97 protein-coding genes, 5 tRNA genes, 3 pseudogenes and 1 riboswitch (1 of these 106 only partly in view) are annotated in these 115343 nt (G+C 67.6%); of the genes and pseudogenes, 28 read left to right on the top strand and 77 right to left on the bottom strand.

Annotated features, from left to right (window positions below):
* Both uvrA and ABD134_RS04130 read right to left on the bottom strand, forming a co-directional pair.
* Positions 1–2715, bottom strand: partial view of an excinuclease ABC subunit UvrA gene (gene uvrA / locus ABD134_RS04135; protein ID WP_344227675.1) — the 5' portion only. It extends 279 nt beyond the left edge of the window; the window shows 2715 of its 2994 coding nt (coding positions 1–2715); its start codon is at positions 2713–2715; its stop codon lies beyond the left edge, outside the window.
* An 83-nt stretch (positions 2716–2798) separates the two neighbouring features.
* Entirely contained in the window at positions 2799–3272 is a 474-nt protein-coding gene (locus ABD134_RS04130) for a GntR family transcriptional regulator (RefSeq protein WP_344226952.1), read from the bottom strand.
* A gap of 202 nt (positions 3273–3474) precedes the next feature.
* On the opposite strand from ABD134_RS04130, the gene ABD134_RS04125 reads away from it, so the two are divergent.
* The gene (locus tag ABD134_RS04125; RefSeq protein WP_344226950.1) at positions 3475–4155 is read left to right on the top strand and encodes an MBL fold metallo-hydrolase; all 681 of its coding nucleotides are present in this window, start codon (positions 3475–3477) and stop codon (positions 4153–4155) included.
* A 45-nt stretch (positions 4156–4200) separates the two neighbouring features.
* Here ABD134_RS04125 and ABD134_RS04120 read toward each other — a convergent pair whose 3' ends face one another.
* Complete coding sequence (locus ABD134_RS04120) at positions 4201–5046, bottom strand: methyltransferase domain-containing protein (RefSeq protein ID WP_344226948.1); 846 nt, start codon at positions 5044–5046, stop codon at positions 4201–4203.
* Between the two features lie 44 nt (positions 5047–5090).
* On the opposite strand from ABD134_RS04120, the gene ABD134_RS04115 reads away from it, so the two are divergent.
* The 3 genes from ABD134_RS04115 (at position 5091) to ABD134_RS04105 (ending at position 9917) form a co-directional block, all read left to right on the top strand.
* Positions 5091–7745 carry a DEAD/DEAH box helicase gene (locus ABD134_RS04115; RefSeq protein WP_344226946.1) on the top strand — a complete coding sequence of 885 codons (2655 nt, stop codon included), beginning with the start codon at positions 5091–5093 and terminating at the stop codon, positions 7743–7745.
* Between the two features lie 82 nt (positions 7746–7827).
* On the top strand, positions 7828–8406 hold the full coding sequence (locus ABD134_RS04110) for a GNAT family N-acetyltransferase (RefSeq protein WP_344227673.1): 579 nt from the start codon (positions 7828–7830) through the stop codon (positions 8404–8406).
* Complete coding sequence (locus ABD134_RS04105) at positions 8403–9917, top strand: alpha/beta fold hydrolase (RefSeq protein WP_344226945.1); 1515 nt, start codon at positions 8403–8405, stop codon at positions 9915–9917. Before ABD134_RS04110 ends, ABD134_RS04105 begins: the two co-directional genes overlap by 4 nt.
* Before the next feature lie 133 nt (positions 9918–10050).
* Here the strand turns inward: ABD134_RS04105 and ABD134_RS04100 are convergent, their stop codons facing one another.
* The 4 genes from ABD134_RS04100 to coaE (ABD134_RS04085) all read right to left on the bottom strand — a co-directional run bounded on the left by ABD134_RS04100 (position 10051) and on the right by coaE (ABD134_RS04085) (position 16839).
* Complete coding sequence (locus tag ABD134_RS04100; protein ID WP_344226943.1) at positions 10051–11313, bottom strand: TerC family protein; 1263 nt, start codon at positions 11311–11313, stop codon at positions 10051–10053.
* Between the two features lie 202 nt (positions 11314–11515).
* Entirely contained in the window at positions 11516–13687 is a 2172-nt protein-coding gene (uvrB, locus tag ABD134_RS04095) for an excinuclease ABC subunit UvrB (protein WP_344226941.1), read from the bottom strand.
* A 69-nt stretch (positions 13688–13756) separates the two neighbouring features.
* Positions 13757–14434 (bottom strand): dephospho-CoA kinase, encoded by a 678-nt coding sequence (coaE, locus tag ABD134_RS04090; RefSeq protein WP_378108467.1) that lies wholly within the window; start codon positions 14432–14434, stop codon positions 13757–13759.
* Positions 14435–14460: 26 nt separating this feature from the next.
* Positions 14461–16839, bottom strand: coding sequence for a dephospho-CoA kinase (coaE, locus tag ABD134_RS04085; RefSeq protein WP_344226937.1), 2379 nt, complete (start codon positions 16837–16839; stop codon positions 14461–14463).
* Between the two features lie 114 nt (positions 16840–16953).
* Here coaE (ABD134_RS04085) and ABD134_RS04080 point away from each other — a divergent pair, with 114 nt between their 5' ends.
* Entirely contained in the window at positions 16954–17667 is a 714-nt protein-coding gene (locus ABD134_RS04080; RefSeq protein WP_344226935.1) for an IMPACT family protein, read from the top strand.
* A complete protein-coding gene (locus ABD134_RS04075; RefSeq protein WP_344226933.1) occupies positions 17664–18956 on the top strand; it encodes a class I SAM-dependent methyltransferase in 1293 nt (430 codons plus the stop codon). Before ABD134_RS04080 ends, ABD134_RS04075 begins: the two co-directional genes overlap by 4 nt.
* 122 nt (positions 18957–19078) lie before the next feature.
* Here ABD134_RS04075 and rpsA read toward each other — a convergent pair whose 3' ends face one another.
* The 3 genes from rpsA to polA all read right to left on the bottom strand — a co-directional run bounded on the left by rpsA (position 19079) and on the right by polA (position 24997).
* Entirely contained in the window at positions 19079–20536 is a 1458-nt protein-coding gene (gene rpsA / locus ABD134_RS04070) for a 30S ribosomal protein S1 (RefSeq protein ID WP_115931214.1), read from the bottom strand.
* Between the two features lie 161 nt (positions 20537–20697).
* Positions 20698–22041 carry a GNAT family N-acetyltransferase gene (locus ABD134_RS04065; protein WP_344226931.1) on the bottom strand — a complete coding sequence of 448 codons (1344 nt, stop codon included), beginning with the start codon at positions 22039–22041 and terminating at the stop codon, positions 20698–20700.
* On the bottom strand, positions 22025–24997 hold the full coding sequence (polA, locus tag ABD134_RS04060; protein ID WP_417282004.1) for a DNA polymerase I: 2973 nt from the start codon (positions 24995–24997) through the stop codon (positions 22025–22027). Before polA ends, ABD134_RS04065 begins: the two co-directional genes overlap by 17 nt.
* Here polA and ABD134_RS04055 point away from each other — a divergent pair.
* Complete coding sequence (locus ABD134_RS04055) at positions 24990–25550, top strand: hotdog fold thioesterase (RefSeq protein ID WP_378108361.1); 561 nt, start codon at positions 24990–24992, stop codon at positions 25548–25550. The genes polA and ABD134_RS04055 overlap by 8 nt on opposite strands.
* A 29-nt stretch (positions 25551–25579) precedes the next feature.
* Here the strand turns inward: ABD134_RS04055 and ABD134_RS04050 are convergent.
* Positions 25580–25664: transfer RNA gene (locus ABD134_RS04050), tRNA-Leu, on the bottom strand.
* Positions 25665–25823: 159 nt separating this feature from the next.
* Here ABD134_RS04050 and ABD134_RS04045 point away from each other — a divergent pair.
* Positions 25824–26483, top strand: a complete 660-nt coding sequence (locus tag ABD134_RS04045; RefSeq protein ID WP_344226929.1) for an ANTAR domain-containing response regulator — start codon at positions 25824–25826, stop codon at positions 26481–26483.
* Between the two features lie 18 nt (positions 26484–26501).
* Here ABD134_RS04045 and pyk read toward each other — a convergent pair whose 3' ends face one another.
* The 11 genes from pyk to hisI all read right to left on the bottom strand — a co-directional run bounded on the left by pyk (position 26502) and on the right by hisI (position 41605).
* The gene (pyk, locus tag ABD134_RS04040) at positions 26502–27995 is read right to left on the bottom strand and encodes a pyruvate kinase (RefSeq protein ID WP_344226927.1); all 1494 of its coding nucleotides are present in this window, start codon (positions 27993–27995) and stop codon (positions 26502–26504) included.
* 52 nt (positions 27996–28047) lie between these two features.
* Positions 28048–29538: a glutamate synthase subunit beta gene (locus ABD134_RS04035; protein ID WP_344226925.1), complete on the bottom strand. Its 1491-nt coding sequence runs from the start codon at positions 29536–29538 to the stop codon at positions 28048–28050.
* The gene (gltB, locus tag ABD134_RS04030; RefSeq protein ID WP_344226923.1) at positions 29531–34300 is read right to left on the bottom strand and encodes a glutamate synthase large subunit; all 4770 of its coding nucleotides are present in this window, start codon (positions 34298–34300) and stop codon (positions 29531–29533) included. The genes ABD134_RS04035 and gltB overlap by 8 nt, the downstream gene beginning before the upstream one ends.
* A gap of 147 nt (positions 34301–34447) precedes the next feature.
* Positions 34448–35497, bottom strand: a complete 1050-nt coding sequence (lgt, locus tag ABD134_RS04025) for a prolipoprotein diacylglyceryl transferase (RefSeq protein ID WP_344226921.1) — start codon at positions 35495–35497, stop codon at positions 34448–34450.
* Complete coding sequence (trpA, locus tag ABD134_RS04020) at positions 35497–36327, bottom strand: tryptophan synthase subunit alpha (RefSeq protein ID WP_344226919.1); 831 nt, start codon at positions 36325–36327, stop codon at positions 35497–35499. The genes lgt and trpA overlap by 1 nt, the downstream gene beginning before the upstream one ends.
* Entirely contained in the window at positions 36327–37637 is a 1311-nt protein-coding gene (gene trpB, locus ABD134_RS04015) for a tryptophan synthase subunit beta (protein WP_344226917.1), read from the bottom strand. Before trpB ends, trpA begins: the two co-directional genes overlap by 1 nt.
* A 59-nt stretch (positions 37638–37696) precedes the next feature.
* Positions 37697–38518 carry an indole-3-glycerol phosphate synthase TrpC gene (trpC, locus tag ABD134_RS04010; protein ID WP_344226915.1) on the bottom strand — a complete coding sequence of 274 codons (822 nt, stop codon included), beginning with the start codon at positions 38516–38518 and terminating at the stop codon, positions 37697–37699.
* The gene (locus ABD134_RS04005; protein ID WP_344226913.1) at positions 38518–38790 is read right to left on the bottom strand and encodes an HGxxPAAW family protein; all 273 of its coding nucleotides are present in this window, start codon (positions 38788–38790) and stop codon (positions 38518–38520) included. The genes trpC and ABD134_RS04005 overlap by 1 nt, the downstream gene beginning before the upstream one ends.
* A gap of 142 nt (positions 38791–38932) precedes the next feature.
* Complete coding sequence (locus ABD134_RS04000; protein WP_344226911.1) at positions 38933–39556, bottom strand: Trp biosynthesis-associated membrane protein; 624 nt, start codon at positions 39554–39556, stop codon at positions 38933–38935.
* Entirely contained in the window at positions 39553–41178 is a 1626-nt protein-coding gene (locus tag ABD134_RS03995; RefSeq protein WP_344226909.1) for a chorismate-binding protein, read from the bottom strand. The genes ABD134_RS04000 and ABD134_RS03995 overlap by 4 nt, the downstream gene beginning before the upstream one ends.
* Entirely contained in the window at positions 41171–41605 is a 435-nt protein-coding gene (gene hisI / locus ABD134_RS03990) for a phosphoribosyl-AMP cyclohydrolase (RefSeq protein WP_344226907.1), read from the bottom strand. The genes ABD134_RS03995 and hisI overlap by 8 nt, the downstream gene beginning before the upstream one ends.
* 39 nt (positions 41606–41644) lie before the next feature.
* Here hisI and ABD134_RS03985 point away from each other — a divergent pair, with 39 nt between their 5' ends.
* Complete coding sequence (locus tag ABD134_RS03985) at positions 41645–42340, top strand: TIGR03085 family metal-binding protein (protein WP_344226905.1); 696 nt, start codon at positions 41645–41647, stop codon at positions 42338–42340.
* A gap of 84 nt (positions 42341–42424) precedes the next feature.
* Here the strand turns inward: ABD134_RS03985 and ABD134_RS03980 are convergent, their stop codons facing one another.
* The 14 genes from ABD134_RS03980 to ABD134_RS03915 form a co-directional block, all read right to left on the bottom strand.
* Positions 42425–43333 (bottom strand): GNAT family N-acetyltransferase, encoded by a 909-nt coding sequence (locus ABD134_RS03980; protein WP_344226903.1) that lies wholly within the window; start codon positions 43331–43333, stop codon positions 42425–42427.
* Positions 43334–43367: 34 nt separating this feature from the next.
* The gene (gene hisF, locus ABD134_RS03975; protein ID WP_344226901.1) at positions 43368–44138 is read right to left on the bottom strand and encodes an imidazole glycerol phosphate synthase subunit HisF; all 771 of its coding nucleotides are present in this window, start codon (positions 44136–44138) and stop codon (positions 43368–43370) included.
* 49 nt (positions 44139–44187) lie between these two features.
* Positions 44188–45039 carry an ATP phosphoribosyltransferase gene (gene hisG / locus ABD134_RS03970; RefSeq protein WP_344226899.1) on the bottom strand — a complete coding sequence of 284 codons (852 nt, stop codon included), beginning with the start codon at positions 45037–45039 and terminating at the stop codon, positions 44188–44190.
* A 70-nt stretch (positions 45040–45109) separates the two neighbouring features.
* Positions 45110–45373, bottom strand: coding sequence for a phosphoribosyl-ATP diphosphatase (locus ABD134_RS03965; RefSeq protein WP_159550850.1), 264 nt, complete (start codon positions 45371–45373; stop codon positions 45110–45112).
* A 70-nt stretch (positions 45374–45443) separates the two neighbouring features.
* A complete protein-coding gene (gene ribH, locus ABD134_RS03960) occupies positions 45444–45986 on the bottom strand; it encodes a 6,7-dimethyl-8-ribityllumazine synthase (RefSeq protein ID WP_344226895.1) in 543 nt (180 codons plus the stop codon).
* Entirely contained in the window at positions 45983–47416 is a 1434-nt protein-coding gene (gene ribB / locus ABD134_RS03955) for a 3,4-dihydroxy-2-butanone-4-phosphate synthase (protein WP_344226893.1), read from the bottom strand. Before ribB ends, ribH begins: the two co-directional genes overlap by 4 nt.
* Positions 47413–48120 (bottom strand): riboflavin synthase, encoded by a 708-nt coding sequence (locus ABD134_RS03950; RefSeq protein WP_344226891.1) that lies wholly within the window; start codon positions 48118–48120, stop codon positions 47413–47415. The genes ribB and ABD134_RS03950 overlap by 4 nt, the downstream gene beginning before the upstream one ends.
* A gap of 61 nt (positions 48121–48181) precedes the next feature.
* Entirely contained in the window at positions 48182–49318 is a 1137-nt protein-coding gene (gene ribD, locus ABD134_RS03945; RefSeq protein WP_344226889.1) for a bifunctional diaminohydroxyphosphoribosylaminopyrimidine deaminase/5-amino-6-(5-phosphoribosylamino)uracil reductase RibD, read from the bottom strand.
* Entirely contained in the window at positions 49315–50022 is a 708-nt protein-coding gene (pnuC, locus tag ABD134_RS03940; RefSeq protein ID WP_344226887.1) for a nicotinamide riboside transporter PnuC, read from the bottom strand. Before pnuC ends, ribD begins: the two co-directional genes overlap by 4 nt.
* 124 nt (positions 50023–50146) lie before the next feature.
* Positions 50147–50291: riboswitch (FMN riboswitch) on the bottom strand.
* Positions 50292–50327: 36 nt separating this feature from the next.
* The gene (gene rpe, locus ABD134_RS03935) at positions 50328–51005 is read right to left on the bottom strand and encodes a ribulose-phosphate 3-epimerase (protein ID WP_344227667.1); all 678 of its coding nucleotides are present in this window, start codon (positions 51003–51005) and stop codon (positions 50328–50330) included.
* Positions 51006–51013: 8 nt separating this feature from the next.
* The gene (locus ABD134_RS03930) at positions 51014–52696 is read right to left on the bottom strand and encodes an RsmB/NOP family class I SAM-dependent RNA methyltransferase (RefSeq protein ID WP_344226885.1); all 1683 of its coding nucleotides are present in this window, start codon (positions 52694–52696) and stop codon (positions 51014–51016) included.
* Positions 52693–53754: a methionyl-tRNA formyltransferase gene (locus ABD134_RS03925; protein WP_344226883.1), complete on the bottom strand. Its 1062-nt coding sequence runs from the start codon at positions 53752–53754 to the stop codon at positions 52693–52695. Before ABD134_RS03925 ends, ABD134_RS03930 begins: the two co-directional genes overlap by 4 nt.
* Positions 53751–54308 (bottom strand): peptide deformylase, encoded by a 558-nt coding sequence (def, locus tag ABD134_RS03920; RefSeq protein WP_344226881.1) that lies wholly within the window; start codon positions 54306–54308, stop codon positions 53751–53753. The genes ABD134_RS03925 and def overlap by 4 nt, the downstream gene beginning before the upstream one ends.
* A 5-nt stretch (positions 54309–54313) precedes the next feature.
* On the bottom strand, positions 54314–55198 hold the full coding sequence (locus ABD134_RS03915; protein ID WP_344226879.1) for a PD-(D/E)XK nuclease family protein: 885 nt from the start codon (positions 55196–55198) through the stop codon (positions 54314–54316).
* A gap of 169 nt (positions 55199–55367) precedes the next feature.
* On the opposite strand from ABD134_RS03915, the gene ABD134_RS03910 reads away from it, so the two are divergent.
* The 4 genes from ABD134_RS03910 (at position 55368) to ABD134_RS03895 (ending at position 55782) form a co-directional block, all read left to right on the top strand.
* Positions 55368–55441, top strand: a tRNA-Gly gene (locus ABD134_RS03910).
* A gap of 18 nt (positions 55442–55459) precedes the next feature.
* Positions 55460–55530: transfer RNA gene (locus ABD134_RS03905), tRNA-Cys, on the top strand.
* 68 nt (positions 55531–55598) lie between these two features.
* Positions 55599–55670, top strand: a tRNA-Val gene (locus ABD134_RS03900).
* Between the two features lie 35 nt (positions 55671–55705).
* A tRNA-Gly gene (locus tag ABD134_RS03895) sits at positions 55706–55782 on the top strand.
* A gap of 129 nt (positions 55783–55911) precedes the next feature.
* On the opposite strand, the gene zapE is transcribed toward ABD134_RS03895, so the two are convergent.
* Positions 55912–57000 carry a cell division protein ZapE gene (gene zapE / locus ABD134_RS03890; RefSeq protein ID WP_378108364.1) on the bottom strand — a complete coding sequence of 363 codons (1089 nt, stop codon included), beginning with the start codon at positions 56998–57000 and terminating at the stop codon, positions 55912–55914.
* A gap of 163 nt (positions 57001–57163) precedes the next feature.
* Between zapE and ABD134_RS03885 the strand changes: the two genes are divergently transcribed.
* The 3 genes from ABD134_RS03885 (at position 57164) to ybaK (ending at position 59263) form a co-directional block, all read left to right on the top strand.
* Positions 57164–58111 carry a sulfurtransferase gene (locus tag ABD134_RS03885; protein ID WP_344226875.1) on the top strand — a complete coding sequence of 316 codons (948 nt, stop codon included), beginning with the start codon at positions 57164–57166 and terminating at the stop codon, positions 58109–58111.
* A 140-nt stretch (positions 58112–58251) separates the two neighbouring features.
* Positions 58252–58719, top strand: a complete 468-nt coding sequence (locus ABD134_RS03880) for a SufE family protein (protein WP_344226873.1) — start codon at positions 58252–58254, stop codon at positions 58717–58719.
* A gap of 40 nt (positions 58720–58759) precedes the next feature.
* Positions 58760–59263, top strand: coding sequence for a Cys-tRNA(Pro) deacylase (gene ybaK / locus ABD134_RS03875; RefSeq protein ID WP_344226871.1), 504 nt, complete (start codon positions 58760–58762; stop codon positions 59261–59263).
* Positions 59264–59310: 47 nt separating this feature from the next.
* Here the strand turns inward: ybaK and ABD134_RS03870 are convergent, their stop codons facing one another.
* The 5 genes from ABD134_RS03870 to ABD134_RS03850 form a co-directional block, all read right to left on the bottom strand.
* Positions 59311–60066, bottom strand: coding sequence for a GOLPH3/VPS74 family protein (locus ABD134_RS03870; RefSeq protein WP_344226868.1), 756 nt, complete (start codon positions 60064–60066; stop codon positions 59311–59313).
* Between the two features lie 150 nt (positions 60067–60216).
* On the bottom strand, positions 60217–60846 hold the full coding sequence (gene pgsA / locus ABD134_RS03865; protein WP_344226866.1) for a phosphatidylinositol phosphate synthase: 630 nt from the start codon (positions 60844–60846) through the stop codon (positions 60217–60219).
* The gene (locus tag ABD134_RS03860; protein WP_344226864.1) at positions 60846–61526 is read right to left on the bottom strand and encodes an HIT family protein; all 681 of its coding nucleotides are present in this window, start codon (positions 61524–61526) and stop codon (positions 60846–60848) included. The genes pgsA and ABD134_RS03860 overlap by 1 nt, the downstream gene beginning before the upstream one ends.
* A 32-nt stretch (positions 61527–61558) precedes the next feature.
* Positions 61559–63625 (bottom strand): threonine--tRNA ligase, encoded by a 2067-nt coding sequence (thrS, locus tag ABD134_RS03855; RefSeq protein ID WP_344227665.1) that lies wholly within the window; start codon positions 63623–63625, stop codon positions 61559–61561.
* Positions 63626–63799: 174 nt separating this feature from the next.
* The gene (locus ABD134_RS03850; protein WP_344226862.1) at positions 63800–65572 is read right to left on the bottom strand and encodes an HNH endonuclease signature motif containing protein; all 1773 of its coding nucleotides are present in this window, start codon (positions 65570–65572) and stop codon (positions 63800–63802) included.
* 247 nt (positions 65573–65819) lie between these two features.
* On the opposite strand from ABD134_RS03850, the gene ABD134_RS03845 reads away from it, so the two are divergent.
* On the top strand, positions 65820–66509 hold the full coding sequence (locus ABD134_RS03845; RefSeq protein ID WP_344226859.1) for a dihydrofolate reductase family protein: 690 nt from the start codon (positions 65820–65822) through the stop codon (positions 66507–66509).
* On the opposite strand, the gene ABD134_RS03840 is transcribed toward ABD134_RS03845, so the two are convergent.
* From ABD134_RS03840 to ABD134_RS03815, 6 genes are all read right to left on the bottom strand, one after another.
* Positions 66491–67009, bottom strand: a complete 519-nt coding sequence (locus tag ABD134_RS03840; protein ID WP_344226857.1) for an SRPBCC family protein — start codon at positions 67007–67009, stop codon at positions 66491–66493. The genes ABD134_RS03845 and ABD134_RS03840 overlap by 19 nt on opposite strands.
* A 44-nt stretch (positions 67010–67053) precedes the next feature.
* Positions 67054–70896: a DNA polymerase III subunit alpha gene (locus ABD134_RS03835; protein WP_344226855.1), complete on the bottom strand. Its 3843-nt coding sequence runs from the start codon at positions 70894–70896 to the stop codon at positions 67054–67056.
* Positions 70896–71225, bottom strand: coding sequence for a DUF6504 family protein (locus ABD134_RS03830; RefSeq protein ID WP_344226853.1), 330 nt, complete (start codon positions 71223–71225; stop codon positions 70896–70898). The genes ABD134_RS03835 and ABD134_RS03830 overlap by 1 nt, the downstream gene beginning before the upstream one ends.
* 363 nt (positions 71226–71588) lie before the next feature.
* The gene (locus tag ABD134_RS03825) at positions 71589–72416 is read right to left on the bottom strand and encodes an SOS response-associated peptidase (RefSeq protein ID WP_344226851.1); all 828 of its coding nucleotides are present in this window, start codon (positions 72414–72416) and stop codon (positions 71589–71591) included.
* A gap of 61 nt (positions 72417–72477) precedes the next feature.
* A complete protein-coding gene (locus ABD134_RS03820) occupies positions 72478–73461 on the bottom strand; it encodes a PKD domain-containing protein (RefSeq protein ID WP_344226849.1) in 984 nt (327 codons plus the stop codon).
* Between the two features lie 32 nt (positions 73462–73493).
* Positions 73494–74171: a DUF6318 family protein gene (locus ABD134_RS03815; RefSeq protein WP_344226847.1), complete on the bottom strand. Its 678-nt coding sequence runs from the start codon at positions 74169–74171 to the stop codon at positions 73494–73496.
* A gap of 334 nt (positions 74172–74505) precedes the next feature.
* On the opposite strand from ABD134_RS03815, the gene ABD134_RS03810 reads away from it, so the two are divergent.
* The 3 genes from ABD134_RS03810 to ABD134_RS03800 are packed head-to-tail and all read left to right on the top strand — an operon-like array spanning position 74506 to position 76921.
* Positions 74506–75597: an S-(hydroxymethyl)mycothiol dehydrogenase gene (locus tag ABD134_RS03810; protein WP_344226845.1), complete on the top strand. Its 1092-nt coding sequence runs from the start codon at positions 74506–74508 to the stop codon at positions 75595–75597.
* Positions 75597–76244: an MBL fold metallo-hydrolase gene (locus tag ABD134_RS03805; protein ID WP_344226844.1), complete on the top strand. Its 648-nt coding sequence runs from the start codon at positions 75597–75599 to the stop codon at positions 76242–76244. The genes ABD134_RS03810 and ABD134_RS03805 overlap by 1 nt, the downstream gene beginning before the upstream one ends.
* A 56-nt stretch (positions 76245–76300) precedes the next feature.
* Positions 76301–76921, top strand: coding sequence for a uridine kinase (locus ABD134_RS03800; RefSeq protein WP_344226842.1), 621 nt, complete (start codon positions 76301–76303; stop codon positions 76919–76921).
* A gap of 87 nt (positions 76922–77008) precedes the next feature.
* Here ABD134_RS03800 and ABD134_RS03795 read toward each other — a convergent pair.
* The 8 genes and pseudogenes from ABD134_RS03795 to nrdH all read right to left on the bottom strand — a co-directional run bounded on the left by ABD134_RS03795 (position 77009) and on the right by nrdH (position 87177).
* A pseudogene (locus tag ABD134_RS03795) lies at positions 77009–78009 on the bottom strand (IS481 family transposase).
* A 117-nt stretch (positions 78010–78126) separates the two neighbouring features.
* A complete protein-coding gene (locus ABD134_RS03790; RefSeq protein WP_344227663.1) occupies positions 78127–78909 on the bottom strand; it encodes a lipoate--protein ligase family protein in 783 nt (260 codons plus the stop codon).
* 1 nt (position 78910) lies between these two features.
* Positions 78911–79777: a thioesterase family protein gene (locus ABD134_RS03785; protein WP_344226840.1), complete on the bottom strand. Its 867-nt coding sequence runs from the start codon at positions 79775–79777 to the stop codon at positions 78911–78913.
* Positions 79778–79826: 49 nt separating this feature from the next.
* On the bottom strand, positions 79827–82907 hold the full coding sequence (locus ABD134_RS03780) for an S-layer homology domain-containing protein (RefSeq protein ID WP_344226838.1): 3081 nt from the start codon (positions 82905–82907) through the stop codon (positions 79827–79829).
* A 267-nt stretch (positions 82908–83174) separates the two neighbouring features.
* Positions 83175–84149 carry a class 1b ribonucleoside-diphosphate reductase subunit beta gene (gene nrdF / locus ABD134_RS03775; RefSeq protein ID WP_344227661.1) on the bottom strand — a complete coding sequence of 325 codons (975 nt, stop codon included), beginning with the start codon at positions 84147–84149 and terminating at the stop codon, positions 83175–83177.
* A gap of 130 nt (positions 84150–84279) precedes the next feature.
* On the bottom strand, positions 84280–86448 hold the full coding sequence (gene nrdE / locus ABD134_RS03770; RefSeq protein WP_344226836.1) for a class 1b ribonucleoside-diphosphate reductase subunit alpha: 2169 nt from the start codon (positions 86446–86448) through the stop codon (positions 84280–84282).
* Positions 86445–86915, bottom strand: a complete 471-nt coding sequence (nrdI, locus tag ABD134_RS03765; protein ID WP_344226835.1) for a class Ib ribonucleoside-diphosphate reductase assembly flavoprotein NrdI — start codon at positions 86913–86915, stop codon at positions 86445–86447. Before nrdI ends, nrdE begins: the two co-directional genes overlap by 4 nt.
* Before the next feature lie 16 nt (positions 86916–86931).
* Complete coding sequence (gene nrdH, locus ABD134_RS03760; protein WP_115933195.1) at positions 86932–87177, bottom strand: glutaredoxin-like protein NrdH; 246 nt, start codon at positions 87175–87177, stop codon at positions 86932–86934.
* Positions 87178–87700: 523 nt separating this feature from the next.
* Between nrdH and ABD134_RS03755 the strand changes: the two genes are divergently transcribed.
* Positions 87701–88111 carry a cupin gene (locus ABD134_RS03755; protein ID WP_344226832.1) on the top strand — a complete coding sequence of 137 codons (411 nt, stop codon included), beginning with the start codon at positions 87701–87703 and terminating at the stop codon, positions 88109–88111.
* Here the strand turns inward: ABD134_RS03755 and ABD134_RS03750 are convergent.
* On the bottom strand, positions 88074–89693 hold the full coding sequence (locus ABD134_RS03750; RefSeq protein ID WP_344226830.1) for a dihydrolipoyl dehydrogenase family protein: 1620 nt from the start codon (positions 89691–89693) through the stop codon (positions 88074–88076). The two genes, ABD134_RS03755 and ABD134_RS03750, sit on opposite strands and share 38 nt — an antisense overlap.
* Positions 89694–89823: 130 nt before the next feature.
* On the opposite strand from ABD134_RS03750, the gene poxB reads away from it, so the two are divergent.
* Both poxB and ABD134_RS03740 read left to right on the top strand, forming a co-directional pair.
* On the top strand, positions 89824–91545 hold the full coding sequence (poxB, locus tag ABD134_RS03745; RefSeq protein WP_344226828.1) for a ubiquinone-dependent pyruvate dehydrogenase: 1722 nt from the start codon (positions 89824–89826) through the stop codon (positions 91543–91545).
* A gap of 19 nt (positions 91546–91564) precedes the next feature.
* Positions 91565–91816: a TM2 domain-containing protein gene (locus ABD134_RS03740; protein WP_344226826.1), complete on the top strand. Its 252-nt coding sequence runs from the start codon at positions 91565–91567 to the stop codon at positions 91814–91816.
* A 73-nt stretch (positions 91817–91889) separates the two neighbouring features.
* Here the strand turns inward: ABD134_RS03740 and ABD134_RS03735 are convergent.
* The 3 genes and pseudogenes from ABD134_RS03735 to ABD134_RS03725 all read right to left on the bottom strand — a co-directional run.
* A pseudogene (locus ABD134_RS03735) lies at positions 91890–92063 on the bottom strand (DUF4282 domain-containing protein); the annotation flags it as partial.
* A 57-nt stretch (positions 92064–92120) separates the two neighbouring features.
* Positions 92121–92765, bottom strand: a complete 645-nt coding sequence (locus ABD134_RS03730) for a response regulator (RefSeq protein WP_344226824.1) — start codon at positions 92763–92765, stop codon at positions 92121–92123.
* The gene (locus ABD134_RS03725) at positions 92762–93988 is read right to left on the bottom strand and encodes a histidine kinase (RefSeq protein WP_344226822.1); all 1227 of its coding nucleotides are present in this window, start codon (positions 93986–93988) and stop codon (positions 92762–92764) included. Before ABD134_RS03725 ends, ABD134_RS03730 begins: the two co-directional genes overlap by 4 nt.
* Positions 93989–94108: 120 nt before the next feature.
* Between ABD134_RS03725 and ABD134_RS03720 the strand changes: the two genes are divergently transcribed.
* From ABD134_RS03720 to ABD134_RS03710, 3 genes and pseudogenes are all read left to right on the top strand, one after another.
* Positions 94109–94900 carry an ABC transporter ATP-binding protein gene (locus ABD134_RS03720; protein WP_344226820.1) on the top strand — a complete coding sequence of 264 codons (792 nt, stop codon included), beginning with the start codon at positions 94109–94111 and terminating at the stop codon, positions 94898–94900.
* Positions 94900–95679, top strand: a complete 780-nt coding sequence (locus ABD134_RS03715; RefSeq protein WP_344226818.1) for an ABC transporter permease — start codon at positions 94900–94902, stop codon at positions 95677–95679. Before ABD134_RS03720 ends, ABD134_RS03715 begins: the two co-directional genes overlap by 1 nt.
* Before the next feature lie 53 nt (positions 95680–95732).
* Positions 95733–96176 (top strand): annotated as a pseudogene (locus ABD134_RS03710) (tripartite tricarboxylate transporter permease); the annotation flags it as partial.
* A gap of 161 nt (positions 96177–96337) precedes the next feature.
* Here ABD134_RS03710 and ABD134_RS03705 read toward each other — a convergent pair.
* The 14 genes from ABD134_RS03705 to mftA all read right to left on the bottom strand — a co-directional run bounded on the left by ABD134_RS03705 (position 96338) and on the right by mftA (position 110085).
* Positions 96338–97399 (bottom strand): zinc-binding dehydrogenase, encoded by a 1062-nt coding sequence (locus tag ABD134_RS03705; RefSeq protein WP_344226816.1) that lies wholly within the window; start codon positions 97397–97399, stop codon positions 96338–96340.
* Positions 97400–97464: 65 nt separating this feature from the next.
* Complete coding sequence (locus ABD134_RS03700) at positions 97465–97908, bottom strand: aconitase X swivel domain-containing protein (protein WP_344226814.1); 444 nt, start codon at positions 97906–97908, stop codon at positions 97465–97467.
* Positions 97905–99185, bottom strand: coding sequence for an aconitase X (locus ABD134_RS03695; RefSeq protein ID WP_344226812.1), 1281 nt, complete (start codon positions 99183–99185; stop codon positions 97905–97907). The genes ABD134_RS03700 and ABD134_RS03695 overlap by 4 nt, the downstream gene beginning before the upstream one ends.
* Positions 99172–100557, bottom strand: a complete 1386-nt coding sequence (locus ABD134_RS03690) for an FAD-dependent oxidoreductase (protein ID WP_344226810.1) — start codon at positions 100555–100557, stop codon at positions 99172–99174. The genes ABD134_RS03695 and ABD134_RS03690 overlap by 14 nt, the downstream gene beginning before the upstream one ends.
* Positions 100557–102269 carry a dihydroxy-acid dehydratase gene (ilvD, locus tag ABD134_RS03685; protein WP_344226808.1) on the bottom strand — a complete coding sequence of 571 codons (1713 nt, stop codon included), beginning with the start codon at positions 102267–102269 and terminating at the stop codon, positions 100557–100559. The genes ABD134_RS03690 and ilvD overlap by 1 nt, the downstream gene beginning before the upstream one ends.
* Positions 102270–103064, bottom strand: coding sequence for an ABC transporter permease (locus tag ABD134_RS03680; RefSeq protein ID WP_344226806.1), 795 nt, complete (start codon positions 103062–103064; stop codon positions 102270–102272).
* The gene (locus ABD134_RS03675; RefSeq protein WP_344226804.1) at positions 103054–103902 is read right to left on the bottom strand and encodes an ABC transporter ATP-binding protein; all 849 of its coding nucleotides are present in this window, start codon (positions 103900–103902) and stop codon (positions 103054–103056) included. The genes ABD134_RS03680 and ABD134_RS03675 overlap by 11 nt, the downstream gene beginning before the upstream one ends.
* A 26-nt stretch (positions 103903–103928) precedes the next feature.
* Complete coding sequence (locus tag ABD134_RS03670) at positions 103929–105002, bottom strand: ABC transporter substrate-binding protein (RefSeq protein WP_344226802.1); 1074 nt, start codon at positions 105000–105002, stop codon at positions 103929–103931.
* Between the two features lie 91 nt (positions 105003–105093).
* A complete protein-coding gene (locus ABD134_RS03665) occupies positions 105094–105840 on the bottom strand; it encodes an IclR family transcriptional regulator (RefSeq protein WP_344226800.1) in 747 nt (248 codons plus the stop codon).
* A 133-nt stretch (positions 105841–105973) separates the two neighbouring features.
* Complete coding sequence (gene mftD / locus ABD134_RS03660; protein ID WP_344226798.1) at positions 105974–107254, bottom strand: pre-mycofactocin synthase MftD; 1281 nt, start codon at positions 107252–107254, stop codon at positions 105974–105976.
* A gap of 146 nt (positions 107255–107400) precedes the next feature.
* Complete coding sequence (locus ABD134_RS03655) at positions 107401–108243, bottom strand: mycofactocin-coupled SDR family oxidoreductase (protein WP_344226796.1); 843 nt, start codon at positions 108241–108243, stop codon at positions 107401–107403.
* Positions 108244–108376: 133 nt separating this feature from the next.
* Entirely contained in the window at positions 108377–109636 is a 1260-nt protein-coding gene (gene mftC, locus ABD134_RS03650; RefSeq protein WP_344226793.1) for a mycofactocin radical SAM maturase, read from the bottom strand.
* A 24-nt stretch (positions 109637–109660) separates the two neighbouring features.
* On the bottom strand, positions 109661–109981 hold the full coding sequence (gene mftB, locus ABD134_RS03645; protein ID WP_344226791.1) for a mycofactocin biosynthesis chaperone MftB: 321 nt from the start codon (positions 109979–109981) through the stop codon (positions 109661–109663).
* A 2-nt stretch (positions 109982–109983) separates the two neighbouring features.
* Positions 109984–110085 (bottom strand): mycofactocin precursor MftA, encoded by a 102-nt coding sequence (gene mftA, locus ABD134_RS03640; protein WP_344226788.1) that lies wholly within the window; start codon positions 110083–110085, stop codon positions 109984–109986.
* Between the two features lie 136 nt (positions 110086–110221).
* Between mftA and mftR the strand changes: the two genes are divergently transcribed.
* Positions 110222–110932 (top strand): mycofactocin system transcriptional regulator, encoded by a 711-nt coding sequence (gene mftR / locus ABD134_RS03635; RefSeq protein ID WP_344226786.1) that lies wholly within the window; start codon positions 110222–110224, stop codon positions 110930–110932.
* Positions 110929–111615, top strand: a complete 687-nt coding sequence (gene mftE / locus ABD134_RS03630; protein WP_344226784.1) for a mycofactocin biosynthesis peptidyl-dipeptidase MftE — start codon at positions 110929–110931, stop codon at positions 111613–111615. Before mftR ends, mftE begins: the two co-directional genes overlap by 4 nt.
* Before the next feature lie 19 nt (positions 111616–111634).
* Here mftE and mftF read toward each other — a convergent pair whose 3' ends face one another.
* From mftF to ABD134_RS03615, 3 genes are all read right to left on the bottom strand, one after another.
* On the bottom strand, positions 111635–113155 hold the full coding sequence (gene mftF, locus ABD134_RS03625) for a mycofactocin biosynthesis glycosyltransferase MftF (protein ID WP_344226779.1): 1521 nt from the start codon (positions 113153–113155) through the stop codon (positions 111635–111637).
* Entirely contained in the window at positions 113152–114780 is a 1629-nt protein-coding gene (locus tag ABD134_RS03620; RefSeq protein WP_344226778.1) for a GMC family oxidoreductase, read from the bottom strand. Before ABD134_RS03620 ends, mftF begins: the two co-directional genes overlap by 4 nt.
* Before the next feature lie 142 nt (positions 114781–114922).
* Positions 114923–115312 carry a DUF4282 domain-containing protein gene (locus tag ABD134_RS03615; RefSeq protein WP_344226777.1) on the bottom strand — a complete coding sequence of 130 codons (390 nt, stop codon included), beginning with the start codon at positions 115310–115312 and terminating at the stop codon, positions 114923–114925.
* Positions 115313–115343: the final 31 nt, after the last annotated feature.

Below are 115343 nucleotides of genomic sequence, written 5' to 3'. Positions count from 1 at the left end.
CGAGCGCTTCTGGAGCTCCGCCGCGAGCTTGACGCGCTGCGCCTCGCCACCGGAAAGGGTGGTGGCGGGCTGGCCGAGCTTGACGTAACCGAGCCCGACGTCCACCAGTGTGTTGAGATAGCGCGAGATCTTGGTGTAGGCGGAGAAGAAGTCCGCCGCCTCGTCGATCGGCATCTGGAGGACCTCGGCGATGTTCTTGCCCTTGTAGTGCACCTCGAGGGTCTCCCGGTTGTACCGGGCGCCGTGACACACCTCGCAGGGGACGTAGACGTCCGGCAGGAAGTTCATCTCGATCTTCAGGGTGCCGTCACCGGAGCACGCCTCGCAGCGGCCGCCCTTGATGTTGAAGGAGAAACGTCCGGGCTGGTAGCCGCGGACCTTGGCCTCCTGCGTGTCCGCGAAAAGCTTCCGGATGGTGTCGAACACGCCGGTGTACGTGGCCGGGTTGGAGCGCGGAGTGCGGCCGATCGGGCTCTGGTCCACGTGCACGACCTTGTCCAGCTGGTCCAGCCCGTTGACCCGCTTGTGCCGTCCGGGGACGTGTTTGGCATGGTTGAGTTGATTGGCGAGGACCTTGTAGAGGATCTCGTTCACCAGAGTGGACTTCCCGGACCCGGACACGCCGGTCACGGCGGTCAGCACACCGAGCGGGAAGTCGACGGTGACGTCCTTCAGGTTGTTCTCCCGCGCCCCGACCACGGTGACCTTCCGGTTCTTGTCCAGAGGACGGCGCTGCTCAGGCAGGGCGATCTCACGCCGCCCGGCCAGGTAGTCACCGGTCAGCGAACGTTCGTTCGCCTTCAGGCCCTCGAGGGAGCCTGAGTGAACCACCTCCCCGCCGTGCTCACCGGCCCTGGGGCCGATGTCGACGATCCAGTCGGCCTCGGCGATCGTGTCCTCGTCATGCTCCACCACGATCAGGGTGTTGCCGAGGTCCCGGAGCCGTAGCAGGGTCTCGATGAGCCGCCGGTTGTCCCGCTGGTGCAGACCGATGGACGGCTCGTCCAGGACGTAGAGCACCCCGACGAGCCCGGAACCGATCTGGGTGGCCAGGCGGATACGCTGGGCCTCGCCGCCGGACAGCGTTCCGGCCGGCCGCTCCAGGTTCAGGTAGTTGAGGCCCACGTCCAGCATGAAGTGCAGGCGGGCCAGGATCTCCTTGAGGACCTGGTCGGCGATCTGCACATCCCGTTCGGACAGCTCAAGCTGCTCGAAGAAGTCGATGGCGTCCTGCATCGGAAGGACCGTGGTCTCGGAGATGGACTTCCCGCCGACGGTCACGGACAGTGAGGTCGGGTTCAGGCGGGTGCCGTTGCAGGCCGCACAGGGGATCTGGCGCATGTAGGACTCGTAGCGGTCCCGGGCGTGGTCCGATTCGGTCTCGAGGTGCTTGCGGTGGATGTAGTCGATGACCCCCTCGAAGCCGGTGGTGTACCGACGTTCGCGGCCGAAGCGGTTGCGGTAGGACACCTCGACCTTGAAGTCCTTGCCGTGCAGGACGGCCTTGCGGGCGGCGGCGGGCAGATCCTTCCACGGCACGTCCATGCCGAAGCCGACCTCGCTGGCCAGACCGGAGAGCAACCGTTGCCAGTACTCAGACGTCGACTTGCCGATCGACCAGGGGGCGATCGCACCCTCCAGGAGGGTCTTGTCCTGGTCCGGGACCACCAGGTCCTCGTCGACCTCCAGCTTGGTGCCGATGCCGGTGCAGACCGTGCACGCGCCGAAGGGGTTGTTGAAGGAGAAGGAGCGGGGCTCGATCTCGTCGATGGACAGCTGGTGGCCGTTGGGGCAGGACAGCTTCTCCGAGAACGACCGGTACTTGGGCGTCCCCTCCGCGTCGAAGGCGTCCCATTCTCCCGCGTTGGCCTTGGCCGGGTCCACGGCGGCGTCCACGTCCACGAAGTCGACGACCACGAGGCCATCTGCCAGGTTCAGAGCGGTCTCGACGGAGTCGGTGAGCCGCTGGCGGATGCCGTCCTTCATGGCCAGGCGGTCCACCACCACGGCGATGGTGTGCTTGACCTGCTTCTTCAGCTTCGGTGGGTCGGACAGTTGGACGAGTTCGCCGTCCACGATCGCCCGGGAGAAACCCTGCGTGGCGAGGTCGGTGAAGACGTCCACGAATTCGCCCTTGCGGCCCCGGGCCACGGGGGCGAGCACCTGAAAGCGGGTCTTGGCGGGCAGCTCGCTGAGCTGATCCACGATCTGCTGTGGCGACTGCCGACTGGCCGGCTCGCCGCACTCGGGGCAGTGCGGGATGCCGATACGTGCCCACAGCAGGCGCATGTAGTCATAGACCTCGGTGATGGTCCCGACGGTGGAACGCGGGTTGCGGTTCGTGGACTTCTGGTCGATCGAGACCGCCGGGGACAGTCCCTCGATGAAATCCACGGAGGGCTTGTCCACGCGGCCGAGGAACATGCGCGCATAGGAGGACAGCGATTCCACATAGCGGCGCTGGCCCTCCGCGAAGATCGTGTCAAAGGCGAGGGAGGACTTGCCCGAACCGGACAGTCCGGTGAAGACGACCAGTGCATCGCGCGGGATGTCCAGGTCAACGTTCTTCAGGTTGTGCTCCCGGGCACCCTTGACCACGATCCGGTCCGGATCGTGGCGGTGCGCTCCACCTGCGGGGCCGGAGGCGAGACCGCGGGAGTTGCTGGACGAGGAGGACGCGGACGTGGCGGGAACCGTATCGGAGTCAGGGTTCATGAGGGATTTCGGCACGGAATCCACTGTATGGCAGAGAGGCTTCGAACACCTCTTCGAACCCTCGGCCCTGAGCGAATTCTCCGTCAGGAGACCGGGAAGACGGCCTCGAGTTGCCGCGTGGCCTCACGCGGACCGTACCCCAGGGTACGAGCCACCTGGGCATAGGCGGCCGCCGCGGCAGCGAGTTCGGACTCCGCCGTGTCATTGCCCTGCGCCACCACGGTCCCCAGCCGGGGCCGGGCGGTCACGACGGCGGCCTGCTCCAGTTCCTTGTACGCGCGGGCCACCGTGTTCGCGGCCACGCCCAACGCCGACGCGAGTGCACGCACCGTGGGTAGTTTGCTGCCGACCGGTAGCCTCTTGCGGTGGATGAGGTCGAGCAGTCCGGTCCGCACCTGCTCATAGGGCGGTACGGTTGAGCCGGTATTGATGGCCAGGGCGCTGACCAGCCACGCCGGGACCGGCGTGGCTGGGGACTTCGCCGGCGGTATGCCCCCCGATGGATCCTTCGGCTGCGCCGGATCCTTCGGCTGGCCTGATGCGCCCCGTGCCGCCATGTGTCCCCCGTGTCCTTGACTGGTCCGTGCCCTGTCCCGTGTCTGTGTGTCCAGACACCTTATCGGAGCTCGGTGCGCGGGGTGCGGGGTGGTCCGCGCCCAGACGCGGGGCGGCCCAGAGGGGATGCAGCCGCGGAGATCGGGACTTGACCCCCGGATGGGGCTTGCCCCGGTGGCGGTCAACGTCCTTAGACTATGGCTCATGCCTTCATCCACCTCCCCCATCCGGTTGCTGCACGATCTGCCCCGGGTGACGGTCCGCCAACGGTCGGTCTCCGACATGGCGAACAACGTGTACGTCCTCACCTCGAAGACGTCCGGGACCCAGGTGCTGATCGATGCTGCGGACGACGCCGTCGCCGTCAGCGAGCTGCTGCAGTCGGCGAAGGACGACACCCCCTGTGAGCTCAAGCTGGCCGTGATCATCACGACCCACCAGCACTGGGACCATATTCGGGCCCTGGCCGAGGTGGTGGAGTCCACCGGGGTTCCGACCGCGGCCGGCGTGGACGATGCCGACGCCATCGAGCAGGAGACCGGCGTGTCCGCGAAGGTCCTGCTGAACCACGGCGATACGGCGACATTCGACGGAATCTCGCTGGCCGTCGTCGGGCTCCGAGGGCACACCCCGGGTTCCGTGGCGCTGGTCTACGAGCCGGAGGACGGCCCGCCGCTCTGCTTCTCGGGTGACAGCCTGTTCCCGGGGGGCGTGGGGAACACCCAGCAGGACCCGCACCGCTTCGACTCACTGTTCACGGACGTGGTGGAGCGGCTGTTCGAGCAGTATCCGGATGACATGATCGTCCATCCCGGCCATGGCGGCGCGACCACCCTCGGCACGGAACGCCCCCACCTCGGGGACTGGCGAGCACGCGGCTGGTAGGCCGGAGGCGGCGGCGACCTGTGCGTCACCGCCGCGGAGCTCGGCTCAGATGCTGGGCGAGAGGTCGTTCTTCACACCCACGATGAAGATGCGGCGGAACGGGTAGTCCGTCAGCCGGACCCCCTCGGGCGTGGTGTAGGTGGGGTAGGACTCGCGCATGATCCGCCGGTACTCCTCGATGTACCGCTCCTGGAGGTTGGACCCATCACGCCGGTCGGCGGCCTCCAGCCGCTGCAGCGAGGGGCGGAGGGCGGCGCCGCGGACCCAGTCGTACACCGGATCCGGTCCGCTGAGGGGCTGACTGTAGGTGGTCTCCCAGATATCCGCCTCGAATCCCGCTCCGATCAGGGTCTCCAGGTACTCGTCCGTGGTGTAGACCGACTCCCGTTCCACCACGCCCTCCAGTGCGTCCTCGAACTCGGGGCGGCGGGACATCTCCGCGATGGTCGCATGTGAGGGGGCGGCGAAATTGCCGGGAACCTGCACCGCGAACCAGGCTCCCGGCTTCAGAGCCTCGAGCCAACCGCGCACCAGCTGCCGATGGTCCGGAATCCACTGCAGCATGGCGTTGGACACGATGACATCAACGTCGGCGTCCGGCGCCCAGCGCTCGGCATCCACCTGGTCGAACTCCAGATTGGCGGGCGCTTCCGACTCCGCGGCCATCTGCTGGGCCGAGGCCACCATGTCCGCCGAGGAGTCGAGGCCGATCACGCGGGCGCCCGGCCAGCGCTCCGCCAGGGTCCGCGTCATGGTGCCGGGGCCACAGCCCAAGTCCACCACGACCTTCGGATCCGTGGCCCGGACCCGCGCCGTGAGGTCGCGGAACGGCCTGGCCCGGCGGTCGGCGAAGACGGTGTACTGCTGGGGATCCCAGGTGAAGTCCTGCATGCCCCCACGCTAGCGCGTCCCCGGCGGGACGTAAGCTGGACGTAATGTTGCTCTCCGACTTGATTCCCTCCCCCGCCGGCGGCACCGCGACCGCACCGGAACGCCTCTCCCCCGACGCCGTGTACGAGGGCTTCCTCGAGTGGTCCCGGTCCCGGGACATCGCCCTGTATCCCGCACAGGACGAGGCCGTCATGGAACTCGTGCAGGGCAACAACGTCATCCTGGCCACCCCCACCGGCTCCGGCAAGTCCCTCGTGGCCATCGCCGCCCACTTCCAGGCCCTGGCCACCGGCCAGCGGACCTACTACACGGCCCCGATCAAAGCCCTCGTCTCGGAGAAGTTCTTCGCCCTGGTGGAGATCTTCGGCGCCGAGAACGTCGGTATGGTGACCGGGGATTCCTCCGTGAACGGGGGCGCCCCGATCATCTGCTGCACGGCCGAGATCCTCGCTAACCAGGCCCTGCGGGAGGGATCCGGCCTGGACGTGGGGCCGGTGGTCATGGACGAGTTCCACTTCTACGCGGATCCCCAGCGCGGCTGGGCGTGGCAGGTGCCCCTGTTGGAGCTGCCGCAGGCGCAGTTCCTGCTGATGAGCGCCACGCTCGGGGACACCACCCGTTTCGAGGAGGACCTGACCGCACGGACGGGCCGGACCACCTCCACCGTCGCGCACGCGGAGCGGCCCATCCCCTTGTCCTACGAGTGGTCCGAGGAGCAGGTGCAGGACAAGGTCGCCGAGTTGGTGGAGACCCGTCAGGCACCGGTCTACGTGGTCCACTTCTCGCAGCTGGACGCCGTCGAGCGGGCCCAGTCCCTGTCCTCCGTGTCCGTCGCGACCCGCGAGGAGAAGGACGCCATCGCGGAGCGGATCGCCGGTTTCAGGTTCTCCTCCGGCTTCGGCAAGACCCTCAATCGCCTGGTTCGGGCCGGCATCGGAGTCCATCATGCCGGGATGCTGCCGAAGTACCGACGGCTCGTGGAACGCCTGGCCCAGGAGGGACTCCTGAAGGTCATCTGCGGCACGGACACCCTGGGCGTCGGTATCAACGTTCCGATCCGCACCGTGCTCATCACAGCCCTGAGCAAGTACGACGGCCAGCGCACCCGCATCCTCCACGCCCGCGAGTTCCACCAGATCGCCGGACGGGCCGGCCGCGCCGGATATGACACCTCGGGACTCGTGGTGGTGCAGGCTCCCGAGCATGTCATCGAGAACGCCAAGGCCCAGCAGAAGGCGGCCGCCAAGTTCGCGAACATCAAGGACGAGGCCGAGCGCAGCAAGCGCATGAAGCAGTCCACGAAGTCCTCCCCGAAGAAGACGCCGCCGAAGGGCTTCGTCTCCTGGGGCAAGGCCACCTTCGAGAAGCTCATCTCCGCAGAGCCCGAGGCCATGACCAGCCAGATGCGCATCAGCCACTCGATGCTGCTGAACATCCTCGACCGCCCGGGCGATCCGGTCATCGCGGTCCGGCGGATGTTGCGCAACAGCCACGAGTCCCCGGCCAAACAGGCCGCCCACATGCGCCGCTCCCTGGGCATCTTCCGCGAACTGCTGACCACCGGCGTGGTGGAGAAGCTGCCCGAACCGGACCCCGAGGGCCGCACCGTGGACCTCACCATCGAGCTGCAGCCGAACTTCGCCCTCAACCAGCCGCTCTCCCCCTTCGCACTGGCCGCCTTCGACCTGCTCGATCCCGCCGACCCGGGCTACGCCCTGGACATGGTCTCCATTGTGGAGGCAACCCTCGAGCCGCCCCGGCAGGTGCTCTCGGCCCAGGTCAAGAAGGCCCGCGGTGAGGCCGTGGCCGCCATGAAGGCCGAGGGCATGGACTACACGGACCGCATGAATGCCCTCGATGAGGTCACCTACCCGATGCCACTGGCCGAACTGCTCGAGCAGCAGTTCGAGCTGTACAGCGCCTCCGCCCCCTGGCTCCACGACTTCGAGCTCACCCCGAAGTCCGTGGTCCGGGACATGTACGAACGCGCCATGGGCTTCGGCGACTACGTGAACTTCTACGGGCTGTCCCGCTCCGAGGGGGTGCTGCTGCGCTATCTGACGGATGCCGTCAAAGCGCTCAAACAGACCATCCCGCAGGATGACCGGGACGAGGAACTCGACATCCTGGTGGCCTGGCTGGACGAGATCGTCAAGCAGACGGACTCCTCGCTCATCGAGGAGTGGGAGGACCTGTTGGCCGGGGACATCGAAGAGCTGAAGAAGGACCACGAGCAGTTGGCCCCGCCGGAGCCTCCACGGCTCACCGCCAACAAACCGGTCTTCACCGTGATGGTCCGCAACGCCCTGTTCCGTCGGGTGCGGCTGTTCGGCGATGAGCAGGACCGTGCCCTCGGCGAGCTCGGCAAGGACGCCGGTGACTCGTACTCCGCCGATGACTGGGCGGATGCACTGGACGGCTATTTCGGGGACTACGAAGACATTGACGACGGCCCCGCCGCCCGAGGACCCCAGTACTTCCGCGTGAACACCACCCCGCAGCCGGGACCCGACGGCGGCGCCCCTGCCGGCGTGTCCGGCTCCCGTTGGTGGACGGTCCGGCAGGTCCTCGTCGACCCGGACGGCCACCTGGACTGGGGCATCAACGCCGTCGTCGACCTGGACGCCTCGGATGAGGCCGCCCACCCCGTGGTGCGCGTGGTGTCCGTGGGAGCTCCGGAGCCCGGCTGGACTGTGTGAGCTGCACCCGTTGACTGAGCCTGTGAACTGAACAGCGTGACCAAACCTCTGTGAGAAGGAGACCCGACGCGTGAGCGCCACCATGTCCACCACCGTTCCCGGCACTGTCCGTCCGGCCGTCCCTGCAGACGTCCCGCATCTTCTCCGGCTTATCAAGGATCTGGCGATCTATGAGAAGGAGCCTGACGCCGTGAAGACCACGGAGGCCGCCCTGGCGGCGAGCCTCTTCGGCGACCGGCCCGCCGTCTTCTGCCACGTCGTCGAGGACACGCTTCCGGCTGCCCCTTCGGAGGCGGGCCCGGAAACGGCACCCGAGCCATTGTCGGCTCAGGCGCCTGGCCCCACCGTGGTGGGCATGGCGCTGTGGTTCCTGAGCTACTCCACGTGGGAGGGCACCCACGGGATCTGGCTTGAGGACCTCTACGTGGACCCGGCCCTTCGGGGACGGGGGCACGGCAGAAGTCTGCTGTTGCACCTGGCCGGGATCGCCGCCGAGCGCGGCTATGCGCGGATGGAATGGGCCGTCTTGGACTGGAACGAGCCGTCGATCGGTTTCTACCGATCACTCGGCGCCACCTCTCAGGACGAGTGGACGACGTTCCGGCTCGCGGGCGCCGCGCTCGAGGACGCCGCAGCTGCCACCGCGGACGGCCACCGATGAAGGCCTGCCTTGCGGGTGATCCCCGGAGCTTCGCGCGGCCGGCCGAGGTGTTCGCCTCCGGTGTGTGCGACCACGGCGTCGGGCCGTCGGCCCGATTGCTGGACGGGACCCGCATCACCGATCACTGGTTCGAGCTGCCGCTGGATCATGCCCGGCCGGAGGGGACTCGAATCCGCGTGTACGCCCGCGAGTACCTCGCCGGCGCCCACCTGGACAGCACCGGGCCAGAGGATAGGGCAGCGGGCGGCGAGCACGGCTTGCCGTGGCTGTTGTACCTGCAGGGCGGGCCCGGGGGCAAGGGTGTGCGCCAAGCCCAGCTGGGCGGGTGGATGAAGGAGGCTTCCCAGTGGTTCCGGATCCTGATGCTGGACCAGCGCGGCACCGGACTGTCCACCCCCGCCAACCGCAACACTCTGCCCCTGGTCGGCACGCCCGAGGAGCAGGCGGACTACCTGGTGCACTTCCGGGCACCCTCCATCGTGCAGGACGCCGAGCTGATCCGGCTGATGCTCGACGCGGAGCCGTGGACGGTATTCGGACAGAGCTTCGGTGGGTTCTGCGCGCTGAGCTACCTGTCCTGGCACCCCGAGGGGATGTCCCGTGCCCTCATCACCGGTGGTCTCGCTCCGCTGGACGGCCCCGCCGACCGCGTCTACCGCGCCACCTTCCAGCGCATGCGTGCGCGCAACGAGGAGTACTTCGAGCGCTTTCCTGGGGACCGTCAGATCCTGGGCCGCGTCTATGACGCCGTTCGTGCCGGCGCAACGGGTACCGCGCCTTCGCTGGTGCTCCCGGACGGGTCACCCGTCACGGTGGGGCGCGTCCAGATGCTGGGGATGTTCCTCGGCGGCAACACCCGGATGGACCAGCTCCACTACCTGCTCCAGGAGGCGTTCGAACAGGGGCCTGCCGCCTCTGGAATCTCTACCGGAACCCTCTCCGACACCTTCCTGCACGGCCTGTACCAGCAGGTCTCCCGAGCCACGAATCCGCTCTACCTGGTGATGCACGAGTCCATCTACGCCCAGCCGGTCGAGGACTCGCGGGCGCAGCTGGAACCGCCACCGGCGACTCCGCCGTTGACCCAGCCGGAGGTGGACGCCACGGAGGGGTGGGCCGCCCAACGCGTCCTGCGGTCATCCCCCGATCTCGCGAAGTTCGATCCGGACCGGACCACCCACCCGCTGCTCACCGGCGAGATGGTCTTCGACTGGTATGCAGACCTGGACCCCGCCCTCAGCCCGCTGCAGGCCGTGACCGAGGAGTTGGCGTGCCGCTCCGACTGGGGCCCTCTGTATGATCCGGAGACCTTGGCCGGCAATGCCGTCCCGGTGGCCGCCGCCGTCTATACCCACGATGTCTACGTGGACCGGGACCTGTCCCTGGAGACCGCGTCGCGGGTGCGTGGGTTGCGGGTGTGGGAGACCGACCAGTTCCACCATGACGGCATCGGGGATGACGGTCCCGCGATCCTGCGCCGGTTGTTGTCCATGACCGACGGCCCGCCCTGACCGAAGCCCCGGCCCACCATCGAAGCCCGAGAACACCATAAGGCCCGCACCGGATCCGGTGCGGGCCTTATCTGGTTCGGGAACCCGCCGATCGCTCATCACTCCGACGCTCGGCAGGGTCACCCGGAGGAACTCAGACCGTGGGGCCTTCGTTCTTGACGATGGAGTTGGAGATCGTCGGAACGTCCCGGCCTTCGGCCTGGGCTGTGGCCACCCGGGTCTCGTGGGCAGTCCGGATGATCTCCGAGTAGCTGTCCTTGTGTTCGATGAGGTCATCGCGGAAGTGCGGGGACACGTCCTCCGCCGCTCGGGTCCACCTGTCCATCAGCTCCTCGGCCTTGCGGCGATCCTCGGCGGAGGCATTCTCGTCCAGCTTGGAGTATCGGTGGGAGAACTTCTCGGCGTTCTGCAGGGCCACCAGGGCCTTGCCCTTGGGGCTGAACAGGGACGCCAGGACGGTGACGATGAGGACACCCACGATCACCAGCAGGGACACATCCGTCTCGATCGTGGCGACCGGGACGTTCTCGCCGCCGTTGATGAACGGCAGGTTGTTGTCATGCAGGGCGTGCAGGATGAGTTTGACGCCGATGAACCCGAGGATCGCCGAGAGGCCGTAGGACAGGTACACGAGGCGATCCAGCAGGCCGTCAATGAGGAAGAACAGCTGACGCAGGCCCATCAGGGAGAACGCCGTGGCTGTGAAGACGATGTACGGATCCTGGGTGAGGCCGTAGATCGCCGGGATGGAGTCGAAGGCGAACAGCACGTCGGTCAGGCCGATGGACACCATCACGAGCAGCATGGGCGTCATGAGCCGCTTGCCGTTCTCGCGGGTGAACAGCTTGTCGCCGTCGTAGCGGTCCGAGGCCGGCAGGATGCGCTTGGCGAACCGGACCAGGAAGTTGTCCGCTTCGTCCTTCTCCTTCTCGTCGGCCGTTAGCTCGCCCTTCAGCTGGCCGCCCGCGATGAGCAGCAGCGCCAGGCCGAACAGGTAGAAGACATCAGACCAGGCCGAGATGATGGCGGCCCCGGCCAGGATGAACGCGGTCCGCGAGATCAGGGCGAAGGTGATGCCGAAGAGCAGCACCTTCTGCTGGTACTCGCGGGGCACCTGGAAGGAGGCCATGATGACCAGGAAGACGAAGAGGTTGTCCACGCTCAACGCCTTCTCGGTGATGTAACCCGAGTAGTACTCGATGGCGTGCTGGGTGTCCCCGAAGAGGAAGAACACCAGGCCGAACACCAGCGCGATGCCCACATAGATCGCGGACCAGATCGCCGCTTCCCTGATGGTCGGCGTGTGAGCCTTCCGCACGTGGAAGATGTAGTCGAAGAGGAGGAGCGCGATGATCACCGCGATGGTGATGATCCACGTCAGCGCATTGATTTCCATGCAGTCACTTTCCGTAGGTCTGGGTGTGTGCCGCAAGTCTCTCCGCCTGCCGGACTCGACAGGCCACTGCGTCCGGCAGTCCGTCCGGCATCGGTGATGACCGGACCGGACTGCGTGTTGACGTTCGCAGTGTTAGGGATACTCCCCTACGCCGTGGAACAGTGTACCCCGCCTCCGTCCGAAGTCAGGAGTGGCGGCCGTCTCAGGCATGGCCCTCGCGCTGCATCTGCCGCAGCTCCTTCTTCAGTTCGGACACCTCATCACGGATGCGCGCGGCCAGCTCGAATTGCAGGTCCACGGCCGCCTGGTGCATCTGAGCACTCATCTGCTCGATCAGTTCGGACAGATCCTTGGCCGGCAGTTTGGCGAAGTCCGGGGCACCCGTCCCGTCGGATCCGTCGACCGAGTCTGCCTCGGACGCATGGGCGGCCGCGGCGCGCTGTTCATCCGAGATCGTGGCGGTGTAGCCACGCTTGCCCATCCCGTAGTCGAAACCGGTCTTCACCCCGCCCATGCCGGCCAGGAAGTCCGCGGAGTCGGCGTCCTCCCGAGCGAGCTGGTCGGTGATGTCCGCGATCTTCTTGCGCAACGGCGTCGGGTCGATGCCGTGTTCCTTGTTGTAGGCCTCCTGCACCTCGCGGCGCCGATTGGTCTCGTCGATGGCCTGGCGCATGGAATCGGTGATCCGGTCGGCATACATGTGGACCTGTCCATCCACGTTGCGGGCCGCACGGCCGATGGTCTGGATCAGTGACGTGGAGGAACGCAGGAAGCCCTCCTTGTCAGCGTCCAGGATGGACACGAGGGAGACCTCGGGCAGGTCCAGTCCTTCACGCAGCAAATTGATGCCCACCAGGACGTCGAAGACTCCCTTGCGCAGGTCCCGCAGCAGCTCCACGCGCCGCAGGGTGTCCACGTCCGAGTGCAGGTACTCCACCTTGACCCCGTGCTCGAGCAGGTACTCCGTGAGATCCTCGGCCATGCGCTTGGTCAGGGTGGTCACGAGCACCCGCTCGTCACGTTCGCTGCGGACGCGGATCTCCTCGAGCAGGTCATCGATCTGGCCCTGGGTCGGCTTGACCACCAGCTCCGGGTCCACCAGCCCCGTGGGCCGGATGATCTGCTCCACCACCCCGTCGGCCTGCCCCAGTTCATACTTGCCGGGAGTGGCGGACAGGTAGACGGTCTGGCCGATGCGCTCCAGGAACTCGTCCCACTTCAACGGACGGTTGTCCATGGCGGAGGGCAACCGGAACCCATGCTCCACGAGAGTGCGTTTGCGGGACATGTCACCCTCGTACATGGCCCCGATCTGCGGGATGGTCACGTGGGACTCGTCCACCACGAGCAAGAAGTCGTCTGGGAAATAGTCCAGCAGGCAGTGCGGGGCGGAACCCGCATCGCGGCCGTCGATGTGCCGCGAGTAGTTCTCGATGCCGTTGCAGTACCCCATCTCCTGCATCATCTCGAGGTCATAGGTGGTGCGCATCCGCAGTCGCTGCGCCTCGAGCAGCTTGTTCTGGGACTCGAACTCCTGCAGACGCTCCCGCAGCTCGTCCTCGATGGTGGTGATGGCACCGCGCATCCGCTCATCACCGGCCACGTAGTGCGAGGCCGGGAAGATGTACATCTCATCCTCCTCGCGGACCACATGCCCGGTCAGGGGGTGAAGGGTCTGGATGGCCTCGATCTCGTCCCCGAAGAACTCGATCCGGATGGCCAGTTCCTCGTACATCGGGATGATCTCGACCGTATCCCCGCGGACCCGGAAGGTCCCGCGGTGGAAGTCCTGGTCGTTACGTACGTACTGCATGGCCACGAACTGGCGCAGCAGGGTGTCCCGGTCCATCTCCGCGCCCCGGCGCAGCGTGACCATCTGCTCGATGTACTCCTCCGGGGTGCCCAGGCCATAGATGCAGGACACGGTGGCGACCACCACCACGTCACGGCGGGTCAACAGGGCATTGGTGGCGGAGTGTCGCAGCCGCTCGACCTCCTCGTTGATCGAGGAGTCCTTCTCGATGAAGGTGTCCGACTGCGGGACGTACGCCTCCGGCTGGTAGTAGTCGTAGTAGGAGACGAAGTACTCGACCGCGTTGTTCGGCAGCAGTTCCCGAAACTCGTTGGCCAGCTGCGCCGCGAGCGTCTTGTTCTGCACCATGATGAGCGTGGGACGCTGTACCTTCTCGACCAGCCAGGCAGTGGTGGCCGATTTGCCCGTACCGGTGGCACCGAGCAGGACGACGTCCTTCTCCCCTGCCTGGACGCGTTCGGCGAGCTCGGCGATCGCCTTCGGCTGATCACCGGAGGGCTGGTAGTCCGAGATGACCTCGAAGGGGGCGACCTGCCGGTTGATCTTCTGCGCCAGACTCATGGACACCACCGTACAACTGTTCGATTCACGGTGGGAAGGCAGCGGCCGTCAGGTTCACCGCCGGCGGATTCAGGCTCCGTCCTTCGGCCTGCCTGTCGTCCCACCTGTCTGCCCGCCCTGCGACCGGCTGGTCGGCCCCTGGAGGCGGGGGGCAACATACTGTTCCCAGAAGCAACGGGTGGTCCGCCGCAGGTCCTCCAGACCGGCGTCGTTGACGATGAGCACGTCAGCCGCGGCGCGGCGCTGGCCGTCCGTGGCCTGGGCGGCGATCCGGGCCCGGGCATCGGCCTCGGTCATCCCCCGGTCCCGGACCATCCGCGCAACCCGCTCCTCCGGGTCCGCCTCGACGACCAGGACCAGGTCGTAGGAGTCCGCCTGACCAGTCTCCACCAGCAACGGCACGTCCTGGACAACGACGGAATCCGGACCGGCTTCGGTGACCAGCCGCTGGCCCTCAGCGCGCACCAGGGGGTGGATGATCCCGTTCAGCCTGGCCCTGGCCTCGGCGTCGGCGAACACCAGCTTCCCGACGGCGGCGCGATCCATGGATCCGTCCGCCGCAATCGCGGTGGGGCCCAGGGCCTCACCCACGCGGCGCAGGCCTTCACTGCCGGGCGCCACGACGGCCCGGGAGAGTGCGTCCGCGTCCACCACGATGGCGCCGAGGGCGGACAGCTCCGCGGCCACCGTGGATTTGCCGGAGGCGATGCCGCCTGTCAGCCCGATGTGCAGCCGGGGCCTGACCATGCCGGTCCCCTTCTCCTGTGCGTCGCTCACGGAGTTCCGCCCTCAGGAGTGGCGCTGCCCGCCGCGGTGGTGGCGTGGTGCTCGTCGAGGACGGGCTGCACGTACTCTTCCCAGAAACCACGCGTCGCCTCGGAGAGGTCGTTGAGGCTCCCATCATTGACGATGACCTTGTCGGCGATCGCCCGCCGCTCGGCGTCTGAGGCCTGGGCGTCCACCCGCGCCCAGGCCTGCTGCATGGACATCTCGCGCTCATGCACGAGGCGGTTGACCCTCGCCTCCGCGGGGGTCTCCACGGTGAGCACCACGTCGAACTCACCCGCAGAGGCCGTCTCCACCAGCAGCGGCAGATCGACGACCACCACCGCTTCGGGTCCGGCCTCTCGAGCGATCCGTTCGATCTCCTGCCGGACCCTCGGGTGGACGATGTCATTGAGGCTCTCCCGGGCCACGGTGTTGCCGAAGACGAGCTGCGCCAGGGCCTGGCGATCCAGTTCGCCGTTCTCGGCGATCACCTCCGGACCGAAGACCTCGCGGATCTCCGACAGGGCCTCGGACCCCGGGGCGACAGCCTCCTGGGCCAGCTCGTCGGCATCGATGACCACGGCGCCCGACTGAGCGAGTTCCCGGGCAACGAGGGACTTCCCGGAGGCGATGCCACCGGTCAGACCGATCGTCAACAACCCGCGTCCCTCCAGGGCCTGTTGCCGGTGATAGGTGTTCGGTTGGAGCGCCTCGTACTCGGGTTCGGTCCCCACCTCGTACTCGGGCCGGATCACATACTCGTCCAAGTCGTGCTCGTCCTCATGGGCACGGCGGTGGTACTCCTCGATCGGCAGCACTTTCTTCCACTGCCGGGTGCGCAGTGGCCGGGCGGTTCCGGCGTCCTCGCGCAGGGCCTGGAGCAGCAGCCAGGCCTGGAACAGAGTCAGGGCCATGACCGGTGCGCCGATGACGATGATGACCTCCTGCAGCGCGTTCAGGCCGTTCTCGCCGGAGGTCACCAGGATCACGGCACAGACCAGTCCCACGGCCACAGCCCAGAACACGCGCTGGCGTTTCGGGCCCACGTCCTCGTGCCCGGAGGCCATGGAGTCAAGGACCAGGGCCCCGGAGTCGAGTGACGTCACGAAGAAGATGACGATGATGATCAGGGCCAGGACGGCGGTGACCAGGTACAGCGGGTAGGACTGCAGCAGCTGGAAGAGCGCCGCCTCCACGTTGCCGTTCGTGACGATGGTCTCGGTCAGTGACCCGGAGGTCCCCTCCGCCCGATCGACGGTGAAGGCACTCAGGCCGTAGATGCCGAACCAGATGACCACGAAGGCCGTCGGCAGGCCGAGGCAGGCGGTGACGAAGGCGCGGATCGAGCGGCCGCGGGAGACCCGGGCGATGAACAACCCGACGAAGGGCGACCACGTCACGGTCCAGGCATAGTAGAAGACGGTCCAGTCGCCCGACCACTCTCCGCCGCCGAAGGTGTCGTTGAAGAAGGAGAGCATCGGAAGGTTCGACAGGTATGCCCCCGCCGACTCGACGATCCCGCGCACGGTGTCCATGGTGGCGCCCCACATGAGCACGTAGACCAGCAGCACGATCGCCAGCACGATGTTCAGGAAGGACAGGCGCTTGATGCCCTTGTCCAGACCGGCTACGGCCGAGGCCAGGGCGATGCCCGTGATGACGGCGACGATGCCAGCCTGCAGCCAGCCGCTGATGGGGACGCCCATGACGTAGTTCATGCCGCTGTTGATCTGCATGGCGCCCAGGCCCACGGAGACCGCCAGGCCGAACACGGTGGACAGCACGGAGATGATGTCCACGAGCTTGCCCCAGGGTCCGTGGATCCGGTCCCCGAGCAGGGGCTGAAGGGCCGAGGACACGCGAGGAGGCAGCTTGCGCTTGTAGGTGAAATAGCCGAAGCACAGCCCGGGAACCACCAGCAGGGCCCACATGTGGATGCCGAAGTGGAAGTTGGAAATGGCCAGGGCCTGCGTGGCGGCCTGGTCCGAGAGGGGCTCGGTGCCGTACAGCGGCGGGTTGGCGTAGTGGTTCATCGGCTCGGCCACGCCCCAGAACATCAGCGTGGCACCGATGCCGGCGGCGAACAGCATGCCGAACCACGCCAGTCCGGAGAACTCCGGCCGGGCGTCGTCGTCGCCGAGCTTGATGCGGCCGAAGCGGCTCAGGGCCAACCCCACCGCGAAGACCACCAGGACTGTGGTGCCGAGGGTGTAGAACCAGCCGACGTCGTACCGCAGGTAGGTGGAGACCACTCCGAAGGCCCCCTGGACCGGCGCCGGGAAGATCGCCATCGCCAGGGTGAAGACGGCGATGATCAACGCCGAGATGAAGAAGATCGCCGGGCCGGTGCGCAGACCGAGTCGGTTGTGCAATCGGGTCAGCATGTGGAGTCCCCCTCCGGTCGAGCCGTCACCGGCGGTCGTGCCGGGGCGGGTTCACGCTGGCCAACAAACTACCTCATCCCGGCCGGTTGGGTACTCGGCAGTAGAGTGGACGGCATGTCTGAGGAGCAGCCCGGATCCCGGGCATCGAGCTATACGGTGCTCCCGTCGATCACGAGCAGCACTCCGGTCGTCCACGAAGTGGAGATCAAGCGCTCCCGATTCATCGGCCATGCCCTCCGCGTCACGACCGAGGACGAGTCCCGCGCCTTCATCGCGTCGCTCCGGAAACAGCACCACGAGGCCCGGCACGTGTGCAGTGCGTTCATCCTCGGCGCGGACCGGGGCGCCATGCGCTCTTCGGATGACGGCGAACCCGCCGGCACGGCGGGCGTCCCCATGCTGGAGGCCCTGTCCCAGCGCGAGACCGGGGCACGGCCCGGGAACACCGCGGCGAGGGACCTGTCCGACGTGTGCGTCGCCGTCGTCCGCTACTTCGGCGGGGTGAAGCTCGGCGCCGGAGGGCTGGTCCGCGCCTACTCGGATGCCGTCTCCGCGACCCTTGACCAGACGGTGATGGTGACGCGACAGCGCATGGTGCTGGCCGGCGTCGAGGCCCCGCATGCCGAGGCCGGGCGATGGGAGAACGAGCTGCGCGCCGCGGGCTTCCACGTCCAGGAGACGCGCTACACCTCCGGATCCGCCACGCTGGTGGTGCCCCTGCCCGACGACGGCCGGTCCGGCGCCGCGTTCACCGAGCGGCTGGCGTCCGTCACCGCAGGGGCGGGTCACTCGCACACGCTGGGCACCGAGTGGGTGGACCTCCCGTGAACTCTCCTGCCGTGGACCCCGTTCCCCCGGGCCAGACCCCGCCGGTCCACCGGACCGCCTTGACCACGGGCTTCGACGCCGCCGCCCTCTCGCGGTGGCCTTATCCGGAGTCCCCCCAGCTCCAGGCCCACGATGCCGCAGATCTGCTGCTGCTGGACACGGCACAGGCCTGGTGGGATGCCGGGTCGGCAGATGACGGCGGCAGGCTCTCTCCGGTCGTCCCGGTCGTCGTCCTCGAGGACCGTCACGGCGCCCTCACCCTGCCTCTGCTGACCGCGGGGCACCCCGTCCGCATCGGTCAGGACGCCTTAGGCCAGGAGCGCTCACTCGACGCCAATGTGGCAACATTCCGCGACTCCGGTGCGCTGGAGCACGCTGGACCGCTGAGCCGTCACCGCATCGGCCCCGACCTGGTGGACGGTGCGCGCATGATCCTGCTGCAACTGCCCCGATCCCTGGATGCCCTGGAGCAGTGGGCGCACCTGATCGCCGAACACGCGCACGAGGACGTCGTGCTCCTCGCCGGAGGCCGGGACAAGCACATGACCCCGCGCCAGAACACCGTCCTCGAGCGGTACTTCGGCTCGGTGGTGTCCGGCCGAGGCCGGTCCAAGTCCCGGGTCATCACCGCACGCGTCCCGCGGCGGGGACGCCCCGCACCGTTCCCCCGGACCGCCGAGCACCAGATGCCCGGCCTGGGCACGGTGACCCTGGCCGCCCACGGCGCGACCTTCGGGGGGACGAACCTCGATCCGGGGACGGCCTTTCTGCTCCGGTCCTTGGAGTCTGACCTCCAGCGGGGTGGGCTCGAGTGGGCCGGACGGAAGCGGGCCGTGGACGTAGGCTGCGGCAACGGCACGATCGCGGTGTACCTGGCCTCGCAGTTGCCGCGGCTGGATAGCCCGGGGTTGGACGAGTTGGAACGTGTGAGCGTCATCGCCACAGACCAGTCCGCGGATGCCTGTGCGTCCACCCGGCTCACGGCGTCACTCAACGGAGTCCAGGGCCGGATCGAGGTCCGCCGGGATGATGCCCTGTCCACCTTCCCCGACGCCAGCGAGGACCTCCTCGTCCTCAATCCGCCGTTCCATGCCGGCAACGCGGTGGACACGCGGGTCGCGGTGCGCCTGATGGCTGCCTCGGCGCGGGTCCTGCGTCCCGGCGGTCAGCTGTGGTGTGTGTGGAACTCGCACCTGATGTACCGGCCCGACCTTGAAAGACTGGTGGGTCCCACCCGGCAGCTCGCCCGCGATCGCACGTTCACCGTGACCGTCAGCACCCGCTCCTGAGCTTCGCCACCTGGCTGCACCCCATCCCCCCGAATGACAGACAGGCCCCGCACCGAAGGGTGCGGGGCCTGTCTGTCATTCGGGTGGGTCAGCCAATGGCCGACCGGAGACTGATCAGTCGATCAGTTGCCGGTGAGCTTCTCGCGCAGGGCGGCGAGAGCCTCATCGGAGGCCAGGGTGCCCTGATCGGCAACCTGATCGTTGTCGTCGGAGGAGTAGGAGGCGGCGCCGGACTCGACGTCGGCCGCGACCTCAGCGTCCTCGTTGAGGTGGCGGGACACCTGCTCCTTGTGGGCTTCCCAGCGGGCCTGGGCATCAGCGTACTGCTGCTCCCAAGCGGCACGCTGGGTCTCAAAGCCCTCGAGCCATTCGTTGGTCTCGGGATCGAAGCCCTCGGGGTACTTGTAGTTGCCCTCTTCGTCGTATTCGGCAGCCATGCCGTAGAGCGCCGGGTCGAATTCGGTGCCCTCCGGGTCGACGCCCTCGTTGGCCTGCTTGAGGGACAGCGAGATGCGGCGACGCTCGAGGTCGATGTCGATGACCTTGACGAACAGCTCGTCGTTGACGGACACGACCTGCTCGGCGGTGTCGATGTGGCGGGAGGCCAGCTCGGAGATGTGCACCAGGCCCTCGATGCCGTCCTCGACGCGAACGAATGCACCGAACGGAACCAGCTTGGTGACCTTGCCCGGCACGACCTGGCCGAGGGCGTGGGTGCGGGCGAAGAGCTGCCAGGGATCTTCCTGGGTGGCCTTCAGGGACAGGGAGACACGCTCGCGGTCCATGTCCACCTCGAGCACCTCGACGGTGACTTCCTGGCCCACCTCGACGACCTCGGACGGGTGGTCGATGTGCTTCCAGGACAGCTCGGAGACGTGCACCAGGCCGTCGACGCCGCCCAGGTCCACGAAGGCACCGAAGTTGACGATCGAGGAGACGGTGCCGGTGCGGACCTGGCCCTTCTCCAGCTTGTGCAGGAAGTTCGAGCGGACCTCGGACTGGGTCTGCTCGAGCCACGCACGGCGGGACAGGACCACGTTGTTGCGGTTCTTGTCCAGCTCGATGATCTTGGCTTCCAGCTCCTGGCCGATGTACGGGGCCAGGTCGCGGACGCGGCGCATCTCGACCAGGGAGGCGGGCAGGAAGCCGCGCAGGCCGATGTCCACGATGAGGCCGCCCTTGACGACCTCGATGACGGTGCCGGTGACGACGCCGTCCTCTTCCTTGATCTTCTCGATGGAGCCCCAGGCACGCTCGTACTGAGCACGCTTCTTGGAGAGGATCAGGCGGCCTTCCTTGTCCTCCTTGGTGAGGACAAGGGCCTCCACGCTGTCGCCGACGGCAACAACTTCGTCCGGGTCCACGTCATGCTTGATGGAAAGTTCCCGGGACGGGATGACGCCTTCGGTCTTGTAACCGATGTCGAGCAGCACTTCGTCGCGGTCGACCTTGACGACGGTGCCTTCGACCAGATCGCCGTCGTTGAAGTACTTGATGGTGGCGTCAACGGCGGCGAGGAAGTCCTCAGCAGTGCCAATGTCATTGATGGCAACCTGCGGGGCGGTGGAGGTAATGGTCATGTAGTAGGGGCTCCGATGTGGATTGTTCACTCGGCCGGGCGACGCGGACACAGGAAGGGAACGCGACAACCCGGATAGTGGGTTGATATGAATATTGGTAGCGCACAGAAAGTGCTCGTTCAGTCTAACGACATTGGCAAGTCTGGGTCAAAGGCAGTCCGTCAGAAGCCCGTCATGCAGAACACCGGCCGGTCCTGAGCCAGCAGGGCGGTCAATTCCGCGGCGGAGCCGGCCCGGTGCTCGGTGATCCTCCCGGCCTGACGCAGCACCTCCGCGGACACACCGCCCAGGTAGACACTGGAGAGGTCGGCCACCTCCAGGGTCAGGTCCGCCGTCACCGTCTGGGGTTCCGTCTCGGCGTCGCCCACCCTCACGGCCGCCCGCACGACGTCGGCCGCGCCACCCTCCACGGTCAGCCGCCAGACTCCGGCGGCATAGCCGAGGGGGTCCGTGACCTCCAGGACGAGCTCGCCGTCCCGGTGGTACGGCCGGCCCGTCAGGCACGCCGGAACGTCGAGGATACGCAGCCACAACTGGTCCGCATGCCCGGTGGTCTTGACCCGGCGCGGATCCACCAGCAGGTTCTCGATCAGCCGGTCGTCCGAGGCGAAGCCCCACTCGACCTTCCGGATGAGGTCCAGGTGGAGGAGGTAGTCCCAGATCGCCCGGTAACTGGCGGCTGTGCTCGCCACGAGCACCCCGATCTTGACGGCCGGGATCTTCTGGTCCCAGCCGGTGAACGTGTACGTGACGTACCCGCGGGGTGTGCCGCCGTCGTCGTAGTGCACGGCCGCGATCACCCCGGTGCCCTTGCCATCGTTCTTGGACATCCAGGTGTCCGTCTCGATCACCGAGTAGGCGGCCGTACGGCCCACGGCGCCGGGGCTCTGGCGGTGTGCACGGTCGTAGAGGACCGGCCCCAGGTCCCGCAGGTCCTTCGGATCGATCAGCCGCATGGACCCGGACACCGGGCCGGCGAGGGCGGCCTCACCACCGGAATCCACCTCCACCGTACGCCGGGTCGTGGCCACCCCGAACCCGAACCGCCGGTAGATCGTGGCCTCCGAGGCACTCAGCGCTGCCACGGGGAACCCGGCAGAGGCGGCCCGGTCCAGCTCCGCCCGCATCATGGCCCGTAGGATGCCCCGGCGGCGATGGGTGGAGCGAACAGTCACGTCCGAGATGAGGAAGCCCTCGACCTCCCGGCCGGCGCCGGTCTGGAGGTGCTTGCTGAAGGAGGCGAAGGTGCCGACCGGCTCGGCGTCCTCCGGTGCCACCCCGGCCTCATAGACCCCCACGTAGGTGCGCCGGTCCTGTGCGTCCAGGTCCAGGACCTGGTCCAGTGCCGCCCCGGTGGGGACCGCCTCGTAGAAGCCCCGCTCGACCGCGGCGGTCATGCGGGCAGCGCGGGGGTCCTCCACGGCGGGCCGGCCGGAGGAGCGGAAGCGGTACAGGTCCAGGCCGGGCAGGATCCCGGCGGTGAACTCCTCAGTGGGCCGCATCATGCCAGCTCCGCCCTACTCCCACGTTCACGTCGAGCGGTACCGAGAGCTGCGCCGCATGGCCCATCTTGTCCTCCAGCAAGGCGGTGGCTGCCTCCAACTCGTCGTCCGGGACCTCGAGGATGAGTTCGTCATGCACCTGCAGCAGCATCCGGGAACGCAGGCCCTGCTCGTTGATGGCCAGTTGCACGTCCAGCATGGCCTGCTTGATGATGTCTGCGGCGGAGCCCTGGATCGGGGCATTGAGGGCGGCCCGCTCGGCCATGTCCCTCAACTGGCGGTTGTCACTGTTGAGGTCCGGAAGGTACCGGCGCCGACCCTTGATCGTGGCCGTGTACCCGTCCCGGCGGGCCTGCGCCACCAGGTCCTTCAGGTAGTCGCGTACGGCACCGAAGCGGTCGAAGTAGCCCTTCATCAGTCCCCGTGCCTCGTCCACGGGGATCTGCAGCTGCTTGGACAGTCCGAAAGAGCTCAACCCGTAAGCGAGTCCGTAGCTCATGGCCTTGACCTTGGCCCGCATCTCACCGGAGACGTCTGCCGGATCCACGCCGAACACCTGTGCCCCGACGAACCGGTGCAGGTCCTCACCGTCCCGGAAGGCCTGGATCAGAGCCTCGTCCTCGGAGAGGTGCGCCATGATCCGCATCTCGATCTGGGAGTAGTCCGCGGTCAGCAGGGTGCCGTAGCCCTCGCCCACCACGAACACGTCGCGGATCTTCCGGCCGGCCTCCGTGCGCACCGGGATGTTCTGCAGGTTCGGGTGCAGGCTGGACAGCCGCCCGGTGGCGGCGGCCGTCTGCGAATAGGTGGTGTGGATGCGCCCGTCCTGCGCCACGGTGTCCCGCAGCCCCTCCACCGTCTGCCGCAGCTTCGTGGCGTCCCGGTGGAGCATCAGGTTCTCGAGGAAGGGGTGCTGGGTCTGGTTCAGCAGGTCGTTGAGGGACTCGACGTCCGTGGAGTAACCCGTCTTGGTCTTGCGGGTCTTCGGCATGTCCAGCTTCTCGAACAGCAGGGCCTGCAGCTGTTTCGGGGAGCCGAGGTTGACCTTCTCCCCGCCGGTCACCTCGGAGACCGAGGCCCACGCCGACTCCTGGGCCGCCTCCATGCGTTCGGTGAAGTCGGCGAACAGCCCGTCCAGGACCGGACGGTCCACGGCGATGCCGGCCAGCTCCATGTCCACCATGACCTCGGCCAGCGGGATCTCCAGGTCCAGCAGCAACTGCTGGGCGCCACGCTCGATCAGCGCCGGCGAGAAGATCTCGGAGAGCCGGCGCACCATCCAGCCCGCCCGAACGGCGGCTGCGCCCTGGGCCTGGAGGACGGCTTCCTCGGAGGAGGCCCCGGCGTCGGCGGCACTGTCCAGATCCAGTTCCAGCTGGTCCCCGGCCTGGGTCGGATCATCCTCCATCTCCAGGGTGGACTGCAGATAGGTCTGCACCAGGGCGTCCAGCCCGTAGCCGCGGCGGTCCGGCTGGATCAAGTAGGCGGAGAGCAGGACATCGTCCACGACGCCGGCCAGCACCACGTCCGCGCCCAGTGCGGTCCGGTGCCCAGCCGCCGAGAGCGCTTTCGCGACGGCCTTGAGGTCGTAGATCGCCTTCGGGTGGCCCGCCTGCGCGAGGTAGGCCGCCAGCACCGGGCCGGGGCCGGCGTCGGGCGTGGTGTCCTCAGAGGAGGTGTTCGCGGAAGGGAGCCGGAGGTCAACATAGACTGCGGCCTTCTCAGCCTTCCCGACCCGTCCGGTGCTCAAGCCCGCAGTGCCGGCACCGCCGCTGACCTCGGCCACCAGGGCGGCACCGATCGCGACGCCATAGTCCCCCGGGGCCGGGATCTTGCGCTTGGGCAGGATAGCCGGGCCGTCCAGGACCACGTGCACACCGATCAGGTTGGCGGCGTGCTCAGCGAGGAAGGACTCCAGTGCGGCCGCGCCGGCGGCATCCGGGGTGAGGACCGTGAACTCCGGAGTGGCCTCGACCGGGGCGGCCTCCGGCTCACCCCCGAGGCGCTCAGCCAGGGTGTCGAAGAGTCGCTGGCGCACGGTGTTGAACTGGAGCGCGTCGAAGAGCTCCTCGACCTGCTCGTGGTCCGGGTGCGTGAGCTCGGTGGCCTCAAGCGCCACCGGCAGCTCCATGTCCCGCAGCAGATGGTTCAGGCGGCGGTTGCGCCGGACGTCGTCCGCGTGGTCCCGCAGGGACTGGCCGGCCTTGCCCTTGATCTCGTCGGCGTGTTCTAGCACGTCCTCGACGGTGCCGTAGAGGTTGATCCACTTGGCGGCGGTCTTGGGACCGACGCCCGGAACGCCCGGCAGGTTGTCCGCCGTCTCCCCGACCAATGCGGCCAGATCCGGGTAGCGTTCCGGAGCCACCCCGTACTTCTCGATGATGGCGGCGGCGTCCATGGGCGGGATGTCCGAGACGCCCTTCTTCGGGTAGAGCACCGTCGTCTGGTCCGTGATCAGCTGGAAGGCGTCCCGGTCCCCCGAGACCACGCGGGTGTCCCAGCCGGCGGCCTCCGCCTGGGCGGCGAAGGTCGCCACGATGTCGTCCGCCTCGAACCCGTCCACTGAGACGGTGGGGATGTTCATGGCCTCCATGACCTTGATGATCAGGTTGATCTGGCCGTGGAACTCCTCCGGCGTCTTCGAGCGGCCTGCTTTGTACTCCGTGTACTCCTCCGAGCGGAACGTGGGGGTGTCCAGGTCGAACGCGACCGCCACGTGCGTGGGCTTCTGCTGGCGGATCATGGTCAGCAGCATGGTGGTGAAGCCGTAGACGGCGTTGGTGTGCTGACCGGTGTCCGTGGCGAAGTTGTCCACCGGCAACGCGTAGAAGGCCCGGAAGGCCATGGAGTGGCCATCGATGACCAGCAGGCGCTGGTCAGCCGCCGGTGGCGCGGCGGGGACGGCGGAATCAGGTACGGGATTGCTCGAATCAGTCACGGGTGCCAGCCTAATGGTCATGAACGATGCCCAGACAGCAGCCCCCGCCACCTCACCGGCGACATCACCGGCCACGAAGCCGGCACCCTATGCCTTCGTGCCGGGCACCACCCCCGAGCTCAGCCCCGACGAGCGCCGGCGGATGATGCTCGACTCCGGCATCCCGGAGGACCTCCACGACCAGCTGGGCGTACTGGGCATCAGTCCCCTGGCGGCGAAGATGGGCATCGTCTTCCAGGAGATGACGGTGGCGCGGATGGTGGCCACCATGCCGGTGGCGGGCAATGAGCAGAACGCGGGGCTGTTGCACGGCGGCGCGCACCTGGTCCTGGCCGAGACCCTGGGGTCGATCGGCGCCGTACTGCACACGGGCGGACAGAAACCGGTCGTGGGGATTGAGATCAGTGCCACCCACCACCGCGGTGTCACGGGCGGCCTGGTCACGGGCACCTGCACGCCGATCCACCTGGGCGGCACGCTGACCACGCATGAGATCGTCATGACCGATGAGCACGGGAAACGATTGTCCACGGCCAAGATCACGAACATGATCCTGGAACCGGGCCGGCGGTGAGTCGCGGCAGGACAGTGACGGGATGAGACTGGTGCCCGAAGTGGGACTTGAACCCACACATCTTTCGATACCGCATTTTGAGTGCGGCGCGTCTGCCAATTCCGCCATTCGGGCTTGAATGGTCTGCTCGGTCCCCCTGGAGTCTCCTCTGGGAATCTCGAGCATGACAACCCTACAAGAATACACGCTGTGAACGTGTCATCGCGGCCCAACCGCACGTCATCGCCACCAGGCACCGATACGCTGTCGGGGGAACAAGCGCAAGGAGCCTGCATGTCGACCGATAAGTCCGAGAATCCCGAGATCCACCCGAGCCCCGAGACGGACCCGACGCCCGGCCAGGCCGGAACCAGTGACGGTGCCGACATACTCCGCGTCGTCGTCGCCGAGGACGAGACGCTCATCCGCGTGGACATCGTGGAGATCCTCACTGGGCAGGGCTATGACGTGGTCGGCGAGGCGGACAACGGCCAGAAGGCCCTGGACCTGGCCACCGAGCTCGAGCCGGACGTGGTCCTGATGGACGTCAAGATGCCCGTGATGGACGGCATCACCGCCGCCGAGCACATCGCCCAGGCCAAGATCGCCCCCGTGGTCCTCCTGACGGCCTTCAGCCAGCGGGAGCTGGTGGAGCGGGCCCGTGAGGCCGGAGCCATGGCCTACGTGGTCAAGCCGTTCAACGAGAACGACCTCGTGCCCGCGATCGAGCTGGCGGTGGCCCGCTTCGATGAGCTCCGGGCACTCGAGGAGGAGGTCTCCGACCTCGCCGAGCAGTTCGCCACCCGCAAGCTCGTCGACCGTGCCAAGTCGCTGTTGACGACCACCCTGAACCTGACCGAGCCGGAGGCGTTCCGGTGGATCCAGAAGAGCTCCATGGACCGGCGGCTGAGCATGCGCGAGGTCGCCCAGACGGTCATCGACCAGATGAGATGACCTCGCGCGCGCGCTCGATCACAGGGGCGAACGTGCCGGCCACATCCCGACCCGCTCGGCATTCGGCCGCGGGTAACCCTCCACGAGTCCCCCGGAGTCGTCCAGGTCGCCGATGCGGTGCACCTTGACGATGTTGGTGGAGCCGACCAGGCCAGGAGGGGAACCGGCGGCGATGACCACCAGGTCGTTGACGCCGGCGATGCCCTCTTTGAGCAGTGAGCGATCCACCTGCGCCGTCATCTCATCCGTGGAGTCCGCGAAGGGCACCATCTTCGGCAGCACGCCCCAGGACAGGCACAGGATGTTGTGCGTGTGCTCCACGTGCGTGAACGCGTAGATCATCTGCTGCGGACGCAACCGGGAGAGCCTCCGGGCAGAGTCGCCCGACTGGGTGAAGGCCGCCAGGTGGCGCACGTCCAACTGGTCGGCGATCTCCACGGCCGCCCGGGTGATGGCCCCGCCGCGGGTCTTCGGGCTGGACCCCAGTGGGCGGATGCGGTCGAGTCCGTGGGTTTCGGTGGACTCGATGATCCGTGCCATCGTCTCCACGGTGGTCACCGGATACTTGCCCACCGAGGTCTCCCCCGAGAGCATGACGGCATCGGCCCCGTCCAGCACAGCGTTGGCGCAGTCGGAGGCCTCGGCGCGGGTGGGACGGGGGCTGTCGATCATGGACTCCAGCACCTGGGTGGCCACGATGACGGGCTTGGCCCAGCGGCGGGCCAATTCGATGGCCCTCTTCTGTACCAGCGGGACGTCCTCGAGCGGCAGCTCCACTCCGAGGTCACCGCGGGCCACCATGATGGCGTCGAACGCGTCCACGATCCCGTGCAGCGCCTCCACGGCCTGGGGCTTCTCGATCTTGGCGATCACCGGGACCCGGCGGCCCTTCTCGTCCATGATCTCGTGCACCCGCTGGATGTCCTCGGCCGAGCGGACGAAGGAGAGGGCGATCATGTCCACGCCCAGGTCCAGGGCCCAGCGCAGGTCGTCCTCGTCCTTCTCGGACAGGGCGGGGACGTTCACTGCCACACCGGGCAGGTTGATGCCCTTGTTGTTGGACACCGCTCCGGGGACCACCACCTCGGTCACGACGTCGGTCCCGGTCACCTCCACGGCGCGCAGGGCGACCTTGCCGTCGTCGATCAGCAGGGCATCCCCGGCCTTGACGTCGTCGGGCAGCCCCTTGAAGGTGGTGCCGCAGCGCTCCGCGGTTCCCTCGATCTCCTGCGTGGTGATGGTGAAGCGGTCACCCACACTCAGCTCGTGCGGTCCATCGGCGAACCGTCCGAGCCGGATCTTGGGTCCCTGCAGGTCCGCGAAGATCGCCACGGGACGGTCGAGGTCCCGGGCGGCCTTCCGGATGTCCGCGTAGGTCCGCTCGTGGACGTCCCAGCTCCCGTGGCTCATGTTCATGCGCGCGACATCGACCCCCGCGGCGATCAGGTCCTTCGTGTTCTGGTATCCCTCGTTGGCCGGGCCGAACGTGGCGACGATCTTCGCGTGTCTCATGCTCCCAGCCTAACGAGCCGAACTGACGTTGAGGTGAACAGCCGTGGCTCCATCACACCGACATGGCACGATCCGTCGGCTCCACCGGGGACGGCAGCCGAGTCCAGGTCTCGAGCGACTCGTCCACGGCCTTGGCGCAGGCCCGTCCCTCCGCGATAGCCCACACCACGAGCGAGGCACCGCGCCCGGCATCGCCGGCCACGAAGACCCCCGGGGTGTCGGTCTCGTAGCGGTGGTCCCGCTTGACCAGTCCGCGTTCGAGCACGACACCGGCGTGGCCCTCTCCGGAGGTCAGTCCGGCATCCTCCACCCCGGTGAACCCCAGTGCCAGCAGCACGAGGTCAGCCGGAATCTCACGCTCCGTGCCGGGCTTCGGCACGCGACGGCCGTCCGGCAGGTACTCGGTCTCGGCCACGCGCACGGCTCGAACCCGCTCCACGCCGTCGGCACCCACCTCGCCCAGGAATTCCACGGTGGAGGCCAGGTACTCGCGCGTGCCGCCCTCGGCGTCCGCAGTGGTCACCTCGTAGACCCGCGGCACAGTCGGCCACGGCTGGTCATCCGGACGTTCCGCCGGCAGTTCCTTGCCGATGGCCAGGGTCGTCACAGACGCAGCCCCGTGGCGGTGGGCCGTGCCGATGCAGTCGGCCCCGGTGTCACCACCGCCGAGGACCACCACGTGCTTGCCGTCCGCCCGGATCTGAGCCGCCGCCTCCGACTCGTCCAGTTCTCCGTTCACGGCCCGGTTGGACTGGACCAGGTAGTCCATGGCGAAGTGCACACCATCCAGCTGCCGGCCCGGCACGGGCAGGTCACGCGGCACGGGCGCTCCGGTGGCCATGATGACGGCGTCGTAACGCGACCGCAGCTCGGCCCACGACATGTCGGTGCCGATGGTCACGTTGGTGCGGAAACGTGTTCCCTCGGCCTCCATCTGCTCGATCCGGCGGTCGAGGATGTCCTTCTCCATCTTGAAGTCCGGGATCCCGTAGCGCAGCAGGCCGCCGACCCTCCCGTCCCGCTCGTAGACGGCCACGGTGAAGCCGGCCCGAGTCAGCTGCTGGGCGGCGGCCAGCCCGGTGGGGCCGGATCCGACGACGGCGACGGTGTGACCGTTGAGCCGTTGGGGGACGACGGGGTCGAGCCAGTCGTTGTCGAAGGCGGCGTCCGCGATGGAGACCTCGGTCTGCTTGATCGTCACGGCCGGCTGGTTGATCCCCAGCACGCAGGACGACTCACAGGGTGCCGGGCAGATGCGGCCGGTGACCTCGGGGAAGTTGTTCGTGGCATGCAGCCGCGCGGCGGCCTCCTCCCACCGGCCCCGGTGGACCAGGTCGTTCCACTCGGGAATGAGGTTGCCCAGGGGGCAGCCCTGGTGGCAGAACGGCACGCCGCAGTCCATGCAGCGTCCGGCCTGCGTCCGGATGACGGCCTCATCCTGGCGGACATAGACGTCCTTGAAGTCCAGGATGCGCACGGGCACGGGACGGGACGGCCGGTCCTGCCGCTCACGGGTGTTCAGAAATCCACGGGGATCAGCCACGGGTAGCCTCCACAATACGACCCCAGGCGGCATCGCCGTCCGGGTCTAGTCCTTCGTCGATGACGGCCGCACGCGTCTTCAGCACGGCGTCGTAGGTGGCTGGCAGCACGGTGGTGAAGCGCGCCATCACCGCCTCCGGGTCAGCCTCCAGGTCGGAGAGCAGATGAGCGGCCACCGGCGAACCGGTCTCGGCACGGTGCCGTTCCAGCAGGCCCATGATGGCCTCCCGGTCCTCGGCGCGCGGCTCCAGCAGCAACAGGTCATTCTGCTCCACGGCCAGCGGGTTCAGGGTGGTCTCGTCCAGGTCCAGGACCCAGGCGGTGCCACCGGACATGCCAGCCCCGAAATTGCGGCCTGTCCGGCCGAGGATGAGGGCGCGTCCCCCGGTCATGTACTCACAGCCGTGGTCCCCGATCCCCTCGACGACGGCGCTGGCCCCAGAGTTGCGGACCAGGAACCGCTCCCCCACGCGACCACGCAGGAAGATCTCGCCCGAGGTGGCGCCATAGGCGATGACATTGCCCGCCACCACGTTGTCCTCGGCCGCGAACCCTGCCGAGGCGTCCGGGCGCACGACGATGCGCCCCCCGGACAGTCCCTTCGCCACGTAGTCGTTGGCGTCCCCCTGTAGCCGGAGCGTGATCCCGGCCGGCAGGAAGGCGCCCAGCGACTGACCCGCCTCCCCCGTGAGGTTGACGGTGATGGTGTCCGCCGGCAGCTCGTCCAGCAACCGGGCCTTCGTGACGTGGTAGCCGAGCATGGTGCCGGCGGCCCGGTCCGTGTTGACGATCCGCTTGGTGACCTCGACCGGCGTGCCGTTCGCGATGGCGGGCTCGGCCAGGGTGATGAGGTCGTTGTCGAAGTGCTGGTCCAGCTCGTGGTTCTGTCCGTGGGTATTGGACAGCTGACTCGCCTTGGCCGGATCGGCAGGATCGTACCCGGCCAGGATGCCGCTCAGGTCCAGGTCCTCGGTCTTCCAGTGGTTCCGGGTCGCATCCCGGTCCAGGACGTCGATGTGGCCGACAGCCTCGTCGATGGACCGGAAGCCGAGCTCGGCCAGGTACTCCCGGACCTCCTGGGCGATGAACTCGAAGAAGGTGACCACGAACTCCGGCTGGCCGGTGAACCGGGACCGGAGCTCCGGGTTCTGGGTGGCCACCCCCACCGGGCAGGTGTCCAGGTGGCAGACGCGCATCATGATGCAGCCGGAGACCACCAGGGGTGCGGTGGCGAAGCCGAACTCCTCGGCACCGAGCAGCGCGGCGATGACCACGTCCCGGCCCGTCTTGAGCTGGCCGTCCACCTGGACCACCACCCGGTCCCGCAGGCCGTTGAGCATCAGGGTCTGCTGAGCCTCGGCGAGCCCCAGCTCCCACGGGGCTCCCGCATGCTTGAGCGAGTTCAGCGGCGAGGCCCCGGTGCCGCCGTCGTGCCCGGAGATCAGCACGACGTCGGCCTTGGCTTTGGTCACGCCGGCCGCCACGGTACCCACCCCGGATTCTGAGACGAGCTTGACGTGTACACGGGCAGCCGGGTTGGACCGCTTCAGGTCATAGATCAACTCGGCGAGGTCCTCGATCGAGTAGATGTCATGGTGCGGCGGCGGCGAGACCAACGAGACGCCGGGCGTGGAGTGCCGGGTGGAGGCCACCCAGGGGTACACCTTGGTGCCCATGAGCTGACCGCCCTCGCCGGGCTTGGCCCCCTGTGCCATCTTGATCTGCAGGTCGTCCGCGGTCGCGAGGTAGAGGCTGGTCACGCCGAAGCGGCCGGAGGCGATCTGCTTGATGGCCGAGCGGCGTTCCGGATCCAGGAGGCGTTCCGGGTCCTCGCCGCCCTCGCCGGTGTTGGACTTGCCGCCCAGCCGGTTCATGGCGATCGCGAGGGTCTCGTGGGCCTCCCGGGAGATCGAGCCGTAGCTCATGGCCCCCGTGGAGAAGCGCTTGACGATCTCCGAGACGGGCTCGACCTCGTCCAGCGGGACGGGCTGGCGCACCCCGGTCTTCAGGGTCAGCAGCCCACGCAGGGTCATCAGGTCCCGGGCCTGCTCGTCCACGCGCTGCGTGTAATCCTTGAAGATGCCGTATTGGCGGGTCCGGGTGGCGTGCTGGAGCCGGAACACGGTCTCCGGATTGAACAGGTGCGGTGGCCCGTCCCGACGCCACTGGTACTCGCCCCCGGTCTCCAGTTCCCGGTAGGGATCGATGTCGTTGCCGTCCGGCGGGTAGGCCGCCCAGTGGCGCTGCTCGTTCTCGGCGGCGATGACGCCCAGCCCGACCCCGCCCATGGGAGTGTGCGTGCCGGCGAAGTACCGGTCCACGAGGGGCCGCGACAGGCCGATGGCCTCGAACGTCTGGGCCCCGCAGTAGGACGCCACAGTGGAGATGCCCATCTTGGACATGATCTTCTGCACGCCCTTGCCGAGAGCCTTGATGAGGTTGGCGACTGCCTCGGCGCGGGTCACGCCGGTGATGGCCCCGGTACGGACCAGGTCTTCGGCTGACTCCATGGCCAGGTAGGGGTTCACCGCAGAGGCACCGTAGCCGATGAGCACGGCCACGTGATGGACCTCGCGGACGTCACCTGCCTCGACGAGCAGCGAGGCACGGGTTCGGTTGGCCGAGGACAAGAGGTGGTGGTGCACGGCGGAGAGGAGCAGCAGGGACGGGATGGGAGCCCACTGTGCATTCGAATCGCGGTCGGAGAGCACGATGTACTGCACTCCACGGTTCACCGCGGCCGAGACCTGCTCGCAGATCTCGGTGAGCCGATCACGCAGGCCGGCCGAGCCGCCGTCGACCCGGTAGAGGCCACGGACCTTCAGGGCGACCTTCCCGCCGGACTGGATCCCGGGCATACCACTGGACTGCTGACCACCCTCCGACCGCAGATTGGCGATCTTGGCCAGCTGGTCGTTGTCGATGACCGGGAACTCGAGGTTCACGTGGTTGGTCCGCACCCGGTCGGTGGACAGCAGGTTGCCGTCCGGGCCGATCGAGGTCCGCATGGAGGTGACGAGTTCCTCGCGGATGGAGTCCAGCGGCGGGTTCGTGACCTGAGCGAAGGACTGCGTGAAGTAGTCGAACAGCAGCCGGGGCCGCTTCGAGAGCACCGCGATGGGGGTGTCCGTGCCCATGGCACCCAGGGGCTCCGCTCCCTTCTCCGCCATGGGGCCGATGAGCAGGCGGAGTTCCTCCGTGGTGTAGCCGAAGGTCCGCTGGCGGTGCGCCACGGAGGTGGATGAGTAGTTGACGTGCTCACGCTCGGGCAGGTCGGCCAGGTTGATGAGGTTCTCGCGGACCCACTCTCGCCACGGGTTGGCCGAGGCCACCTCCGCCTTGACCTCGTTGTCCTCGATGATGCGGCCCTCAGCGGTGTCCACGAGGAACATCCGGCCCGGTGCCACGCGGCCCTTGCGGACGATCCGGGAGGGATCGAGCGGCAGCACGCCGACCTCGGAGGCCAGCACCACCAGCCCGTCATCAGTGACCCAGTAACGGGCCGGGCGCAGGCCGTTGCGGTCCAGCACCGCCCCGACCTGGCGTCCGTCGGTGAAGGCCACGGCGGCGGGGCCGTCCCACGGCTCCATGAGCATGGAGTGGTACTGATAGAACGCCCGGCGGTCCGGGTCCATGGACTCGTGGTTCTCCCACGCCTCCGGGATCATCATCATCACCACGTGGCTCAGGGGCCGGCCGGCAAGCATCAGCAGCTCGGCGACCTCGTCGAAGTTCGCGGAGTCCGAGGCACCTGGGGTGCAGATCGGGTACAGCTTCTCCGGTTCCTCGCCGAGCACCGAGGACGCCAGCTGGGACTGGCGGGCGCGCATCCAGTTCCGGTTGCCCTTGACCGTGTTGATCTCGCCGTTGTGGGCGATGGTCCGGAACGGCTGGGCCAGCGGCCAGGACGGGAAGGTGTTGGTGGAGAAGCGGGAGTGCACTACGGCCAGGGACGTGGCGAAGCGCTCGTCCGAGAGATCGGGATAGAACGGCTCGAGCTGGGCCGTGGACAGCATCCCCTTGTAGACGATCGTCTGCGTGGACAGTGAGGGGAAGTAGACCCCGAACTTGTTCTGGGTGCGCTTGCGGACCCGGAAGACGCGGGCGTCCAGCGAGTCGCCGGCTGTGGTCCCCACCGAGGGGTCCAGGGCGAGGAACAGCTGGGAGAAGTGGGGCATGACCGCTCGGGCAGAGGCACCGAGCACGTCGGTGTCCACCGGGACGTCGCGCCAGCCCAGGACCACGAGTCCCTCCTCGGTGGCGCGCTCCTGGATGCCGTCCACGCACTGACGGCGCTCGGTGGCATCCTGCGGCAGGAATGCCGTACCGGCGGCGTAATGCCCGGCGTCCGGCAGGTCGAAGTCGACGACCTCGCGGAAGAAGGCGTCCGGGATCTGCAGCAGTAGTCCGGCCCCGTCTCCGGTGCCGTCATCCCCGCCCACGCCGCCGCGGTGTTCGAGATTGCGCAGCGCCACGAGGGCGTGCTGCACGATGTCGTGCCCCGGGGTGCCGCGCAGGGTGGAGATGACGGCCAGGCCGCAGTTGTCCGTCTCCGCGTCAGGTCGGTACAGACCCTGCTCGGTGGGGATCGCGGAGAACCGGTTGAAGGGGTTCTTCGGATCCCGGGCCAATGCGTCCTGGACCGAGTCCTCCGGCAGCGGCCGGTCTGCCGGCTCCGGCGGGACGGCCTGAACTGGGTGCCCCGCCTCTGCGGGCTGGCCCTGGGGAGGGCGGGCGTGCTGGTCATCACGGCGCAATGTCATGAGAGTCCTTCCGTTGCGCAGGGGTTCTGCTGCGGTGGAAGGGGACATCATCGGCCCCTACGTCGAGAGATGAACACGCGGTTTCGTCCGCTTCACCTCACGTCAATGCAGTGGATCCGATACTACCGAGGCGGGGGGCCGTCCATCTCACTTTTCGGTCGGATCGGCCACTTTTTTTGTTTCGGCTGCGTTAACTTTCGCCCCGTCGACGGATGGCACGGCTGGATCTGAGGCCCCGGCGACCGTCGCAGACGCGGGTGTCGAGTCGGTCTCGGTCTCGGTCGCCGTATCGGAGTCCTCGACCGGTTCCCGGCCTGCACGCCACACTGACTCTGCCTCGGCCTTCGCCTCGGCGGTCTTCGGCCGGGTGAGGCCCAGGTAGATGAGATAGCCGATGGCGATCAGCAACATCAACAGCGAGGTCCAGACGTTCAGGCGCTGGGTGCTGCCGAAGAGCGTGACCATCTCCGCCTCGTCGATCCGCAGCATCTCGATCCAAGTGCGGCCAGCCGTGTACCAGGCGACGTAGGACCAGAGCATCATGCCTCGCCGCAGGTGCAGCCGGCGGTCGATCAGCAGCAGCAGGGCCACCCCGAGCAGGTTCCACAGCATCTCGTAGGCGAACGTGGGGTGGAAGAGGGTGCCCTCGAGGGCACCGGCGGGAAAGTTCGCGTGGTCGGCGGACACCTGCAGGCCCCAGGGCGCCGTGGTGGGGCCGCCGAAGAGTTCCTGATTGAAGTAATTGCCGAGACGGCCGATGGCCTGGGCGAGCAGCACTCCTGGGGCCACCACGTCGGCATAGGCGGAGATCTTGAAACCGTAGCGGCGGCAGGCGATCCAGGCACCCACGGCGCCCAGTGCGACCGCGCCCCAGATCCCGAGGCCGCCCTCCCAGACCCGCCAGATCTTGGTCAGGTCGCCCGTGCCGTCGAAGTTGGGGCCGAAATAGGCGTCCGGTGACGAGACTACGTGGTAGAGCCGAGCGCCGACCAGGCCGAAGACAATGGCCCAGATGGAGATGTCGATGATGCTGCCCTCGGGGCCACCACGGGCCTTCCAGCGCCGCGAGGCCAGCCAGAGGCCAGCGACCATGCCGGCCACGATGCACAGCGCATAGGCGTGGATCGTGACGGGGCCGAGGTCGAAGCCGTCCCAGACCGGGGCAGGGATGGCGGCCGTGGTCAGCGCGCCGTACATCAGGCGTCTCCTCGTGGGTTCTTCACGGCGCCCGTGGCCAGTTCGGCCGCCAGGGCCCCGACGGCGGCCGGGCCCCCGTCCCGCAGGGCCGCCACCAGGGCGGTGCCCACGATCGCACCATCGGCATACTCACCGATCTCACGGATGTGCTCGGGCTTCGAGATGCCCAGGCCGACCGCGACGCGGGGTGCCCCGGCGGCGTGCGCCCGGGCGACGACGTTCTCGGCGGCCGTGGAGACCTCGGAGCGGGCCCCGGTGACGCCCATGACGGACACGCCGTAGACGAAGCCGCGCGAGGATTCGGTGATCAGCTTCACGCGCTCGTCCGTGGAACTCGGCGCGGTCAGGAAGATCCGGTCCAGTCCGTAGCGGTCGGAGGCCTCGAACCAAGCTCCGGCCTCCTCCGGCACCAGGTCCGGAGTGACGATTCCCGCTCCCCCGGCTTCGGCCAGCTGACGGGCAAAGGTCTCCACGCCCATCCGGTCGACGATGTTCCAGTAGGTCATGACCACCACCGCGGCGTCAGTGCGCTGCGTGACGGCCCGGATGATGTCGAAGACCGCATCGATCCGGAAGCCGTCGGCCAGCACCTGGCTCGTGGCCGCCTGGATGACCGGCCCGTCCATCACCGGGTCCGAGTAGGGGATGCCGATCTCGATGACGTCGGCACCGTTGTTGCCCAAGGCGACGGCCGCCTCGATCGAGTCCTCGACAGTCGGGAAGCCGGCCGGGAGGTAGCCGATGAAGGCGGTGCGGCCGGCGTCGCGCGCGGCCTCGATGCTCTCAGTGGTCAGCGATCGGATCGCGATGTTCTCGGTCTGCTCGGTCATCAGTTCTGCGCTCCTTCGGGGCGTGCGGCCACGGCCTCCGCGTCGCCGCCCTCGGGGGTCGCGGCGTCCGGCAGCATGCCGAAGTACTTCGCCGCCGTGGCCACGTCCTTGTCACCACGTCCGGACAGGTTGACGATGATGATCTTCTCGTCACCAGCGGCGGTAGAGGCACTGACGATACCCTCGTCCGCCCAACGCTGCGCCAGGCGCAGGGCGCCGGCCAGGGCGTGGGCGGACTCGATCGCCGGCACGATGCCCTCGGTGCGGCACAACCGCTGGAAGGCGTCCATGCACTCGGCGTCGTCCACGGGCTCGTAGGTGGCCCGGCCGGTGTCATTGAGCCAGGCGTGCTCGGGGCCCACGGCAGGGTAGTCGAGGCCGGCCGAGATCGAGTGTGAATCGATGGTCTGGCCGTCCTCGTCCTGCATGAGGTAGGTGCGTGCGCCGTGGAGCACACCGGTGCGGCCGAGATTGATCGACGCGGCGTGCTCGCCCGTGCTGATCCCCTTGCCTCCGGCCTCCAGGCCGTAGAGCTCCACACTGGAGTCGTCCAGGAAGGCGTGGAAGAGGCCCATGGCGTTCGAACCCCCGCCGACGCACGCGCAGACCGCGTCCGGCAGCCGACCGGCCTGCGCGATGATCTGCTCGCGGGCCTCCTCGCCGATGACCGAGTGGAAGTAGCGGACCATGGCCGGGAACGGCGCCGGTCCGGTGACGGTGCCCAGGAGGTAGTGGGTGGTCTCCACGGAGGCGACCCAGTCCCGCAGGGCCTCGTTGATGGCGTCCTTGAGCGTGCGGGCACCGGTGGTCACGGGGATGACGGTGGCCCCGAGCATCTCCATGCGGGCGACGTTGAGCGCCTGGCGCTGGGTGTCCACCTCGCCCATGTAGACGGTGCACTCCAGGCCGAACAGGGCAGCGGCAGTCGCGGTGGCCACGCCGTGCTGTCCGGCACCGGTCTCCGCGATGAGGCGGGTCTTGCCCATCCGGCGGGCCAGCAGGGCTTGCCCAATCACGTTGTTGATCTTGTGGGACCCGGTGTGGTTGAGGTCCTCGCGCTTGAGGAAGATCCGCACGCCCGGGGAATCCTGGGCGAAGCGCGGCACCTCCGTGAGCAGGGAGGGACGGTTCACGTAATTCGTGAACAGGTCCTGCAGCTCTGCCGTGAACTCCGGATCGTCCCGGGCCTCGGTGAAGGTCCGATCCACTTCCTCGAGTGCGGCGATCAGGGATTCAGGCATCCAGCGCCCGCCGTAGGGTCCGAAGTACGGCCCCGGCTGGTGCTGATAGCTGCCGGTGTGCTCAATCATCGTACGTTCCAGTCTGTGTTCGGGTACTTCAGGAGATTCGGGGGTACGTCAGGGACAGGTCAGCCGCGGACGGCCAGCGAGGCCGTGCGGAAGTCGCGGATGGCCTGCGTCGGGTCACCGTGCTTCACGAGGGCCTCTCCGACCAGGACGGCGTCGGCACCGTCACGGGCGTAGTCGGCCACCTGTTCCGGTCCCTGGACGCCCGATTCGGCGATCCGGACCACGTCCTCGGGCAGGTGCGGGGCCAGGGTGGAATAGTTCCGCGGATCCACGTCCAAGGTCTTGAGGTTGCGGACGTTCACACCGACGATCCTGGCACCCACGGCCACCGCGCGCTCGATCTCCTCGACGGTGTGTGCCTCCACCAGGGCATTCATGCCCAGCTCATGGGTGATGCCGAGGTACTCGGCTAGCTGCGCGTCGTCCAGTGCGGCCACGATGAGCAGGACCAGGTCCGCCCCGTGGGCCCGGGCCTCGTGGATCATGTACTCGTCCACCGTGAAGTCCTTGCGCAGCACCGGGATGTCCACGGCTGCCCTGACGGCATCCAGATCGGCGAGCGAGCCGCCGAAGCGGTGCTGTTCCGTCAACACGGAGATGGCCGCGGCCCCACCGGCCTCGTAGCGCCGGGCCAGATCCGCCGGGGAGGCGATGTCCGCCAGAGCCCCCTTGGAGGGGCTGGACCGTTTGACCTCGGAAAGGATGCGGACGCCCTCCGGGTCCGTACGTCCCCCGCCGAGGGCGGCATAGGCGTCCCGGACCGGAGCCCGGTCCGTGACCTCGGCCGCCAGACTGCGGATAACCTCCAGGGACACCGCACGGCGGCGTTCGGCGAGGTCGGCGCGGACCCCGGCAACGATCTCCTCGAGAACGGTGGCCATCAGTGCCGGGCAGGCTTGGCGTGACCCTTGGTGCCCTTGCCGGCCTTGCCCATGATGAACCCGGCGATGAGCCCGGCCACCACGACGACGGCACCGGCGATGACCAGGACGAACAGGTCGGCCAGCATGCCGACGCCGGCCAGCAGGGATCCGGCGAGGATCAGCAGCACCAGCGTCCACGCGGCCGGCGAGTTGCCGTGGCCGAGGGGCTCGGCGTGAGTCGGGTCGTTCAGGACGAGGTCGTCGTCGGTGGTGCGGTGCGAGGTGGTCATGGACCGTCCCTTTCGTTCCAGGTATATCCAGGTCTATCCAGGCCAGCACTGCCCGCAGTCAGGCGTGCGGCAACTGATCAGGTCTGTGCCTCATTCTGCCACGGAAGTCAGGGCCGGACCCGCAGGTCTCGCCCCGTCTCGATCAGGTGGGATCCTGGCCGCGGCTGAGCTCGTCCCAGGCGTCGATCTCGTCCAGGTCCTCCGGCGTCGTGGATGCCGCCGTTGGCCCAGCGGTGGGCCCCGCAGGGGACTCCGTACCGGAGGCTGTGGTGGCCGTTCGGGTGGCCGGTGCGGCCTCATAGCGGCGGGTGGTGGCCCACCGTCGGCCGAACAAGAGTACGGCGAGACCACAGAGGAACAGCAGGATGCCGCCGACGAGGGTCAGCCATGGCCACACGGTCACGGCGTAGACTCCAGCGCCTGCGGTGGTCCCGCTGGCCTCGGAGACCTGGGAGTGGGCCGCGGCTGCCGGGTCCAGTGCGGCCTGGACGGAGGACCAGGCGGTTGCCACGCCCGCGAGGAGCAGGAGCAGCGCCGTGATCCACCGGCCGATCCGGCGGGCCATGGACAGTGCGATGCCGGCGGCCATCCCAACCAGAGCCATGGCAGGCACGACGGCGGCCGCCTCGTTCCCGGTGGTGGTGACCGCGTTGCCCGGCAACCCGGAGATCTGGGAGGACTCGATCCAGGTCTGGGCCCCGGTGCCGAGGATGATGGCCCCGGCGGCGATGGCCCAGAGGACCGCGGTGCGCCTCTTAATCATCATGGCATCGCCTCCGGGTCCAAGGTGCTCAGCAGGCCTGCCGCGAGGACGGCCCGCATGGGGGCGCTCGACTTGGTCACCGTCTCGGCTGCCTCCGTCTCCGGGTCTGAATCGGCCACGATCCCGGCACCGGCCTGCACGTAGGCGGTCCCGTCCACGAGGGTCGCGGAGCGGATGTTGATGGCCATATCCATGTTGCCGGCCAGGTCGAAGTAGCCGACCACGCCCCCGTAGGGGCCTCGCTCCTGGGGTTCCCACTCATCCAGCAATTGCAGCGCCCGCGGCTTCGGCGCCCCGGACAGGGTGCCGGCGGGGAAGGCCGCGGCCAGGACGTCCAGGGCCTTCTGCCCCGGCTCCAGCCGGCCTTCCACGTGGGAGACCAGGTGCATGATGTGGCTGAACCGCTCCACCTCCATGAACTGGGTGACGGACACGCTGCCAGGCACACACACCTTGGACAGGTCATTGCGGGAGAGGTCCACGAGCATCAGATGCTCCGCCCGCTCCTTCTGGTCGTTGACCAACACCTTCTCGTGCAGGTGGTCGTCTTCCACGGTGGCTCCGCGGGGCTGCGATCCAGCGATCGGGTGAGTGATCACCGAGCCGTCGTTGACGGTGACCAGCGCCTCCGGCGAGGACCCGACGATCTGATACCGGCCGCCGTCGGGCCCGGGCTTCTCGAAGGAGAACAGGTACATGTACGGGCTGGGGTTCATGGCGCGCAGGACCCGATAGATGTCCAGGCCGCTGGCCGTTGTCTCCGCGGAGAAGCGGCGCGAGACGACGATCTGGAAGACCTCACCGTCCACGATGGCCTGCTGGGCCTTGGCGACGGCGTCCAGGAAGCCCTCGTGAGTCCACGAGTCGTGCACGTGGGCCGAGACATCGAGGTTCAGCCAGTCCCTCGGGGCGACGGACACCGGGTCACCGCCGGCCGCCGCGCCTCCTGCCGACCCCGGGGCGTCGGACAGGGCAGGACCGGTGAGCCGGGTCGCCATCGAGCGCAGTCGCTCCACGGCGTCCGTCCACGCCTCGCGGGCGCCGGAGGCCAGGCCGTTGTGGTTGATGGCGTTGGCCACCAGGGTGACGGTGCCGTCCACGGTGTCATGCACGGCGAGGTCCGTGATGAGGTTCATGGCCATCTCCGGCAGCCCGAGGTCGTCGGGCGGCGAGCTCGGCAGCCTCTCCCAGCGGCGCACCGTGGGCCAGCCGAGGAAGCCGGCCATCCCGGAGACCAGGTTGGGCAGGTCCTTGCCCAACCCATCGCGCACGTCAGTGGACAACAGGTCCAGGGTCGCCCGGAGCACCTCGATGGGGTCGCCCTCGGTGGGCACTCCAGCCGGAGGCTCCCCCAGCCAGTGGGCCACGGCCTCCCCTGCCTGGCGGCGCGTGGTCAGCGTGGCAGCGCTGCCCGCCCCGATGAAGGAGTAACGGGACCAGACGCCGCCCTGGGCCGCCGACTCCATCAGGAAGGTGCCGGGCTCGTCCGCGGCCAGGCGGCGGTAGATGCCGACCGGAGTCAGACCGTCCGCCAGCACCGTCAGGGTCACCGGGATGACCCGGTGCTGCCCGGCAAGGCTCTCGAAGTCCTCCGCGGAGGGGGTGATGGTGCCGAGCTCACGCATCCGTGGTGGTCTCCTTCACTGTGGGGGTTGCAGGGACGTCAGCAGGAGCCGCACGGTCAGGGCCGGTGAGCGGCAGTTGGCGCCCGTCGAAGCACGTGCGAGTGCCCGTGTGGCAGGCGGCTCCGGTCTGGTCGACCTGCACGAGCAACGCGTCCCCGTCACAGTCCAATGCCACGGAGTGGACCTCCTGGATGTGACCGGAGGTGTCCCCCTTGCGCCAGTACTCCCGCCGTGAGCGCGAATAGTAAGTGGCCCGGCCGGAGGTCAGGGTGCGCCGCAGGGCCTCCTCGTCCATCCAGCCCAGCATCAGCACCTCACCCGTGTCGTGCTGTTGGGCGATGGCCGCGACAAGGCCGTCGGGCGTCTTCTTGAGCCGCTGTGCGATCGCCGGGTCGAGTGCCACATCGGCGGAGGCGGTGTTGTCCATGGTGATCCAGTCTAAGCTCCGTGTAGCGTTGTCCCTGTTATGGGGAACCACGCCGACCGGACCACCGGCCAGACACCAGGACGCGACTTCACCGCGGCCTCTCGGGATGCGCTCGTCGAGTCGCTGCTGGCTGCCGGTCCCGGCCGGCCGACCCTGTGCGAGGGATGGCAGACAGAGCACCTCGCGGCCCATGTCGTCCTGCGGGAGAGTTCGCCGCTCGTGGCCGGTCTGGTGCTCCGTCCCCTGTCTCGCTCGCTGGAGCGGAAGACCAGGGAACTCGGTGCCGCATCGTCCTCGCCGCACGCCTACCAGCAGCTGGTGGACCGGGTGGCCTCCGGGCCGCAGCCCCCGGCGCGACTGCGCCAGAACCCGAGGGCGTCGAGACTCGCCAAGACCATCCAGGGTTCCGCAGCGGCCCGGCGTGCCGCCCAGGCCACGAACCTGCTTGAGTTCTTCGTCCACACCGAGGATGTCCGGCGTGCCCAGGACCGTTGGGCCCCGCGCCACCTCGCCGATGACTACGCCAACGCCCTCTTCACCGAGTTCGGCCGACGTGTCCGCATGATGTACCGCTCCGAGCCGACCGGGGTTGTCCTGGCCCGCAGTACTGGCCAGCGCTTGGTGGCGCGCCCCACCGGCAAGGACGAGGAGACCCGGACCGTCTCCGGCCCGGCCGGGGAACTCGTGCTGCATGCGTTCGGTCGCCGCGACCATGCCCTGGTACTGGTTGACTGATCTTGTGGGCTGATCCGCGTGTGCTGAATCGGGTGGTCTGAACCGGGTGGTCTGAACCTCTTCGCCGGATGCGGACGGACAGCGTCAGTGGGCGCGGGTGAGGTACCGGTACCGCGCCACCGTCGAGAAGCCTGCGGACTGGTACACCGTTAGCGCCCGCGTGGACCGCTCTTCCACCTGCAGCCAGCAACCGGCCACGTCCAACCGCACGAGGTGGTTGAAGATGGCGTCCAGCAGGAGGCCGGAGAGTCCCAGTCCGCGCCGGTCCCCGCGGACCCACAGCGCATAGATGCCCGCATAGGTGTTCGAGGAGCCCTCCGGGGCCACCAGGGACACCTTCGCGCCGCCGGCGATTCCACCGTCCTCGTCCAGGCAGCTGTAGAACCGGCTGCGACCGCCCCCGAGCAGGCGACGGTGGACCATCCGGCTGGCGGAGTCGTCCCCGGACGACCCGCTGCCCGCGTCCCGGCCCATGTAGGCCTCCAGCCACTCGCCGCTGAGAGTCTCGTTGACGAGGATGCGACGGTCCCAGTCGGCATCCGCCGGGAGTCCTTGCCGATCCATCCACAGCACGCCGGTGGGGGCGACAGCCTCGTAGCCGCGGCGTTCCAGGAGACTGCCCAGGCGCTGCTGGCCCTCGAAGAACGTCTCGGACTCCACATGGTGTGCCGCGGTGGGGTTGCTTGCTGCAGGAACCCTCGACAACCCATCCGACAATCCCCCCGACAATCCTGTAGTACGTTCCGTAGGGCTTTCCGAATAGCCCTCCAGCCAGGATCCCGACGCCGGCAACCACTGCTGGAAGGTCGGAGCCAGCCAACGCTCGGCGCTTCGCCGCTCGACCTCATCCACCGCGGCCTCGATCTCCGCCATGGATGCCGGCATCGTCGCGGACACCACGGAATTCGCACGCCGCGTGATGCCGGACGAGAAACGCACAGACCAGCCGTTGACCTCTTGCGACTCGATGGCCGGCCAGCCCAGGAGGGTCAAGCGCTGCAGCTCGACCGGGGAGGGAACGGGGACGTTAGCGGACGGGATAGCCGGCCTCCCTGATGGCGGCTTTGACCCGGGCGATCATGTCCACGGGTCCGAAGTGGAAGATGGAGGCGGCCAGCACGGCGTCCGCCCCGGCCTCGATGGCCGGCGGGAAGTGCTCCGGCGCACCGGCACCCCCGGAGGCGATGAGGGGCACGGTGGTCACGGCGCGGACGGCGCGGATCATGTCCAGGTCGAAACCCTCCTTGGTCCCGTCGGCGTCGATGGAGTTCAACAGGATCTCCCCCACACCGCGCCCGGAGGCCTCCCGGCACCACTCGACGGCATCGGTTCCCGTGCCCTGGCGCCCGCCGTGGGTAGTGACCTCGTAGCCTGAGCCCACCGCTGGGTCGTCCGTGCGGCGGGCGTCAAGGGACAGGGTGAGGACCTGGGATCCGAAGCGCTGGGTGATCTCGTTGATGACGTCCGGCCGGGCCACGGCCGCGGTGTTGATGGACGCCTTGTCCGCGCCGGACCTCAACAACCGGGCCACGTCGTCCACGGTGCGCACGCCGCCGCCGACGGTCAGCGGGATGAAGACCTCCTCAGCGGTCTGGGAGACCACCTCGTAGGTGGTCCCACGGTCGGCGGTGGAGGCGGTGACATCCAGGAAGGTCAGCTCGTCGGCGCCAGCCTCGTTGTAGCGGCGGGCCAATTCGACCGGATCGCCGGCGTCCCGCAGGGCCGCGAAGTTGACACCCTTGACGACCCGGCCGGCATCGACATCCAGGCAGGGGATCACGCGTACGGCAACGGACATGGGCACTTCCTCGGGTGGTTCGGGGTCGGGGCGATCAGATGCGGACCGATCAGATGCGGATGGCGTGGATGGCGGAGACCAGGATGGCGCGGGCGCCGAGGTCATAGAGTTCGTCCATCACCTTGTTGGTGTCCCCCTTCTTGACCATGGAACGGACTGCGACCCAGTTCTCGTCCTGCAACGGGGAGATGGTCGGCGATTCCAGGCCGGGGGTCACGGCCGAGGCCCGATCCAGGTTCGCCCGGCTCACGTCGTAGTCGATCATGACGTAGCGGCGGGCCACCAGGACACCCTGCAGGCGCCGCAGCAACACATCAAGGCCTTCAGGGCGGCGCCCGCTCTGACCGATGATGATGGCCTCCGACTGCATGATGGGTTCCCCGAAGGTCTCCATGCCGGCTGCCTTGAGCGTGCTGCCGGTCTCCACCACGTCCGCGATGGCGTCCGCGACGCCCAGGTTGACCGAGGACTCCACGGCGCCGTCGAGGTGCACGATCATCTCCGGCTTCACGGACTGAGTGGCGAGGTAGTCCTCGAGCAGACCGTCATAGCTGGTGGCGATGCGCTTGCCCTCGAGGTCGGCCTGCGAGGAGAACCGGCCGATCGGGGCGGCGAAGCGGAAGGTGGACTTGCCGAAGCCCAAGGCCATGATCTCCTCCGCGGACCCGCCAACCTGGGCATCCTGGAAGAGGTCGCGCCCAGTCAGACCGATGTCCAGGGTGCCCTGTCCCACGTAGACGGCGATGTCACGGGGCCGCAGGTAGAAGAATTCCACCTGGTTCTCCGGGTCCATCATGACCAGTTCCTTGGAGTCCCTCCGCTGGAGGTATCCGGCTTCCTGGAGCATGTCTCGGGCGGCCTCGGACAGGGCGCCCTTGTTGGGAACGGCGATGCGCAGCATGGGTGCTGGTTCTCCTGGTGTGGTGGGTGGTGCGGCGGATGGTGAGGTGGTCGGCGTAGGCCGGGAATCCTCAGAGGTGGCGGTAGACGTCCTCAAGGGTCAGGCCCTTGGCGATCATCATGACCTGCAGATGGTAGAGCAGCTGGGAGATCTCCTCGGCCGCCTCATCCTTCGACTCGTATTCGGCGGCCATCCACACCTCGGCGGCCTCCTCCACGACCTTCTTGCCGATCCCATGGACTCCGGAGTCGAGTTCGGCAACGGTCCCGGACCCTTCCGGCCGGGTCTCGGCCTTCCGGCTCAGCTCGGCAAAGAGTTCATCGAAGGTTTTCACCCTCCCAGCGTAGCCACCGCTGGGCAGTGCCCCTGACCGCGTCCGTCCAATGTGACGCAGAGGCCACCGCTCAGCGCAGCGCCAGCTCCGTCAGGACGGCCGCCTGGAACGCCTCATACCCCTTGTCCTCGTTCGATCCCACGAGCCCGGCCCGGTCCAGGGCCTGTTCCTCGGTGTCACAGGTCAGCACCCCGAATCCGACGGGGGTCGCAGTCCGCACGGACACGTCCACCAGGCCCTGAGTCGCCCCGGAGCAGACATAGTCGAAATGCGGGGTCCCGCCCCGGATCACGACGCCGAGAGCCACGATCACGTCGAAGCGGGGAGCCAGCCGGGCCGCCGCCACGGGCAGTTCGAAGGTCCCCGGGACGCGGATCTCCACGACCTCGATCCCCGCTCCTGCCGCCGACTCCGCTGCAGCCATCACCTCCGCGGCTGCTCGTCGAGAGCCGGCCAGCAGCCCCTCCATGACCTGCTCATGCCACTGGGCCGCCACCACGGCGACGCGCAGGAGGCCCTTCGCGTCCGTGGCGCCGGCCGCCGTCGTGAGTTTCCCGGCGAGTTCCTCGCCGAGAGCCGCGCCCAGTCCCTGGGGTGCTCCATGACCGCTCATGCTGTATCTCCTGTGGTTGTGGGTGGTGTGGTTGCTGGTGATGTTGCTGCAGGTGACGCGGCTGCCGACGCGGGCGTCGTGCTCGCCTGCCGCGGTACGAGGTCGCCGGAGAGCCGGTGCGCCATGCGGTCCCGCTTGGTGGTCAGGTAGCCGCGGTTGTGCTCGGTGACCGGCGCGGGGCTCGGGACGATCTCCGCCACCTCGATCCCCTCTCGTTCCAGCTGTTGTGACTTGTCCGGGTTGTTGGTCACCAGCCGGATGCGGTCCAGTCCGAGCCGGCGCAGGATCGCGGCGGCTGACCGGTAGCTGCGGGCATCGGCGGGCAGGCCGAGATGCTCGTTCGCGGCGACGGTGTCGAGTCCGGAGTCCTGCAGTGCGTAGGCCAGGATCTTGTTGGCCAGACCGATCCCCCGCCCCTCGTGGCCGCGCAGGTAGATCACCGTCCCACCCTCGGCCATCGCCTGCCGCAGGGCGTGGTCGAGTTGGTCGCCGCAGTCGCAGCGTTCCGATCCGAAGACGTCCCCCGTCAGGCACTCCGAATGCAGCCGGACGAGCGGGCTCCGGTCCAGCCGGGTGGTCCCGGCCCCCGGAGCCTGGAGCACCACGTGCTCGGCACCGGTCTCCTGGTCGGGGTGGACCGACACCTGGAACGTGCCGTAGCGGGTCGGGAGGTTCACCGTCGGCGTGCTGGTGTCGGGGTCGTCCGCTGGCTCGGCACCGTTGCTCAGGGCGGACCCGTGAGTGGATCCACCGCCGTGCCCGACACCTCGGACCTCACGATGCTCGTCGCCCTCGGTGGTCAGATACCCGACGAGGTCCTCGATCGAGACCAGCGGCAAGCGGTGCCGATCGGCAAAGCGGCGCAGGTCGGGCAGTCGCATCATGGAGCCGTCGTCGTTGACGAGTTCGGCGATGGCCCCCACCGGGGCCCTCCCGGCGAGCCGGCTCAGTTCCACGGCCGCCTCGGTGTGTCCACGCCGCTCGGCCACCCCGCCGGCCGCCGCCACCAGCGGGAAGACATGCCCGGGTCGGCTGACCAGGTCGGCGGTGGCCGAGGGGTCTGCCAGCACCTTGAGCGTGATCGCACGGTCCGCGGCGGAGATGCCCGTGGTGGTGCCGGCGATCGCATCACAGGACACGGTGTACGCGGTGCCCTTGGGGTCCTCGTTGCGTGCGGTCATGGGCGGAAGGTAAAGGCGTTCGGCGACGTCGGCCGGCATCGGCGCGCACAGCACCCCGGAGGTGTAGCGCACGGTCAGGGCCACGATCTCCGGGGTGGCGGCGTCCGCCGCGAAGACGATGTCGCCCTCGTTCTCGCGGTCTGCGTCATCCACCACGACGACGGCCCGACCGGCCGAAATGGCCGCAATCGCCGACTCGATCGAGTCCAGGTGGATCGGCTGGTGGTTTGGTGCTGCCTGGGCACTCATCCCGTCACCTCCTGCGATGCCTTGCCACTGTCACTGGTACTGGCATTCGCGCGGTCATGGTCCGTCAGCCGGGCCGCGTACTTGGCCACCACATCGACCTCGAGGTTGACCCGGTCGCCCACCGTGCGGGTGCCGAGCGTGGTCTCGGCCAGGGTGGCGGGGATGAGTCCGATCTCGAACCAATCGTTGACAGCACCCGCCGGTGCCCCGGACAGGGTTTCTGACGTCGAAGGCCGGTTCACGTCATTGACGGCCGTGACGGTCAGGGAGACGCCGTCCACGGCGATGGATCCCTTCTCGGCGACATAGCGGCCCAAACCGGCGGGCAGGGCGATGCGAACCTGGCGCCACGATCCGTGGACCTCGATCTTGGCAATGGTCCCGGTTCCGTCCACATGGCCCTGCACGATATGACCGTCAAAGCGGCCCGCGGCCGGCATGCAGCGTTCCAGGTTGACCCGGTCTCCCGCTTGCAGGCCACCGATGGCGGTCCGGTGCAACGTCTCACCGATGACGTCGACGGCGACCGAGCCGGTGGACACCCCCGTGGCGGTGAGGCAGGTGCCGTTGACCGCGAGGGATCCTCCGAGGGGAAGGTCGACACTCGAGGCCGGTGCGTGGATGGTGAGCCGCGCCGAGTCCTGGTCCGGGTGGTGCTCGAGCTCGGTGATGGTGCCGAGCTCAGTGATGATTCCGGTAAACATGGGGTTCCCTCCGGGGAGTCCGTGGTGGGTCGTGGGGTCCGCGCGGTTCGCGGCTCGGCCCCTAGGGGGCCGCATAGTGGAGCAGGACATCGTCGCCGAGCCGACTGATGGCGCCGTTCTCGGCTGCGTCCAGCGTCAGGTGCAGGGCGTGGGACAGGGTGGTGTGCTGGGGCAGGTCGAGTCCTGCTAGTCCGGAGCCGAGGATCAGTGGGGCCTGGTAGAGGAACAGTTCATCGACGAGCCCGGCTCCCATCCAGGCCGACAGCACGGTGGGGCCGCCCTCGATCAGGACATGGCCCGGGCGGGTACCGCCGTGGGGCCACGCTGAAGAGACGGTGGTGCCTGCGGCGTTGTCTCCAGCGGTCAGTCGATCCAGTACCACCTGAGGGTCATGGTCCTCGACATGGAGCCAGGAGTCGCCACCCCGAAGGGCGGCCCCGGCGGGAACGGCTCGACGACCCTGCACCACCGGGACCGGCTGCCGGGGCAGGTCACGGCCGGCCGCATCCCGGGCCGTCAGTCGCGGATCGTCCGTCAGCACGGTCCCGGTCCCGACGATGATCGCGTCCACCCGGGAGCGCACACTCTGGGCATGCCGCCGGGATTCGGGTCCGGTGATCCACTGGCTCGTGCCGTCCACGGCGGCCACGCGGCCGTCCAGGGACTGGGCAAGATGTGCCGTGACAAAGGGACGTCCGCTGTCGCGGGCCAACATCCACCGTGGGTTGAGGTCGGCCGCCCCGGCACGGCGCGCCTGCTCCGCGTCGACCTGGCCCACGTCGAGGCCGGCGCTGCGCAGCCGGGCCGCGCCGCCGCCGTCGGGCCCGGTGGGGTCCGCCACCGCATACCGGACGGTACGGATTCCCGAGGCCAGGATGGCCTCGGTGCAGGGGCCGGTGGTGCCGGTGTGGTCGCAGGGCTCCAGGGTGATCCACAGCGTGGAGTCGGCGGGATCGAACCCCGAGGTCGAGCTGGACTCGTTGAACCCGTTGAATCCGGCCAGGGCCTCGACCTCGGCATGGGCGGTGCCGCGGCCACGGTGGTATCCGGAGGCGAGCACCCTGCCGTCTGGGGCGGTGATGATCGCCCCCACGAGCGGATTGGCACCTCGGACTCCCCGGAGGGCCTGCGCCACGGCCAGGGCCAGGGCGTCTTCGGGACCGGCAATTGTGGTGTCGGCAATCTCCAACGTGCTCATGGGACGCGCACCGTCGGATCCGGCATGACCGTCTCGACCTCGGGCTTCTCGTTCGCCTTGGCACGGACCCAGACGAAGAAGCCGACGAGGGTGAAGGCCCCGTAGAACATGTACATGAACGCGCTCGCGTAGTAGCCGGCGCTGAAGAGCAGGGGCACCCCGACCACGTCGACCGCGACCCAGACCAGCCAGAACTCCACCCAGCCACGGGCCATCCCGTACGTGGCGATGAGTGAGCCGACGAAGGTCCACGCATCCGCCCAGACCGGCTCGTAGGACCCCAGGGCCGTGAACAGCGGCGTGAGGGCGAGGGTGCCGATGACCATACCGGCGACCATTCCGATGCGGGCCTTCACGCCGGCCCACTGCGGGGCGATAGCCGTGTCGTCACCGGCGCGTTCAGCCTTGGCCCGGCGCCATTGCACCCAGCCGTAGACCGAGACGGTGATGAACATGATCTGACGGCCGGCCTGGCCCAGCAGGTTCGCTGTGTCCGCCCCACCGAACAGACTGGACAGGAACACCGTGAGCAGGATGACGTTGCCGATGATGCCGATGGGCCACGCCCAGACCTTGCGGCGCATGCCGCCGAGGGCCGAGGCCAGACCGAAGATGTTGCCGACCACTTCTCGCATCAACAGGCCGCCGCCGGCGACCGGGATGTACCAATTGAAGAGTTCGACGAGCCACCGCATGACATCCATGAATCCTCCTTCGGAACGCGGCGGCTCCGGGGGATCATGCTGCGGATTCGCCCCTCCCATGGAACGGCCCCGGATAGCCCGAATCGGCTACCGCGAAACCGCACCCACCGGAACGGCGGTGCTGCACGTGCTTCTCCCATCCAGACTTTAACTGTCGGTACCGGAATTCCACCGGTTCAACCGCTGGTCGATGGCCACGGGTGTGGATCGACGCGCGGGTCGCGGACTTTGACCGCCGGTTCGGATTTACACCGACCCCGGAGCACGTTGATTCGATTGTGCCACAACGCACCCGGTGTCCGCCCTCAGCGGAGCGGAGCGCTTCTCAATTCGTCAATTGCGGCCTCGGGGTCCTCTGCCCCGTAGACGGCCGAGCCCGCCACGAACACGTCCGCACCGGCCTCGGCGGCACGCATGATGGTGTCCCGGGTCACGCCGCCGTCCACCTGCAGGGCGACCGGCACACCGGAACCGTCCAGCGCCTCCCGGGCGCGCCGGATCTTCGGCAGGACCACGTCGAGGAACGGCTGTCCGCCGAAACCCGGTTCTACGGTCATGAGCAGCAGCAGGTCCAGTTCCTCGAGCATGTCCAGATAGGGCTCGACGGCGGTCGCCGGTTTCAGCGCCATGCCCGCCTTGGCCCCGTGGGAACGCAGTTCCCGGGCCAGCCGGATGGGCGCCCCGGCCGCCTCCGCATGGAAGGTCACGGACTCGGCACCGGCCTCCGCGTAGTCGGGCGCCCAACGATCGGCGTCCTGGATCATCAGGTGCACGTCCAGGGGCAGCTCGGTGGCTCGACGGATGGCCTGGACCACGGGCAGGCCGAGCGTCAGGTTCGGCACGAAATGGTTGTCCATGACGTCCACGTGCACCGCGTCCGCGTTCCGGATCCGCGCGAGTTCCTCGGCCAGCCGGGCGAAGTCTGCCGACAGGATGGACGGGTGGATGTGGATGCCGCGGGAATGCTCCGCATGGTGGGGCATGGCGTGACTCACGACTCCACCTTCCGGAACAGGGCCATGAACATGGCGTCGGTGGCGTGCAGGTGTGGCCACAACTGGCTGGTGTTGCCGGCGGAGTTGGCTCCCGAATCGGCAGGGGGCGCAGTCGGCTCACTGCCAGCATCCTTCAGAGCAGGTGCCACTGCGGTCAGATAGCCGGTGGTGTCCAGCAGCTCCAGCCCGGCATGGCGCTTGAGCACATCCTGAACCTGGAACACCGTCTCGGCCGGATGGGGTGAGCAGGTCACGTATCCCAGGACGCCGCCGGGCTTCAGCGACTCCACCGCTGAGTCCAGCAACTGACGCTGCAACTCGGTCAAGGGGCCCAGGTCCGAGGGCTGGCGCCGCCACCGGGACTCCGGCCGGCGTCGCAGGGCCCCCAGCCCGGTGCACGGCGCATCTACCAGGATCCGGTCGAAGGACTCGGGCTGCTCCGTCCCCAGGTCCCGGCCGTCTCCGCAGCGGATGGACCAGGTGCTGCCTGCATCAGCCCCACGAGCTCCACCCGGCACGGCGGCCAGTGCGTTCTCCACGAGCCTGGCCCGATGCTCGGCCGGCTCGTTCGCCAGCAGGGTCGCTCCCTGTTCGCGCGCCAACGCCGCCAGCAGGGCCGCCTTGCCGCCGGGGCCGGCGCAGAGGTCGAGCCAACGTTCCGGCGCGTCCGCGTCCGCGTCCCCGGATCCACCCTGCGCACCCGTCGCGGTCCTGCCCACGGGGACCACCGCCAGGGCACGGGCCGTGAGCTGGGAGCCCACGTCCTGCACGCGGATGGTGCCCTCCTTCACCCCGGGCAACCGGCCGGCGTCGCCGTCCCGGTAGAGAGCCGAGCCCGGTGCCAACGGTCCGGGTTCCGCGCCGGCCTCGAGCACGGGCCGCAGATCACCCAATCCGGGCAGTGCCACCAGGTTGACGACCGGGGCGGCATTGTCCGCCTCCAGGAGTGCCTCGAGTTCGGCTGTCCTCCCGTCAGCCGGGCGCCCGTGGTTCGCCAGCGACTGACGCAGGGCACGGATGATCCACTGCGGGTGGGAGTGCCGGATGGCCAGGGCGGCGTCCGAGGCGGCACCGGTCTGCTCGTCCACGGGAGCCAGCTGGTCCAGCCACGCCTCGCGGTCCTGGGCAGTGACCTTGCGCAGCACGGCGTTGACCAGGCCGGAAGGGCCGGTACCGATCTGATTGCGCACCAGGGACACCGTCGAGTCCAGGGCCGCGTGGGACGGCACCCGCATACCAAGCAATTGGTGGGCGCCCAGCCGCAGGGCATCCAGGACGGGACGGTCGAGCTGGTCCAGGGGCCGGTCCACGCAGGTGGCCAACACGGCGTCATAGAAGCCCTGCCCCCGCAGGGCGCCATAGGTCAGCTCGGTCGCGAAGCCGGCATCGCGCTTGTCCAGCCGGTGGGCGGCGATCCGCCCCGGCAGCACGAGGTTCGCGTAGGCGTCGTCCCTGCTGACCGCGGTCAGCGTCTCGAAGGCCGCCAACCGGGGTGGGTCCGCTGACCGGCGACGCTGGGAGGGTGCCGACGCCGAATACTGCCGGGGGCCGCCGGAGGTACCGCGGTTGCGGGTGCGGCCCTGCTCATTGCGGCGCTGCTCGTTGCGGCGCTCCGGCCGACCTGGTTGGCCTGATTTCTCTGGCTGCCCTGACCGGCGGCTCTTGCCCTGCTCGCTCATCGTGTTCCTTCAGTCGCTGACTCTGCTGTGGATCCCGCCTGGAACCGGGCGCCCTCCGGCAGTCCCCTCGCCCAATCGGCCACGGACATCGGTTTCTTGCCGGCGGGCTGGACCTGCACCAACCGCACCGCCCCATCCGCGCATTGCAGATGCACCGTCTTGCGGCCGCGGTGCAGGTGGCCGGGGGTCGGGCCCCCAGGGGGCAGCTCAGCGGCGCCCACGGGAAGGTCTTCCGGGATGGCTCCGAGGAGCTTGACCCGCTGCTGTGTCGGCGAGACCTCTGCCTCCGACTCCACCTCCAGCAGGGCCCAGGCGCCGGGTTCCGGCGTGGTGCCGTTGATCCGGGCGGCGACGGCGGCCGCCGGCCGTGCGGCGTCCACGAACCCGTCGGCCTGGTCCAGTTTGGGGGCGAGGCTGGACTCGCCGCTCTGCGGTTCGGCGGTGGCGGTGCCGGCCAAGATCGCCGCCAGGGTGCTCGCGAGCAGATCCGCTCCCGAGACAGCCAGGTCGGCGAGCACCTCGCCGGACGTCTCGCCGGGCTGTAGGTCACGCGCCAGGCAGGAGAACACGGGCCCCGTGTCGAGCCCCTCCTCCAGCTGGAAGACACATGCACCGGTCTGAGGTGCTTGGTCGATCACGGCATGCTGCACCGGTGCGGCACCCCGGTAGGCGGGCAGCAGCGAGAAGTGCAGGTTCACCCAGCCGTGGCGCGGCAGGTCCAGGCCGGCGGTGGGTACCCGGGCGCCATAGGCCACGACGGCGGCCGCGTCCAGGTCCAGCGCGGCGATCCGGTCGAGGGTCTTCCGGCCGGCCTCGCCCGTCAGGCGGGAGGCATGGAGGATCGGCAGGCCCAGCTCCGCGGCACGGGCGGCCACCGGCGAGGGGGTCAGGACGCGCTTGCGACCCACCGGCGCATCCGGACGAGTCAGTACGGCGGCGATCGTGAAGCCGGCGTCCACCAGGGCGTCCAGCGTCGGGACGGCGGTGTCCGGGGTTCCGGCGAACAGGATCCGGTAGGTGGAATTGCCGCTCGGTTCAGTGTTCGGTGCAGCGCTCAAAGAGATCCTCCGAAGCTGGAGCTGATCGTCGCCGCACGGTCAGCCCGGGTGGAACCGGTGATGCGGCCGTAGCCGGGGTCGCGGAGCTTGCGGCGGGAGTCCTTGCGGTCCTCACCGCTGAGTCGGTCGATGTAGAGCATGCCCTCCAGGTGGTCGACCTCGTGCTGGAAGCAGCGAGCGGTCAGACCTTCGCCTCGATAGCTCACAGGACTTCCATCCTGGTCGACACCCGTCACGGTGGCCTCGGCGAATCGTTCGGGGTGGTAGCGCAGTCCCGGCACGGACAGGCAGCCCTCCCCCGGTTCGGTCAGTTTCTCCCCCGAGGTCTCCAGGAGCGGATTGACCACGTGGCCGCGCTGGCCCTCCACATCGAAGGTGAAGATCCTCAACCCCACGCCGACCTGCGGGGCAGCGAGACCCACACCGCCGACGTCGTCCATGGTCTCGAACATGTCCTGCACCAGTTGGTGAAGGTTTTGACGGCCGACCGGCACGGGATCGGCGAGGGTGCGCAGCACGGGATCGGGAATGGTGCGGATGGGCAGGACAGTCACGGCGACTACTGTATCCGCGCCCCGGGCACCGGGGCTGCTGACACGGAGGATGCGGGCGGAGGGCCGATGGGTCGCAGTGCCGGGCCGGCGCCATCCGCGGCCTGGGAGTACCCCCAGACCTGGCGCAGCGACCAGAACTTGCGCCAATGGTCCGGCAACACCTCGGGGTTGGCCTGGTGGGCGACGACCTCTGTCTGCCCCACGGCCACTCCGAGCAGCACTGGCGCATCACCGTACCTCCACGGCTCCCAGGTCCCGGCCACGGGGTCCACGAGGGACTCCTCCGCCTTCAGCCCGGCCACGAGCTGCATGACGACCTTCGCGTCAAGGGGTTTGACGCGTCCGTCCCGCGTGGTGCCCTTGGTCTTGTAGTCGATGATGCACGTGCGGCCGCCGATGGTGGCCACCAGGTCCAGGGTCCCGGCGTATCCGACGGTGCCGTTCCAGACGGTGATCTCGGTGGCGAGGGGCCGGACGTCGTAGAGGTCCCACCATTCATCGAACCGGTCAGCGTAGGCACCCTCCCCATGCTCGGCGAGCAGCGCGCGCATCTGGGCCATCTGGTGCGGTTTGCCGAGGGCGTGCAGCCCGACCTGCTCGGCGTAGTTGTGGACACGGTCCCCGCGGGCGGCAGCCTCGTCCCGGTAGCGTTCGGCCGCAGTCGAGGCCTGCCTGGCCACGGTCTTCAGTTGTGGCTTGGAGCCGACCGCCTGGGACAACCGGGGGTCCTCGATGACGGCGGTCGCCGCCATATGGCCGACCCACCCACTGAGATCGGTGTTCTGCTGCGAGATCACCGTGGTGATGGACGGAACCTCGGGCACGCCGGACAGACTCCGCGCATACATGCGTCCGTATTCGGTCTGGTGGGCGAGTTGAGGTTGGGTCATGATGATCTATTCTCCCACTGCGACGGACACGTTAGCGGCCGGCCGGCAGGGGCTACGGCCCGGAACACGCCGGAACAGCTCCCGATTGGACGTTCCCACCTGACGTGCACTAGAGTCATCTCTCGTTGGAAATCACGGTGACTGGTTTTTCCGGTCACCAGTTTTCTGTGCGGATGTAGCTCAGTTGGCTAGAGCGCCACCTTGCCAAGGTGGAGGTCGCGAGTTCGAATCTCGTCATCCGCTCGCAAGTCTCCAATCCCTGGTGGGGTGGCCGAGAGGCGAGGCAACGGCCTGCAAAGCCGTGTACGCGGGTTCGAATCCCGTCCCCACCTCGCATCGGTTTCCATCCGCTAGGATGGGCACCTGCAACTCAGAAGTTCCGGTTAGCCGGAGCCCATGGGCGCGATTAGCGCAGCGGTAGCGCGCTTCCCTGACACGGAAGAGGTCACTGGTTCGATCCCAGTATCGCGCACGGACTGATCCTCCTTTCGAGGCTATCCTGGTCCTGCGGATGTAGCTCAGTTGGCTAGAGCGCCACCTTGCCAAGGTGGAGGTCGCGAGTTCGAATCTCGTCATCCGCTCCACTGAAGAATGTGAACCACCAGAAGATCCCCCGACGACGGTCACCGTCATCGGGGGATCTTCTGTTCGCGGGGAGTTCGCGACTGAACGGCCCCGGCCAGCAGCGATCAGCCAGCCGGGAGCCGTTCGGGCTACAGCCCCGTCTCCCCCATCTGACCCTCCCGGACCAGGGCGGTCATGCGTGACACGGTGCGGAAGTACTTCTTCATGTACCCACCGCTCATCATCTCCTCGGTGAACAGCCGGTCGAACGGCACGCCAGAGGCGATGACCGGCACGTCCTTGTCATACAGTCGGTCGGCGAGGACCACGAAGCGCAGGGCCATGGCCTGCTCGGTGATGGTCTCCACGTGGTGCAGCACCATCACATCGACGTCCTCCACGAGCTTGCGGTAGCGGCTCGGGTGCACCCGTGACAGGTTGGCGGTCAGATCCTCGAAGGAGTCCTCGGACACGACGCCGGCGTCCGGGAAGCGATCGGCCAGCACCGTCAGCAGCTGGTCGTCTTCCAGCGGGTCCGGAGCCGCGGTCAGGCCACGGTGGCGGTAGTCGTCACCGTCCACCCGGATCACATCGAACTGATCGGCCAGGACCTGGATCTCCCGCTTGAAGTCTTGGGCCGCGAAGCGCCCGTCACCGAGCGAACCGGGCAAGGTGTTGGACGTGGCCACGAGCTTCACCCCGGCGTCCGAGAGCTCGCGCATCAGTCGTGACATCAACACGGTGTCACCGGGATCGTCCAGCTCGAACTCGTCGATGCAGACCAGGGTGTACTCCTTGAGGACGTCTACTGCCTTGCGGAAGGACAGCGCGCCGACGAGGTTGGTGTACTCGACGAACGTGCCGAACGCCTTGGGGCCCGGTGCAGCATGCCACGTGGAGGCCAGCAGGTGGGTCTTGCCCACGCCGAAGCCGCCGTCGAGGTAGATGCCGGCGGCCGACGTCGTGCCCTTGGATTTTCCGCCTGAGCCGGACCTGCCACCCTTGAGGAACCCGAACAGTCCCCCACCGTCGCCCTTGCCGTTGCCCTTGGCGCCCTTGATGGAGGCGGCGAAGTCGCGCAGGCGGCTCACGGCCTCGGCCTGTGACGGGTGGGCTGGGTCCGGGATGTAGGTGTCGAAGGAGACCTCGCCGAACCGGTAGGAGGGGTGGAAGCCGGCGAGCAGGTCCTCGGCGGACACCTGGGGGGTGCGGTCTGCGAGGTGAACGGTCTCAGCCACGGGCGGCTCCATCCTGATGGGGTGTGACGGGTTGGGTCAGGCGGTGCGACCCGGCCATGACGACGGTAACTCTACCGGCGGGGGCCTCCTGCCGATGTCCTCCGATTTCAATGAAGGCAACCCTCACCAATTACCACCGGGCCCCGTGGCGTAATGTATGAGAATGACCACTGAATCATCCAGTTCGCCTGACTCGTCCGTTCGCCCCGCCGCTGACCCCTCCCCCGATTTCTCCGGTTATGCGCATCCGGAGAAGCTCGTGTCCACCCAGTGGGTCGCCGATCATGCTCAGGGTGGGAGCCACGAGAACATTGTGGTCCTCGAGTCCAACGAGGACACCCTCCTCTACTCCACCGGCCACATTCCCGGCGCCCTCAAGATCGACTGGCACACCGAGCTAAACGATCCGGTCTCCCGGGACTTCGTCGGTCCGGAGGAGTTCGCCCGCGTCCTCGGTTCCAAGGGCATCAGCCGGGACACGACCGTGGTGTTCTACGGCGACAAGTCCAACTGGTGGGCCGCCTATGCACTGTGGGTCTTCACGCTCTATGGCCACGCCGACACCCGCCTGATGGACGGCGGCCGTGACAAGTGGATCGCCGAGGGCCGCGAGACGACCCGGGAGGTCCCATCGGTGACCGAAGTCGACTACCCAGTGATCGAGCGCGACGACTCCACCGAGCGCGCCTCCCGTGAGGACGTGCTGGGCCACTTCGGCAAGCCCCTGGTAGACGTCCGCTCCCCGCTCGAGTACACGGGTGAGACCACCCACATGGCCGGCTACCCGCAGGAGGGCACCCTGCGCGGCGGCCACATCCCCACCGCCGCCTCCGTGCCGTGGGCCAAAGCCGCCAACGAGGACGGCACCTTCAAGTCCCGCGAGGAACTGGAGGAGATCTACCGGAACGACGCCGGACTCGGCACCTCCGACGACGTGGTCGCCTACTGCCGGATCGGCGAGCGGTCATCGCACACCTGGTTCGTGCTGCGCCACCTCCTCGGCTATGAGAAGGTCCGCAACTACGACGGCTCCTGGACCGAGTGGGGCAACTCCGTCCGTTTGCCCATCGCCGTGGGCGAAGAGCGTGGCGAGGCACCGGCCGGACGCTGACCGGTCTCCGGCAGATTTCTATCCGGGGCTAGGCTGGGGTGCGGCATAGATCGCACCCCAGCGGTGTTTAAGGGACAGAATCGCCCGTCACCGGTTCTGCCGGCCTTCACCGATCACTCTGGAAGGAAACCCACTCCACGATGACCACCACCGAACTCCCCGAGAAGCTCCACGAGATCGTCGAGGACTTCCGAGCCGTCCCGGACCCGGAACGGCTGGAACTGCTGCTGGAGTTCTCGGAGGAGCTGCCGGCCCTGCCCGAACGCTATTCCGGTCACCAGGACCAGATGGAGCAGGTCGTCGAGTGCCAGACGCCGCTGTTCCTCGCCGTGGAGTTGGAGAACCCCACGCCCGACGCCGGCCCCACCCCCGAGTCGATCGTGCGCCTGTTCGTCTCCGCTCCGCCGGAGGCTCCGACCTCCCGCGGCTTCGCCTCGGTGCTGTCGCAGAGCCTGAACGGCCTGCCCGCCGCGGAGGTCCTGGCCGTCCCCGAGGACCTCTCGACCCGGTTGGGCCTCCAGAAGGCCCTGACTCCCCTGCGGCTGCGGGGCATGTCTGCCATGCTCGGCCGCATCAAGCGCAACATCGCGGACCAGCTGTCTGGCTGAGCCGGCAACAGGTCGAGTCGCCGGACACGCCGGACACCCCATGGCCTGCAAGAGGCCCGCGCCTACCGCGTCGACGCCCGCCCTGCGCGTGCTGGAGCGGGCCGGCGTCGCGCATGAGGTGTTGGAGTACGAGCATGACGAACGATCCGGCCAGGGCTTCGGCGAGGAGGCCGCCGAGAAGCTCGGGCTCGACGCCGCCGTGGTGTTCAAGACGTTGATGGTGACCCTTCCGGACGAGTCCCTGGCCGCCGGTGTGGTGCCCGTTGCCGGGTCCCTCGATCTGCGGGCTCTGGCATCCGCGCTCGGGGTCAAGAGGGTCGCCCTGGCCGAGCCAGCTGTAGCCCAGAGACGCACGGGCTACGTGCTGGGCGGGATATCGCCGATGGGCCAGCGGCAACACTCCGCTGTGGTCATTGATTCCTCGGCACTGGCCCTGGACCATGTCTTGGTGTCGGGGGGCCGCCGTGGGCTCGACGTGAGGCTGAAACCGCAGGACCTGGTGACGGTGACGCAGGCACGCGTCGCACCGATCGCGGCTCTGTAGGGGAACCCGTAGAGGAATCGAATCGGTGGGACTGCTCCGTCCGGGGATCAGTCGAGCGCTGAGGCCCCGCCCGTGGTCGCCGTCAGGGCCTCGGCCACGGCGTTCTCCGTCGCCAGGAGCGCCTCGGACATGGACAGTTCCGTGGCGGGGCTGCCTACCGGGGTGACGGCGGCCGCGCGGATGTGTGCCTTGTCCACGTCCGGGAACAGCCGGTGGAGCAGGCGGGTGGTGCGCATGAGCGAGATGAGCGGCCACGTGATGTCGTCGGCCGGCTGATCCTCCATGAGCACACCGCGGATCCTGTCCCGCAGCTCGTGTTCGAAGTGCTCGTCACGCTCCCGGTAGCGCGTCCGGTGGAAGATCCAGAGCACCGTGCTCTCGTCCTCCTCCACGACTCCCCGCTTCACCAGCGAGGCCGCCACGGCATCCCGGAGCGTCTGGCGCGAGAACCGGTTGATCCACTGCTCGGCGTCGCGGTGGCGGGTGAAGGCGCGGATGATGTCCCACACCTGCTCCAACGGCCACTCGAGCTCGGTGCTGTGCGCCCAGACCGGCGGAGTCGGATCAGCGGCGAAGACCTGTCGCGGATGTTCGATTGAGCGCACAGTACTCCGCGTGACCTCGAGCCGGCCCCGGCGGGCCAATTCCACCAGTGCGGCCCCAGCGATTCCCATCCCGACGGTCGGCCCGTCCAGCAGGAGCTTGCCCTTCTCGTCGTCCAGGCAGAGCAGCAGGAAGTACTCGGGGATGTTCAGCGGTCGGTCGGTGACAGCCTCAGTGCTGTCCGTGAAGGGCTCGCTCATCCACCCATTGTGGCGCAGAAGACACCGATTGCGCAGGGCAGAGAGAACCTGCGGCGGTCGGGGTGATCGGGGTCTTCGGCGGAGATCGGCGGTGTTCCGGTTGAAGTTCCGGTTGAAGTTCCGGTTGGGGCAGACTGTCGAGCGCCGGGTCTACTGACCGCCGTCGGTCTCGCGGCCCCTCCGGGACTGCCGGTATACCGTGACCATGCGCTGGCCCACCGTGATGGCGGACGCGGCCGCCAGCATCAGGAGGACCACGGCCAGGACCCACGGGTTCAGGCCGAGACCGGTCAGGCCGGCGAACACCAGTGTCACCACGAGCCGTTCTGCCCGTTCGGCGATGCCGGTATTGGCGTCGAAGCCCAGGGATTCGGCCTTGGCACGGACATAGGACACCAGCATGCCGAGTGCCATGCTGGCGGCGGCAGCCACGCCGGCGATCCAGAAGTCTCCGGCGCCGAAGAACCAGAGCATCAGTCCCAAGAAGACGGCGGCGTCCTGGACCCGGTCCAGGGTGGAGTCGAGGAAGCTTCCCCACCTGCCGGTCGTTCCGGCGATCCTGGCCATGACCCCGTCCAGCACGTCCGAGAAGACGAAGAGGGTGATGACCATGGTGCCCCAGAACAGTTCACCCAACGGGAACAGGATCAGTGCGCCCAGTGCCACGCCGAGGGTCCCGACGATGGTCACGGCATCGGCCGAGACACCGCGGGCCAGGAGGAACCTGGCCGCCGGCGTGAAGATCCGGGTGAACAGGGCCCGGGCGTAGCGGTTCAGCATCAGCCGCGCTGTTCCGCGGCGGTGGTCGCCTGGTGGGTGTCGAATGCGGATTCCGCTTCCGCCCAGGCTCCGGCCACCGCCGCGCGGACCGTGTCCAGGGTCACCGTGATGTTCTTGGTCTCGGCGATGATCGGGAGGAAGTTGCCGTCGCCGCCCCACCTGGGAACGATGTGCTGGTGCAGGTGGGCGGCGATGCCGGCACCGCCGGTCTTGCCCTGGTTCATGCCGAGGTTGAAGCCGGTGGCCTTCGCCGTGGCGCGCAGTGCCGTCATGCCGATCTGGGACAGTCGGGCGATCTCCAGGGTCTCGTCCACGGTGAGGTCCGTGTAGTCGGGAACATGGCGGTAGGGACACACCAACAGGTGCCCCGCGTTGTAGGGGTAGAGGTTGCACAGCACGAAGGCCGTCCTGCCCCGTGCGACGATCAGTGACTGCTCGTCAGATCGGCCCGGGGCGGCACAGAACGGGCAGGTGGATTCGCCGCTGACCTGGTCCTGTCCCCCGCGGACATAGGCCATCCGGTGGGGGTTCCACAGTCGTTGGAAGCCGTCCGGCGTTCCGGCGAGTTCGAAGTCGTCAGTGGCAGTGGTGCTCTCCGCGGCCGGTCCGGTGCCCTGAGAGTGCGCGCCCGTGGTGCCGGGGCCGGCGTCGGGAAGGGCGCCCGATGCCGGCCCGGTCACGGGATCGCTGCCCCTCGGGCTCGGCTCCGGGGTCACTGGGTCTCCCGGTTCCTCACGGCGTTCACGATGCGTTCGACGGCTTCGCTCACGGGCACGCCGTTGTCCTGGCTGCCGTCCCGGAACCGGAAGGAGACCGCTCCTGCTTCAGCGTCCTCGCCCCCGGCGATGAGCACGAACGGCACCTTCTCCTTGGAGGCGGTGCGGATCTTCTTCGGGAAGCGGTCGGAACCATCATCGAGGCGGGCCCGGATGCCCTGGGCCTTGAGCTGGGTGACCACCTCGGCCAGGTAGTCGTTGAAGGCCTCCGCGACCGGGATCGCCACGACCTGCTCCGGGGCCAGCCAAGCCGGGAAGGACCCGGCGTAGTGCTCGGTCAGCACGCCGAGGAAGCGTTCGATGGACCCGAAGAGGGCGCGGTGGATCATCACGGGCCGCTGGCGGGTGCCATCCGCGGCCTGGTACTCGAGGTCGAAGCGTTCCGGCAGGTTGAAGTCCAGCTGGATGGTGGACATCTGCCAGGTGCGGCCGATGGCATCCTTCGCCTGGACGGAGATCTTGGGGCCGTAGAAGGCGGCGCCGCCCGGATCCGGGACGAGGTCCAGGCCGGAGGCGGTGGCAACCTCCTCGAGGGTGCGGGTGGCCTCATCCCAGACGGCGTCCTCGCCGACGTACTTCTCGGGGTTCTTGGTGGACAGTTCGAGATAGAAGTCGTTGAGGCCGTAGTCCTTGAGGAGATCCAGGACGAAGGTGAGCGTGGTGGACAGCTCCTCCTTCATCTGTTCCTTGGTGCAGTAGATGTGGGCGTCGTCCTGCGTCATTCCGCGTACGCGGGTCAAGCCGTGCACCACACCTGACTTCTCATAGCGGTACACCTGCCCGAACTCGAACAACCGCAAGGGCAGCTCACGGTAGGAGCGGCCCCGCGACGCGAAGATCAGGTTGTGCATGGGGCAGTTCATCGGCTTGAGGTAGTAGTTCTGCCCCTGCTTGGTGATCTCGTTCGTGAGCGGATCCCGCTGCTCGTCGATCTGCATGGGCGGGAACATGCCGTCCGCATACCAGTCGAGGTGTCCGGAGATCTCGTAGAGGTGCTGCTTGGTGATATGCGGGGTGTAGACGAACTCGTAGCCTGCCTCGGTGTGACGCTGACGCGAGTAGTCCTCCATCTCCTTGCGGATGATGCCGCCGCGAGGATGGAACACGGGCAGGCCGGAGCCCAGTTCGTCCGGGAAGGAGAAGAGGTCCATCTCGGCACCCAGCTTGCGATGGTCACGGCGCTCTGCCTCGGCCAGTCGCTCCTGGTACGCCTTGAGATCGTCCTTGGTGGGCCAGGCGGTGCCGTAGATGCGCTGCAGCTGCTTGTTCTTCTCATTGCCCAGCCAGTAGGCGGCAGCCGAACGGGTCAGTGCGAAGGCGTTGGAGATGAGCTTGGTGTTCGGCAGGTGGGGGCCGCGGCAGAGGTCGCACCAGACGCTGTCGCCGGATTTGCGGTCCACGTTGTCGTAGATGGTGATCTCGCCGGCGCCGACCTCGATGTTCGCACCTTCGCCGACGGCGTCCGCGTCTTCCTGCTTGCCCAGCAGTTCCAACTTGTACCGCTCATCGGCCATCGCCTCGCGGGCTTCGTCCTCGGTGACGACGCGGCGAGCGAAGGTCTGGTTCGAGTTGATGATCTTCTGCATCATCTTCTCGAGGGTTTTGAGGTCCTCCGGGGTGAAGGGCTCCTCGACGTCGAAGTCGAAGTAGAACCCGTCCGTGATGTAGGGGCCGATGCCGAGCTTGGCGCCCGGCCGCAGCTGCTGGACCGCCTGGGCCATGACATGGGCGGTCGAGTGGCGCAGGACGTTGAGACCGTCCTCATCTGAGATGTCCACACCCACGACGTCGGCGCCAGCCGGAACCTGACGGCTCAGGTCCTGCAGTTGGCCGTCCACACGCATCACGACGATGGTCTTCTGATCGGAGAAGAGCTCTGTGCCGGTGGTACCCGAGGTCACCTCCCGCGATTCCGCGTTGACGGTGATGGTGATCTGTTCGTGCTGCGACGCCTCGGACACGGTCCGGTTCCTCCTCGGGTAGGGCTTCAGGGCTGGTGGCATACGGTGGCCACCGCCAGCCACCGGCCATTCTAGGGCAGTCATGGGCGGTTCTCCGTCCGATGGCGTGTACGCCGTGGTGCCTCTGGAGGTGTGCCGCGGATCAGACAGTCTCAGAAAGTCAAAGGTCAGAAGGGTGACGGTGGTGGTTCAGCCGGTTCAGCCGGTTCGGCTGGTTCACGCCGCATCATCGAGATTGTCTCGGCAACGTGGTCCCCCTGGTTCCCCTGATTCCCCTGGGCCTTCAGGCCCAGAACTCTCCGGGCCGCCTGGGTCTCGGGGACGCCAATACTGGTTGCGGCGAGGCCGTTGTTCGGGGTCGTGATAGCGGGCAGGGATGAACCAGGGCACACCGTCTTTGACCTCGACCTCCCATGCTCCGGCATGGACTGCGTGGTGATGATGTGAACAGAGCAGGACTCCGTTCTCAACACTGGTGGGCCCGCCATGCTCCCAATAGCGGATGTGGTGGGCTTCGCACCAGGGAGCGGGTATGGAACAGGCGGGTGCAGCGCATCCGCCATCTCGGGCGACGATGGCTCGTCTGAGCTTTCGGGTGAACAGCCTCTGGGAGCGGCCCACGTCGAGCACTTCTCCTGACCCACCGAGCACGATGGGAATCAGGTCCGCATCACAGGCCTTCTGCCGGATGGTCTGTGGATCGACCGCCCCCGCATAGGTTGCCTGGGAGATCACGTGACCAGTGCTACCCCGACCCTTCACGCTCGTGTAGTGGCCCGCCAGGGACTCGTAGTCGATCGTCACCAGGACCTGGGGCCTGACTCCGCCACCCGCGGCATCCGGCAGGTCAGACCCGCCCTCTTCGGCCGTGGGAGTTGTCTGGTTCGTCAAGGCCAGTGCACCGGTCAGTGCACTGATGAGTCCGTCCAATTCCCGTTGGGCCCGGCTCCGGGAATCCAGCGAGTCCGCTACATCCAGGTGCTCCGCCCACACCTCTGAACCCGGCTGCTCGTCAGCAATCCTGCGCGGGTTGGAGGAGGCAGAGACGAGGGTCTTCAGCGTCTCATGCTGGCCGTCGGTCGCCAACAGAGACCAACGGTGCAGGTTCGCGGTTCCCTTGCCGTGATAGAAAAGCCCCTGGGCCGCGTTCATCTGGGCCTCGGTGGGCTCGAGACCATCGGGATTCACCAAGGCATCAAAGCGTTGGCGCCAGTACGCGCACACCTTCCTGACGGCATCCGGGTCCATTTCCTGCGCCTGGGCCGCCAACACCCGCTCCCCCTCAGCGATCAAGAGGTCGATGTGGTCCTTCGGCACTCCGGCTCGGGCCGCGTCAGCACGAGCAGACGTGAGGGCGTCAGCCACCGTGTCCACCGCGACGAGGTCGGCCTGAGCAGAGGTCACAGTGCCGGCCAGTGCGGTCATCTCGGCTGGAATCACCTGGGCTCGGTCCTGGGATAACCGCGGCATGACGCGGGCAGCGCGACGGACACGCTTCCTCGCCTCATGACGGGGGATGCGAAGGACCTGCTGCAGGTAGTCCGCCCCATTGCGGTAGGCGCACTTACCCTCCGGGATCCCCAACAGGCCACGACGGGTCACATGCTCCTCGAAGACGTGGTCCACATGTCCCGCCAATCCCGTTCGAGCCGCATCCACCCATCGGCCGAGCTCCTCGACCCGGGACAGCACGACTGGCAGACATCCCACCGGCATACCTTCCGCCGGTGCACCCAGGGCCTCGTCGTTCAGGGACTCACCACTCAGCAACTCATCCGGGTCCGCGCCGCCCCTCTCGTCGAGCACCCTGTCCGCATGGACATACAGCCCCCACTCCGCGGAACGATCATGATCCGGCCCGTCCGGGAAGCGGTCGACTGCGTCCGACAACCGAGGATGAGACACCCGTGACGCCAGCTCTTCCAGGATGAGACGGGAAGCCATCAGCAGCTCGGGCAGGTCCAACTCTGCCAGCTCGTCCTTCTCCATCTCGGGTGCTCCTTCCCTGTCTAACCTGTCCTCACTGACCCGGCCTTCTAGTACATATATTCGATCATGATGCTGGGACACGATAAACACCACCACCGCAGAATGTGGACGTCTTCCTCCCTTCGGTTGCCTGTGCAGGAAGGGGCACGCACCGCGGATCTGGCCATCCGGCGTCGTGCGTTTCTACACTCAGGGCAACCACCAGCGTCCGACTGCTGAGCACACAGCCCAGAACCAGGATGTACCTATGCCTTCCACGACAGATTCCCCCACCGGCGAGCCGCTTCACAGGCGCAGGCCTCAACGACTCAGGGTCCAGAATTTCTTCGTCTCGCGGGACGGCATCGCCGCAGGGGAAGACCAGAGCCTGGAACGCCCCTTCGGCCACGTGGACCCGGGCCCCCTGACCCGGTGGGCGGGGGCCACGGACAGCTGGCCCAATCGGACGGATCCCGGCGGCTCCCGGGGCGTGGACGACCACATCGTCCGCGACTTCACCCACAACATCGGGTCCGAGATCATGGGCAGTCACAAGTTCAGTCCGTTCCGGGGCCCTTGGACGAACGAGGACTGGAAGGGCTGGTGGGGTGATGATCCGCCGTTCCGCACTCCGGTGTTTGTGCTGACGCACCACCTGCGCCCGTCCTTCTCGCTCAGCGACACGACGTTCCATTTCCTCGATGCCAGCCCGTCCGAGGCGCTGAGGATCGCCATGGACGCCGCCCAGGGCAAGGATGTCCGTCTCGGTGGCGGTGTGACGACGGTGCTGGAGTTCCTTGAAGCGGACCTCGTGGATGACCTGCACATCGCCGTGGCGCCCCATGACATCGGTTCAGGACTGCGGCTGTGGTCCAGTCCGACGGACTTCGAGGACCGCTTCCATCATGAGAGTGTCCTGAGCCCCAGTGGGATGGAGCATCACTTCTTCTGGCGTTGAGCCGTGGCCTCGGCGTCGAGAACCGCGAGCAGATGCCGGTTGCGCTGCCGGATCAGCCGGCGGAGGTAGGGCACCAGGATCAGCCTTTCGGCCAGGCGGCCGAAGAGGGGCGACGTCACGGTGATCGTATCCGTCATGGTGCTCGCACTCTGGGCGGTTCCGGCCGTCACGAGTCCAGCTCCGGCTGATCCGTGGACCTCGCTCGAGAAGTCGGGGACATGGCGGAAGGAGCGGAAGGGGCCGGTGATCTGCTCGTCGACGAACCGGCGGGGACGGTCATGCTCAGTGATCTGTGAGGTCATGGTGAACCAGATCCCGAAGTGCCGGGCCCGCCAGGTGACCGTCTCACCGAGACCGATCTGTCCCGAGGTCACGCCATCGATGGCCTGTTCGCCGGAGTCGGCCATCGATCCGAGATGCTCATCGATATTCAGGGAGAGATCGAAGAGCATCTCGGTCGCGTGCATCGAAGGGGTCACCACCGTGAATGTGCTCGTCATGGTCCGATCGTCGCACGTCCTGACCCCCGCGGAGGGCAAGTGGCTCAGACGATGTCACCGGGGGTCGGCAGCAACTCCCAGGTCTCCGGATGCGGCACGGGGACCGGTCGATGGATGGATCTGACACCTGCCCGCGAGAACGCGCCAGCGGAGGCAGATCGGTTTCCGCCCGTCGCCGAGGCACCCTCCGGAACTCCCACCGGGCCGCGCACCTTGACCGGCCAGGCGCCGGTGTCATGGTGCGGGATGTCGGGAAGTCGCGCATTGGCCCCCGCCGCCTGACGTGAGCCGCCGGTGTCCTGCTGTTGGGCGGCTGACGAGGCAGCAGGGCCCCACGGCACCGGAGCAGCTGGCGCATTCGCCCGATTCCGGTCCCGGCGCAGCCAGGCACGCCATTCCTCCCGCGTGCCCTCCAGGTAGTCCGGATCAGGCAGGGCCTCGGGCCGGTGCAAGTCCCAGGCACGAATGGCCTGCAGGCTGATGGCCTTGGGGCCGGTCCGACGCGTGGTGCCCTCGATCAGCATCAGCCGGGCAGAGAACAGCATCTCACCGGTCTCATACTGGGCCTCCGTGAAGAATGAGGCATCCACGCAACCCGTTCCATCGTCCACGGAGATGAACACCGCCCGTTTGCCGCTGCGCATGGGCGGGGTCTGCGTCGCCACCCGCACTCCGGCCACCAGCACCCGTGACTGCGACCGCAACCCGAGCAGATCTTCCGCTGCTGTCACCCCGAGCGCCTCCAGGTACGGCCGGTGTGACTCCATCAAATGGGCGGTCGTGTCCATGGCGGTCAGATCAAGCTCAGTCCGCACCCGTTGGTCCCTACTCGGCTCCGGGAACATCGGCACGATCGCCGCCGCCTCGGTATCGGGCAACTCCAGGGAGAGCTGACCGTCGACCTGGCGCCCCCCGGACCGCTTCCTCCGCCCTGAGGGCCCTTCCACTTGCCCTCCGTGCTGCAGTTCCAGATGGTGCACCAGGTCCGTGCGCGAGGCGCCACCCGGCGGAAGGAGGCAGTCCAGGGCACCGAGCTGCGCCAGCCGTTCGAAGTTCCTCCGGGTCGGACGGGCCCGGTCCCGTACATCGGCCAGCGAGGCATAGGGCTGCCCCGCCACGATCCTCTTGATCTCCGTCTCGCTCAGTCCGGACAGCGCGTTCAGTGCGAGCCGGATCCCCCAGCGCCCCGCGGTATTCCTCGATCCGACGCCGGCCGGCCGGTTCCCAGCGGCCGGCACCTTCTCTGGGAAGGGCGCGGCGCCGGCGTCGGGAATCTCTGGATGACCGGGCACCCACTCGAGCCTGAACCGATCAGTGGAGGCATTGATGTCCACGGGCAGCACCGGGATGCCCATGCGGCGGGCCTCGGCGATCATCAGTCGGCGGGGGTACATGCCGGGATCGTGCTCGAAGATCCCGGCCAGGAACGCCTCGGGGTGGTGGGTCTTGAGCCACGCCGAGTGGTAGGTGGGAACGGCGAACGCGGCACCGTGAGCCTTGCAGAAGCCGAAGGAGCCGAAGGCGTGCAGCGTCCCCCAGACCTCGTCGACGACCTTCGGTGGGTAGCCCTTCGCCAGCGCCGTCGACCTGAAGAACTCTTCCACCACCCCTTCTTGTGGACCACCGATCTGACGGCGGAACTCATCGGCCTTCGCGAGCCCGCAGTCGGTCATCACGTCGAAGGTCCGCAGCACCTGTTCATGGAACACCGTCACCCCGTGCGTCTCGGCCAGCACGGGTTCCAGGTCCGGGTGAGGATACCGGGCCTGAGAGAAACCGTGGCGCTGCTCAAGGAAGGGCCGCACCATGTCCGACTGCATGGGACCGGGCCGGAACAACGAGATGTCGATGGTCAGGTCATTGAATTCCACGGGCGCCATCTTCCCGATCAGCTCACGCTGGCCCGGTGATTCGATCTGGAAGATGCCCAGGGTATGCGTGGTCCGGATCAGTTCGAAGGTCGACTCGTCGTCGAGGGGCACCTGCTCGAGGTCCACCGTCCTCCCCGTGGTCCGCTCGATCTCGGCCAGCGTGTAGGCGATGGTCGACTGCATCCTCACTCCGAGCACGTCGAGCTTGAGCATGCCCATGGGGTCCATGTCGTGCTTGTCGAACTGACTCATCGGCAGGTTGATCCCGGAGGGCTGCAGCGGCGTCCGGTCCAGCAGGGTGGTGTCTCCGAGGATCACCCCGCACGGGTGCATGGCGATGTGCCGTGGCAGCCGGTCCAGTCGCTCGGTGAGGTCCACCAGCAGGTCCAATTGCTCTTGTCCGGCGGCCCGGCCTGACTCGACCTGTTCCGCGAAACCGCGCAACTCCGGCATCCGGTCCATGGCCTCGCGGAAGCTCGATGCCGAGAACCGCCACAGTTGTTTGGCGATCGTGTCCACCTGCCCCGGTTCCATGCCGAGTGCCATCCCGGCGTCACGCACCGCTCCTCGGGCGCGGTAACCGTTCTGCATGCTCATGAGCGTGGTGCGTTCAGCCCCGAAACGCTCGAACATCGCATGGTAGACATCGTGCCGGCGGGCCGATTCCACGTCGATGTCGATGTCCGGCAGGGTCGAGCGGTCGTTGGAGAGGAAACGTTCAAAGATCAGCTCGTGCTGCATGGGGTCCACGTTTGAGATCCGCAACAGGTAATTGACCAACGACGAGGCCCCGGATCCACGTGCCGAGACCCGCACTCCCATCTTCTCGATCATCTCCACCACCTCGGCCACGGTCAGGAAGTAGCTGGCGAAGCCGAGCCGGTTGATGATGCCCAGCTCATGTTCCAACCGCTTCTCCAGGTCCTGGCCTGCTGTCGACGACGCAAAACGGGTGCCGGTATAGAGGTCCGGAAAGCGGTCGCCGACCCTGTCGAGAGTGCGGTTCCACAGTTCGCTGACCGGGTCCCCGGTGATCCCGATGACCGAGGCCTCCGGTACGGTGGGCTGCCTCCAGCCCAGGTCCGGACCGGGGTCCATGCGGCAGACATCGGCCAGGGCATAGGTGTCATCCAACAGGGCCGTGACCCCCTCAGCACTGCCGCCGGCCCGCCCGTCCGTCCCGGACCCCGCCGCCTCGCAGATCTCCAGGGCGATCCGGTGCATGGACTCCGCGGGCTTCAGCCAGCCCTGCCCGTTGGGCTGCAGGTCGGTGAGGGCCTCGAGGGAGCTCAGGGCCCGGGCGGCGTCCAGGACGTCCGCGGTGGCGGCCCCGTCCGGGGTCGCATAGCGCACCGCGTTGGTCAGCACCGCTGGCACCTTGACCTCCCGGGCGGCACGCAACATCTTCACGGCGTGGGCGGCTGACAGCTTCTCCCCCGGCGCAGAGAGATGGCAGACCACCTCCACCCGCAGGGATCCGGTGGGCAGTGCGGCCTTCCACTGGCGCAACAGCGCCCGGCCGGCCGTGTACTTACGCGCGGCCATCAGCCGTCCGACGTCGGATCCCGGCCCCAGCAGCACGAACAGTTCCGGCGGGGCACCGTGGTGCCTGCCGGCGGACCACTCAGCCAGTTCGGCCATCGTGACGTACGGCGTTCCCCCGGCAGAGCCACCCGTGGTGTGGGCATGCGCTGCCGAGATGAGTCGGACCAGCGCTCGGTATCCCGTGCCCTGTGTGCCGCCTCGGGCCAGCACGACCACCCGGCCAGCGGGATTCGACCGTTGCTTGCCCCAGGTCACCGCGAGGTCCACCCCGATCACCGGGTCCAGCCCCTGCTCCAGGCAGGCGCTGACATGCTTGACCGTGCCGTAGAGCCCGTCCCGGTCAGTGCAGGCCAGCACCTCCGCGCCGTCCGCGGCGGCGGCTGTAGCCAGCTCAGCGGGCCAGGACACCCCGTAATGGGAACTGAAGGCACTGGCCACGTGCAGATGCGGAAAGCCCGGGGTAGCGCCCATCAAGCACTCTCCTTGAGGCGCACGGCGGCGCCGTCATGGATGCGGACCAACCGCCAGCGGCCGGAGTCGACATGGTGGGAGAGATCCAAGGTCAGCAAGGGTGCGTTGCGTGCCTTCTCCAGGCGCACCTGGACCCGCCAGACCTCGTGGTCCACCAGACCGGCACCACGGCCCCGCTCTGCCCGGCGTTCCTCGGTCCACCACTTGCGCCGCTCGTACCAGCGCACCGGCTCGGCCGCCAGTGCGTAGATACGGCCGTTCCATTCCAGGCGCTCCGGCGCCCCTGCCGTGGTGCATCCAACGGCGACCGATTGAGTGAAGATTCCCATGGGACGTGATTCCTGCCCTGTTCTCGTCGTGACTTCTCATGCCGTTCTTCCGCCCTCCGGCACGTGGCCGGCGGGTTCGTCCGGAAGCAGCCCGGGCCGGCGTCGTGCCCTGCCGTCTGGGAAGGAACGGCGGACCCGAAACCGGGGCTGTCCGGTGGGGCGGTGGGAAGTGAAACGGCCGACGGGAAGGACCGGCCGCACCCCACCATGGTATTCGAACATGTGTTCTAAAACCAAGAATGAGGCTAGGGCAGAGCCCGGACACGATAGGGATCCGGGGCGGGGTCAGTGCCCGAATCCGGGGCTGACATGGGCCCGGCGGATGTAGAACGGAGCCTGGCTAGAGCCGGAACATCAAAGCCGTCAGAGCAGGGATTCCAGGGGTTCGATGAGCTCCGGACCATTATTGCGGACGTTGCCGACAGCAGTGCCCACCTCATCAAGAGTCCAGGCGGACGCGGTCCGATAGGCCTGCTCGCGCACCTGAGCCACCAGAGCCTCGGCCGCCTCCGCGGATGGGAGCTTCACGGGGTCCAGCCAGGCGTCCAGGGAGTCTCGGTCCAGGGGCAGCGGGAGCCGGTCGTGCAGTCCACCCAGCTGCTCCAGGATGCCGAGCCCCGCCTGGTTCACACCGCCCCTCCGGGCCGACTCGAGATCAGCGGCGTCCGGCGAGGGCCCCGTGAGGATGGTGCAGCTCAGCAGCCACCGTCCCGGATCACCCTCCGGCATGGATTCGTCCCTCCACCACTCGTAGAGTCCCGCGAAGTAGGTCGGCGAGCCGTCTGCGGAGTGGACGTAGAAGGGACGCTTCTTCGCAGACTTGGGTGCGCCCATGTCCGGCTTGAGCCATTCGTAATAGCCGTCCACGGGGACGGCACAGCGGCGGGCCTTCACCGCGGAGCGGAACGTCGGCTTCTCCGTGACGGATTCAGACCGCGCGTTGAAAGCTCTCGAGCCGACGGACAGGTCCTTGGCCCACGGCGGGACCAGGCCCCACCGGGCCACGTGGATCTCCCGGCGCGTTCCAGCCTCGGAGCCCGACGTCGGCACGGCACGTTCCAGCACCACGGCCACGTCATCGGTGGGCGCCACATTCCAATTCGGTGGCAACACCAGTTCCTCGTCGACGTCCGCACCCGAGTCCGCCACCAGGTCTCCGATGGCCCTGGCCATCACATACCGTCCACACATGGCTTCAGTCTGCCGCAATCCCTCATCGGACGGTCAACCGCCGTGGATCAACCTCCAACGATCAATCTTCGACGAACGGGCTGCCGCAGGCCCAGCCCTCGGGGTTCTCATGGCAGTCGTCGGCGACGTTCTTGGACTGCGACCGCCAGATGTCCGCAGTGACCGCTTCACTCGGGATCTCGGCGGTGCCCGGGATCGCGATCCAGGGACCATCGTTGACAGAGAATTGGCCCCGGTAGGACGTCGTCAGCCCCACGGGGTACTGACCGGTGTCCTCATAGACGTGGCTGGTGGTGGTCTCTTGATTGAACTCCACCTGTGGCCCACCCGGGTACGGATTCGACAGTTGCTCCGAGCCGTCCCCGTAGTCCCAGGTCCACTGCACCGGCACTGCCTGAATCGCCACCTGCTGACCCAGCATCGTGGTGTTTAGCGTCTGGTTTTCCTCAGTCGCGAAGAAGTTGGTGTTCCCACGGATCAGGCCGAAGCCCCCGGAATCAGACTCAATCTTCGAGGGGGCAATATCTAAGGCACGGAAATCGGACAACGTCACCACCGGCATCGGCGGAGCATCCGGGGTCCCGGAAGCGGGGTCCGATACAACCGGTCCGGCGGGATCCGAACAATACGGTGAGCCAACCCGCTCGATAGCAGGAAGGTTATTCGCCGGGTACTGTGCCTGAATCACCCATTGGCTTCCTTCGTCTCCACAGACAATCGAGGCTGCTTCAAAACAATCGAGTTGCCCAGTACCACCCAAGGTAAAGCAATAAGGCTGCGTAATGGATATGATTCGCTTCGGGTCCAATGGTTCTTGACTCTCGGACGATTGATCTACTAGAGAGCCCACACGTTCACTTCCCGGCGACCCAGCACCTGTATTCAGGTCTGATTCCTCAGTGGTTTCCGACGAAACCGTGACATCGACAGTGTTCTCTCCCGTATTCGCATGGATGTCGTCCCAGTTCTTAGTTACCGTGACAGCTACGCCTGACGAAGGAGCAACCCCAAGCGGCAGTGTGAGAATAAAGGAAACAACCAACACGGCAAGTAGTGGAAGCCGAAATCTCTCCATTGTCACGAACCTTCGACTGACAGTTCATCGATCCGCCAGACCTCAGACTCTTCGTCAAACGTCGCCGATCCAGTCCAGGGAATGTCCTTAGATCCAGTCGAGCTCGCATCTTCGACGCGGGTTCCATCTGGCTGGAAAACTTCGCCGGGCTCCTCTGATGTGAAGAAGATGAAGGTGCCACCAACATCGTCAACACTTGCTACGCGGACATCGATGTCGGCAGCGCCCACCATGGCCCAACCTCCCTCCCCATACACCCAGGTCCAGTCCTCAATAAGGTCTTGGCATGCGATGCAGTCGTCGTTGGAAACATCCCCCATAGGGCTGGAGTCGCCAGTGGCTTTAAGAAAATGCTCGGTTTCCCACCAGTATTCGACTGCGGCTTCAAGCCCTTCTTGAGTGGGTTGCTTTGCCGCTTCGGGCGTCTCGGGCACCGGCACGTTCTTGGCTGGCGAAGTCTCGGTGGCCGGCTCGTACGATCCCGATGCGGACGAACTTGGCGACGCACTCGAAGATCCCTCGGGTGAGGCAGGTTCACTCGACACCGACGAAGCACTCGGCGCAGCGGAGGCCGACTGCTCCTCTCCCCCATCACCGGAACAACCGGCCAACACCAAACCCACGGCCACCACACCGGCCAGGCCAGCCAGTCGGACAGGACGATTCACCGGATCGGTCATGCAGACCCCTCCCTCAAGGCCACAGGGCCACCGACCACGAACCCGAAAACCACATCGCGCATGATCCCCAGATGAGGCAGTACGCCGTCCCCACGGCTTGCCAACATTCACCAACTCTGCAGCCCAGACAGATCCCGCCCATCCAGCACTGCCCCACAGTCTAAACAGACCCCCATGAACCACGTCACAGATATCCACAACACAAATCCGAAGGCTTCGGATACGTCTCACAGGGAACGTGCCACCCACACCGCGTCAGATGTGATGGGATGGGTTCGAAACCATTCACGAGTCGGAGCCCTGCCCCACCGCGGGCCCCGGAAGGAGCAGCACCGTGCCCCAGAAGGTCCAGGCGGTCGTCGCCACGGCGAAGGACGCCCCCGTCAGCATCGAGACCATCGTCATTCCGGATCCGGGTCCGGGTGAAGCCGTCGTCGACATCCTCACCTGCGGTGTGTGTCACACCGACCTGCACTATGTCCAGGGCGGCATCGGTGACAACTACCCCTATCTGCTCGGCCACGAGGCAACCGGCATCGTGTCCCAGATCGGTGAGGGCGTCACGGACGTGACCGTCGGTGACAAGGTCATCCTCAACTGGCGGGCTGTCTGCGGCGAGTGCCGCGCCTGCAAAAAGGGGCAGCTCCAGTACTGCTTCAACACCCACAACGCCACCCAGAAGATGACCCTTGAGGACGGCACCGAACTGGACCCGGCCCTGGGCATCGGCGCCTTCGCCGAGAAGACCCTGGTCGCCGCCGGCCAGTGCACCAAGGTCGAGGGTGTCTCCGACGAGCAGAACGCCGCCGCCGGGCTACTCGGCTGCGGCATCATGGCCGGCATCGGTGCCGCCATCAACACCGGTGAGGTCAAGCGTGGCGAGTCCGTTGCCGTCATCGGCTGCGGCGGTGTCGGCACGGCCGCCATCGCCGGCGCCAAACTGGCCGGGGCCACCACCATCATCGCCGTGGACCTGGACCAACGGAAGCTGGACAAGGCCGTCGAGCTCGGAGCCACCCACACGGTCAACTCCAAGGAGCAGGATGCCGTGGAGGCCATCCAGGCCCTCACCGGAGGCTTCGGCGCCGATCTCGTCATCGACGCCGTCGGCCGCCCCGAGACCTACAAGCAAGCCTTCTACGCCCGCGACCTCGCCGGACGCGTCGTCCTCGTCGGCGTCCCGACGCCGGAGATGCAGCTGGAACTGCCCCTGCTGGACGTCTTCGGCCGCGGCGGATCCCTGAAGTCCTCCTGGTACGGGGACTGCCTGCCGTCCCGCGACTTCCAGATGCTGGTCGACCAGTACAACCTGGGCCGCCTCGACCTGGATGCCTTCGTCACCGAGACCATCGGTCTCGGCGACGTCGAGGCCGCCTTCGCCAAGATGCACTCCGGTGACGTCCTCCGCTCGGTGGTGGTGCTCTGATGGCTCGCATCAACAAGATCGTCACCTCCGGCACCTTCTCCCTGGACGGGGGCACCTGGGAGGTGGACAACAACGTGTGGATTGTCGGCGACGACGAGACCTGCGTGGTCATCGATCCCGCCCACGACGCCCTGGAGGTGCAGAAGGCCGTCAACGGACGCCAGGTCCTGGCCATCCTGCTGACCCATGGACACGACGACCACATCCGCGCCGTCCAGGTGTTCCGCTCCCTCGTGGACGCCCCCGTGCTGCTGCACGAGGCCGACCGGATGCTGTGGGACACCGTCTACCCGGATCAGGCCCCTGACGGCACCATCGCCGACGGCGAGGCGTTCACCGTGGCGGGCATCCAGCTCACCGCACTGCACACCCCGGGGCACTCCCCCGGCTCGGTCTGCTTCCACTCACCGGAACTGGTCAGCGAGTCCGGCACCCAGGGCGTCGTCTTCTCCGGCGACACCCTCTTCCAGGGCGGACCGGGTGCCACGGGGCGGTCTTATTCGGACTTCGGTACCATCGTGGAGTCGATCGAGAACCGGCTGTTGACGCTGCCGGATGAGACCACGGTCTATACCGGCCACGGGGACTCCACCACGATCGGCGCCGAAGCCCCGCACCTGCAGGAGTGGATCGACCGCGGTCACTGACCGCCGGGCCGGTTTCCCATCAGGCGCCTTCAGTCTCCGACGGGAACACCGACTCTGTGAGTGCCGCATCATCCGAGCACCCTTCCGGGGGCCTCGTCCTCTTGGGCGGGGCCTCCGGTTCGGGAAAGTCCTATCTGGCCCGCACCTACGGCCGTCCGCACCTGCTGTTGGACTCCTTCTACCGGGAGATCTCCGAGGATCAGAAGGGTGACCCGGAGTACTCGTTCCCCCGCACCGCCTACGGTGAGATCGATTGGGACCACCCGCTGACGTGGAATGCACGCGCCGCCGTGGACGCGATCATCGAACTTCGGGAGACCGGCCGCACCCGCGTGCCCGACTACTCCATCACCACGTCCTCCATCACCGGCTACGTGGACCTCGAGTTGGCCGGAGGACCGATCGTCGCAGAGGGCATCTTCGCTGCAGAGCTCCCCCGCATCCTCACCCGGCTCGGTGTCGACTTCCAGGCCTGGTACATCGACCAGCAACGGCTCACGACGGCGGCCCGCCGGTTGGCGCGCGACCTCGCGGAACGCCGGAAGCCGGTCCCCTTCCTCATCCAGCGGGGCTGGTCCCTCCTCCGCAGGGAACGGGAGATCCGCGACCACTATCTGGATGCCGGCTTCACCCCGGTGCCGAAGCGCGAGCTGCATCGGCGTCTCGCAGCGCGCTGACGGCGCGGCGCCAACGCACCCGCAGACCGCCACAGCGCCGGCCTACGAGGCGAACCAGGCGGATCACCGGACGACCAAGCGGATGACCTAGCTGTGATGTCCAGGCAGGTTGTTGAGTCTGCTGGTGGGTGGGGCTCCGATTGCGGAGTGGTGCCTGTGGTGATTGTAGAAGTGGATCCAGCCGGGCAACGCTTGTCGGCGTTCGGTTTCTGATGGGTAGAAGCGGGCGTATGCCCAGCCGTCGGCGAGGGTGCGGTGGAACCGCTCGATTTTCCCGTTGGTTTGCGGCCGGTAGGGGCGGGTCTTCTTCGCGGTGATCCCGAGCGTCCTGCAGGCATTGGCCCACGCGTGGGACACGCGTGGGACTTGTAGGCGGAGCCGTTGTCGGACAAGACCCGCTGGACAACCACCCCCTGGTCGTCGAACCAGGCGACGGCGCGTTCAAGGACGCCGATCGCAGTGACGGCCTTTTCGTCGGCATGGATTTCCGCATAGGCCACGCGGGAGCAGTCATCGATGACGGTGTGCACGAAGGCCGTGCCCAGCAGCGGCGCCCGTCCCGCGGAGCGCGGTGTGCCCGGCGTCGCGGCGCGGTTGCGGTCGCCTTGCTGCTTCCCGACATAGCGCCAGCCGCCACCGTCGGGGATGTTGCCGAACTTGGTCACGTCGACGTGGATCATCGATCCGGGATGCTCGTGCTCGTAGCGGCGGATCGGTTCCCCGGTGACGCGGTCGATGCGGGAGAGCCGGTTGATCCTGCACCGTACGAGCACTGCGTGCACCGTCGATGCGGCAATGCCCAGCTCACCGCCGATCTGCACCGGCCCGAGCCGCCGCCGCCACCTCGCCTTCACGATCCGCTTCACCAGGCCCGGAGGTGTCTTCGACGGCATCCGGCGAGGCCGGCTGGACCGGTCCGTCATTCCTGCCGAACCTTCGGCCCGGTACCGGGCCGCCCATTTCCGTGCCGTGACGGACGAGACCATGAACATCTTCGCCGCCGCAGTGACGGACCAGCCGTCCTGGACGATCAACCTGGCCAAGCGAAGACGGGCGCGAGGGGTCAGTGCAGCGTTAGCGTGGGACACGAAGGCCTCCTGGGCTCGTGGAACGGTTCCTAGACAGCTCCACTCCAGCACCAGGAGGCCTTCCCTCGTCAGCTCTTCAACGCCCCATCACCGAAACAACGTCCCTGGACATCACACCTAGCGGGGCGGAACCGCCTCAAGCAGATCAGCCCAGGGCCGGTCTTCGACGGGCTGGTAGGCCGCGCGCAGCCCGGCCGCGAACGTCTCCACATCCAGCCCCGGGACGGCGTCCGTGGCCGCTCCCGCGGTCGCCGGATCCCAGTCCAGGCCGAGTGCCTCGTAGACATCCACGAGCACGGCCCGGATCGGCGCGGGATCCTCGACCACGATCGATGACGAGAACAACCACGCGCCCTTGACGACCCGCTGCGCCGTACCCGCCAATTTCACCGGACCACGCTCGGCACCGTCCGGCCCGGACGGCAGCGGCGTGTGTACCGAGTACTCCCCCGGGCAGTACTCGCCTGGAATCTCCCCGACGGCGGCCGGTACCCCAGCGCTCCGGAATACCTGTGCGAACATCTCACCGAATCCGGCGAAACGGTCCTGGAATCCCTGCATGGCGTCCTGGTCACGCTGGATGTGATCCACCACCACGCTGCCGGCGTGATAGGCCGCGGCACGACCGCCCGCACGCCGGACCACGGGGGCGAAACCGTGGGCGCGGCATGCCTGCTGGGCTCGAGTGAAGCCGGGCAGCCGGGTGTCCCTCTGGCCGAAGGCCACAGTGGGGGCGGGGCGGTAGACGCGGACCATCGGTGAACTGGCCACTCCGCTCTGGGCGGCACGGAGCAGGGTGATCCCGTAATCGAGGTCCTCTGACGGGCCCAGAGATGGCCCTTGCCGGGTCCACTGCAGCACGACCGGCGGGGCTGCGTGCCGAGCCGACGGCTGGACCATCTCAAGCATCGCGGGAGGGGACCTTCCGCACCGTCTGGATCTGCTCGGATCGGCCGAACGGGCCCCGTTCGTCATGGAGTACGGAGGAAGTCAGCCCGATCCCGTCCGAGCCCATGTTCGAGGTGGTCGCGTAGCCCAGCCATGGACCCACAGGGTCACGGTAGAGGTGGATCTGCAGGTCGACGTTCGGGAAGCCGTAGCCGCCAGGTCCGGCGTCCAGCACGGGGGCGACCCCGTTGGAGGTGTCCGCCATCCCCATCAGTCGGACGAGGTCACTGGTCGGTTCGCCCGCAATCATGTCCACCGCAGTGGTGGACCAACAGCGCCCGTGCCCCGGGGCATGGTCCGGGGCCACCCGCATCTCCAGCGACTTGATGTAGCCGCCGGGCCACCGCTGCTCCATCGCCGGGAACGGCCGGCTCTGGTGCACGGGGGTGAGGGCGGAGTCGTTCGTGACAGCCACGCCGGCCGTGTCTGAGGTGACGAGGCGCCAGGCCCGGGCCACCAGAACGGCGCGGCCCTGGGCCACCAGGGTCGACTCCACCAGTTCGATGGTCCGCCCGGGGCGCACGGTACGGGTGGTGACCGTCAGGGGCCCGTAATGCAATGTTCCGAGGATCTCGAAGGACAACCGGGCCAACCGCAGCTCGGGACGCGGATCATGGGCCAGGATCTCTGCCGTCATCAGTCCGGAGACGGGGGCCATATGCAGCTCGTCGTCTCGCCACGTCCCCTGGGCATGGACCAGCGAGTCGAACTCCGAGGTGCGCGCCCCGTCCACCACGCTGGGAGGCGAGGTCCGCTGGAAGTTGGCGCCGACGTCGTGCCCCTCGATGCCGGAACCGCCGGCCATGGTGGTGGAAGTCATGTCCTCCATCCTGCCAGAACGGCGCCGGGTGCCCCGATCCGGGCGCCTGTTACCGGCCCTGGTCGAACCGGTGGAGGATCCGGGCGACCTCACCGCGGGTGATGGACTGGTGCTGACGGAAGTTGCCATCCGCATATCCGGTGGTCAGTCCGATGTCCTTCATCCAGGCGATCGCGGCGTGGTGCGTACTGCCCACCGGTACATCCTTGAACGACTTGACGTTCGGCGCAGACCATTTCGGCTTGGCCGCCCGATAGAGGAAGGAGGCGAACTCGCCGCGGGTGACATTGTCATAGACACCGAATTCACCGCTGGCGTGACCGAGCGCGACCTTCGAGTCCTTGGCCCAGCTGATGGCACCGTAGAAGCTGCTGCCCTTGGCCACGTCCTTGAACGGCTGCTGGGAAGCGGGGGTGTGATTCGGATCCAGGTATCGGTACAGGAAGGCGACCGACTCCCCACGGTTGATGCTGCGGCCCGCCCGATACGTGTTGTCCCCGGCATAACCGGTCGAGACTCCGCTCCATTTCATCCAGTCCACCGCTTCGAAGGCCGCGTCATCACTGGTGACGTCGGAGAAGGTGGCGTCGCAGCGGCTGGCCGTCGTGGCCAGATCCCGCGTCTGTCCCGACCGGGTGAGCGCCACCGACGTGTACGTCACCGTGGCATTGTTCTCCAACTCGAGGCGGATGTTGGAGCCCTGGCCCACATTGATGGCGCAGACGGTCGAGCCGCCCGCCTTGATCTGTAGCCGGCCCGCCCTCTTGCCTCCGCGCTCCACGCGGATGTTGGCCGTCCCTGAAGCCACCTGGGCTGTGACGACCACCCGGTCGGCCTGGCCGGCGTTCTCGATCCTGATGGCCTCCCCCGTGGCGTCGGCCTGGACGCCTGCGGAGACCCGAGTCGTGCCGTTGCCGTAGAAGATATCAGCATCGGACCAGCTCAGCGGAGCGGTGTGCTGTCCGAGGTATCGCTGGGCACCGGCGACTCCGCCGCGAAGGGCACGGACGGCATACTGGGCCGTCTCACCGGGGGCGTTGGACAGCAGCGTGCTCGTGCCCGTCACGGTCTTGCCGGCGGTCCACGCCTGGTTGGAGATCGCCCCGCCACCCTGCGAAACAGCGCGATACATGATCTGGTACTGATCCGCCCCGGAGACCGCGTTCCAGTACGCGGTGGCCTGCGTCCCCGGGCTGCCCAACCGGTAGTGGTTGGACGGCAAGGACGGAGTGCCGGGCTTCTGATTGGCCCCGGCGGCAGCCACCAGGCGGTCCACGTTCTTGCGGATGGTCGGCAGTTGGGCGTTCAGGTACCGGCCTGGGCAAGCGGTGGTATTGGTGACCGTGTGCCCCAGGATGGTGGGAACAGTGACCCTGGTGCCGTCACTCCACCGGGCGGTGCTCTTTCCCCGCTGAGTCAACGTGGTTGTGGCCGACGGGTCCACGTCATACCGGTAGGCCTGCCAGGCGAGCACCTTCTCGATGGCCCGCACCATGGGTGCCGGGGCCGAGGCGATGTCATAGTTGCCCATGGCGGAGATGCCGATGGTGTCCGAGTTGAACCCACCGGCCTGAGCTCCCTGGACGGGCTTCTCGATCGATCCACGGCGGCCCTGGAAGATGTTGCCGTACTTGTCCACCAGGAACTGGTAGCCGATGTCCCCCCACGCCAGGCTGCGGGCGTGATAACTGTAGATGCCCCGGATCTGGGCGTAGGCACCGGACTCGGTGTAGTTGTTCGAACCGGCCGTGTGGTGCACGTACATGGCCTGGAGGTCCGCCGACGGGGTTCCCCAGTCGTTGACCCAGGACTCGTTGGCGCCCCACTGTGCGCGGGTGATGATCTTCGGCTTGATCGCATCGGCCGAGGCGTTGGCCGTGGCGGTGGCCTGGGCGGTCCCGGTGATCAGTCCCTGCTGTTGGTGGACGGCGGGCGTGAAGGCCGCGTCGCTGCCCGTACCGAGGGAAGCGGCTGGTACGGCCGCTGCACCCTGGGTGGACGGTGCGGACTCCTGGCTGGCCAGGCCGGCCTGCTGCTCGATCTCCGCCAGGTCGCCTGAGGCGGAGGAAGCGGCTTCCAGCTTGCCGTCGGTCTCGGCCGTGCCGGGATCGATGAGCTCGAGCTTCAGTCCCGAGGGAACCTCGCCGTCCGCCGTGGTCACGCGAACTTGGATGGCGTCGCCACCGCTGGAGATCAACGGCTCGGTGCCCACGCGGTCCGCATGGGGCGCCTCATCGCCGTCGTGGATCTCCATGCTGTTCCAGTCGGTCCACTCCCCGGCCTCTCGCACGCGCAGGGACACGTCGGTGACAGGGTCCGCCTCCATGATGTCCCACGTCACGCCCGCGACGATGAAGTCCATGGTCTCCACCGGCTGGGTCAGGGCTGCGATCCGCTCGACCTCGACGTCGCGCGTAGACGAGAGGGCGACGTCGAAGACGGAGTCGACCAGTTCTTCCGCCTCGGGGGCGGCCGGAGCGGCGGCGTCGGTGTCAGTGGCAGCGGGGGTGCTCTCGGCCTTGGCCCGCAGTTCCCGGATCACGACGTCGGAGGGCTGCGACACGCTGCCCGTGGACTTCGGTGCGGTGCCGGACGCGGGGGCCGACCGGGCCGAGAGCGTCGAGGACATCAGCGCGACGTCGGGCTCGGTGGCCGCGGACTCGATGGCGGCGTCGCTGGCCTCGGGTGCCGAGGACGCCGTCGGCTCGGCGACATCAGGGGTGTCCGTGACCGAGGGAACTGGCGTGCTGTCAGGCGCCTGGGTGCTGTCAGGCGCTTCGTTGCTGTCAGACGTCTCGGTGCTGTCAAGACTGGGTGAGTCAGGGACGTCCGTCACATCAGGAGCCGGTGTCGACTCAGGGGTGTCCGTCACCGCGGGGAGCGCCTCGGGGTCAATGCCACCGAGGGCAATGGACTGCTCCTCGGCACCCTTGACCTCAGAAGCCACCTCTCCTGACTCGACGGCAGGGTCAACGGCACTCTCGCTGGTGCCCGTGGTCACCTCCGGAGCAGCAGTGGTGTCCGGAACCACGGGCATGGCCGTGGCCGGCAGGACGGTGGTGGCGGTGAGTGTGAGGGCCAGGGCGGTGGCGGCGCCGGCCTTCAGGACAGGGTGGAGCGTCCGGGACATATCAGTTTTTCCCTCAAGTGGTGCAGAGCGATGGACGTGGACGTGGGATTTCCCCTCCACGCCACAGCTAGGTTATCAAGCGTTTATTGACTTGTAATCACTTTTGTCCCTTTGGTCTCAGCCTTCACACAGAGTTCACTCCGCGGTTGGCGCTGATGACCAGGCCAAGCCAAGACAAGACGAAGGGACACCGGGCCCCCCACAAGGGTGGACCCGGTGTCCCTATGCGCGCCGCCGGCGGATGGCTGTCAGAGCTCGCCGCAGTTCTTAGAAGTCCCAGTCATCGTCTTCCGTGGTCTCAGCCTTGCCGATCACGTAGGAGGATCCGGAACCGGAGAAGAAGTCGTGGTTCTCATCCGCATTCGGGGACAGCGCCGAGAGGATGGCCGGATTCACATCGGTGACGGCCGCGGGGAACATCCCCTCGTAACCGAGGTTCATCAGGGCCTTGTTGGCGTTGTAGTTCAGGAACTTCTTGACGTCCTCGGCCAGGCCGACGGAATCGTAGAGGTCATGGGTGTACTGGACCTCGTTCTCGTACAGTTCGAACATGAGCTCGAAGGTGTAGTCCTTGAGCTCCTGCTGGCGCTCTGCCGACTCGTTCTCCAAGCCGCGCTGGTACTTATAGCCGATGTAGTACCCGTGCACGGCCTCATCGCGGATGATGAGACGGATCAGGTCCGCGGTGTTGGTCAGCTTGGCGCGGGAGGACCAGTACATGGGCAGGTAGAAGCCTGAATAGAAGAGGAAGGACTCCAGGATGGTGGAGGCGACCTTCTTCTTCAGCGGATCGTCACCGTGGTAGTAGTCCAGGATGATCCGAGCCTTCCTCTGCAGGTTCGCATTCTCCTGGGACCAACGGAACGCGTCGTCGATCTCCTTGGTGTTGGAGAGCGTGGAGAAGATCGATGAGTAGCTCTTGGCGTGCACCGACTCCATGAACGCGATGTTCGTGTAGACGGCCTCCTCGTGGGTGGTCAGCGAGTCCGCGATGAGGGAGACGGCGCCCACGGTGCCCTGGATGGTGTCCAGCAGGGTCAACCCGGTGAAGACCCGCATGGTGAGGGTCTTCTCGTCCTCGGACAGCGTGGCCCAGGACTGGATGTCATTGGACAGCGGCACCTTCTCTGGGAGCCAGAAGTTGGAAGTCAGCCGATTCCAGACCTCCACGTCCTTGTCATCCTGGATGCGGTTCCAGTTGATTGCCTCGACGGTCTCGAGGGTCTTGACAGCGTCGGCCATCATCTCAGGTGTCGTCCTCACTTCAAGGGTGCAGTGCTTCGGGTGGTTCGTGGTTCAGTCGGGCGGGCCGCCGGGAAGGCGACCCGCCCGACCAAGGCTAATGGCCGGCGTCGGGCCCGGGTACCTCAGCTCACAGCATGCAGCTGACGCAGCCCTCGACCTCGGTGCCTTCCAGCGCGAGCTGGCGCAACCGGATGTAGTAGATGGTCTTGATGCCCTTGCGCCAGGCGTAGATCTGAGCCTTGTTCAGGTCACGGGTGGTGGCCGTGTCCTTGAAGAACAAGGTCAGGGACAGGCCCTGGTCCACGTGCTGGGTGGCGGCGGCGTAGGTGTCGATGACCTTCTCGTAGCCGATCTCGTACGCATCGTCGTAGTACTCGAGGTTCTCGTTCGACAGGTAGGGGGCCGGGTAGTAGACGCGGCCCAGCTTGCCCTCCTTGCGGATCTCGATCTTCGATGCGACCGGGTGGATCGAGGAGGTCGAGTTGTTGATGTAGGAGATCGAACCGGTCGGCGGCACGGCCTGCAGGTTCTGGTTGAAGATGCCGTGCTCCATGACGGAGGCCTTCAGCTCACGCCAGTCGGCCTGGGTGGGGATGGACACGTTGGCACCGGAGAACAGCTCGGCGACCCGCGGCGTGGCCGGCTCCCAGACCTGCTCGGTGTACTTGTCGAAGAACGTCCCGGAGGCGTAGGTGGAGTCCTCGAAGCCGCCGAACGTCGTCCCGGTCTCCATCGCGAGGCGGTTGGAGGACCGCAGGGCGTGGAACAGCACCGTGTAGAAGTAGATGTTCGTGAAGTCGATGCCCTCTTCGGAGCCGTAGTGCACCCGCTCGCGGGCCAGGTAGCCGTGCAGGTTCATCTGGCCCAAGCCGATGGCGTGTGAGGTGTTGTTGCCCTGGACGATGGACGGCACCGAGTTGATCTCAGACATGGTGGACACCGCGGTGAGCGCCCGGATGGCCGTCTCAATGGACTTGCCGAAGTCCGGCGAGTCCATGGTCTTGGCGATGTTCATGGACCCGAGGTTGCAGGAGATGTCCTTGCCCACGGAGGCGTAGGTCAGGTCCTCGTTGAACTCCGAGGCCTCGGAGACCTGGAGGATCTCGGAGCACAGGTTGGACATGGTGATCCGGCCCTTGATCGGGTTGGCCTGATTCACCGTGTCCTCGAACACGATGTACGGGTAGCCGGACTCGAACTGGATCTCGGCGAGGGTCTGGAAGAACTCGCGGGCGTTGATCTTGGTCTTCTTGATCCGCGCGTCGTCGACCATCTCGTAGTACTTCTCCGAGACCGAAATCTCGGTGAACGGCTTGCCGTAGACGCGCTGCACGTCATACGGGCTGAAGAGGTACATGTCCTCGTTCTTCTTGGCCAGTTCGAACGTGATGTCCGGGATGACGACGCCCAGGGACAAGGTCTTGATACGGACCTTCTCATCCGCGTTCTCTCGCTTGGTGTCCAGGAACCGGTAGATGTCCGGGTGGTGGGCGTGCAGGTACACGGCGCCGGCGCCCTGGCGGGCACCGAGCTGGTTCGCATAGGAGAAGGAGTCTTCGAGGAGCTTCATCACCGGGATGACGCCGGAGGACTGGTTCTCGATCTGCTTGATCGGGGCGCCGTGCTCACGGATGTTGGTGAGGGACAGCGCCACGCCGCCGCCGCGCTTGGACAGCTGCAGGGACGAGTTGATGCTGCGCGCGATCGACTCCATGTTGTCCTCGATGCGCAGCAGGAAGCAGGAGACGAGTTCGCCGCGCTGGGCCTTGCCGGCGTTGAGGAAGGTCGGGGTGGCGGGCTGGAATCGTCCACCCACCATCTCCTCCACCAGGTCGATGGCGAGCTGCTCATCGCCCTGGGCCAAGTGCAGGGCCACCATGCAGACGCGGTCCTCGTAGCGCTCCAGGTAGCGCTTGCCGTCGAAGGTCTTCAGCGCGTAGGAGGTGTAGAACTTGAAGGCACCCAGGAAGGTGGGGAAGCGGAACTTCAGCCGGTAGGCGCGGTCCCAGAGACTCGTCCGGAACTCCGCGGAGTACTGCTCGAGCGTCTCGGCCTCGTAGTAGTCGTGCTCCACGAGGTAGGTCAGCTTCTCGTCGAGGTCGTGGAAGAAGACGGTGTTGTTGTTGACATGCTGCAGGAAGTATTGGCGCGCTGCGGCATGGTCTGCCTCGAACTGGATCTTGCCGTCCGCACCGTAGAGGTTCAGCATGGCGTTCAGCTCGTGGTAGCCCAGGTTCTGCCATGCCGCCGGCAGCTCCTTGGCCGACCTGATCATGTCCTGCTCGGTGATTGTCATCCCCAAAACCTTTCCAGTCCTTCGCGCACGGCCGTGACGTCCTCCGGCGTGCCCATGAGTTCGAATCTGTACATCAGGGGGACCTCGCACTTGCGTGCCACGATGTCCCCGGCGAGGCAGTAGGCCTCGTAGAAGTTGGTGTTCCCCGCGGCAATGACGCCCCGGATCAGATCCCGGTTCGACGTGACGTTGAGGAACTTGATGACCTGCTTCGGCACCGCTCCCCTGCCGTCTCCCCCGCCATAGGTCGGCAGGATGAGGACGTAGGGTTCCGTGGCCAGGAGGGTCGGCTCCTTGGTGATGATCGGCAACCGTGCAGCCTCACCCTCAGGCAACTCCAGTTTGGAGACGAAGCGGTGGGTGTAGCCGGAGGCGGAGGAGAAGTAGATCAGGCGTGCGGCCGTCTGCTGTGGGGTCTGGGACCCCACAACACCTGTCGGCCGGCTGTCGCTGACCACGCTCGTCATGGTGACCTCGGGGACCTCAGGCCACCGAGGCGGCAGCGGCGGTGGCCAGCTCCTCGATCTTGTCCGGACGGAAGCCGGACCAGTGCTCGGCACCCGTGATGACGACCGGGGCCTGCATGTAGCCCAGCGACCGAACACGCTCCAGCGCCTCGGCGTCCTGGGACATGTCCACGGTCTCGTAGGCGATGCCCTTCTTGTCCAGGGCGCGGTAGGTGGCATTGCACTGCACGCAAGCCGGCTTGGAGTAAACGGTGACGGTCATGGTCATTCCCCTGTCCTCGGTTACCGCGTCCGGGGTGCCGGACCGGCGGGCGTTTCTGCTCTGTGGTCTGTGTTCTTGCGTCATGGCCACGAAATCCGACCAAGACCTGTTCAACAGGTCCCGATACCGTGGATTCCGGGTCCGCCCGGACTCTCCGGCGTGAAAACTGCGCGGTCCGAACTGCTGACATCAATACTACATCTAGTGGTGACCGTATGGAACAACCACAAGATCCTGTCTTACATGGTTGAGATTAGTTTCCCCCAGCTCGTCCACAGGCAGTGTGGATGAACGGACCGTGAACGCACCCGCCCGGAACGCCGGAATCACGCCGATCGACGGTTGCGGGCCGGAGGACGTCCACAGGGTGTGGATGAAGGGGCCCACCGTTGTGCACAGGTTCTTTTGATCCAGTCCGGCGGCGTGTCCTGTCCACGGCGGCGGCGTGTCGGCATCGTGCCAACATCAAGGACAGGACGGTTAGCCTCGAGGAACCACCGGAGGCACCACGGAAGGGACTCCTATGCCCACACCCCAGACACCCCGCCGCCTGGTCAACACCGAAGACCTCGCCGCCCGCGCCGCCCTCGCGGCCCGCGAGACAGCGACCTCGACCGACGCCGCAGACGCCACAGTCGCGGGCGCGATCTGGAAACTCGAGGATCCGGTCCGGGAGCTCGACTCGAACATCATCTCGCTGCCGGCCGGTGACGGGATCGACGCGCACCAGGGCCCGGACAACGATGTGATGATCCATGTCCTCCACGGCTCCGGCACGCTCGGCACCGCAGAGGGAGACCTGGCCCTACGGCCTGGTGACCTCCTGTGGATGCCCCGGCGCTCGATGCGCCGCTTCACCGCGGGAGCTTCCGGCCTGATCTACCACACGGTCCACGTCAGGAAACCGGGCCTGCTGCCGACTCTGCGCCAATGACGTCACTGCCGAACTGGGTGACGGCGTCCCCGATGGACCGGTGCAACGTGGGGTAGGCCCACGGGATGCGGGCCAGCTCTGCCACAGGCGTCCGGGCGTGGACGGCCACGGTGAGCGCCCCGAGGATCTCCCCGGCATGGGGGCCCACCACCGCCGCGCCGACGAGCACGCCCCCGCTCGTCCCATTCTTCCTGCTCCTGTTTCCCTGCCCATCCGCCTTCCCGGCTGTCATTCCATCCACCCGAGCCACCAGGGTCAGGTGCCCTCGAACCTCATCGATCCACCCCCGGCTCGAGGCCCCGAGGTCCACTCTCGCCACGTGGACCTCCGAGGCATCGCCGCCCTGTTGTTCCACGGCCTTCCGGGCCTCATCCTCAGAGAGCCCGACGGCGGCCACTTCCGGATCCGTGTATGTCACCCGGGGTACGGCATGCCGCAGGAAGGGGCGCCGGGCCGCTCCGGTCAGGAGCTGGTCCGCCACCACCGCCGCTTGGGCCATGGACGTGTGGGTGAAGGGACCGGCACCGGTCATGTCCCCGATGGCGTACCGGCCCGGGACGGGTCGCCCGCCCTCCGCGGCCGCACCGTCCAACACGCGGCACCACTCATCCACCTCGACCGGGTCCCGCGGCGCCCGGCCCGTGGCCAGCAGCACACGGTCCGCGGTCAACCGGTCCCCCGTGGTCAGCTCCAGATCCACGGGACCAGCCGAGGCCGGGATGCCGTGAGACGTCTCATACCGGGAGACATCCCCCGCCTGCACGCCACTGATCTCCGTCCCCGTACGGACGTCGATCCCCTCGGCCCGGAACCGCTCCACCACCAGCTCGGCGGCCTCCGGTGCCTCTCCCGAGAGCAGCCGTCCACCGCGCACCAGCAGGCTCACGCGGACCCCGAACCGGGCCAGGGCCTGCCCCAGTTCGCACCCCACGGGTCCCCCGCCCACGATGGCGAGGGAGGCCGGGAGTGTCTCGGCCGTCACCACGTCCCGGTGGGTCCATGTCACCGCTTCCGATAGGCCGGGAACCGGGACCCGCACTGTTTCCGAGCCGGTGTTCAGGACCACCGCACGGCGGGCCATCCAGGTCTGGTGCGCGCTGCCGTCATTCGGGGTGACGGTGACCTCGGTGCCGTCTGAGGCCGCGCCGGCTGCGGGGCCGCCCACGATCTCGGCCCGCCCGTGGACGAACTTCGCGCCGGTGCCGAGCAGCCTCTCCACAGCCACTCGGTCATCCCAGTGGTCCGTGGCCTCCTCCCGGATCCGCTGCGCCACCCTCGCCCACGAGGCGCCCGCCCTCCGGGACTCGTGCAGCATCATCTTCGACGGGATGCAGCCGTAGTAAGGACATTCGCCGCCGACCAGGTGCTCGTCCACGGCCAGCACCGACCAGCCGCCGCGCACCAGCCGCGCGGCGATGTCCTCCCCGCCGGGCCCGAGCCCGATCACGATGGCGTCGACCGTCCTGGACACAGAGACGGACGTAGCGGACGTGGCGGGTACGGGCCCGGGCCCGGGCGTGGGGACCGGTGTGGGGATCGACGCCGGGATGGGCGTAGACGCTGGGGTGGAGGGGGAAGCCATGGGACCACCCTTCCATCAGCGCACCCCGTGTGGCGAGGGACAGGCACCCCGCGCCCGCCGAACGCGCGGGTCCGTCCCCATCGACCGGACACCCTCCCACTGAACGCGCCCGCGCCCCTACGCTGAGCCCATGGTCACCGTTGCCGAGAACCTCATCCAGACCCTTTCCCTCAATGGCGTCAAGCGCATCTACGGTCTGCCCGGCGATTCGCTCAATGCCGTCACGGAGTCCCTCCGGACCCACCCCGAGATCGAGTGGGTGCACGTCCGCCATGAGGAGACCGCCGCCTTCGCCGCCGGGGCCGAGGCCGAGATGACCGGTGACGTGACGGTCTGTGCGGGCAGTTGCGGCCCCGGGAACCTGCATCTGATCAATGGTCTCTACGATGCCCAGCGCAGCCGCGTCCCGGTGCTCGCGATCGCCGCGCACATCCCCACGGAGGAGATCGGCACCACTTACTTCCAGGAGACACACCCGCAGGAGTTGTTCCGGGAGTGCTCGGTCTATGTGGAGTACGTGGCCGATCCGAAGCAGATGCCCCGCCTGCTGGAGATCGCCCTGCGCACCGCCATCGAGCAACGCGGCGTGGCGGTCCTCGTGATCCCCGGCGATGTCGCCTCGGCGGCCGCCCACGATGATCGCCGCACCCTCGTGCGGAAGACCCGCTCCGCCGTCGTGCCCCTGCCGGAACAATTGCAGGAGGCCGCCGACGTCCTCAACGCGGCGCGGAGCGTCACCATCCTGGGCGGTGCGGGCACCGCGGGAGCCCACGCCGAGGTGATGCAGCTGGCCGAGCGGCTGGCCTCGCCGATCGTTCATGCGATGCGCGGCAAGGAACACCTGGAGTATGACAGCCCCTATGACGTCGGCATGACCGGCCTGCTCGGCTTCGCCAGCGGCTACAAGGCGATGTGCGAGGCGGATGCCATCCTCATGCTCGGCACGGACTTCCCCTACCCGCAGTTCTATCCGGATGATGCCCAGGTGGTCCAGGTCGATCTGAGGGGCGAACAGATCGGGCGCCGGCACCCCGTGGACGTGGCCCTGCTGGGCGGGGTGCGGGAAGTGGCGGCCGCGCTGGTCCCGCTGCTGGACCAGAAGAAGGGCAGGCACCTCGCGGACGCACGGAAGCACTACGCCAAGACGCGCGCGAAGCTGGACGACCTCGCCACCCCGGCACGGAATGGCGCAGCGGTGCACCCGCAGTACCTGGCACGGCGGATCAGCGCCCTGGCGGCCGATGACACGGTGTTCATCCCCGACGTCGGCTCCCCCGTGGTCTATGCCGCCCGCTACCTCGAGATGAACGGACGACGCCGGCTGCTCGGCTCGTTCTCGCACGGCTCCATGGCGAACGCGGTCCCGCAGGCGATCGGAGTGCTGGCCCAGGACCGCGCCCGGCAGACCGTCACGCTCTCCGGCGACGGAGGGCTGACCATGCTGCTGGGTGACCTGCTCACGCTGGTGCAGATGAATCTGCCGGCGAAGGTGGTGGTGTTCAACAACTCGTCGCTGAATTTCGTGGAGCTCGAGATGAAGGCCGCCGGACAGCTGCCCTTCGCCACGCACCTGGATAATCCCGACTTCGCCGCCGTGGCCCGGGCCATGGGCATCAAGGGCATCCGCGTGGAGGACTCGGAGGGCGTGGACGCCGCCCTCACGGAGGCCTTCGCCCACGACGGCCCGGTTCTCGTGGACGTGGTGACGGATCCGCAGGAGCTCACCATTCCGCCGGCCATCCAGTTCGAGCAGGCCAAGGGCTTTGCGCTGTACTCGATCCGCACCGTCCTCTCGGGCCGAGGCGACGAGCTGTTCGACCTGGCGAAGACGAACTTGCGGCAGTTGTTCTAGTCCCGGCTAGGGTTGCCGCGTGGACCGTACGCCGAAGAACCTCCTGCTCACCTACATCCTGTGTTTGCCACTCGGGCTGCTGGGGGCGCACCGGTTCTACCTGGGGCATCGTGCTCTCGGGGTGGTGTACCTGATTCTGACCGTGGCAGGCCTCGCCAGTGCTCCGTGGGGCATCGGGTTCGTGTTCGGCGGGGTCGTGCTCCTACTGTGCCTGCTCGACCTGGTGCGCCTGCCCGGACTCGTCCGGCGGGCCAACGGCGGACTCAACTAGGCGACTCCGGCCATCCCGGTGAGTACCGAAGGGTGACGTGCCGGTTGTGCGCCGGCTCTCCCGATCCCGAAAATCACCGGCGCTGGTTGTCCTGACGCATTGACTGCAGCTCGGCCACCGTGGCGGCCGTGTTCTGCGAGGTCCGCACGATGGCGATGTAGAACTCGACGGTGACCCGCATCAGCACCAGCATGATGAAACCGGGGATCCATCCCAGCAGCAGGGCAGCGATGCCCAACACCGGATCCGCTGCGGCCGTTGAGAGGCTCGACCATCAGGACCCAGATGTTCGCAGCGGCCAGGCCTACCGCAGCAGACCCTCACGCAGGGCGCGCAGTACTGCGTTCGTCCGGTCCCGCGCGCCCAGTTTCAGGAGGATGGTGGAGACGTGGTTCTTCACCGTGCCCTCGGCGAGAAACAGGGCTTGTGCGATCTGCCGGTTGGGGTAGCCCTCGGCCATCAGCCGCAGCACCTCCTGTTCCCGTTCGGTGAGTTCCTGGGCGGGCACCACAGCCTCCGGCGTTGGGACGGCCCCGGTGCGGATCGCCCGCAGCAACCGATCGGTGATGGACGGGGCGATGAGGGTTCCGCCGTCGGCCAGGGTCTGCACCGCATGGGTGAGCTGTGCGACGGTCACGTCCTTGAGCAGATATCCGCGGGCACCGGAGTGCAGGGCGTCCAGCACCAGGGTGTCGTCGTCGAAGGTCGTCAGTACCAGGACAGGTATCTCGATCCCCCGGTCCCGCAGTTGCCGCAGAGTCCACAGCCCGTCGTAGCGGGGCATCCGCAGATCCAGGAGCACGACGTCGGGCGCCACCCGGGCGATCACCTCCAGCGCCGCCGCGCCGTCGTCCGCCTCTCCCACCACCTCGACGTGAGCGATGTCCAACAGGGTGCGGATCCCGTGCCGCACGAGGGTCTGGTCGTCGACGACCACGACGCGGGTCATGCGGACGGCACCCGGGCGATGACGCGGAATCCCTGGCCCGGGTTGCCGCGGACGCCGGCCGCGGTTCTCACGGGCATGTCTCGTTCTGTGTTGCCTGTACTGTCCACGGCGAGGCCGAACTCCGCCGTGCCACCCAGCATCTCGATCCGTTCGGCGATCCCCCGCAACCCGTTTCCGATGGCGTCCACATCCAGGGGTCCACACCCGTCGTCCTCGGCCATGAGCACCACCTCGCTGTTGAGACGATCCTCCTCACCGTCCAGTCCCACGGTGATCCACAAGCGAGTGGCATCCGCGTGGCGGAGGGTGTTGGTGGTGACCTCCTGCACGGTGCGGACGAGGGCCTCGGTCCGCGCCTCATCCAGGCTCAGCCCGGATTCCACCTCAAGCTCCACGTGCAGGCCGGGGAGGCCTGCCACCACCCCTTCCAACGCATCGGCCAGGTCGGTCGGCTCGGTGCGAAGCTGACCCACGGCGGCGCGCAGGTCCGCGAGCAATTCCCGGGCCACGGTACCGGCCCGCTCGACGTGTTCTCTCCCGGGTTCTGGGGTCCGGTGCCTGGCCGCCTCCAATTCGAGGGCAAGGACCGTGAGCTGGTGACCGATCGTGTCATGCAGGTCCCGGGAGATCCGCAGCCGTTCGGCGGCGCGGGCGTTCACGGCCAACACGGCGGAGGCAGCCCGCAGGTCCACGTGGGCCCTGGCCAGCTCGCGGCGTTGCCGTTGTTCACGGATCAAGGTCACGGTACTCAACAAGGTCGCGACCTGGATCATCAGGTAGAACCCGAGGAACAGTCCGAGCTCCATCAGGGCGGATTCCGTGAGGGCGCCATCCACCTGGGTCGAGGCCTCCTGCATGGCATCCACCGTGAGCACCACAGTGTTGAGCCCGATCAGCACGAACCCGCCCCCTACGGGCACCAGGTAGGCACTGATGGCGGCGGTCAGCACGAGGAGGATATTCAGCAGTCCCATCCCGGGGGCGGTCAGCACCAGCACCCAGGAGAACACGATGGCGGCCACGAACCCGATCAGGTCCACGCGCCGCCCCATGCCGGAGACCGCCACGATGAGGTTGATCAGGAAGACCACGAACAGACTGGTCCACAGGGTGCGGTGGATCGACGGCTCGGCCGCTCCGAGCAGGACCGGGGACGCCACGGCGATGGCGACGACGAGCATCGCCAGTCCCGACCAGATCTCGTACCCGTACCGCTGGCTCATCCTCAGAGTCTAGGAGGATGCGAGTGCCGTTGCCCGTGCCGATGGTCATGGGTGGTCGCCCAGCACGGTGATGACCGACGGCACCTGTGCGCACGGCCCATGATGCCTAGCGTCAGGACCATGACGATTCCATCACCGGCACCTGCACCCGCCATCCTTGCCGAGAACCTGCGCAAGTCCTATCGCGGCAGATCCGCCGTGGACGGCATCACCCTCTCGGTTCAACCAGGTGAGGTGATGGGCGTCCTCGGGGCCAACGGTGCCGGCAAGACCACCACTGTGGAGATGATCGCGGGACTGCGCACCCCGGAGGTCGGCACGGTCCGGGTCCTCGGGCTCGACCCCCGGCATGATCGCGGTGCGGTGCGGCAGATCCTCGGCGTCCAGTTGCAGCAGTCCTACCTCCACGGGGCGTTGACCGTGGCCGAGCTCGTGGACCTGTACCGCAGTTTCTACCCCGACCCGGTACCGGCGGGGGAGCTCATCGACCGCGTGGGCCTCGGCCCACAGCGCCGTACCCGGTTCGAGAAGCTCTCCGGCGGCCAGCAACAGCGTGTCTCCATCGCGCTAGCGCTGGCCGGCCGCCCGCGCGTCGTGATCCTGGACGAGTTGACGACGGGACTGGACCCGCGGGCGCGCCGCCGACTGTGGTCGCTGGTCGACCAGATGCGGGATGACGGCGTGACCGTGCTGCTCGTCAGCCATGCCATGGACGAGGTGGAGCACCTGTGCGACCGGCTGGTCGTGCTCGATGCCGGACGCGTCATCGCCCGCGGCACCCCCGGCGAGATCACCTCCGCCACTGGGACTCCCTCACTGGAGGAAGCCTTCCTGGCACTGACCGGGCGGGAGCTCGACGAGGACGACGAGAGTCCAACAGGGAAATCCACCACGGAAGCCGAGGCCCACTGATGACGACCGCCACCCTTCACCCACCCACGGCACGACGCCCTGGCCCGAAGTCCTGGCTGACCCTGGTGGGCGCCGAGGCGAAGATGGTCACCCGGGACACCTCCGGGCTCATCATCCCGTTGGGCCTCCCCCTGCTGATCCTGGTGATGAGCGCAGCCCCCGCCTCCCAGGAGGTCATCGTCAACGGGCGCACAGCGCTGGACCTGTTCGTACTGCCGCTGGTGCTGACCGTCATCATCGCGACCATCGGCATCATCAACATGCCCAGCTTCCTGGCCTACTACCGTCGCTCGGGCATCCTGCGCCGGCTGGCGGTCACGCCGGCGTCTCCGGCTATGGTCTTGGTGGCACAAGTGGTGGTGAGCCTGGTGCAGGCCGTGCTCGGGCTGACCCTCGCCCTGGTGGTCGCGTTCTGGGGGTTCGGGGCGAACCCGCCCGCGCACCTCTGGACCACCGTCGGGATCTTCCTGCTGGCCATGGCCGCGATGTACGCGCTGGGGATGATGGTGGCCGCCGTCGCTCCGACGCCGAACTCGGCCGTCGCCATAGGCCTGGTCCTGTTCTTCGCCTTCGGCGCCCTGGGAGGGTTGTTCGGTGGGGTGCAGATGCTGCCTGACGCGCTGGCGCCGCTGGCCGACTGGCTGCCGTTCGGAGCCGCCGTCCAGGCGTTGGGAACGGCCTGGGCCGGGGCCGCCCTCGAGCTGACGCATCTGATCAGCCTCGTGACCACCACGGTGGTCGGGACCGGGGTGGCGATCTGGCTGTTCCGCTGGGAGTAGGACGCCGGCGTCAGTGGTTCTTGGGGACCTTGACCGCGATCACCGGTACGGAGGCGCCCAGCAGGATCTGGGCGCTGCTGGCCAGTTTCTTTATCGCGATGGTCGTGCTGCTGATCCTCAACCTGCCCTTCGCACCGCTCTGGGCCAAGCTGCTGGCGATCCCCCGCCCCTACCTGTACGCCGGGATCACTGTCTTCTGCGGTATGGGCGTCTATGCGACCTCGGGCTCCACCTTCGACCTGCTGATGCTCTTGGGCATCGGCCTCCTGGGATTCGCGCTGCGCCGGTTCGGTGTGCCGCTGGCCCCGCTGATGATCGGCATGGTCCTCGGACCCCTGTTCGAGACGAGCATGCGGGACGCCTTGGCCAGCTCCAACCAGAGCTACGGCGTCTTCGTCGATGGGCCGATTCCGGTGGCCATCTACGCACTCCTTGCCCTGTCCCTGGTGATCTCCATCGCGGGTCGCGTCCGGTCGAAGGCACGGAAGGACACCTGACCTCGTGTCACGGTGTGACGCGGGATGCAGACTGGATTCTGCCGCCGTACGGTCCTCCGCCGCCCTCGACCAGGCCGCGCTGACGGACGATGAGTTCCTCGCAGGACCCTCCGCGTGGGCCGAACAGGTAAGGCGGCTCCGGTAGCCACGGTCGCCCCGGCTCAGGGGACCAGCATCACCTTGAGGGCCTCGCGGCGGTCCATGGCGGCATAGGCGGCCGGTGCCTGCATGAGCGGCATGGCGACGTCGAAGACCCGCCCGGGGCTGATCTCACCGCGGACGACCTGCGCCGTGGCTGACTCGAGGTAGCGGCGCACGGGTGCCGTGCCTCCCGTCAGAGTGATGTTGTTCAGGAACAGGCTGCCGCCAATCGGGGCTTCTCGGTACTGGGGAACGCCCACGCGGGAGATCGTCCCGCCGGCGCGCACCACCCCGGCCGCCTGCTCGTAGGCAGGACGGTGGCCCACGGCCTCGAGCACCACGTGGGAACCGAGGCCACCGGTGAGGTCCCGAACCAGCTCGATGCCCTCGTCACCGCGTTCAGCCACGACGTCCGTGGCGCCGAACTCGCGGCCGAGGTCCGTGCGTGAGGCGTGCCGGCCCATGAGGATGATCCGGTCCGCGCCGAGCTGACGGGACGCCAGGACGGCTGAGAGACCCACGGCACCGTCACCGATCACCGTCACGATCTGTCCGGGGCCCACCTGGCCCATCGTCGCGGCGTGGTATCCGGTCAGGTAGACGTCCGAGAGGCTAAGCAGGCTCGCCAGCAGTTCCTCGGAGTCGTTGCCCGTCTCATCGACGGCAGAACCGTCGGCTGCCCGGACGGCCACGAGGGTGCCGTCAGCCAGCGGGACGCGCACGAACTCGGCCTGCAGTCCGATCCCCTGGCCGCCGAAGAATCCTCCATGCAGGCAGGAGACGTGGAATCCCTCAGTGCAGAACTCGCAGGTGTTGTCCTGGTAGGTGAAGGAGGAGATCACCAGGTCGCCCGGGCGCAGCGAGGTGACGGCGGCGCCGATCTCCTCCACCACGCCCACGACCTCGTGCCCCATCGGGCTGCCTTGTTCCGAGGCCTCCATCGAGTGATAGGGATGCAGGTCCGAGCCGCACACGCAGGAGCGCACGGTGCGGATCACGGCGTCCGTCGCTTCGATCAGGTTCGGGTCGGGAATGGTCTCGACCCGGACGTCTCCGGCACCGTACATGAAGGTCGCTTTCATAATCCCCACGCTACCGGCAGTCTCCCGCCCGAACGTTCTGCTCGCCGGCCCGCCGTCGTCGGGCATTACCCCACGATGGTGACGGTTCCTGCGTCAGCATCGACCTCGACGATGTCTCCGCTGCGGATGACCTGGACCGGGTCACGGTCGAGCTCGCTGACGGTCGGTACACGGGTCACGACGGCGCCGAGCACGGCCTTGGTGGTCACCGTGGTGAACACCATGGCCGCAGGGGCCGTACCCAGCAACCGTGTGCTCTGGAAGAACCCTGACCAGCCGGACGAGCCCTTGGCCCCGGGGAAGACCAGGACCTTGCCGGTGAAGCACACACCGAACAAGGCGTGGCGCCGTTCGATGATGGTGCCCCGGGCCGGGTCTATTCCGCCCCAGCCGGAGATGGTCTCCGGCGAGACGAGGGCTTCGGCCCGGACGATTCCGGGAACGATACCCCGTCCCCTCAGCACCGTTCCGGGAACCACTCCGCGGGCTCCTGCGGACGGCATGCTCATGACAGCTCTCCTGTCCAGGTTCCGGTGATCGCGGCCTGCACGCAATCGGCAGTGGTGCCGAACCAGGCCTCGATCCCCAGGATGGCGGGCAGATAGTGCGCCTGCTTGGCGCTGTCGGTGGCGAACACCCGCGTCCCCGCCGGCGCCGTCCGGGACATGGCCGGACAGGAGTCCGTCAGCAACCGTCCACCGGCACGCTGGATGACCTCCGTGTAACCGTTGCGATCAGCCACGGCCCGCAGGGCCCGCGGTGTCATGATCCACAACTCCGTCCCGGGATGCAGGCTCCGCCCGTCCAAGAGGGCGGCGATCTCCCCGAGTTGGTCCAGGGAGGCATGGGGACATCCCAGCAAGACGAAGTCGACGTCCTCGGTGTTCCCCTGGTTGTTGAGCAGCTCGTACATGCGGCGTCGATCCGAAGCGGTGAACGCCACGGGGTCCGGAATCCGGTGCGGGCCGAAGGCGGCCTCCACCGAGGGTGCCTCCGGTGTGACACCGGGTAGGTGGAAGATCTCCACGCCCCCGGTGGTGGCCAGGGCCGCCCCGAGGTGCTTCAGGTCGGCTTGGCTGGGCAGTGCCAGCTCCCCCGTCAAGACGGGCCGCTCCTCCTGGACCACCTGCCCCGCGAAGTACCCGAACAGTCCCCAGTCCAAGAACGAGTCGATGGGCACGTCCGCACGAATCAGGTGGGATCCGTGACGGTTCTCGTCCAGATGATTGCCCCAATAGGGGATGCGGCCGGTCAGTCCGGCCGCTCCCGTCGACGCGGTGCCCTCGCAATTGGACTTGGCCCCGATGACCGAGTTCGCGTAGACCACCGCTGAGGACTCCATCCAGGCGATGTGCTCTCCGCGCACGGGCAGGTTTCCCACCTGGTACGGCGTGCACGTGGCCAGGATGTTGATACCCCGGTCACTGGCGAAGGCCTCGGCCTCAGCCTGCAGTTCGACCAGGTGGGGGTTGTAGGGGGTGATGTTGAGGGCATCGGCACTGAAGCCGTGCTGTAGCTGACACGTGGGCACCCGCATCTTGGGGATCTCAATCTCGTCATCGCAATCGAGGTTGATGACGGCGTACGCCTTGTTCCAGCCGCCCTCGGCGGCGATCTTCTCCTTCGCCGGGGTGGGTTGGGTCGACGTTCCGGCCACGTTGCGGACACTGCACAGCCTCTCGGCTCCCAGTCCCTCCCCGTAGCGGACCAGCAGGTCCATGGCCGCGGCCACAGCGTCTCCGTCCCGCCCATCCCGCATGGCGCGGTCATCGTCAGTGAGCAGCATGGAGGGGCTCCTTCTCTCCGTCTTTCTCATCATGACGGCTGCTGGCTGGAGCCCCGGCCGGGACCGCGTCAACGCCGGCCTCGTCCGGTCCGATATTGGCGCGGATGCGTTCGCGTAGCTGGGCCCGGTCGATCTCGGTCACGGGACCGCCGTCGGCCAGGTCGAGCGCGTGGGCCGCGGCCTCGCCCATGGCGGCACAGGGGCCCATCACGCGGATGCTGGAGAGGGCGGCTGCGTCGCCGTCCACGCACCGTCCGGCAGCCAGTAGGTTCACGGCACCCCGGGGGGTGATACTGCCCAGGGGCACATAGTGCACGTGGTCGCCGTCGAATTGCTCCCAGACGTACCCCTCGGGCTGGTCATGCAGTTCGATGGGCCAGGAGGTCCGGGCGATCGAGTCCTCGAACCGGAATCCTGAGCGCACCTCGTGTTCTGTGAGCTGGTGTTCGCCGGCGATCCATCGGGTCTGGCGACGGCCCGGAAGACCATAGAAGCGGACGGAGGCCTCCCCGAAGGCCGCCGGATGGTGGTCCCGGAGGAACTGGATGACACGATCGGCCTGGTCCTTCCCGCGCAGCTGGGCCTCTGCGGCCCCCACGGCCTCGAGAGGAGACTCGATGTGGGTCATGTTCAGCACCGCCGTGTCCCGGCCGGGGAAGAAGAAGGCCAGTCCGTCCCGACGGATCAGCCCGTACTCCTCGGCGTGGTCGTACACGCTCCGGGCCAGGTCCTGGGGGTCCGGCGCGGCGGAGGGGTTGAGCCCCTCGACGCGCACCTGTTGCGATCCCCAGATGGTCCGTTCGGGTACCCGGCATTCGAGGCCGGCCTCCCAGGTCAGGGCGGCGTCTCCGGAGGCGTCGATGAAGGCATCCGCCTCGACCTTCAGGAGTCCGTAGCGGGTCGCGAACGTCACAGAACGCAGGTGGCCGGCGTCATGGTCCACCGAGAGGATGGAGGCTCCGGTCACGGGGACCACTCCCGCCTGGACGATCTCGCGTTCCATCCAGCGACCCACGGCGTGCTCGTCATAGTTCACCGTGATGGTGTGGCGGTGGTTGTAGGAGAGATCGCCCGTCTTCTCCAGGTCGGGGAACATCCGGTCGAAGAGCCCGTGCGTGAGCTGACGGTACTCCGGCCCGTTGCCGTAGACACCGCAGAACAGTCCGATCAGGGAGTTGGCGCATTGCCCGCCGAGCATGGGCAGGGCGTCCACGAGGATCACCCGCCGTCCCAGGCCCGCCGCGGTCAGGGCGGCGGACACGCCGGCGATGCCGGCACCGACGACGCACAGGTCTCCGCGCAGTTCCTCCAGCGGTCCGCTCGGTGGTTTCGTGATGGTGTGGATCTTCACATCGGTCAGCTTGTGGGGCATCAGGAGTCCTTGGCGTAGTGGTGGTGCAGTGCGGGGGCAGTGTCGGGGACCAGGGTGGCGCCGCGTTCAAGCGGAGTGACCGTGCGGGCATAGACGCCCAACCAGCCACCGGTGGTAGCGGACTCGCGGCCCGGCTGGGTCAGCCGGCGTCGCTCGAGTTCCTCACCGGAGACGAGCAGGTCGACGGTTCTGGCCGGGATGTCGGCACGGATCCGGTCGCCGTCGTGGACCAGTCCGAGGGGCCCCTCCAGGGCTCCCTCCGGCTTGACCTCGCCGACGACGATGCCCTGGTTCACGAGCCCGGAGAGCTGGCCGTCGGTCACCACCGCCACCTGACCGGTGAGACCGGCACCGTTGAGGGCGAACACGACGTTGGAGGCCATACCCATCCCCGGTGTACCGGAGGGACCCAGGCCGCGCAGGACCAGCACGTTCCCCGCCTCGACCTGATGTGCATTGATGGCCGAGATGGCCTCGGCCGCATCCTCGAAGACCCGGGCAGGGCCCTCGAAGCTGTCCTGGCGGCGTTCGGTGGCGGAGAGCTTGACGATCGAACCGGCCGGCGCCAGGGATCCGTACAGGATCTGGATGGTGGCGTGGGTGGCGCGAGGCTCGTGCAGGGGACGGATGATGCCGGCGTCCGCCTCCGGTGCCCGCTGCAGGACCTCGCCCAGCGTGCGCCCCCCGATGGTGGCGGCCTCGAGGTCCAGGACCGGTCGCAGTTGCGAGAGGACGCCGAGGGCTCCCCCGGCGGCCTCCAGGTCTTCAATGCTGTCCGGGCCGCTCGGCCGGATGGCCGTGAGTGGCCCCACCTCGCGGCCGAGCTCGGCGAACAGGGCACTGATGTCCACGTCCACACCGGATTCCACGGCGATGGCCTGCAGATGCTTGACGCTGTTGATCGACCCGCTTACAGCCAGTACGGCCGCGACGGCATTGCGGAAGGCGCCCGGAGTCAGGATGTCCCGCGGACGGCGCTGGGCCAGCACCGCCTCGACGATGGTTCGGGCTGAGGCTCGCGCGTTCTCCCACATGGCGGGGCTGTTGGCCGCCACGGGAGCCGATCCCGGCAGGCCCATGCCGAGGGCCTCGGCCATGATGTGCATGGTGTTGGCGGTCCCCATGCCGGTGCAGACGCCAGGCCCGCCGATGGCCCGGTCACTCATGGTGCAGAGATCCTCCACGGTGATCCCACCCGTGGCCACGTGTCCGGCCTTGATGAAGACCTCCTCGATGTCCGCGGGTTCGCCGTTGTCCAGCACCCCGCAGGGCTGGTAGCCGCACGGCACGACGATCGTGGGCACGTTGATCCGTCCGGCCGCCATCAACTGGCCGGGTGTCGTCTTGTCGCACGAGGCCAGGCAGATCATGCCGTCCAACTGGCCTCCCTCCACGGCGGCCTCGATGTCATTGGCCAGTAGGTCCCTGCTGGACAGGACATAGCCGCCCCGGCCTCCGGCGGCCATGATGAAGTCAGTCGGTGCCACTGTCCGGATCTCGAAGCCCACGGCGCCGGCCTCGCGGATGGCCTCGACCACGTGGTCGGCGATGTCATCGAGATGGCTGAAACAGGGTGCCAGCTTGGATGAGGAGTTGACGACGGCGATCTTCGGCTTGACCACATCCTCGTCACTGAGGCCCAGGGCCTTCCACTGGGTTCGACGGGTCGCCCACCGAGGGGAGCCGACCGGGAAGTTGCTGCGCAGATCCACTCAGCCCACGTCCTTTCGCCCATAGACGGATTCATGCCAGGGGATCGCCACCCGCTTGAACGAGGTCACGATGAAGTACATGATCAGGCCCACGGTGGCCAGCATCAGGATGACCGCGAACAGCGCAGGTGCATTGAGCTCATTGAGGGTTTTCACCACCATGTAGCCCAGTCCCTCGTTGCCACCCAGGTACTCGCCCACGATGGTGCCGATCACCGCCAGCACGATGGCCGTCTCCATGCCGGCGAAGACGTGCGGCATCATGCTCTTGAACTCCAGGTGCCGGAAGGTCTGCCACCGGCTGGCGTTGATGCTCTGCATCAGGTCCCGGTGCCCCCGGTCCACGGAGCGCACGCCCAGCAGGACGTTGAGCATGACCGGGAAGAAGGCCAGGAGGCCGGCGATGATGACCTTGGTGGTCATGCCGAACCCGAACCAGATGACGAACAGCGGGATGAGAGCGACCTTCGGCACCACCTCCAGGGCAATGATCAAAGGCCTGACGCTGGCCTCCAGCAGCGGCAGCTTCCCCAGGAGGACCCCGACGAGGACCCCCGCCAGGGTGCCGGCCAAGAAGCCGAGGACGATCTCGATGACGGTCACCCGCACGTTGTCCCAGGTGGTGGGCTGGGCGAGGAGTTCCCCGAGATTCTCGAAGATCATGGTCGGCGGCGGCAGGATCAGCGGGGAGACGTCCAGTGCCTTGACGCTCAGCTCCCAGATCACGAACAACACCACGAGCAGTCCGGGAGTGGTGATCCACGGCAGGACCTTCAACAGCTTCTTACGATTCACGGTCGTCCTCTTCGTTCAGTGAGGTGTGCAAGTTCCCGACCAGCCCGTGGAAGGCTGCGTCCTTCTTGATCTCGAGTCCGCGAGGCCGGGCCAGGGGGACCTCGACGATGTCCTTGATGCGACCGGGACGCGGGGTGAGGTGGACGACCCGGTCCCCGAGGGCCACGGCCTCGTCGATGTCATGGGTCACGAAGACGACGGTGGCGCGGGTGGCTAGTGCAATGCGCTGGATCTCCATGTTCATCTTCTCCCGGGTCAGCGCATCCAGGGCGCCGAACGGCTCATCCATCAGCAGGAGCTCGGGGTTGTCACTGAGTGCCCGGGCGATGGCGGCGCGCTGGCGCATGCCTCCGGACAGTTCGCGGGGATAGTTGGGGAGGAAGTTCTGCAGTCCCACCAGTTCCGCCAGTTCCCGGACCCGGTCCCGCCGCTCGTTCTTCTTGACCCCGCGCAGGCGCAGCGGCAGGGCGATGTTGTCCTCGATGTTGTACCAGGGGAAGAGATTGGAATCCTGGAACACGACGCCGAGACGGCGGATGACGGACGAGTCGACCGTCTCGTGGTGCCACAGGGCGCGCCCTCCGATCTCGACCTGACCGGCGGTGGGCGGGACCAGGCCCGCCATGATGCGCAGCAGCGTCGTCTTCCCGCAGCCGGAACGGCCGATCAGGGAGACGAACTCCTCCTTGCGGATCTCCAGGTTGATGTCAGACAGCGCGTGGGTGGTCCCTCGCTCCGTCTTGTATGTCTTGTCGAGTCCGGAGATCCGGATCTCCGGACTCGAGTCCGGAATCGAGGTCTCCGGCGATGCCACGGTGGGCTGGGTTTGCATGCTCATGGTTGCTCCTCGGGGATGGGCAGAGTTCAGGACGCCGGCAGGTAGCTGTTGTCCAGCCACTCCAACGGGTCCGCTCCGGCCTCGACCATCCCGGCGGACACGAGTTCCTCGTAGCCTTCGGCCCAGTAGCCCTCGTCCGTGGTGAGGAGCGGCTGGGTTCCCTTCGCGGTCCAGAGGTCCCGGCTCTGGCTCAGTGACTCCGTGGCGACCTCGTCGTCGTCCAGGGACCCGAACGAGTACTTCGAACGCATCGTCTCGATGACAGATTCCAATGACTCATCGTCGACGATCTCCTGGACGGCATCCCTGATGGCGGCCATGTATGCCTTGATCTGTTCCCCGTTCTCCTCCAGGGACTGTTGGGTGGCGGTGTAGATCTGGGAGTCCGCGCGCACGGCATCGCCAGCGTCGAAGGCCTGTGCCTCGCCCGCGAACTGCTGCTGGGTGACGATGGACTGGTCGATGCTGACCATGTACCCGGAGATGTCCCCCCGCTTGACCAGTTCGAAGGTCCCGGGGCCCAGGCCGACGACCTGGCGTGCGACGTCGTCGGGGTTCAGGCCGGCCTTGTGCAGCATCAGGGACAGCGACTTGTCGCTGGTGCCGCCCTCGGAGGGCACCCCGATGGTCTTGCCGAGGAAGTCCTCGGGCTTCTCCAGGGGATTCGCCGTGGAATTGAGGATACGGATGGACGAGCCGCGCACGATGCTGCCCACGTTGACGAGGGGCTGTCCGTCCGCGGCTGCCGTGATCAGGTCGATGGCCCCCACGCGGGTCAGCGGCCCCGCCCCCGCCACGAGCGTCTGGATGGCCTGGGGCGAGCCCTTGGTGGACTGGAACGTGACCTTCAGACCGTGGTTCTCGAAGTGGCCTCCGGCGTCCGCCAGCAGTTCGGGTGCGACCGAGAGTGTCTCCATCGGCAGGTAGCTCAGGTACGTGAAAGGTGCGGTTCCGCCTTCACCGCCGCCTGCTGCACCGGAGGATGCGGTACCGCAGCTGCTGAGAAGTCCGGTGATACCGAGTGCCGACAGTCCCAGGGTGCCGGCGAGGAAACCGCGCCGGTTGACCTGGGATCGGACGAGTGGGGATTGCAGGGACATCGTTGACTCCTTGTTCGGATGGATCGCCGAACACGACTTTGCCAACGGGGGTGATCCAGCTCTACGAAGATCTCAGTCAGTGAGATCTGAGTCACACGACGTGCCGGATCTGGCGGTTCATCTGGACGTTCAGTGCCATGGACCTCGTGATGGCCAGAGCGGTCGTCTGGACCGCGTGGGCCATGGTCTGTTCCTTCAGGCTTCCCAGGGGCGTGTTGACGGACAGGGCAGCGATGACCTGGCCGTGGGTGTCACGGATCGGCGCTGCCACGGAGATGGCGTCCATGACGACCTGGCGGTCACTGACGGCGAAGCCGCGTGACCTGATCGAGGCCAGCATCCGCCGCAGTTCCTGGGGGCTGGTGACGGTCAGGGGAGTCCGCTGCTCCAGACGACCCAGCAGATAGTCCTCCTGGACTTCCACGGGCGCCTGGGCCAGCAGCATGAGCCCCACCGAGGTCAGGTGCAGCGGATAGTGGCTTCCGATGTAGGGCCGGGAGTTCCGCGCGCGCCAATGTGACATCCGTTCGATGAAGACGGCTTGTGACCCCTCCCGCACCGCCAGATGGACCGGGTGGCCGGTGATGTCCATGAGGTCCTGCATGAACGGCAGTGCCGCCTGCTGCACGCCGCCGGACCGCGGCGCGTGCGAGGCCACCTCCCACAGCCACAAGCCCACGTGATACCGGTGCCCCTCGCCGAGCTCCAGCACTCCCTCCTCCGCCAGGGACCGCATGATCCGGTGGCAGGTGGAAGCCGGCAACCCGGTCCGACGGCTGACCTCGGTGGCGGTCAGTTCCTCCGCGCCCCGCTCGAAGGCTCGGAGGATGGACGCCATCCTGGACAGCATGCTTCGTTGATCCTCGCCAGCCAGGATTCCTCCTCCTCGTGTGCCTCCCATCACACGATAGTCGCCGAGGCGGATCGCCAGCGCCCCGGGGCAAACGCCCAGCTCAGAAGTACTGCGGGGGTCAGAAGCTCAGGGGTGGACGGGTGGCTGGACCCAGCCCGCCGGCAGCCCCTTCGAAGGCGGAGGAGCCCAGGGCCGGAGCGCCCCAGACGTGGCCCTCGTCGCCGCCGGCGGTGATGGCGAATCCCGGCGGGATGAGCAGGTCCTGGGCGGAGATCTCGGACAGGGTCGCATGGCCGTTGCCCATCATGGCCGCCTTCAGGCCGTCCTTCATGATGTCCAGGACGTTCTCCACTCCGGCCTGCCCGTTGGCACTCATTCCCCACAGGTAGGCTCGGCCGATCAGCACCCCTCGGGCTCCGAGGGCCAGGGCCTTGTACACGTGGGAGCCGCGGCGGATGCCGCCGTCGAGGTACACCTCGACGTCCTCGCCAATGGCCTCCGCGACGGCGGGCAGTAGCCGGATGGTGGCCGGCGTCGTATCGAGATTGTTGCCGCCGTGGTTGGACACGGAGACGGCGGTGACGCCGGCGTCCCGGGCGGCCTTGGCATCATCCACCCGGGTGATGCCCTTGACCATGAACGGCCCGTCCCACTGCCGGCGCAACCAGGCGATGTCATCCCACGAGGGGATCTCGGTCTGGCGCCACCATCCCATGGCCTCGAAGAAGCCGGGCGCCGGCTCACCCTTCGGCACGGCATTCGGCACGGAGAGCTCCGGCGGGCGCAGGGTTCTGGCCCAGTCCAGGGCGTAGCCGAACTTGCCGCCGGCGATGATCTCCGGGGCGTACTTGAGGATGGCCTTGAGGTTCATCTCCTGCGGAATCTCCGGGCTGCCCCAGTCCCGGCCATAGCCGTTCGTCCAGTCGAGGGTGATGATCAGTCCGGCCGCCCCGGCGTCCTTGGCACGCTGCGTGAGCGCCAGCATCTGGTCACGGCCACCCGACCAGTACAGCTGGAAGAAGGTCCGGCCCGGGTTCTCGGGGATCACATCCTCCATGGCCTTGGAGGAGTACGCCCCGAGCCCCATGGCCGCACCCCGGTTGTTCGCCGCCCAAGCGACAGCGATCTCACCCTCGGGATGCACGGCCTGGACCCCGGTGGGAGAGATCATCACCGGCGACTCGACGGGCACGCCCATGATGGTGGTTCGGGTGTCCTGTGCGAGCGGGTTGCCCGTGATCTTGGGCGCGAAGCCGAGCTCGGCGAAGGCATCGATGTTGTTCTGCACGGTCATGCCGCGCTCCGAACCGGCTACCAGGGCCATGTACACGGACGCCGGAAGGCGCTTCTTGGCCCGGCGCTGGGCCTCCGCCACGCTCTCGAACCAGGGATTGGTCATGGTGATGCTGTCCTCACTGTTGGATGTCGTTGATCGTTGCTCGTCGGCGAGCCAGACGCCGTTGTGCACTGGCTCGCCCGAGTGCGGGCCGCCTGACTGTGCTCCGGCAGGCCGTTCACGGCGCGGCCCTCCTCATCCGGCTCGACCTACTTGATGGCCGCGCCACCGTCGACCGGGATCTGGCCACCGGACACGTAGAAGGACTCATCGGAAGCGAGCCACAGAACTGCGTTGGACACATGGACGGGCTCGATCCATGCCTTCCCGAAGGGGTTCAGACCGGCGAACGCTGCTTCGGCGTCAGACGCCTCCGGTTCATCCAGGTCCGGCCGGAAGAGCCGGTACGCGCTCGCGTTCTTCACCATGGGTGTGTCGATCGAGTTTGGATGGATGGTGTTGACTCGGATGCCGTGTGGACCCAGCTCGTTGGCGAGCACCTTCATCAGACCGACGATGCCGTGCTTCGCAGCGGTATAGGCCGCAACGTTCGCCAGCCCCTTGAATCCGGCGAGGGAGGAGATGATGATGACGGATCCGCCCTCTCCAGCCTTGATCAGGTGCTCAGCAGCCGCAGCGTAGGTATGCCACACGCCGGTGAGATTGATGTCCTGGATGTCGTTCCACGACGTCTCGCTGACCTCATGCGTGTTCGCCCCGAAAGTAAAGATCCCGGCGTTGGCGACGATGACGTTGACGGCGCCGAGTTCGGCCACGCCATCGTTGACGGCCGACTTCAGTGCGTCCAGATCCCGCACGTCCGCAACGCGCGCCACCACTCGACGACCCTGTGCCTCCACCTGCCGCGCGGTTTCCCGCAGCTCCTCCTCTCCCGGCAGATCGTAGAAACCTTCCAGGCTGTCCACCGGGGCGCAGAGGTCGACCGCAATGATGTCCGCGCCCTCCTCGGCCAGCCGGATCGCATGGCTTCTGCCCTGTCCGCGTGCAGCGCCGGTGATGAAGGCGACCTTGCCTTCCATACGTCCTGTCATGATGTGTGCCTCCTGCGTCTTGATGCGTGATGGTGCTGAGAATCGTCATGGGTGATGCGGTGGGTTCGGGAGACGACGGACGAGAGGCCGACGCCGGGAGAGTCAGCGGGGGGATCCGGTCAGGAGGATCCGGTCAGGAGGATCCGGACGAGGAGGCTTTCGGGGGCACGAATCCGGCCAGGGGGTCGATCTCACAGGCACTGACTGGGGGGCGTGCGGGTGCGCCCATACCGATGCTCACGGGCACCGGACGAGACTTCGCGCGTGGGCGGGGCGGTGAGGTCCGGTGGGACCGGTCGACACTGGGCCGCGGGAACTCCAGGTCCGCCTCACGACTTTGGAGGAGTTCCTCGCCGAGGCCGCGCACGCATTCGGGGTCCGGTCCGTCGAGCGGCAGCCCCGTGAAGAACTTCGCCGCCATGCAGCCGCCACGGCAGGTGTCGATGAACTGACACCCGGCACAGGCTCCGCCCGTCTGGGGCTCGCGCAGCTCGGTGAACAGCTCGGAGCCCCGCCAGACGTTGGCGAATCCGCCATCGTCCACCGTATTGCCGGCTTTGAACTCGTCATGGATCGCGAAGGGACAGGCGTAGACATCGCCGACCGGATCGATCAGGCACACCACCCTCCCGGCACCGCAGAGGTTCAGCCCGGGCAGGGTCTCTCCATAGGCCGAGAGGTGGAAGAACGAGTCACCGGTCAGCACCCCCTCTCCGTGGGCGACCAGCCAGTCGTAGAGCTCGCGCTGCTGCTCGGGGCGCGGGTGGATGTCATCCCAGACATCCACCGCACGTCCGGAGGGCCGCAAGCGGGTGATGCGCAGCGTGGCCCCGTACTCGTCAGCCAGGGCCTTGAACTCGTCGAGCTGCGGGATGTTGTGCCGGGTCATGACCACGGAGATCTTGAACCCCTCGACGCCGGCTTCCTTCAGGTTCTGCATCGCCCGGACCGCGAGGTCGAAGGATCCCTTGCCCCGCAGGGCGTCATTGACCTCCGCGGTAGCCCCGTCGAGGGAGATCTGCACGTCGATGTAGCCGTTGTCGGCAATCCGCTGGGCCGCGGCAGCGTCGATGCGTACCCCGTTGGTGGAGAACTTCACGCCGACGTCATGGCTGGTGGCGTACTCGACGATCTCCCAGAAGTCGGAGCGGACGGTGGGCTCACCGCCGCCGATGTTGACGTAGAAGACCTGCATCCGCTGGAGCTCGTCGATGATCTCCTTGCACTGCTCGGTGGACAGCTCGTTCGGGTCGCGGCGCCCGGAGGCGGAGAGGCAGTGCGAGCAGCTGAGGTTGCAGGCGTAGGTCAACTCCCAGGTCAGGCAGATGGGGGAATCGAGGCCACGTTCGAAGTGGTCGATGAGGGAAGGACGGCGCTCGGGGGCGAGGGTCAAGGGATACTCCCGTGGGTTGAGTCGTCAGGCGTGGTTGATGGCCGGCAGCAGCATGTCTGTTTCGGCGAGTCGATGCAGGGCGGACACGTAGCCCGGACGGGATTCCTCGTCGATCTCCAGGGCGGTGAACGCCGCGTCCACACTCGGGAAGTCGGCCAGTGCGGTGACCAGGTCGACGAGTCGGGTGTCCTTGAGGAAGCTGAGGCGGCGGGTGCCGAAGTGGTAGAGCAGTGCTCCGAAGGGTTCAGGCCGCACTGCCACGCGCGGATTGAGGATCCAGGCCGTCCCGGGATCGAGGCCGAGCCCCGATCCCGGATCCACAGCCAGGTGTGTGGTGGTAGCCAAGGTCAGTAGACCCCGCACATGCCGTCGATTGAGACATCCTCCACAAGGTCGTCCGCCGTGACCTCGGGGTCGGTGCTCTGGGCTGGGGCGCTGGACTGCTCCATAGTTCCTCCCGGAAAAGTGCTGACAAGATGTGAGTTGGATCACTCACATGATGAGAGACTAAATGACACAGGGTGCCAATGCAATGGATCGTTGACAACCTTGTGAACAATCCCCCTAGAGGCGAGAGGAGGGGCCATGACCGAGAACCACGAGACACCTGACCGTGCGCTGGGCCGTCCCCGTGCCACCACGCATGACGTGCTGGCCGAGATCGGCGTGGAGCTCTTCACCAGCCGTGGGTATGAGCACGTCTCGGTCCAACAGATCGCCGATGCGGCGGGAGTGTCCCGCCGGACCTTCTTCCGCTACTTCCCGACGAAGGCGGACCTGCCCTGGGGAGATTTCGCCCGGGAGGTGGAGCGGCTCCGCGGAGAACTGGCCCTCGTGCCGGATGGCGTCCCCCTGATGGAGGCCGTGCGCCATGCCGTCGTGGAGTTCAACCGGGTACCGCCGGAGGCCGTTGACCAGCACCGCGCCCGCCTCGGACTCATCCTCACGGAGCCGGAACTGATCGCCCGTTCCCAGGTGAAGTTCCTGGACTGGCGTGGGGTCATCGCGGAGTTCACGGCTCGGCGCCTGGATATGGAGCCCACGTCCTTCTTCCCCGAACTGGTCGGTGAGGTCGCCTTGAGCGCGGCCGTCGCCGCCTATCGGCAGTGGATTCCCTCATCCGATACCGACCTCACGACCTTCATCGACACCGCCTTCGCTGCGCTCGTGGACCTGGACCGGCTGGAGCAGGGCGTCGCCGCGCAGCTGTCGACGCGACTGGACCCTCCGGCAGGACCACAGGAGAACCACGATCATCGGGACAATCCGGGAAACGCAGGAGAGGAACGCCAATGAGACTCACTGATGCCACCTGGCCGGACATCAACCCGCAGACCTTCGGCGGGGCGGCCCCGGTGCTGGTACTCCCGATCGGGGCACTGGAGCAGCACGGTCCACACCTTCCCCTGGACACGGATGCCGTCACCGCCACGGCGGTGGCCGCCGCCGTGGCAGACGCCCGGCCTCGTGCGGCTCTCGCCCCGACCCTGCCGATCGGTGCCAGCGGGGAACATGCCGGTTTCCCCGGCACACTGTCCATCGGCAGTGACGCCCTGCGTCAGCTCGTCGTCGAGGTGGTCCGCAGCTCCACTCCGGCGTTTTCAGCGGTCATGGTGGTCAACGGCCATGGCGGCAATGTGGATGCTCTCCGGTCCGCAGCCGACCTGTGCACGGCCGAAGGACGGACACTCCTCCTCCACCACCTCGGCCTGCCGGGCATGGACGCCCATGCCGGCCGGACCGAGACCTCGCTGATGCTGCACCTGACCCCGGAGCGGGTGCGGCTCGAACACGCGGAGCCCGGCAACACCACACCCGTGCGAGAGCTTTTCGCCGAGATGAAGGCCCACGGGGTGCGGGGCGTGAGCCCGAACGGCGTGCTCGGCGATCCGACGGGCGCCAGCGCCGCCGAGGGGGCGGACCTGTTCGTCCGGCTCCGCGACCGAGCCACCGCTGCATTCGATGGCCTCACGGGATAGACGGCACAAGCGATAGATTCTAGGCCGCCCGACCGCGCAGCCGCGGCCGCAGCACCGCCCACCGCCGGGACCGCACCGCGGCATGGAGCACGCCGGTACCGTAGGCCGCGTCCGCCACGAGTCGCAGGGCAAGGTGCCGAACGGGATCGAGGGCGGCACCGGCGTCGTGTGGTGGGTCATCATGGCTGAGGCGGTCCTGAACCCAGTGCCGGGCGGCCTGCGCGGTGTCCGGCACCGTGGGAGCCAGGGCCAGTACGACGACGGCGCGCGCCACCCGCCGCGGCCGACTCGCCGGCGCCGCGGAAACCGCGAGGGCCACCGCCCCGATCGGCCACCATTCGCGGCGCAGGGCGTTGCCGACGGCGGTGATCTCGGACCGCAATCCGAGCACAGCGACCTCGGCGCCGCCGGAGACGGGCAGACCCCGACGATGGAATCGGCGGACGCCGGCGCCGAGTTGGACTGCCACACCACCCGCGGCGACCGCCAGGCCCATCCCTCGCATCGCACCCCGGCCGCCGGCAGCCACCAGGCATCCCGCGAGCACCGCCAGACCGGGCCACCCCCAGGTGGCTGGGGCGAGGCGGCCGGGGTGCCGGTCCTCGAGCGGTACTGCGGAGGTTCCATAGGCCGCATGGCGCTTGGACCAGTCCCGCAGCCCAGGGCGGACCTCGTGATGAACCTCGGCGGACGGCACATACCGGACGGTGTGGCCGGCGGCGACGAGTCGCCAGATGAGGTCGACGTCCTCCCCCACCCTCAGTCCCGGCTCGAAGGGCGGGTCCGGCAGGGCCTCGCGGCGTACGAGCAGTGCGGCGGTGGGGACATAGCCGATCTGTCCACCGGGGGCGACGCGGCGCGCATGAGAGCCGAGGTCGAGTCCGCCGCGCCGGGACTCGAACCGTTCCAGGACGGTGCCCGCGCCGGCGCCGGTCACGGTGCCGCGGACGCGGGGAGCGACGACGGCCACCGCCGGCTCGTCGAAGTGAGGACGGAGGACGTCCAACCAGTCTTCGGTGGGCACCGTGTCCGCGTCCAGGAACGCGACGAAGTCGGCCGGTACTTTGGCTGCATCGCTCGACGCGGCCAGACCGGCATTGCGAGCGCCGCCGGGCCCGACGTTCTCGGGCAGGACCACCAGGCGCACGCCGTGGGCTGCACAGACCCGTGCGATCTCCCGGGCATCGTCGGCGCTCGAGGCATCGTCCACCACGGTCACCCGATGGCCGTCCAATGCCGGGAGCAGACGTGCCAGGGGCACGGCCGAACCGTGGACCGGTACGATCACGTCCACTTCGTCCGGACGGGGCCGGCGGGGCGGGTGGATGGGCAGGGCCAGACCGCGGTCCACGAGGAGTCCTGCCGTGGCACGTTCCACGTCGTTGACCGGCTCGACGGCCCCGGCGCCGCGGCGCAGTGCCCTCCTGGCGAAGGGCCGGGCCGGGGCCGAGAGGCGGGCCAGTCCCCACGGCGACCCGCCGAACACCAGTTCACCGCTTCGACGGGTGTAGGAGCCCTGCGTCCGAGCGATCCCCGTCACCGCCCCTCCCTGATCCGGGTCCCGGCCAGGTGCCCCAGCGCCATGGCCACCGCGGCCGTCCCTCCGGAGGGATGCGTGGGCAATGCGGAGAGGTCGGCCACGTGCAACCCGTCGATGCCACGCACGCGCAGGTGCTCATCCAGGACAGCGTCCGGTCCGCCGGCCGCGCAGGTCCCCACGGCGTGATAGATGCCGCCGCCGGAGGTGCGGACGAAGGCGGCGGCAGCCTCGTCGTCAGCGCCGGCGACGGTGGCTCCGGGAAGGAGCTCCTCGATGACCACTCCCGAGAGAGCCGGTGCGGCGAGCACTGCGCGGGCCGCCTTCAGGGCATCGGCAGCCGCGGCCCGGTCGCGGAGATCCTCGAGCAGGGGTGCACGGACATGCGGGCGCAGGCAGGGGTCGGTGCTCGCCGCGTGGACCGACCCGGTGGAGTACGGGCTGAGGGCATAGGCCTGGATCATCAGTCCGGCATGGTCCGCCGGTGCCAGGCCAGTGCCGTCCGTGGAGACGTCGGTGAGCAGCAGTTGCAGGTCCGGCCGGTTCCCACCGGTCGAGTCCACGGAGGCGGCGAGCGGGTAGGGGCCGGAGGCGAGGGACCCCGACCGGGTCACGAGGTATTGGGCGGCGGCGCCAAGCAGCCCTCGGGTGGTCCTGAGCCTGCCGTTGAGCCCCAGCCCGGGGCGGATCCGGGCTTTGACGGTGGCTCCTCGTTGTTCCTTGAGACCTTCACCGACCCGCGGCGCTGAGACGACGGGGTCGATGCCGAGGTGCCGCAACCGGTCCGGGTCTCCGATGCCCGAGCGCTCCAGGAGCGGCGGTGTCTCCAACGTCCCGGCGGTGAGCACCACTTGAAGCCGGGCGCTGTGACGAACGCGGCTGCCGTCGGCGAGGACAGAATCCACGCCGACCGCACGGTCACCGGCGACCAGCACCCGCACGGTCGTCTGTCCCGTGAGCACCCTCAGGTTCCCCGCACGGAGTCCGGGTCGCAGCAGCGTGGTTGCACTCCGCCGCATCCCGGCTCGGATGGTGGCCGGGGTCCGTCCTACCCGGGACCCGACGGCGGCGCGCACGTCCTGCACGAACGGCACCCGGATCTCCCCGAGGCCGGCGATCAGGGCGTGCAGGACCTCGGACGGAGGTTCAGACGAGGGTTCGGACGGCGGCACGGAGACGGGCAGGGCGGCTTCCAGGCTATCGAAGGCCCGTCCGAAGGCAGACCAGGACCAGTCCGGGCCGAGGTGATCCGCCAGGTCGTCATAGAGGTGGGATTCCCCGCGCAGGTACATGGTGCCGTTGATGAGCGTGGAGCCGCCGACACCACGGCCCCGCCGCCACAGGTCCACGGGGCCGGTTTCCCGTGCTGGGAGTGCCGGGTATTCGAGGCTGATCCGCGGATCGAACATGGTCCGCACAAAACCCTTCGGCACGGCCACCAGGGGGTTGCGATTCCACTGGCCGGCTTCCAGGACCAGGACCCGCCGGTCCGGATCCTCAGCGAGGGCGGCAGCAGCCGCGCATCCGGCCGCACCGGCACCGATCACGATGATGTCGGCGGTCAGGCCACGAACCGACTCTGGCGGGTCAGGGGATCCAGCGCGAGAGCCGACGGGACGTGGTGTCATAGTGCGTTCATCGTAGTCACGGTAGAGGCACAGTCGACTCGACGAGGCGGAGACTCACCTGGCCTTCACCATCAGGCGTCGGACGTCAGATCCATGTCGACGTCACCGATGGCGCGATTCCGGTGCTGCATGGTGTCGTACTTCAGTGCGCGGCACGTCCGTCAGAGGGCCGCTCGATCAGGGTGTCCATGGCGGTGGAGAACTCAAGGATGATCCGGGCACAGGCGATCCAGAGCACGGCTGGTATCCAGCCGAGCAGCAGGGCAAGGATCCCCAGCGTGATCCCCTGGCTGAAGCCGATGACCACCACGGCCACCCAGGTCACCACGATGCCCACCACCACCACGGCATAGACGCCGCGGGCCAGGCCCATCGACATCCGCTGGTCCCCGTTCAGTTCGAAGAGGGCCCGGAAGACGGACACCGGACCGTGCGGCTCCGGTGGAGAGTGGTCCGGGTGGCGATACGGGCTGAATTGGCTGGTGGGATCCTGCCGGCCGGCTGCCGGCCGCGAATCATGTGAGACAACCATGTCGGACCTCCTGCATCGGGCCGGGCGCACC

This window comes from Citricoccus alkalitolerans (assembly GCF_039528175.1).
In the GTDB taxonomy this organism is placed as follows: Bacteria; Actinomycetota; Actinomycetes; order Actinomycetales; family Micrococcaceae; genus Citricoccus; species Citricoccus alkalitolerans.
Note: the sequence above shows the minus strand (reverse complement) of the source record. Positions and strands in the feature narration are given on the sequence as shown.

Coding starts and splice junctions, on each gene's coding strand:
- ABD134_RS04130 (WP_344226952.1), bottom strand. CDS start 3,272: ATGGCGGCACGGGGCGCATCAGGCCAGCCGAAGGATCCGGCGCAGCCG.
- ABD134_RS04125 (WP_344226950.1), top strand. CDS start 3,475: ATGCCTTCATCCACCTCCCCCATCCGGTTGCTGCACGATCTGCCCCGG.
- ABD134_RS04120 (WP_344226948.1), bottom strand. CDS start 5,046: ATGCAGGACTTCACCTGGGATCCCCAGCAGTACACCGTCTTCGCCGAC.
- ABD134_RS04115 (WP_344226946.1), top strand. CDS start 5,091: ATGTTGCTCTCCGACTTGATTCCCTCCCCCGCCGGCGGCACCGCGACC.
- ABD134_RS04110 (WP_344227673.1), top strand. CDS start 7,828: ATGTCCACCACCGTTCCCGGCACTGTCCGTCCGGCCGTCCCTGCAGAC.
- ABD134_RS04105 (WP_344226945.1), top strand. CDS start 8,403: ATGAAGGCCTGCCTTGCGGGTGATCCCCGGAGCTTCGCGCGGCCGGCC.
- ABD134_RS04100 (WP_344226943.1), bottom strand. CDS start 11,313: ATGGAAATCAATGCGCTGACGTGGATCATCACCATCGCGGTGATCATC.
- uvrB (WP_344226941.1), bottom strand. CDS start 13,687: ATGAGTCTGGCGCAGAAGATCAACCGGCAGGTCGCCCCCTTCGAGGTC.
- coaE (WP_378108467.1), bottom strand. CDS start 14,434: ATGGTCAGGCCCCGGCTGCACATCGGGCTGACAGGCGGCATCGCCTCC.
- coaE (WP_344226937.1), bottom strand. CDS start 16,839: ATGCTGACCCGATTGCACAACCGACTCGGTCTGCGCACCGGCCCGGCG.
- ABD134_RS04080 (WP_344226935.1), top strand. CDS start 16,954: ATGTCTGAGGAGCAGCCCGGATCCCGGGCATCGAGCTATACGGTGCTC.
- rpsA (WP_115931214.1), bottom strand. CDS start 20,536: ATGACCATTACCTCCACCGCCCCGCAGGTTGCCATCAATGACATTGGC.
- ABD134_RS04065 (WP_344226931.1), bottom strand. CDS start 22,041: ATGATGCGGCCCACTGAGGAGTTCACCGCCGGGATCCTGCCCGGCCTG.
- ABD134_RS04055 (WP_378108361.1), top strand. CDS start 24,990: ATGGTCATGAACGATGCCCAGACAGCAGCCCCCGCCACCTCACCGGCG.
- polA (WP_417282004.1), bottom strand. CDS start 24,997: ATGACCATTAGGCTGGCACCCGTGACTGATTCGAGCAATCCCGTACCT.
- ABD134_RS04045 (WP_344226929.1), top strand. CDS start 25,824: ATGTCGACCGATAAGTCCGAGAATCCCGAGATCCACCCGAGCCCCGAG.
- pyk (WP_344226927.1), bottom strand. CDS start 27,995: ATGAGACACGCGAAGATCGTCGCCACGTTCGGCCCGGCCAACGAGGGA.
- gltB (WP_344226923.1), bottom strand. CDS start 34,300: ATGACATTGCGCCGTGATGACCAGCACGCCCGCCCTCCCCAGGGCCAG.
- lgt (WP_344226921.1), bottom strand. CDS start 35,497: ATGTACGGCGCGCTGACCACGGCCGCCATCCCTGCCCCGGTCTGGGAC.
- trpA (WP_344226919.1), bottom strand. CDS start 36,327: ATGACCGAGCAGACCGAGAACATCGCGATCCGATCGCTGACCACTGAG.
- trpB (WP_344226917.1), bottom strand. CDS start 37,637: ATGATTGAGCACACCGGCAGCTATCAGCACCAGCCGGGGCCGTACTTC.
- trpC (WP_344226915.1), bottom strand. CDS start 38,518: ATGGCCACCGTTCTCGAGGAGATCGTTGCCGGGGTCCGCGCCGACCTC.
- ABD134_RS04005 (WP_344226913.1), bottom strand. CDS start 38,790: ATGACCACCTCGCACCGCACCACCGACGACGACCTCGTCCTGAACGAC.
- ABD134_RS04000 (WP_344226911.1), bottom strand. CDS start 39,556: ATGATGATTAAGAGGCGCACCGCGGTCCTCTGGGCCATCGCCGCCGGG.
- ABD134_RS03995 (WP_344226909.1), bottom strand. CDS start 41,178: ATGCGTGAGCTCGGCACCATCACCCCCTCCGCGGAGGACTTCGAGAGC.
- hisI (WP_344226907.1), bottom strand. CDS start 41,605: ATGGACAACACCGCCTCCGCCGATGTGGCACTCGACCCGGCGATCGCA.
- ABD134_RS03985 (WP_344226905.1), top strand. CDS start 41,645: ATGGGGAACCACGCCGACCGGACCACCGGCCAGACACCAGGACGCGAC.
- hisF (WP_344226901.1), bottom strand. CDS start 44,138: ATGTCCGTTGCCGTACGCGTGATCCCCTGCCTGGATGTCGATGCCGGC.
- hisG (WP_344226899.1), bottom strand. CDS start 45,039: ATGCTGCGCATCGCCGTTCCCAACAAGGGCGCCCTGTCCGAGGCCGCC.
- ribH (WP_344226895.1), bottom strand. CDS start 45,986: ATGAGCGGTCATGGAGCACCCCAGGGACTGGGCGCGGCTCTCGGCGAG.
- ribB (WP_344226893.1), bottom strand. CDS start 47,416: ATGAGTGCCCAGGCAGCACCAAACCACCAGCCGATCCACCTGGACTCG.
- ABD134_RS03950 (WP_344226891.1), bottom strand. CDS start 48,120: ATGTTTACCGGAATCATCACTGAGCTCGGCACCATCACCGAGCTCGAG.
- ribD (WP_344226889.1), bottom strand. CDS start 49,318: ATGAGCACGTTGGAGATTGCCGACACCACAATTGCCGGTCCCGAAGAC.
- pnuC (WP_344226887.1), bottom strand. CDS start 50,022: ATGGATGTCATGCGGTGGCTCGTCGAACTCTTCAATTGGTACATCCCG.
- rpe (WP_344227667.1), bottom strand. CDS start 51,005: ATGCCCCACCATGCGGAGCATTCCCGCGGCATCCACATCCACCCGTCC.
- ABD134_RS03930 (WP_344226885.1), bottom strand. CDS start 52,696: ATGAGCGAGCAGGGCAAGAGCCGCCGGTCAGGGCAGCCAGAGAAATCA.
- ABD134_RS03915 (WP_344226879.1), bottom strand. CDS start 55,198: ATGACCCAACCTCAACTCGCCCACCAGACCGAATACGGACGCATGTAT.
- ABD134_RS03885 (WP_344226875.1), top strand. CDS start 57,164: ATGACCACTGAATCATCCAGTTCGCCTGACTCGTCCGTTCGCCCCGCC.
- ABD134_RS03880 (WP_344226873.1), top strand. CDS start 58,252: ATGACCACCACCGAACTCCCCGAGAAGCTCCACGAGATCGTCGAGGAC.
- ybaK (WP_344226871.1), top strand. CDS start 58,760: ATGGCCTGCAAGAGGCCCGCGCCTACCGCGTCGACGCCCGCCCTGCGC.
- ABD134_RS03870 (WP_344226868.1), bottom strand. CDS start 60,066: ATGAGCGAGCCCTTCACGGACAGCACTGAGGCTGTCACCGACCGACCG.
- pgsA (WP_344226866.1), bottom strand. CDS start 60,846: ATGCTGAACCGCTACGCCCGGGCCCTGTTCACCCGGATCTTCACGCCG.
- thrS (WP_344227665.1), bottom strand. CDS start 63,625: ATGCCACCAGCCCTGAAGCCCTACCCGAGGAGGAACCGGACCGTGTCC.
- ABD134_RS03850 (WP_344226862.1), bottom strand. CDS start 65,572: ATGGAGAAGGACGAGCTGGCAGAGTTGGACCTGCCCGAGCTGCTGATG.
- ABD134_RS03845 (WP_344226859.1), top strand. CDS start 65,820: ATGCCTTCCACGACAGATTCCCCCACCGGCGAGCCGCTTCACAGGCGC.
- ABD134_RS03840 (WP_344226857.1), bottom strand. CDS start 67,009: ATGACGAGCACATTCACGGTGGTGACCCCTTCGATGCACGCGACCGAG.
- ABD134_RS03835 (WP_344226855.1), bottom strand. CDS start 70,896: ATGGGCGCTACCCCGGGCTTTCCGCATCTGCACGTGGCCAGTGCCTTC.
- ABD134_RS03830 (WP_344226853.1), bottom strand. CDS start 71,225: ATGGGAATCTTCACTCAATCGGTCGCCGTTGGATGCACCACGGCAGGG.
- ABD134_RS03825 (WP_344226851.1), bottom strand. CDS start 72,416: ATGTGTGGACGGTATGTGATGGCCAGGGCCATCGGAGACCTGGTGGCG.
- ABD134_RS03815 (WP_344226847.1), bottom strand. CDS start 74,171: ATGACCGATCCGGTGAATCGTCCTGTCCGACTGGCTGGCCTGGCCGGT.
- ABD134_RS03805 (WP_344226844.1), top strand. CDS start 75,597: ATGGCTCGCATCAACAAGATCGTCACCTCCGGCACCTTCTCCCTGGAC.
- ABD134_RS03790 (WP_344227663.1), bottom strand. CDS start 78,909: ATGGTCCAGCCGTCGGCTCGGCACGCAGCCCCGCCGGTCGTGCTGCAG.
- ABD134_RS03785 (WP_344226840.1), bottom strand. CDS start 79,777: ATGACTTCCACCACCATGGCCGGCGGTTCCGGCATCGAGGGGCACGAC.
- ABD134_RS03780 (WP_344226838.1), bottom strand. CDS start 82,907: ATGTCCCGGACGCTCCACCCTGTCCTGAAGGCCGGCGCCGCCACCGCC.
- nrdF (WP_344227661.1), bottom strand. CDS start 84,149: ATGGCCGACGCTGTCAAGACCCTCGAGACCGTCGAGGCAATCAACTGG.
- nrdE (WP_344226836.1), bottom strand. CDS start 86,448: ATGACAATCACCGAGCAGGACATGATCAGGTCGGCCAAGGAGCTGCCG.
- nrdI (WP_344226835.1), bottom strand. CDS start 86,915: ATGACGAGCGTGGTCAGCGACAGCCGGCCGACAGGTGTTGTGGGGTCC.
- nrdH (WP_115933195.1), bottom strand. CDS start 87,177: ATGACCGTCACCGTTTACTCCAAGCCGGCTTGCGTGCAGTGCAATGCC.
- ABD134_RS03755 (WP_344226832.1), top strand. CDS start 87,701: ATGCCCACACCCCAGACACCCCGCCGCCTGGTCAACACCGAAGACCTC.
- ABD134_RS03750 (WP_344226830.1), bottom strand. CDS start 89,693: ATGGCTTCCCCCTCCACCCCAGCGTCTACGCCCATCCCGGCGTCGATC.
- poxB (WP_344226828.1), top strand. CDS start 89,824: ATGGTCACCGTTGCCGAGAACCTCATCCAGACCCTTTCCCTCAATGGC.
- ABD134_RS03730 (WP_344226824.1), bottom strand. CDS start 92,765: ATGACCCGCGTCGTGGTCGTCGACGACCAGACCCTCGTGCGGCACGGG.
- ABD134_RS03725 (WP_344226822.1), bottom strand. CDS start 93,988: ATGAGCCAGCGGTACGGGTACGAGATCTGGTCGGGACTGGCGATGCTC.
- ABD134_RS03720 (WP_344226820.1), top strand. CDS start 94,109: ATGACGATTCCATCACCGGCACCTGCACCCGCCATCCTTGCCGAGAAC.
- ABD134_RS03715 (WP_344226818.1), top strand. CDS start 94,900: ATGACGACCGCCACCCTTCACCCACCCACGGCACGACGCCCTGGCCCG.
- ABD134_RS03705 (WP_344226816.1), bottom strand. CDS start 97,399: ATGAAAGCGACCTTCATGTACGGTGCCGGAGACGTCCGGGTCGAGACC.
- ABD134_RS03700 (WP_344226814.1), bottom strand. CDS start 97,908: ATGAGCATGCCGTCCGCAGGAGCCCGCGGAGTGGTTCCCGGAACGGTG.
- ABD134_RS03695 (WP_344226812.1), bottom strand. CDS start 99,185: ATGCTGCTCACTGACGATGACCGCGCCATGCGGGATGGGCGGGACGGA.
- ABD134_RS03690 (WP_344226810.1), bottom strand. CDS start 100,557: ATGCCCCACAAGCTGACCGATGTGAAGATCCACACCATCACGAAACCA.
- ABD134_RS03675 (WP_344226804.1), bottom strand. CDS start 103,902: ATGAGCATGCAAACCCAGCCCACCGTGGCATCGCCGGAGACCTCGATT.
- ABD134_RS03670 (WP_344226802.1), bottom strand. CDS start 105,002: ATGTCCCTGCAATCCCCACTCGTCCGATCCCAGGTCAACCGGCGCGGT.
- ABD134_RS03665 (WP_344226800.1), bottom strand. CDS start 105,840: ATGGCGTCCATCCTCCGAGCCTTCGAGCGGGGCGCGGAGGAACTGACC.
- mftD (WP_344226798.1), bottom strand. CDS start 107,254: ATGACCAATCCCTGGTTCGAGAGCGTGGCGGAGGCCCAGCGCCGGGCC.
- ABD134_RS03655 (WP_344226796.1), bottom strand. CDS start 108,243: ATGACAGGACGTATGGAAGGCAAGGTCGCCTTCATCACCGGCGCTGCA.
- mftA (WP_344226788.1), bottom strand. CDS start 110,085: ATGGAGCAGTCCAGCGCCCCAGCCCAGAGCACCGACCCCGAGGTCACG.
- mftR (WP_344226786.1), top strand. CDS start 110,222: ATGACCGAGAACCACGAGACACCTGACCGTGCGCTGGGCCGTCCCCGT.
- mftE (WP_344226784.1), top strand. CDS start 110,929: ATGAGACTCACTGATGCCACCTGGCCGGACATCAACCCGCAGACCTTC.
- ABD134_RS03620 (WP_344226778.1), bottom strand. CDS start 114,780: ATGACACCACGTCCCGTCGGCTCTCGCGCTGGATCCCCTGACCCGCCA.
- ABD134_RS03615 (WP_344226777.1), bottom strand. CDS start 115,312: ATGGTTGTCTCACATGATTCGCGGCCGGCAGCCGGCCGGCAGGATCCC.